A 97,007-nucleotide genomic window follows, 5' to 3' on the forward strand; every position below is an offset into this window, starting at 1 on the left:
GAAGCACCTGCCGAAGAAAAGAAGGAGGATGAAGCAGAGTCGGAACCGGAAGCAGCAACTGAAGAAAACGCAACAGAAGATTCAGCAGATGAAGTCGAAGCGAGCGATGGTGGCGAAACAACAGAGGAGTCATCAGCTGCTGAGAGTGCCACATCCGAAGATGCAGAACCTCCTTCGGAAAGCACTGACGAGGCTAATTCTGCTGACGGCGAAGGCGCCACTGATGAATCAAAAGATTGAACGAACAGTATGAAGTTCGCACAGTCAGATTGAGCGAATAGCATAAAATTCGCGCAGTCAATTTGATACGCAGATAAGCGCGTTCACAATGACAACAATAGAGGTATTGGTGACAGTGCCTCTATTTAGTCGTTGTTTTCGCAATCACAAAAACTACAGTCTGTTGCCGTAACCAAATAAACAAAAGAAAACCGGCTCCAGATTGTGCGGTGTTTTGCTTGGCCTGGTGCCGGAGAGAACTTCTCTTTTATTTTTTAGTGAAAGAACCACAGTAGAGTTTATTGCAGTTGCGCACCTTGCTTAGCCGTACCGGGGAGAAAGATTTCTCTGTTCTTTGGTTACTGAGACGCAGTGTCTTGCTGAAAGTTCCAGAATTTTATAAATGGCTGGGATAGAAGAAATTTGATTGGATCGGACTGTTAATGGCCGGTCGCTATACTCGCCGTGATACCAAATGAAGTGTCACATTGGTTTTGCCGGCACCGGTGGTTTCTGACCAATTACTCCAACGGATTGAATCTAGCTTTTGGACTCAAGCCAATTCACAAGACCACTTCTAACTGGTAGCTAATCCTGAACCAACCTCGGTTCGAACAGTCATTGTCAAGGGTCGCGCGCCAGGACTTCCGTGTCTCGAATGAATACTTGTAAGCCGGATTAGTGCGACGACGCTGAGGCGTGCCATTCCAGCCATCCGGCAACAGAAATTATGACTTTCTTGTTAAAAAGCAGGCAATAGCCAGTTGAGAAGATCAACGAAACTCAGGATGCGATAGGCTTGTTAGCTCAGGATTGAAGAGGTCTCGTTCATGGTCACAACAACATTGAAAGAAACTCCGCTTGCCGCTGCGCACCGCAATCTGGGCGCTCGAATGGTCGACTTTGCGGGTTGGAACATGCCCGTGCAATACAAGTCAATTGTTCAGGAGCATCAGGCTTGCCGAACGAAAGTTGGATTGTTCGATGTGTCGCACATGGGTGAGTTTCTCGTAACGGGAGCGAAAGCCGCTGAGTTTGTACAGTTCATGGTCGCTAACGATTGCAACAAGCTGTCTAAGCCGGACATGGCGCTCTACACGCAATTTGTAAGACCGAACGGCGGCACAGTCGATGACCTGATCGTTTATCGCAGAAAATCTGATTGGTTGCTCGTCGTCAACGCGTCCAATATTGAGAAGGATTGGAACTGGTTGAAGCAGCATGTTGGGGATTTTAAGGACGTAAAACTGGAAGACATCTCTGAACAGATGGGCTTACTTGCATTACAGGGTCCACATGCCGTAGAGCTTTTCGCTGAGATAGTAGGCGCTCATGTCAAAGATATGCCGTCCTTCACGTACGGTGAAGGCACCGCAGATGGTATCGACGTTTGGTTTGGACGCACTGGATATACAGGTGAAGATGGATTCGAGATCTTCGTCAAGGCTAACAAAGCTGAAGCGTTATGGAATTTGCTCTTGGAGCGCGGCAAGAAGTACAACATCGAACCATGCGGCTTGGGCGCTAGAGACACCTTGCGACTAGAGGCAGGGCTCCCACTCTATGGACATGAGCTAGACGACGAGACGAGTCCGATTGAAGCTGGGCTCGGCTGGAGCGTGAAGGTAGATAAGGGAGAATTCCTCGGACGCGAAGCAATTCTTGCCCAGAAGAAAAATGGTCTGAAAAAACAATGCGTATGTTTGAGAGCAGATGGCAAAGCTCTGCCTCGCCAGGGCTATGAAGTCTACGCCGGTGAAGAAAAAATCGGTCAAGTGACCAGTGGTTCCCAGGGGATTTTTGTCGGCTATCCGATTGCATTTGCCTTTGTTCCACCAGGTCACGCGAAAGTGGGCACGCAGCTCAGTATTGCAATTCGCGATTCAAAGGTGCCGGCAACCGTTGTCTCCAGACCGTTCTACAAGCGGGGAAGGTAACAGCTGGCAGCCGCTCTGGAATTGTGAACTGGGCGAGAAGCCCGGCTTGTATTCAGTTTCGTGACTACTTTGGTTAATCGTAGTTTCCAAGCAAAATGCAGGAGGCATTAAACGATATATTTAGTGTGTTCAAATTTACGGAAGTAAAAGACCCCGTTGCTTAACCAAGCGACAAAAGATACGGTTTAGCGATTGCTAGTTAATCTAGCTAGATGACAACAGACGTTGGAGGCATGATGCTCACTTACCCGGCCGAATTGAAGTATGTCAAAAGCCACGAATACGTGCGCTTGGAAGGTGATACAGCAGTGATTGGTATCACGGCATTTGCCGCAGATCAACTTGGCGACGTCACTTTTGTGGAGTTGCCGAAAGTCGGTCAGAAATTCAAAAACGAGCAGAAGTTCGGTGTTATCGAATCTGTAAAGTCGGTTTCCGACTTGTTCATGCCCTGTGGCGGCGAAATTACCGCTGTGAATGACCGTCTCGGGTCCGAGCCTGAATTGGTCAATCATGATTGCTACGGTGAAGGTTGGATGATCAAGGTTAAGGTCGACAATCAAGCCGAGTTGGAAGCCGCAATGTCAGCAGATAAATACAAGGAATTTATCGTCGACTGAGTCGATTTCTGATACTGAGTTAACGAATATTACATCAGCGTTTCGGGATTTTGTGATTTCCCGAAACGTTTGTGTTGTAAGGCATTGGGGATTCGTCAAAGTCTGCTATTTCGGGTTCGTATACACAGTCATAAAGGAATAAATAAGATACTTCCCCCTCTTACCATGCGGATCTAGAATGAAAGGGCAGTTAAGTGAGGAGGCTCATCATGAACGCCAAAACCACTATTTGCACAGCTTTCATGCTTTTCTCTATTGTCGCTGTGCAACCAGGATGGGCACAGCTCATCGACCCAGCCACGCAGCTAAGAGCACCGGTTTCCGTGCCTGAGCGCCGTCTGTATGACTTGCGCAATCCGGGCATGAATCCAGAAGTGATTCGACCAGGTACGCTCGATTCTGCACGACGAGCTGATGTGCATCGTGTTAATCCGACCGTCCTTGAACAAATCGGCAAGGTCAAACTATCTATGCCCAGCACCGTTGGAGTCAGATAACGCTAAGGCGTTGCATCGGTCTCCGCTGGCGGCAGAATCGGTTTCTTAGGCGGTTGAGCTTCTTCGGGAGTAGCATCGTGCTCCGCTTTGCCTTCAAGTTGTCGATCAGATGGTTTGAAGTGCTCTTTCAAGATCTCCTGGGCAATGTCGAAGTAACGAGATCCGGCTTGGATCTTTTCCAAATCTTTCAGGGCGGTCTCGTCTTCGCCATTTGCGTCTAATCGCTCCATGGCGTCTAAATACAACGCCTGGTTGAGCAGGTCGGCAGGGTCCGCTCCAGGCATGGTAAAGAAGCCCGCCAGAGGTGCTCCCTTGAGCACCGTGATAGCAGCGCGGTAATTGCGTTGCATAATGCTTTGTTCGGCTTGATGAGTGATATAGATATTTATCAGACCGATCGTGAAGCCGCCCATGGCGACAAGCAAACCGGCTGCCAGGATCAGGTCGAGCACCATTGGGTGCTTATAACCGTGTTTATCAGTCCCCAGTTTTGGCTGTTCCAACACTTCGTCTAGTATGTTGGAAACATGGTGCTGCGTCATCTTTTGGGATTTGGCGGCACCGCTCGTGCTGCTGCCACTTGCATCAGCATGGTCTTCGTTGGAAATGTTTGCATTCGCATCGGCAGGCTTGTTGGAATCGGCAGGCGCGTCTTTTGAATCAGTTGCACCATCGGCGCTCACCGCTTCATCTTCCTTCTTTTCCGAGTCTGCCATCGCGACCTCTTTCAGAGCACTTTATCAGGCTGGAATTAATCTACCCTGTACTCATCATACTAAAGCACATGAGAGTCCGCAGTTTGAGAAAATTGTGCGCTCCGGCAATTTCGAGCGAGTAAATCAGTTGCTCTTTTCGGATGCTAGAAATTCTTCCATTTTTTTGCGTTTGAATTCGTCGTGTTCTTTTTTCAAACGCGTTTGAATTTCTTTCTCAATGTCGGTGCTTTTTCCAGCAGCCCAGAGCTTCGAGAGAGTTGATTTAGCTTGTTTTGAAACTGAAATCTCTCTTGCATCGAAGGCATCCAAAACTTGTTCGAGTAACTCGCCTTTGTTCAAGCGTCCGACGCCGTCTAGTGCCACGACCCTTATTCCCGTTGATGGATCAGACAGTGCTTTCTTGAGCACATCTTGCACGGCTGTTTTGGACATCAAAGAGCTGTTTTTTTCGTACGCCGAAATCAACGAGGACAGAGCCTGTTCGCGTTTATCTGGTGCAAAGTCGTTGGTGGCTGTGGTGAGCAAAGTCATAGAATTCGGTGCCGGCAGATTGCCCAGCGCTTTCAGTATTTGCCAGTAGGTTTTTGTCTCTGCCGCATTGTCTTCGAGAACCGGTTGTTTGCTTGGCAGTCGATTGACGCGGTCATCTAGATTTACTAATTTGCCAACCATTGCCACGAGTTGTTTTGTTGCTGAGATGTCCCCGAGTTGCTCGATGGACTCGATAATTGCATCCGTTGGGCCAGCGTTTTTGTCCAACATATTCAAAAGCTCGGGCAGTGCGCTCTGGATCTTTAATTGCCCGATAAGATGGATGGCATGTCGTTGATTACAGGCAGCCCAGGCTGCGTTTTGTGTAGCAGTTGGATTTAACCATTTTAAAATCAGGCTCGTGTATTCAGGCGACTTGTATTTCCGGATGATCTCGCTTTCGTTTTCTTCTTTTGCAGATTTCGAGTGTTCTTGATTCGCATCAAGCGACTCGGCAAGCAGAATATTTGCCCGAATTCGTATCGGGTTTGGATCTTGTTGCGCAAGTTCGTTCACTAAAGGAAGCCATTGATCGAGATCTGAGTCGTCGACTAAGTCTGCATTGAAAGTCTGTTTGGAGGCTTGTAATAACCCGATTATCAGTGCGCATCCACCATCTTGAACCGTTTTCGAAGAGCTGTTCAACAGTTGAAGTGGTGTTCGATGACGAGCAATTGCGACTGCTGTGTAGTCTTGCAACGGGTGATCCGAAAACAATGCTTCCGCGAGTAATTCGTAAATGTCTTCACGACTAGATGCTGCCAGGGCACCTGCAACGTCGACGCGGAACCATGGCTCTTCGGCACTAATCAATGCGCTCAGTGTGTCTCTTGCTTTCTCCGTTGAGATTCTTCCAAGTGCATAGGCGATGTGGCAAAAAGCGGCAGTGCCATTATCCACGGTGTCATTCAGGGCCCGACTCATTCGTTCGTCGGCGCGCTGGATTTTGAGATGTGTAATGATGTTGGCGGCATTTGCTCGGACGATCCATTCCGGATGACCAAGCGGATCTGAGTGGTTTGGCCATGATGGGTCTTCGAGCTCAGGAATGAGAAGCTCTGCTGCTTTAGATTTGTTGGGTAGTTCGTCAAATATGGTTCTGAGCTTGTCTTCCCACCAGAGGGGCTGTACTTTCAGTGCAATTCCAAGCTGCAGGCTGCTGCCGTTATCGAGCGCGTCTGAAATGTCTTGTTTGACATCGCGGAGCGAACGTTGGTTCTCCGGGCTGGAGCCGACAAGTCCGTGATAGAACAAGAAGTGCTCGAGCACATAATCGTCGACCTTTGTCTGTGGCTTCTCGCGAAATGAAAACGCCACCTGGCGCAACCGCTTTGCAATTGTATCTAATAGCCCTGCCATGCTCATCTCCGCCTTTTGTCAATGCAAAGCTTAACAGAGTACGGGCTGGATTATTGAGTTGTTGCCGGATTATGACTTGTTGCCTCAATTCTTGAGTTGTTGAAGAGTTCCCGGGTTATTATGTTCGTCTCAAAATCAAGCGGCAGAGCATGAACATCGAAAGTCTTCTTAAGCAGAGCAGTGCGTTTGTAGTCTATTTGGCCACGAGCAGCGAGTACGCCGTCTCGTTCTGGGCGACGATTCTTTGCTTGATCGTGTTACTCAACAAAAAGGCAGTTGTTGAGTACATCTGGCGCAGTCTTCATTTGATCGAAGACCTCGTACTGCAGAAAGAATATTTCGCCAAAATAGATAAGGCTCTGAGAATTCTGCTCATTACGCTGGCTTGCTCTCCCTTTTTCCATTACCTGCCGCCGTTTGTAAATAAGGGGCTCAGTGCGTTCGCGCTCTTCGTTGTGCCGTTCGCCACTCTCTACATACTCGTTCAAGCTCTTGATTTGGTGTTCTTTGGTTGGTACCTGACCAAATATAAAGATGCGAACGTGCCGTCAGTGATGCGCGCTTTTGTGATTGGTGGCATCTATGTGGTTTTTGGTCTGGTTTTTCTGGAGTGGTCTCTGGGCGTAAACGTCTTGCCACTGCTTGCAACTTCTACTGTGGTCACGGCTGTTCTCGGTCTGGCGCTGCAAGATACGCTCAAGAATCTTTTTGCCGGTCTGACGATGAGCTTTGAAAAGCGCTATCGTCAGGGTGACTGGGTAAATTTCAGGCTCGACGCGAACAACAATACGATTGGGCAGGTTTCTGAAATAGGCTGGAGAACGACGCGAATACGCACTCTGGAGGACAATTTCGCTGTCATTCCCAATTCCATGTTTACTACATATCAAGTAGTCAACTACAGTCTGCCGACGCCGTCTTATTCGCGCACAATCGACTTTCCCATCAAAGTGCAAAGTGATCTCCAGCCTGTGCTGAAGCGGCTAAAAGATACTGCAATCACCATTGATGGTGTTTTGAGTTCTCCTGCGCCTGAAGCTCTCTTGTTCAGCGTTAAAGTGGACCATATCGTGGTCAGGTTGCGCTTCTACATCGAGGACTTCTCCAGGGGCGACAACCTCGCCGGTCAGGTAGGGGGCGCATGTGTAGAGGGGCTTGCAAAGATGGACGTCATTCCCGCCGTTGCCGCCGCCGCTGCCACGGGTAGTTGAACGGATAAGCGATTCTCGAAGCTCTAAAAAATTGTTGTTGAATTGCTGAGAAGTGCCGCACCGGTGCTAAGATCAGCTCTCATTCGGATGCACATTTGTGTCGTATCCGCCCGTCAGCGAGCGAGGATGCCGTGAATACTTTCCTGAGCGAATCACAAGAATCTCTAAAAGAAACGTATGCAGCTTTTGCAAAAGAACAAATTTTGCCGGTGGCTAACAAATTGGAAGACCACAGTCTTAACCTCAAAGAGTTCATACAAAAGCTCGGACAGAACGGCTACCTCGGTATTACTGTGCCAAAAGAGTACGGCGGAACCGGCGGGAATTTCATTGATCTCATTGTTTTCGTCGAGGCAGTCAGTCAATACGACGCCGGTCTTGGTTTGAGTCTGGCTGCTCACTACGGCGTTGTCGAGCTCATAAATAAGTTTGGTTCAGACGTTCAAAAGTCGCGCTATTTGCCGTTGCTTGCCCGTGGCGAGTGCGTCGGTGCTCTGGCTATTAACGAGCATCAAGCCGGAACAGATGTCATGGCTGTCGCTGCCAGCACTGCCGGTGGTGCATTGAGCGGTGAGAAAACCTGGGTAGTAAATGGCTCAGTCGCCAATTTGTTTGCCGTCCTCGCCCGCGGAGAGAATGCCGTCGAGTTTCGACTTGTTGATGCTTCTGGTGATAAATCCGTTTCGGTCGGACCTGACAAACCCAAGCTGGGATTGAGATCTGCCGCCACCAATGACATCAATTTCGATAAGCATCAGCTCGGAAAAGATTCTTTGATTGCTGATGGAAAGGCCGAAGAGGCGCTTCAATACGTGCTGAACGTCGCCAAAGTAATAGCCGGAGCTGCCGCTGTTGGACTCGTTGACGCGGCGCTTGAGCACTCTGCTGAACACGCACGCAATCGCGAGCAGTTCGGACAGAAGATATCGCAATTCCAGGGTATTCAATGGAAGCTTGCTGATATGTCGACAGAATGCGCTGCGGCACGCTTGCTTACCTATCGTGCGGCCTGGAGCAAAGAGCTGAAGCCTGAAGAATTTGCGCGCGATGCAGCCATGACTAAGTTGTTCGCTTCGAAGGTTGCGCGCGTGCATAGTTCTGAAGCAGTTCAAATTTTGGGCTCGCTGGGAATAATGTCTGACAACCCTGTTGAGCGGGCATACAGAGATTCGAAAGTTCTGGAGATCGCCGAAGGAACTTCGGAAGCGCAAAAGCTCGTTCTGGTTAAGGAATTGGGAATTTAGACAGGCGCACTGCTGCTCTCAGCCGATATAATCGAAAGTGCCGATAAGTTTTGGAGTTGTTGGTTAATGACACAACGTTCGTCACTCTTTTCTCTGAGCACTGCTGCTTTATCGATAGTGCTCGTCAGTACTCTGCTTGCGACTTCTGCACCGCAAGCCAGCGCAGACGATGCGTACTTCAGAGCCGGTGTGGACTTCTATAAGAAGGGCGATTACAAGAAAGCTTATGGCTACTTCAATATGGCTGGACGGAGTAATCCATACGACGCCGACAACATCTATTATCAAGCGCTGACCATGCAGCAACTGCATAACAATAAGGAAGCAGTTAGACTTTACGCATCGCTGGTTTCTAATTTTTCCTATTCGAATGCAGGTAAATTGGCTGCAAATGCGCTCAGCAGGCTGGATCCTGAATACTATGCTCAGCTGACTAAAAAAGGTGACAGTTCGGCTCGTACTTCGAGCGTTACGTCAGTGACTGGCCGGGCTCGCAGCAGCAGCACCACCGGCAGTGGTGTTGGCGGAGAAGGGCTCAGCGCAGACTTCGCCAGCTTGCCCAGTGAGGCGAGAATTCCTTTTACTAGAGATGGTGGGCTGCTTCTGATCGATGCGTATATCAACAATCGCAGCATGAAGATGTTTTTTGACACAGGGGCAGAAGGTTGCGTATTTGGTAAAAATCACTTGCGCGAAGCCAGCATTCCTGAGCCGAAAGGGCATTCTACCGGACTTTCAGTAGGCGTCGGTTCGTCTGGCAGTGTTGAGACGTGGTCGATGCCTGTGACTCTCAAAGTAGGCAACATCGAGCGGCGCAATTTCGATATTCAGGTGCAGGCTAATATGACCGTCAAGCCGCTTCTGGGGCAGAGTTTTTTCAAAGACTATCAGTACACGATTGATAAGACCTCAGAAGATGCCGGCACAATTCACTTCGTGAAGAAGTCCGCATCTGGCTCAGGTGCTCGAACAGCTTCGTCGTCATCATCTAGAGATCCTTATGCCGTTCCTTTTCAACGATCCGGTCGAAATTTGATTGTGCAGGTCGAGGTAGAAGGACATCCGATGACCATGTTTTTCGATACAGGTGCATCTAACGTCGCATTTTCTGCTGACCAGTTGAAGAAAGCCAACATCCCTATTCCTGAGGATGCTCAAACTGCAACCAGCGCCGGAATTGGCGGAGAGACGACCTCGCAAATATTTCCAGTCAAGCGCATTAAAATGGGTCCAATTGAAAAGACAAATTTCCCTGTTTCGTGTGTTGGTGCTGCTAACATGCCGTATCCATTGCTGGGACAGAGTTTCTTTGGTGATTGGCAATACACGATTGACAATGCTGCCAGCGTAATTCGTTTCGTCAGACGGTAACATGGCTTCCTTATCCGTAGTCATTGTGGCGCAAGACGAGTCTCGCACTATTGCTCGTGTGCTGCAGGCTGTGCGAGGTCTGGCGGACGAGATTTTGTTGGTTGATTCTGGATCGACAGATGGAACTCCCGAGATTGCCACCGAGAATGGTGCTCGTGTTGTGCATCAAGATTGGCTTGGATATGCTGCGCAGAAAAATTTTGCCATAGATATGGCAGTATGTGACTGGATTCTCAGTTTGGATGCCGATGAAATAGTTTCGCCAGAGCTGAGAACCGACATTGCAAGTATGCTTTCAGATCCACATATAGAGGATTACGATGGTTATCGCATTCCCCGAGTGCTCTACATTGGTGACACTCCTGTGCGTCACGGCGGTTTCTACCCAGACGCCCAGCTCAGGCTGTTCAAGCGCGGGAAAGGACGTTTCAACGACCGTCTCGTTCATGAAGCGATTAAGGTGAGCGGACCAGTCTGTATGCTCAAGCACGATCTTCTGCACTATGCTTACCCCGATGTGAGTGGGTTCGCTGCCGCTATGGAAAAGTACGCTCAACTGTCAGCAGCGGAGTACAAGAGATCCGGCAAAGCTAGATGGAAAGGGCATCCATTCAACGAGCTGGTTCATCCGGCATGGACATTTTTCTATCGTTACTTTATGCGCTGCGGCTTTCTCGATGGCGATTTGGGCTGGCGTTTAAATGCAATTTACAGCGATTATGTGCGCAATAAGATTCGGTATACGCGCAGTTCGTAAGTCGGCGCATGTCTTAGTACGAACGTGATGGAACGCACGCGTCCCGCACGCGTTCTGCGTGCATTGATCTGCCCCAACTACGAAGTGCAGGCGGGACTCTGCGCTAGTTATTCATCCAAAATTTTGTGCATTAGCTGGCGGTAGACTTTCAGGTTCTGCTGATAGTCAGAATCGCCACGAACAGCGTCGGGTCGTTGCGGCTCGTTAGAGCTTGTCACCACTGCTGGTGGAACTTGCTCTTTCAACCACGGCGCAACACGATCGAGTGTTTGTTCGTTTACCCAGCGCCGGGCTAACAAGACTTCGGCGACAGTCATGCCGCTGACTGCGCCGTCGGATTTAGCCAGATCAGCCTGGGCGGCCGAAATAAGCTTTTCATTTATCAGAACCTGAAGCAATTTCAGGTCTCTTTCTGTCGATTCTTCGCTCACTGCGAACGTTCGCTCACTTACGAAACTTCGATATCTACCCGTTTCCCGTGGCGACTGGCAGCCGCGCGAATCAAAGATCTCAAGGCGGAAATAGTCTTTCCGTCTTTCCCAATCAACCTGCCTGTGATGGAAGGTTCGCATGTGACGGACACACGACAACGTCCTGGATACAACGTTTGACGATCGAACTGCAATGAGTCTGCGTCACGAGCCAGTATTTTGAGGATGTATTCCGCCAAATCTTCAGCAGCGGTCGAGTTGCTTAACTCGCCTTGGAAGCGCCTGTTGTAGCCGCCTGACCTGCCTCTGCCTTTTTGATTAAACTTGCCACCGTCTCGCTTGGCTGGGCGCCGTTTTTCATCCATTTTTCGACCGCTTCTCTGTTTAATTTCAAATCTTTTGACTGTGGATTGTAATAGCCTAACTCTTCGATCGGCTTACCGTCTCTACGATTGCGGCTATCTACAGCAACGATTCTATAATGCGGTGCTTTTTTGGCTCCAATGCGCTTAAGCCTGATTTTTACCACTTGAAATTCCTCGACCTCTTGTTATCTTCTTCTTCGCTCAAACCCTTAGGGGCAGGCGCCTAACCGGATCTTATGCAGCCGGGCTGCCCGATTCCGCAAGCTACTCGACATGGCGAGCTGCTCTGCTATATGCGTTTGTTATTCTAGCAGGTGCTAATGTCTACCGTTTCTTCTTTTTGCGGTAGTAGCCGCTGGGTGGCCCACCTTTTGGTGGTCCTTTGGGTGGTCTCATGGGTAGCTGAGGCATGCCCTGGGGCATACCTGGTCGACCTCGACCAGCCCCTTGTCCTCCGCCGAAAAGCCCCGGCAGACCGGCTCCCAGGTCCATATCACCCAGGTCTGGCATGCCCATGCCGAACGGGTTGGCTCCGCCGCCACCGAAGGCACCGAACATTTTTCTAACCTGAGCCATCATTTGGCGCATCTGCTCAAACTCGTTTAACATTTGGCCAACTTCGCTGTCTTTCATGCCAGCTCCCTTGGCGATGCGACGGCGCCGGCTCATGTCGATGATTTGTGGTTTTTGCCTCTCGGCAACCGTCATTGAATTGATTGCCCGCTCGTAAAGGCGGAATTTCGCCTCACCTTCGACTGCGATCTTGTCTTGCACTTCCGAGTTCAAACCGAGCATGCCGCCGATGCCCATCATCTTCATGACGTCGCCCATCGGTCCCATTTTTTTCATCATCTTCTGCATCTGCACGAACATCTCTAGATTGAAATCTTCGGTGAGCATGCGTTGAGCTGCTTTTTCAGCTTCTTTTTCGTTGATATTTTCTTGCGCTCTTTCAACCAGAGTGAGCACGTCACCCATACCTAAAATGCGGCTGGCCATGCGGTCGGGGTAGAACGCTTCTAACTGATCGAGTTTTTCACCTGTGCTCAGGTACTTGACTGGTTTGCCGACAGCTTCGCGCACTGAAAGTGCCGCGCCACCGCGAGCATCACCATCCACTTTCGTCAGCAAAAGTCCTGTCACATCCAGTTGCGTGTTGAATGTCTCGGCGACGTTGACAGCTTCCTGCCCGGTCATCGAGTCGACAATGAGAATTTTCTCTTTTGGTTTTAGAGAACGATCGAGAATCAGCAACTCCGCCATCAAATCCGTATCTATTTGAAGACGTCCGGCGGTGTCCAGAATGACCGGGTTGTATCCCTTCTGCTCCGCTTCTTCGACAGCTTTTTCGCCGATGTCTTGCACATCTTTGCTGTCTGGAATTGTGAAAACAGGAACGCCGATTTGCTGTCCTAATGTTTCGAGCTGTTTGATAGCAGCCGGTCTTTGCACGTCACAGGCGACGAGCAGGGGGTTCTGACCTTCCTTTTTCAATTTCTGCGCCAGCTTGCCGCATGCTGTTGTCTTACCTGAGCCTTGTAAACCAAGAAGCATGACGATTGCCGGCTTGCCCTGCAAATCGAGCGGCACATTTTCGCCACCGAGTATGGTGACCATCTCGTCGTAGACTACTTTGACGAATTGTTGATCTGGGCTGATTGAATCAAGAACTTCAGTGCCCAGGGCTTTCTGTCGCACTCGGGAGATAAACAGTTTGACGACTTTCAAGCTCACATCTGCTTCGAGCAGCGCTCTGCGCACGTCGCCTATCGCTTCCTCTATATTGTCTGCAGTTAGCTTGGCGTCACCTCTAATTGTTTTTAGAGCGCCTTGCAAGTGATCTGTCAGATTGTCGAACATTTAGTCAGTACCTCTTCTTGATACCAGTCGATTGTTATCGAGCTGGAGCCAGCTCCTTGATTAAACCTATTTTGTCGCTTATCTCAGCTGGATAAACGAGCCAGTTCGATTCGTAGTTTCCTTTCACGAGTGCATCAACTGTCAGGGAAAGCTGCGATAGTTCGTTCACTTCGCCAAGGTCAGTGCGCACGACGATATTTGTCTGCGGTAAGGCCGCATCAGGTCGGTAATAGTCGTAGGGGCGAAAACCTGTAGATTCCACGGTGACGTAATATGAGGGGTCGTATCCTGCGGAGGCGGCAATTTTTCTCGATTCTTTGAGCAATTCATCGATCTGTGTTTGATCGTGAAACGGAATTTTAGTCGCTTTGAACAGGCGTCGGTGCAAAAATCTCGAAGCCAGGTCAGCGAGCACGGGGTCTGGATCTTTTGTCCACTGCTTGATGTGATAAGTCATCTGCACGTCGTCCAGCGTCAGATACTCTTGCACGGTCAATTTCTCTCCACTCAACCATTTTCTTGTTGGTTCGTCGATGAATGACAGTGGACCTTTTTCTGTCATCAATTGTCTGGCTCGGTTGACGAGCTGGTTAAGCAAAGCGCGGGCGGCCAGATTTTTGCGGTGATAATAAACTTGAGCGTACATGCTGTAGCGGGCGAAGAGATAGTCTTCAACAGCTGTCTGTCCTTTTTCACCGACTACGACAATGCGATCTTGTTCTCTGTCTATTTCCAGTGAGCGCAAAATTCTCTGCAGAGCAAACAAACCATATGCGGTGCCTGTCATGTAGCTGTCTCGCAGCAGGTAGTCGAATCTGTCGACGTCTAACTGGCTGGAAACTATGTGTGACACGTATTTTGGATAATAGCTCTTCTTCAGGACTTTGACGATATTGTCAGCAAGGTCGGCATCGAATTTGTCGAGCACTTCACGCACTCTGGTATCACCAGAGATGATTTTGCACGACCAATCTTCATGGTCGTAATGCAAGATTTTCTCGGTGACGTGACTGTAAGGACCATGACCAATGTCATGCAGAAGCGCAGACGCGAGAATCAGCGGTCGTTGTTCTTCGATGCCGTCTGTGCGTTCGCTCACCATATTCACGAGCTGCGAGGCTACATGCATGACTCCGACTGAGTGCGTGAAGCGAGAACCTTCGGCGCCCTGGAATGTGAAATAGGAAACTCCCAGTTGGTGCACGCGCCGCATGCGCTGAAACTCTTCCGTGTCAATCAAATCCATAATCAATCGCTCAGCCGGTTTGTCGCGATCGAGCACGATGTCTTGATGAATCGGATCGAGATAAGTTCGCTTGTGGGCGATACGGCTCATGGAATTCCTCGGCTGCGGCGGTGGCGAACGAGCGTGCATAAAAGTCTGTTTGCACGTCAGATTTGTTAGTGAAGGATATTATACTTGGCAAAGTATTCGGTATGCAGCTTTGTATCACGCGCCACCCGACATCCCTCTTAGTCTCGGCGATCTGATTGGAATAAGTTTTCGCGTTTTTCGTGAACAGTTCCGCTTTATATGGTCGGCAATAGCCTGGCCGACAATCTTGGCTACGCTGGGCGTGGGGGGTATGAGATGGTCCATCCTGCACTGGCTTTCCACGCATTCATTTGACAGTGCGTCGATAATCTTGCATCTGCTGGGTCTCATCCTGTGTCTGTGCATGCTGGCTGTGGCGCAATGGGAGCTTTCCATTCGCAGCGTCACGATAGTGCGGGTTGTGCTCGGTCTGGATGATTCCTACAAATCAGCCATACTTTATGCCCGTCGTCGGCAGTGGGCGGCCATGCTCTTGTACAGCGTTGCCGCGATTGCGCCATTTATCGTGATGATTTTCTGGGGAGTGCTCAGCATTTTTTTTGTGGCAATTTCTCGATACCTGCCTTTCTCGCAGGTGTTGTCATTTGTCTTTTTTGCCATTGTTGGCCTGGCATTCACCTGCACCTTGAGCTGGTCTTTGCTCAGTACTGCTCTCGCGTTTACCATCCTCAGTTGTGAAGACAAGAATCTCAAGTCGATTTGCATCCGCACTTATGACCTGATGAAAAGCTACATGTGGCGCAGCGGGTCATTTGTAGTTTTGCTTGGTATGACAATGTTTGCCGTGACAGGCGCTCTAGATTTGCCGGTCCTGATCGCGTCTATGTTCGATGCCTGGCGCAACGGCGTGACGACTTACGATACGCCTCTCTACATGGAAGTGCTGAGCACGTTCGTCGATTCGGTGATCAACATCTTTCTGCTCGGCGTGGCGCCGGTTGCAAACGCCCTCTATTACAACGACTTACGCATGCGTGTAGAAGGACGCGACATCCTCTTGCGCCTGGAGCGATTAGAGCACCTGGAATCAGGTGGTTGACTTAGGTTTGGCGAAAGCAGGCAGAAGCAGTGATGCCAGGGCAAAGAGAATCATCACGCCAAAAACCTTTTCAGAGCTTTTGTGCATGCCGTCGAATTTCTCGCGTGCTTCGTTGTTAGTGCGAATTTCAGGCAGCAGCTGCTTCATTGGTGGCACTATACCAAGCGAAAAGGTGGCCGCCGCGGCAACTGTAATCAGGCTGGTTATCCAGCGCGCCTTTACGAGTTTGGAGGCGTGTGTTTTGTTTTTGGCAAAGTCAAGCGCTTCCGCGATTAATAAGCCGACACCGCAAGCAAGGGCGATAACGCTGAAGTTGATGAAGATGGGCGCATTATTCATCGCCGCTTCTGCGACTGGAATACCCTTTTCCTTCGCCGCTCTCACCAGCGTAATGACGGCGAAAACAATCATTCCTGATCCGCCGAAAAGTATCGATAACGTAATTGATCTTAGTAATTGACTAATTGTTGACATGAATATCTTTTAGCAGTTATTTGGGGCGTTTGTCATGTTTGTGAATAACGTGCTTCATGGGCATGAGCTGGCTCATCCGGGACAGTCTGTGCAGCCAGGCAGCCCGGCGTAATCTTAAGTGTAGGACTGTATGAAATGTTCTTTGAACTATATTTGCGAAACCACTCGTTACATCGCTCCTATCTTGAGATCCCCTTAATCATCTGTCCTGCCTGCATCGTTCCAACCGCGGCTTGAGCTTGAATGCTTTTCATTACTTACTGCTATTCCTTTTCCGCGGTCTTCGCATGAACACTAGACGTTAAGCGCATCACCTGCGAAAATGGCGCGATTATCGTGGGCGCCGCTTTTGCAGTTGCATGAGCAGATGGCGCACAAGTTCGAGGTGGCAGTTGTGGAAAAGAACGTCAAGAATCCTACAGTGGTTGTCGAAGATGACCGTACCGGTACTTCGGTTGAGACGCTGAAGCGTGCAATCGCAGATAACCTCTTCTACATACAGGGCAAGTTCCCAGACGTTGCTACGAGAAACGACCAGTACATGGCATTAGCCTATACAGTGCGCGATCGATTGGTGCACAGATGGCTTACCACCACCAAGCAGTTCATCAAGAATGATGTTCGAGCCGTTTGCTATTTGTCTGCGGAGTTCCTGCTCGGACCGCATCTGGTCAACAATCTAGTCAACATGGGCATTTTGGAAAATGTCAAAAAAGCTGTGGAGGCTTTGAACATTGATTTTGAGATGCTCGTCAATCAGGAAGAGGAGCCAGGTTTAGGGAATGGTGGTCTGGGTCGTCTGGCTGCCTGTTATATGGATTCTCTGGCTACGCTGAATATCCCTGCCATCGGATACGGTATCAGATACGAATTCGGGATTTTTGAGCAAGTGATCAAAGATGGCTGGCAAGTAGAGATCACAGACAAGTGGTTGCACTTTGGTAATCCCTGGGAAATTCCTCGCCCTGAGCACACCATGGAAGTGCAGCTCGGCGGTCACACCGAAGGCAATCTCGATCCTGACGGTCGATATCGGGTGAGATGGATTCCAGCTCGGGTAATTAACGGTGTTCCTTATGACACGCCGATTTCTGGTTACAGAACCACTAATACGAATACACTGAGACTCTGGAAAGCAGAAGCGCCTGAGTCTTTCAACTTCAAAGCATTCAATACGGGCGACTACACTGGTTCAGTGCAAGAAAAGATGTTTTCGGAAAACATTTCGAAAGTTCTTTATCCCAACGACGAACCAATTCAAGGTCGCCAACTGCGTTTAGAGCAACAGTATTTCTTCACTTCATGCTCGCTGCAGGACATGATCCGCATCCACTTCGCTAACGGGCAGAAGTTGGAAACGTTCCATGAGAAGTTTGCAGTGCAGCTCAACGATACTCACCCATCGGTTGGAATCGCTGAATTGATGCGACTTCTGATTGACGTCTATGCGATGGAATGGGATGACGCGTGGGAGATCACGCACAAGACGTTTGGTTACACCAATCACACCTTGATGCCGGAAGCACTGGAAAAATGGGAATACGACCTGTTTGCCACAGTCTTGCCGCGTCACATGGAAATCATTCTGGAAATCAATCGTCGTTTTCTAGACGAAGTGCGCGAAAGGTTCCCCAATGACGAAGCCCGTTTGAAGCGCATGTCTATCATCGACGAGTCGGGTAGAAAGTTCATCAGAATGGCTCATTTAGCCAGTATCGGCAGTCATGCAATCAACGGAGTGGCTGAGCTGCACTCACAGCTGGTTACTGTTGATGTTCTTAAAGACTTCTACGAGCTATGGCCGGAGAAATTCGGCAACGTCACCAATGGTGTAACGCCGCGCCGGTGGATGGTCGTCTCCAATCCAGAGTTGAGTAGTCTTATTTCGGAGACTATCGGAGAAGACTGGGTCACTGATCTTACTCAGCTGAAGCGTCTCGAGCCATTTGCCAATGATCCGGCTTTCCGCAAAAAATGGGCGGAGATAAAACACCAGAATAAATTGCATCTGGCTACGTATATCAAGATGCATTCCGGCGTAACTGTTGACAGTCACTCGATTTTTGACGTGCAAGTAAAACGTATGCACGAGTACAAACGACAGTTGCTCAACGTTTTATATGTGATCACTCTCTACTTGCAGATTAAAGACGGTCACGCGAAGGACGTCAGCCCTCGTACGTTTATCTTCGGCGGTAAAGCCGCACCGGGATATGCCATGGCCAAGTTGAGCATCAAACTCATCAATGGTGTAGCAGATGTGATTAACAACGACCCGGATATCAAAAACAAGATAAAAGTGGTCTTCCTGGCTGACTACTGCGTCAAACTCGGGCAGCAGGTGTATCCAGCCGCCGACCTGTCTGAACAGATTTCAACAGCAGGAAAAGAAGCATCCGGTACCGGTAACATGAAGTTTGCCATGAACGGTGCGCTCACGATTGGCACTCTGGATGGTGCCAACATCGAAATTAGAGAGGAAGTGGGCGCCGACAATTTCTTCCTCTTCGGTCTCACTGATCCTGAAGTGAAGGAACTGAAGGCCAACAATTATCGCCCTCTCGACTATTACGAAAGCAATGAGATGCTGCGCCGCGTCATCGACAAGATAGGCGATGGCACGTTCTCAGAAGGTAGTCGACAGGTCTTCGCACCTATTGTCGATACGCTTCTGAATCGCGACGAGTGGATGTTGCTGGCTGACTACCAGGCGTTCGTAGACGCTCAGGCTCGTGTCAACGAAGCTTATAAGCACAAAGACGAATGGACCAGGATGTCTATCTTGAACGTGGCGCGTATGGGCAAATTCTCGTCTGACCGTGCCATCAAAGAGTATTGTGAGAACATCTGGAACGTGAAGCCACTCAAGGTAGTTCTCGAAGACATCGATCCTGTAGCCGCTGTCTGCGCCATTTATTAGGTCGCTTTCGGGCTGGTTGGTTTAGCTTTCATGGAGGTTGATTTCGCCTCCAGATGGTTACTTTTGTCGGCGGAGTGGTTACTTTCAACGTATTAGAAAGAATATATACAACTGCCCTTCTTTCCATGGCGGTCCGCTATGTTGCGCAGTATTGCAACCCGGCAAATTTTGTGACTGGCACCTATTGGCATTCTCCTGCTGCTTAACGAAATGGCCGAGGTCGTAAGCTGCTTTTTGGGCTACCATTGGCACGAGTATGTGGTACGATGATTTCGTAACTACAAATTGCACTCGCGTAACTACAAATGGGCGAAGAGAAGCAAAAGACGACCAATATCAGTCTTCGCATTCCGGAGGATTACCGGAAGCGTCTTCAATTGCAGGCCGACAAAAAGAGCATCAGTTTCAATGCTCATGTATTGCGAGTGCTGGAGATTCACATGATGAGCTCCGGCTTTGGTCCGACGTCAGTTACGTCGACGTCCGGAAGACTCTTTCAGATCAGATGTGAACCCTACGTAGATAATGTCGATGAAACCACCTGGGCTTTTTTCATCGATGAGCCGAAGTTCGAAAAAGAGCGCGCCTATTACCTTATCGGCATCGGCAGAACGATTTTGAGAGACTGGCAAGTCAAAGATAAATCGACGGTCGCGAAAGAAGTTGGATTAGCTTTGTTGAATTATTACAATCGGCAGGGGCTAGAAATAGACAGGCTGGCTTGGACGCAATATCCAGGACCCGATAACGATGGCAGACGTGTGTTGCAAGTTGCCGAAGTACCTGAAACACTTGAGCAGTTTCTCGACCTATTGATGACCGATAAATGGACAGACAAATATTTAGAGGCCGCAGACAAAAGTCAGGATATTCGAAGAGGTAGACAGGAATCAGCTTTATACAGATAGCACGTAGCGGGCCGCGCAGTTGACTGCAAGGCTTTTAAACGGGTCGGGAAATCAGGCAAACTGCCGAAGGTCAAGGAAGAGATAGTGGTTGAGTACATCTTACTGTTTATGCTTTTTTACACGTGGCACGCCATGGGCATTACCATCGGCTACCACCGACTGTTGTCGCATCGCTCATTCTCGTGCTCTAAGCCGGTTGAATATTTCTGGGTTCTGGCTGGATTTTTAGCTTTCGAAGGTTCACCAATCTGGTGGGCGACGATTCACCGTGCGCACCACAAATATGTTGAAACTCCATTGGACCCGCACTCACCGAGAGCTCTCGGCATTCAGTATGCGTTCACTGGCTGGTTGGCAGAGAAAGAGTATGCTCCGCATCTCGATCCGTACAAGCAGTGCAAAGATCTGGTTGCCGACCCAATTTATCGCTTCCTTGATTTTGATGGCAGATTGCCACTCGGTCACGCCATGGGATTCGCTTGCTGCTTTGCTTTCAGATTGCTGTTGTGGGCTGTTTTCGGATGGCAGGTTGCTCTCTGTTCATTGCTGGCTGGTGCGTCGGTACTGTCGATTCCCCTCATGCTCAACGTTGTCTGCCACATGCCAAAACTCGGCTACAAGAACTACGCGCTCTCCGATGACAGCGTAAACGTCTGGTGGGTTGGATTGTTGGCTATGGGCGAAGGCTGGCACAACAATCACCACGCTGCTCCTGGTTCGGCTAAGAGCGGTATGTTGGCTCACGAATTTGATGCCACCTGGTTGATGCTCAGATTCATGAAGAGTATCGGTCTGATTCAGCGCATGAACGTCGCAGACCACAATGTTTTGTTGGCTCGCACTGCGGCGCAACTGGCGAAGCAAAACGATATGACCCCTGTAGCCGTTCAGGAAGCACCGGCTCTCGTCACCGTTGGTGGTGGCAAGAACAGCGGTCGCGTTCGTGATTTTGGTGCTAAAAGAGCTGCTGTGCGTAAGCGTCGTGAGCTGCTCACGAAGCGTCTGACCAAGCAAGCGACTAACTCCTGAACGAGACGACAGTCTCAAACGAGACTGTCGTCTAAACTGAGTTCGATGGTAACCCGCGCCCAATGCGTCTTATAGCAAAACTAATAGTGAATTCTTAGATTCAAGAACAACCTTGTTGACAAGCAGCAATTGGTCCAAACTCTTTCTCATTAGTTTTGCTGCGCTCTTTTTTGAAGTTCTGGTCATTCGTTGGCTCTCAACTGAAATCAGAATTTTTGGGTATTTCAAGAATCTCATTCTGATGGGAGCCTTCGTTGGGCTCGGTCTGGGGTGTGCCAGCGCCGGCAAAGCTGAGTCAGGCACTGGTACGAAATCAAAAGGCGCAGTCGGAGAGTATTTCCCTTATCTGCTTCTTGTTCTGACCGGTTTAATTGCCGGGGCGCCTTATATTGGGCTCAATCACATCAACTTTGTCGTGCAAACAGATGTTTTCTTCTGGTTGCAGCAGGCTGACATTGTCACTTCAATCGGGCAACTGGTTACTAATATTGCCTGGGTGATTGTTCTGTTTTTGCTTGTTGTGAGCGTCTTCGATTCTCTCGGTCAACGGCTCGGAGAGGAGCTGGCCAAGCAGGAATCACTCAATGCCTACTCAGTCAATCTTGGTGGCAGTGCTGCCGGAGTGCTGATTTATAACGTGCTTGCCTTCATGAAGACTTCGCCTGGCGTCTGGCTTCTGGTGGGAATTGCCTCTGTCTTGCCGTTTTACAAAAAGCCACCGCAGCTGATTGCTCTTCTTGTTTCAGTAATTATTGCTTTCTGGTCTGTGGGAGACAGTCAGTGGTCTCCGTACTATTGCATAACCACCAAACCGTATACGACTAAATCAAACCTGCCCGGCATTGCTGAGTATCGCATCGGAACAGCGATTGACGTGAACCACGTCACTTTCCAGCGTACTATCGACATGGCGCCGGCGTTTGTAGAGCAACATCCCGAGTTGAAGTTGCTGCCCGAGTACGCCACTTACAATGTGCCTTATCAGATTCGCACAGATGCGCAGAATGTGCTCGTGCTTGGTGCCGGTTCGGGCAACGATGTCTCGGCTGCTTTGCGGCATAACGTCAAGCATGTCGATGCAGTTGAAATTGATCCGACTATTCTCAGCTTGGGCAAAACAGAACACCCCGAGAAGCCTTACAGTGACCCCCGTGTTTCAGCTTACGTCAATGACGCGCGCAATTTCCTTTCATCCGACAAAACGAAATACGACCTGATTGTTTTTGGATTCGTCGATTCGACAGTTAGCTTTTCTATGCTTTCGTCGGTGCGGCTGGACAATTTCCTTTATACGATCGAGAGTCTGAAAATGGCTACCGAGGCGCTTGCTCCAGATGGAGTGGCATCTTTGAGCTTTGCTGCCGGTGCACCCTGGGTTCGCGACAGGCTTTTCCAGATGGTGCAAAGTGCCTCCGGAATGGAGCCGATTGCCCTCAACAGTGTCTATTCCAACAACAATTCCATCATCATTCTGTGGGGTCCGGGAGTCAATGCCAGGCGCGCAGAACTCTTGTCTCGATTCAAGAATCTGGTCATTCCGACTGCACAATTAACGTCGCCACTGCCACTGTGCACTGACGATTGGCCGTTTCTCTACCAGAAAGAGCGGGCTTTGACTTATGCTTACGGCGCGATGCTGGCTTTGTTGCTGCTCATTGCCGGTTCTTTGACTATTTCTCGTTTTCGCCTGCAACCAAAGAGTTTTTTCAACTATGGGCAGTTCTTTTTGCTCGGTGCCGGTTTCTTGCTTCTGGAGACCAGAGCCATGCTGGCTGTAGCCGTGTTGTTCGGTTCAACATGGCTGGTCAGTTCGATAGTTATTTTCTTGATTTTGATTATGGCCTGGTTGGCTAACTGGGTTGTGCAGCGTTATCCAGATCTAAATAAGGCTTTCGCCTGTGGCGGTTTGCTGATTTCGCTCGTGGTGTTGTATATGGTGCCCCTCTCGGCGCTCTCCGGGCTTGATTGGTATGCGCGTCTGGGCGCTGCCGCACTTGTTATCGGGCTGCCATTCACATTTGCCGGGTTGGTCTTTTCCAAGACTTACGCCAGAGCGCTCGAGCCGGGTAAGGCTCTCGGTATAAATATCCTGGGGGCTTTATTGGGTGGGTGTTTGGAATATTTTTCAGTCATTATCGGCACCCGCGACCTGGTCATCATCGCTTTTGTTTTGTACTCAGGTGCTTTTCTTGCTGATTACTTGTTGACTAAGAACAGCGACGCAGCCCCAGCCACGACCAATTAAAAGTCACGATCCGGGGCAGACCGGACCTGGTGTGCATTAACTATACGTGCAGACCCCGACGCCCCTTCTTATTCCACTACCTGGACTTTGCCGGCTGCGATTGTATCTTGAGCGGTCAGGTGATCGGGCTTGAGTGCATCGAGCAGCTGCAGCTTGCGTTTTGTATCCGCATCAATCAGAGATAAATAGACGGAGTATTGACCAGGGCTCAGTTTAGGCATTTTCAGGCTTTCTTCCCAGGTAACTGGTGTGCCTGCAATCCACTTTTGAGTCGGTACCTGCGGGGTGTGCAGTGACTGCACAACAGGTTTGCCACTACCGTCTCTCAGCTCCAATTGCACTTTATAGCTGGAGGCGACATCCTTATCGAATTGACGGCTCGGTCTCATCGCCGGTGCACTGCCAAGGTTCAGGAAAGTGAAAGATGCCTTGAGTGGTTCTCCCGATTTCAAGTCGGAGGGCAGCGTGATGTTCTGCGATACGAGCTGGTATCCCAGTTTTGAGCGCAGTCGTTCAAGTGTGTGAACAACAGCTTCGTCTTTTGCGGTAAAAAATTGCGACGGTACTTCAATGAAGCTGATGCCGTCATCGAGAGCAAACTTAGCTAATTTATCCAGAGAGTCGCTGGTGATTGTTGGTGATAATCGATAACCAGTTATAGTGTCGGGCTTGAATTTAAGAAGGACGCGATACTGGTCGAACCCGTGTTTAGCGTCTGCAATGTTCTGTCTGGTCAGATAGACGCGCTGTCCGTAGCGATAAATCAAATAGTCGCTAATTTCGTCCAGTGAGTCTTCACCGGCTCTGTTTGCTGTGGGTGGATCGATGTCGAAGTTGAGGCGACAAGTAGGGAATGCATGCGGGAACAGATCGGCGACATATTTCCAGTGCTGAACAAGCTGGCGCTGATTCATGCCAAACTCTGATTTGAGTGATGTTTCCAGCTTGGCGTGATCGTCTTTGTTTTCAATGTTCGGTATGACAAGCGTACCGCCGCCAACGCCACCGCCTGTAATGCCAACGCTATGCAGGTTGGTGTTTTTGTCGTAGCGTGATCCCAGGGCGTTGATAAAGTTGGACCATTTTGCCAGATATGTCGTGTCCCAGAAAACCGGCATGGTAGTTGTTTTTCCATTCGCTCCGGTGAAGGAAACCGATTTGGCACCGGCGTCGAAAACCCATTTTGGTGTATCTGAGTCGGTTAAACCACATGTGGTGACTCGCAAGATCACCGATTTTTTGTTCTGCCCTGCTAAATCCAGTAAGTGATCGATTTGTTTCCATTCGAATTGCCCTTCTACAGGCTCCGCTGATGCCCATGGCACCATGACGCTGAGTCCATTGACCGAAGGCTGAGAGAGGATTTCTTTGAGCAAATTATCGTCCGGCAACTGTGACAGGTCGATATTGGCAAATAAGCCCAGTTCTTTATTGGGAACGGCTTGTGCACCGGCCAACTCCGTACCTTTGAAGGAGCGCTTTTTGATGATGCGGTCTTGTGAATCGTTTAGATAGGTTTTTTCGTGAACAGGATTGAAGTACTTCAGAAACTCCCCGGCCTTGTTTTTGGGCCGCATTTTGCCTTCAGGATTGTCATTTGGGGCTGCCGTTTTCTGATCTGCATCTTCCTCTTTAGCGGTTGGCTCATCGGCATAGGCTGCCGAAGCAATCGAGATGGTGAGCGCAATCGATGCATATGCAAACAAGCGTTTCGTAAACATTTCTTCTCCGTTCCGTCCGGTGATCTTGATGTGTTCCTGAGCACAGGCTGATTTCTCAGCTATCGTGCACTTGATTTTACTCGTGATCGACAGACTCTGTCTTAAGCGCATCTACTTTGATGGTGAGAATGCCTGCCTTACTTGTTAATGCACGCATCACTTATTTCAGTATGGCTGAGTATTCGGCAGCCAAAAGTGTTAACATGCCGCTGTTCACAGCAGTTTTACTGCTCTGTACTGGAGAACCGAATTGAGCCTCACATATCTGGGTCACAGCGCCGTTCAGTTTAACGTCCACGACTTGACTATCTATGTCGACCCTTATTTCAAAGATCCAGTTGATTGGACGACACTGCCTAAGGCTGACCTGGTGATTTTGACGCACGGGCATTTTGACCACGGCGTCCTGTTTTCCACTCAGCTATATGAAGCATGGAAGTGCAAATTTTTGGCACCGCGAACTCTCACGCAGTGGATGCAACGTAAGTACAAGCGAAAGATTCCGGCAGATTCGATAATCTCTATTGCTCACGGTGAAACCGTAGAATTCAAAGGTCTTTCCATTACAGCTATTCCGGCACATCACCCTGTCAACCACATGGGCAAGACGATTCTGCGACTTTTTGCTCGCTCGTCTGCTCCTGGTAAACCGGTGAATGGCTATTACTTCGATGGCTACTATCATGCCGGCGACACCATCTACACTGCCGACATCCCCGAAGCTCTGGCAAACAAGCCAATACACACCGCCTGTCTGCCAATCGGGGGAAAGTATGGTGTAGCGTCGCCTGCTGAAGCGCTTAAAATCGCTGAGCAAATCGGTGCCACCCGCATTGTTCCGCTGCACTGGCAGGCGCTTGTCGAGCAGGTGCCGTTTCGTTATCAGTCGTCTGACTTAGTTAAGCTTGCCAGAGACAGCGCCACGAAGGTGGCAATTTGTCCCCTGGCAATCGGCGAATTGCTGGAGCGATCAGAGTCAAATAACGGCACTGCGCTTGGTTTGGATACTTCCACGATCCGATAATGCGGCGATCGGCTGGAAGAAATTTCTGCCTGGTGCTTGGAATCTGCGCAGTCTTGCACAATTTCGTTGGTTGTGGGTAAAACCTAAGATAGGGGCCATGGCGGCGTATTTGTCTCTGACGGGATTTTCCCGGATGCAGGGACGCAAAGTGAAACTAGATGATTCAGAATCAGAGGCAGGATAATCGCCATAACATTCGTTTGCCGAATCAGGCAGAGATTCCTGATTTGAAGCAAATTTACGCTTTGCAGGCTCAGGCTCAATCCAATTCCGGGCGCACCGTTGAACTACCTTTTGGTGAAGCTCCCGACGATTACATTCTCACTATTTTTCGCGATAAGACCAAAGGTGATTGGCTCTGGATGCTCTATCACGGGCACGGCGGCGATTCGATTCTGGAATGGAGCTACGTCACGCCAGATCCCGGTGTCATTTACAACGTCATGGCGGCGCAGTTTCCGGGCGCTTTGCTGAAGCCGATCGTCATGGCTGAAGAAGCTGCTCGGGCAGATAGTGCCGCCCAAAACGGTTATGAGGTGCTCAAGAAGAGCCAGGTTACGACAAGCAACTATGACCAGTTATCGGGGTCTGCTAATCAAGAGCGCCAATCAACTACAAGCGGTATGTCGAAATTGCAGCGGCCGACTCTGGAAGGGGAGATTGAAAATCTCTCGGTGCCGAATCTTCTGCAATCAATTGCCATGGGCAAAATGACCGGACGCCTTGAGATTGTCTCCAATACAGACGTTGCAAATGTGCATTTCTTTGAGGGGTCACCCTTGCACTGCTCTATGCGTGGAGTTGAAGGCGATGCAGCTATCATCGAGCTTGTCGGCTGGAGCTCAGGAGCCTTTCGGTTTTATCCCGAGCCGAGAACTCGTGTTGAGACAGTCAAGAAGCGTCTTGACTGGCTGCTCATGGAAGGTGCAGCTTTTGACGATCAACAGAAATTTTTGAATGCCCGCGGGTTGACGCTGGAGTGCTTTCTGGTTCGGAAGCATAACAACATCACTGAGTCGATGTTCGAGCAGATGGTTGCCAAAGGCGCGTGCAACGATCTGCGCTTGCTCAAGGGCTTTTATCAGTCGATCGACAGCAAGAGCACCCTGGTGGAAGTCTTGCGCCGCCGCCCACTGCCAAAGATTGACTGGGTCTTAATCCTTTATACGCTTGTCAGTTGCGACCTGGTTCATTTCGTGGAGCAATTGCCCGATACTCCAAAGCAACCGGTGAGCGGCGTTCCGCCCGTTGATTGGCAGGTAGTGCGTTCATTTGAAAAGAGTATGTTGCGTGCAGATACCGAGCTTTACACGTATCCAGCCTATCTTTACTTCCTGGAGAAAGAATTTGCACGCTTTGAAAGATTCAGTCAGCCTTTTTCCATCATCATTATTGAAGCGACCGTGCGCAACGCCAAAAATCCCAAGCAGACCGACCCGCTTCCTCTGCCTGCCGTCAAAGAAGTAGCAAAGCGCGTTGATCGTTTGAAGAGAAAGACTGATTTGCTCGGACACTACGAGACTAACGGATTGGCGCTGCTGCTGCCGCTTACAGACGGTACGTCGGCGCGCAGCTTTGCTTCCCGGCTTGCCGACGTGATAGTCAGTACGCCGCTTGCAGAGGGGTTTGACATGGCATCTTTAGTGCTTTCTGTTGGCACTGCAAGCATTCCCGAGAGCTGTCAGGATCTTGGTGCAATGTTGGCGATGGCAAGACCGACTAAAGCTTGATTTGCAGGGAATAACATCAGAGACCAGATGCTCGACTTAGTATTCATGTTCTCCCCGACCAAGGAGGGTAATAAAGTTTCACCGCGCATTTATAAAGCTTTGTATAAGTTTATTAATCTTACTAGTTCAGATTGTCATCATTGGAGCAAGGCGGGCCGCCGTTTAATATAGACGGGTAGAAGTCTCGGGTCTCACCGTTTACGACGGAGGCCCAAGTATAATTCCGTTGGGTCTCCAGCTTTTTAGGAGCATAGGGAGTTTAAAAGATGGGTAAGTCAGTAGGCATCGATTTGGGAACCACTAACTCAGTGGTAGCCGTAATGGAAGGTGGCCAGCCGACCGTGGTTTCCAATGCTGAAGGTGGGCGCACTACGCCGTCTGTAGTCGCATTTACTAAATCCGGCGAAAGATTGGTTGGTCAGTTGGCGCGTCGTCAAGCAGTGTTGAACCCGGAAAACACTGTGTATTCGATCAAGCGCTTCATCGGACGCCGATTTAGCGAAGTCGAGTCGGAAAAGAAAATCGTCTCTTACAAAGTTAAAGAGGGCGGTGACGGCGGTTGCAAAGTCGCTATTCAAGGCAAAGATTATTCGCCTGAAGAAATTTCGGCGATGATTTTGCGCAAGTTGAAAGAAGACGCCGAGAAGTATCTCGGTGAAAAAGTTACCAGCGCTGTAATTACAGTTCCGGCTTATTTCAACGACTCGCAGCGTCAATCGACGAAAAATGCAGGCACTATCGCCGGTCTGGAAGTGTTGCGTATCATCAACGAGCCTACAGCTGCAGCGCTCGCTTACGGTCTGGACAAGAAAGAAAACGAGACGATTCTCGTATTCGACCTGGGCGGCGGCACGTTCGACGTATCTGTACTGGAAGTAGGCGACGGTGTTTTCGAAGTAAAAGCAACATCTGGCGACACCCACCTTGGCGGTGACGACTTCGACCACTGTATCGTCACCTGGGTCGCCGACGAGTTCATGAACCTTGAAGGCATCGACTTGCGCAAAGACAGGCAAGCTTTGCAACGTCTGACTGAAGCAGCAGAAAAAGCCAAAATCGAACTTTCATCGGTTATCGAAACCAACCTTTCATTGCCGTTTATCACAGCCGATGCCACTGGACCAAAGCATCTCGAGATGAAGTTGACCAGAGCTCGTTTCAACGAACTGACTCGTCACCTCGTTGAGCGTTGTCGCGCACCGATGGAGCAGTCGCTCAGAGATTCCAAGCTTAGCTACGAAGCTCTCGATGAAGTTGTGTTGGTCGGTGGTTCGACAAGAATTCCTGCCGTTCAGGAACTCGTGAAGAGCTTGACCGGTGGTAAAGAACCCAACCAGAGCGTTAACCCCGACGAAGTAGTTGCCGTAGGCGCCGCGATTCAAGCAGGCGTGCTCGGTGGTGAAGTCAAAGGTGTTGTACTGCTCGACGTTACTCCGCTTTCACTCGGTATCGAGACGATGGGCGGCGTGATGACCAAGTTGGTGGAGCGCAACACGACCATTCCAACTCGTAAATCTGAAGTATTCTCCACAGCCGACGACAACCAGACTGCGGTAGACATCTATGTCTTCCAGGGTGAGCGTCCGATGGCTCGAGACAACAAACTGCTCGGAAACTTCCGACTCGACGGAATCCCACCTGCATCCAGAGGGCAACCGAAAGTTGAAGTTACGTTCGACATCGACGCAAACGGCATCATGAACGTTACCGCGCGCGACCAGTCGACCGGAAAAGAACAAAAAATTACGATTACTGCCAGTACCAACATGTCAAAAGACGACATCGAGCGCCTGGTCAGAGAATCCGAAGCTCACGCCAGTGACGACCGTCGTCGCAAAGAAGAAGCGGACGTGCGCAACGAAGCCGACAGCATTTGCTATGCGGTGGAAAGACACATTCGCGAACTTGGCGACAAAGTCACTCAAGGTGAAAAAGCGCGTGCCGAAATGTTGGTCAACGATCTGCGTCAGAAACTCAAAGACAACGCCGATCAGGAAACCATCAAGAGCATCATGAACGAATTGCGCGGTGCCCTGGTACTGTTGCAACAGGCTGCCAACACTCACGGCGGCGGCGCCTCCAACGGTGGAGAAGATATGGGCGGCGATCCAAACGCCGGCTATGACTACGGCACCGGTGGTAGTGCGACGGGTGGTGATGGCGGATACGGTGCCGGATACGGCGGCGGATCCGACGAAGTTGTGGATGCAGAGTTCCACGCTTCCGAAGAGTAATCGTTCGCGAATAACTCGCGTAATCAACTGCAAAAAAGCGCTTACGAAAGTAGGCGCTTTTTGTTTGGTGGTTATAAACCGCTTTACAATGTATTCTAGAAAAGGACTCGCGGTTTCGTAATCTCTAAGCGGAGTGGGAGTTTCGAAGTTGAGTATTGGCAAAAGAACTCTGATTTTAATAGTGACGCTATCGCCCTGGTTTGCGGCCGGTTCGTCTGTTGCCGCTCCTGCCGTTGGCAGTGGGGCTCAGTCTCAGCCTCAGTCGTCCGTACCAGATATCGGCGCTTTAGAACGGCGTTATTTTGGTCGGACCTATGATAAAGATGCGACTGACAAGCGAATTCAGCGTCTGGAGCTGCTTTTATTCGGTGCCACCCAGGATGGCGGCATGGTCGAGCGCCTGGATCGAGTACAGCAGTCTGCCGCAGAGCGTGCTAAAGCTTCTCGGGTCAGCTCGGTACCAGGCTCTGATTCAGCCTCGATTGCAGCTCTGGAAAGAAAAATTCTCAAGAAGAGTTTCGATGGTGAGCCGCCCACACAGCGCCTTGGGCGTTTGGAGTCTAAAGTTTTTGGTCAGGCTTCGCCGTCTATGAGCGTTGCCGACCGTGTTTTTCGCTTGAAGAAAATTCTCAATGTCGAAACGCCGTCAGTCAGTCGTCTCCCTTCAGTGCCTGAGTTAAACGGAATGGGCGGTCTGGGCGGCAACGGGGGAATGGGCAGCATTGGCGGACTGGGTGGTAATGGACTGGGCGGCAATGGACTGGGCGGCAATGGCGGTCTGGGCGGCAACAACGGCATGGGAAGCATTGGTGGCTTGGGCGGCAGCGGAGACATGGTTGTTCCGTTTGGCAGTTTTTCGTTCGCGCCTTTTGCTAATGGTCGTCCTGATGAGATGACTCAGCAAATGAATGAGATGATCAAGCAGTTGAACAAGTCATTGCGTGGTATTCACAAGCTTCCAGACGGAGCGCCTGATGTCGCGCCCTTTTCCGGACCTGGCTCCGTACCGTTTAGCGGGCCGAATCTCTCACCGTTTTCCGGACCGAATGGAACGCCCTTTGTGCAGCCTTTTCGTACGCTTCCGCAACAACAGCATCGTGATACCGAACTGCCACCATATTTAGATCCAAACAGTATTTAGACGATACTGTTTTGCGATACCACAGGTGGTGGCGCACGATCGATGCCACAGTAATAGCGTGAGAAATTTTAGAGAATTCAGCGGGTGGTTCGTGAGTCATATTTAAGCGAATCTCAGCCAGTATTAAGCGGCTTTAGCGTTTCTCCTTTCGGCAACCACTAAAATAGTCAAGTGTTAGCCATCAGGGCTGCAATCCATAGCAGAGACTGAGTTTGCCGAGTACCGTTGAAATCAAGCGTTCGAGTTCTGCCCCGGCAGGGCTTGAGCAAAAACAAAAGCCCTACGGTAAGAAGAAGGGCTTGCAGACTGCTGCCTGCTGGGCGATTGGCTTGTTTATAGCGGTCAACGGTGTGCTCACGGTGACTAATGTCGAGCACAAGCCAAAGGGCTCGGCTAACGACTCCACTCGTGATTTGTGGAGCGGCACAGGCTCAATCGATCTGGCTATAAATGGTCTGGCCGAGCTGAAGCAGCGCCCGACTGTTATGTTGCTCGGGTCTTCTTTGATCATGCATCCGTTCTGGGCTATGGATGCAGAGAAGAACCCTCATTTGCCTGATATTTTCCATTACCACGGGTCAAATGCCCTGGAAGAGAAGCTCGCTTCACTCGGAGCGCCAGAGCAACGTGTATACAGTCTGGCCATTTTCGGCGAGATGATTTCAGACGCATATATTTACGTAAACGACTTTATGAAGGGTGATAAGAAACCTGACGTCTTGATGTTTGGTATTGCACCGCGTGATTTTAGTGATTCAGATTTGCCTGCTCCAATGGCGACATTTACATTCAAACGTCTGGTTGGCATGGATAATTTCCCTCGTTACGCCGAGTCATTTTTGCCAGGCTGGAACGATAAAGCGGATTTTGTCGCCAGCCATTCTTGCTTTTTCTACGGAAAGCGCTGGCGTCTGCAACACGAAGTGCAGCGTGTGGTGGATCGCTTTTACAATCTCGTGGGCATTCCCAAAGAGAGCGCTATCGCAGCCGCCACGCCCGATCCAGACAAGAATACAGCGGGCTTTATGCTTAACGGATCAGCGCAAGAGCGTTGGACTAACAGCGAAAAGGAGTACCGCCGGCGGTATCATGGTATCGGCGATAAGGACTTGAGCATTCAGGAAGGATTCTTGAAAAAAGTTCTCGACGTCTGCGCCGAGCGGCACATCAAGGTCGTTCTCGTTAACATGCCGTTAGCGAAAAAGAATCGTGACTTGATGCCCCCGGACTTTTACAATAAGTTCAGAGCTAAAGTCGCTTCCATTGCGCAAAGACCTGACGTGAAGTTCGTTGACCTCGGTCAGTCTCCAGATTTCACCGAAGACGATTTCTGGGACACAGCGCATTTGAATCATTTTGGCGGCAGAAAATTAATCGATCGCATAGCACCGGCGATCACTCAGGAACTGCCTGGGCAGTAGACTCTGCCAGCGTCATTGCTGTTCTTGAACGCTTATCGATTTGATATGGTCGCCTTTAGCGATACGGTTGACTACATCCATGCCGCTTAAAACTCCGCCGAAGACCGCATATTGATTGTCCAGGTTCGGTTTCGGACCAAGCGTAATATAAAACTGGCAGCTGGCAGTATTTGGACTCGATCCAAATCTTGCCATGGCTACTACTCCGGCGGAGTTGTGACGCAGTTGGGGGCTGATTTCCAGCGGTAAAAAACGCGGCTGACCGGTTCCGGGGGGAATGTATAGACCTGTCCCGTTTCCCTGCGGGCAGCCACCCTGAATGCAGAAACCAGGCTCAACTCTGTGGAATATCAATCCGTTGTAGAAGCCTTTTGTGACGAGGTCGATGAAATTTTCTGATGTAATCGGAGCCAACTTCCGGAACAGTCTGATTGTGATGTTGCCTTTGTCTGTCTCGATGATTGCAATTGGGTCGGGCTTGTTCGGATCAGGCATGACGGCGGGTCTGAACATCGCTGCGCCCGGGTTTCCCTGACCCCGCGGAACGATTGGATTGCCGGGATTGCTCGCACCGGTTGGTGGCGGTTGAGGGGTGCCGCTGTTTGCCGGTCGTTGAGCTGCACCAGGCAGCCCTGGTGTTGTGTCAGCGGCTGCACCGCCAACTCCGGGAGCCTGACTTGAAGCACCGCTCAAGCCGGGTGCTGCGGTCGCGGCGGTAGGAGCCGTAGCGGGCGTGGTCGATGACGGTAGAGTCACGTCAGGCGGAATCATATCGCTTGAAAGCTGTGCCTGTGCTTCAGTTCCGATGAATTCCAGTCCGGAAAGCAGGGAGATCGCAGATATCAGTGTCAGATATTTTGTCCGACGAAGCATCGTGTTTTAACCGTAGTACCAGATCCCATTTTAAAACTCATATCCATTGTACGGTCAGTAGAAAAAAATTGCCGCATCCCACCTGACGCAGTCAGTTGAGCGTTAAATCCGGGTCGGGTCTGGTCGAACTGGTTGCTTCGGTAGACGTCCTTCTCCGCACTGCATGTGGTGCAGGAAGGCTCTTTGATTCTAAAATTCGAAATCTGTGAGCACCGTCACGTGGGCATGCAAACTGAGATAAGAAGCTGGAATGTTAGGGTCGACAGAACCAAGCAAAGCCTTTTCCAGGATGCCTTTCTTGTGAGCGCCGCTGGCAATCAAAATAAGTTTTTTGCTGTTCAAAATAGTTCTGATGCCCATGGTGACAGCACGATAAGGCACAGTCGTGCCGGCTGCAAAATATGACTGATTAGCTTTGCGTGTAGACTCGGTCAGCCAGATGCTGTGAGTCCAGCTTTCAAGCGGTGTTCCGGGCTCATTGAAAGCTATATGGCCGTTTGTTCCCAAACCTAATATGGTCAGGTCTAATCCGCCTTTCGACTCGATCAGCGCGTCATAGTCGTCGCAGCCGCCTGGATTGAACTTATTTTCGGGTGCGACGTTCGTGTACTGGTACAGGTTGCTTTGCAGGAAGTGCTGAAAGGTAATGCTCTCATCGGCTTCGACGTACTCGTCCAGCTGAAAACAACGGGTCTGCGACCAGTCGACTTGGTTGTTTTTGCTCCAGTCCGCCAGAAGTTTGTAGCAACCAAGGGGTGAATTGCCTGTCGGCAAACCAAAGCAGCTGTTCGGCTTGCTGCGAATCTGAGCAACTACCACCTCAGCGATTTCTGCGCTCAGAGTTTCATATCTTTCTACTATGACTGTCTTCTCTTTCTGCACGTCAGGTGCCTGTATTATCTGCCATTCGAATTGTCGCGCTGAGGATAGAATCGCTCCTAAGCCGGGTAGCTTACTGCTTAGGATATCCTGGATGCCGGGGCAGTCTTGACTGCTCAAACATTCTTGGATCTGAAAACATGTTTCTCGCAAAACATGTTTCAATGTTTTCAGTGATCATAAAACGAGTCGGGCGCGGATTTGATAATGAAATCAAAAGCTCTAACAATTCTCGCAGCCGTTTCTTTCTTTTCGGGCTACTTAGCGATTGATTTTGCCTGTCCGGCTCTTGCTCAGTACGGAAGAAAGCTTCCCCGTGCCAGTTTTGGCGGTGGAACAAGTCAATATGCAGGCGGGACGACCGCGCTGCCCCGAGTCAATGGTGTCCATCTCATTGACGGGCTTGACCAGGGTCCCCAGCCTCCCCAGTCTGTGGGCGGTAATCAAGGCGACAATGGACCTTACAACCCCGGCGAGCAAGCCGTTAACTGGGAGCGGGTGCGTTGGGAAGCAAAGAAGATGCCATTACTGATCTGGATCAGTCCAGGTTTGAAGCTGCCCGAGTGTCCGTTTTCGCAGATTCAAAGCACGCGCGTCGACCAGGTGACGCAGATTCTATTCAGCCCGGACCCTTTCCCTGTGACGCAATGCCCCGGATGGACTCCCGAAGTAAACGATCAGGTTGCCGCAGGCATCGAGCAATGGCGTGAGTTTGAAAAGGAAGGCTTATTCAGTTTTGCCTTTACGGACGATCCTCGCAACGCTCACATATTGGTTTTCTTTACGGATAATTTCAAAGAGTCTGATTCGCCCGGGGGAATCTCTGTCGGTGGGATCACCTCTGCTCAGATTTATCCTATTGCTCAGGCCCAGAAGGTGAAGATTCGCCAGAAGCCGGTTGTAATCGAGCTTTCGACTATGGTCAACAGTACTCCGGTAAAAATGCAGGGGGCTTCTGCTCACGAATTCGGTCATGCGCTGGGCATTAAGGCTCACAGTCAGGGCATGTGGGACATCATGAATGTGAATCGCGTCACCAACGTGCTTTCACCGGCAGACAAAGCGACAATTCGCTATCTGTATCACAAGCCGGCTCAATGGGTGATGTGAACTTGCCTTTTTACTAATTGGGCAATCTTGGTACTTTGGGGACGAACTTATAAAGCCGCCAGTGAAAGCCTCGCTGCAGGATGGTAAAAGCGTTTTTTACAGCGATCTCTTTGGGTTCAATCTCTTTTACGATTTCGCTGTTATCGAACAGTTCTTTGAAAAACTTGCATTCGCGTGGATACTTTCGGGGTTCTGCAAGATAAAGAGGACAGTGATTGTCTGTCCAGATGAAGTACTTGTAGCCCTGTTCATAAATGTCGAATGGTGACTGATAGTTGCCACCACATGCGACATCAAAGTAGCTTGGATCCCAGAGCACATCCAGCACTTTGAAGTTGCTTTTGTGTGCTCCTTCCCACACTCCTACGAAGCAGACTTGTGTGCCATGAGGAAGGTGGTCATTTATCCACTCATAGAAAATGATGTCTGTGCTGACAAACGCTCGAACGGTATTGTTGCGGCAGACTTGCAAGAAGGGGCTCTCTTCGATGTAGAGCATAAAGCAGCCCATAATCACCGTGTAGCAGATGAGCCCGAGTTTGGGATTGAGCCATGATTCTAACTTTCGATGTAGATATCCACCGCAGGTTGCCAGCGTGCTGGCTGCAAACAGTGCAAACATGGGCATTGCAGGAACGAGCCATTTAACAGCATGGAATACGTGCAAGCTTGTCCCCACTAAAATCGCCAGAGTGTAGACAGCTAGTGTGATCGCATAGAATTGTCGTTTCCACAGGGCCAGTGCGGCACCGACTAGTGCCATTGCCCATTGAGGTTGAAACAGTTCTTGCGGTATACCGAATGTCATGTACCACATGAAGTTCTCTGGTGGCGTAAGTCCATCGCAGCCCAGCCCGTGTGCCGCTTTTTCTTCGATCAAGTCTTTGTGCAGAGTGGTGGGATCCAGAAATACATAGGGTGAAGTGATTGCGAAAACAGCAAATGCCAGAAGCAATCCATACGCTGCCAGCAAGCCGGTTCGTCGCAAGGCCTGCATGTCTTTTCTGTTCTGGTACAACAAATATGCGGTCACGAAGACAAAGACTTGCAGCACCGCCAGTGCCGGCCATCTGCTGGATACTCCCAGACCTAGAGCCACTCCGAACACAGTTTGTGTTGCAAATGTAGGTTTGCGGCAAAGCTTAAGGCTGGCAAAGATGGCGACGAGCGTGTAAAAGAGCGCACAAACATCAGAGCGAAGCAACTGACTCCAGGAAATCACCAGGGGGCTGATTGCGAAGATCCATATTCCTATAGGTGCTGTTGCTTTGTTGAAAGCTAGTTTGCCAATCTGATAAATCAAAGGGATGCTGGCAATAAGCAGAAAGACATTCAGATAGCGCGGAATGTAGAAGAGCAGCCAGACATTGTCGTACTCGAATTTTGGAATGTCGAAGTCAGGGTCCGACATGGTGCCATGAAATAACACAGCATTGAGAAAGTGAAAGTATCCGGCCAGCGGATAGATCAAGGTCGAGCCCGGGTGCGCCAACCAGTGAGGGTTTAAGTCTCCGGTGTGGACCATGTTCAGTGCGGTTCGCACAGAAAGTACTTCATCGAATTCTGGTCTGTATGGGCAATCGCCTGTCAGCCCCCAGACCATAAAGGCAAAGGTAGCCAGCATACACGCAACGATTGCGATTCTTGTTCCCATTTAGAAATTTGCAGATCTTCTAATCGTCAACGAACGCACCCTGCTTGTGTTTCGTCACTAATATTCCCGCTAAGTGGTTTGTTTACTTGCCGCGCCCGAGGCTTTTTCTTTGCCGGTGCGTTTGGCACCATTTATAGGACCGTCCACGTTCAGTCCATGCCGTTGCCTGATTGCGGCTATGGCCTCCATTGTCCAGTAGTGATATTGCCTGTCTCCCGTCCAGTAATCACTGAGAGGCAGCAACTGAGCCAGATCTTGCGGCGTACCCATGCGAGTCATCGCGTTTAATGCATTTGTTTTAGCGATTGATTTGGAATTGATGATTTTGCGAAGAGTGGGCAGGCATTTTTCCTTTTCGATAGAACAGAGCACATCCACTGCGTTGCGGCTTACTTCATCATTGCTGAGCGCAAGCTTCTCGAGCTCATCGCATACATGTCTGCCACCGATTGATTGAAGTGCTTCGCCTGCGACATTGTAGTCGTACTGAAACTTCATTTCCTTGAGGTGTTCCAGGATCAAGTCTGCCGCGCCTGTCTCTTTTAAATCTCCCAGTTCAACGATGATCCAGTCTTTGGCTAGATGAGGTAACCCATTGCTTTTCGCGAGCATGCGGGTCAGCAAAGCTCCTCTGTTGAGGTTTTTGTCGAGCAGTGGTTTGAGGCTCGACCAGATACTCTGCGCTCCTGAGCCTTTCAGTGCTTCATCGACGGGGTGCAGATCTTGCTGGTCAGCTATCCAGATCAGTTCCAGCAAAGTGATCAGCTGACTTTGCTGATCGTTGCTACTTCTGAATTTTTCAGACTTGATTCTCTCGAGCAAATGTGACGCAGCCTTATGTCTGGCTTGACCGTTCAGTTTGGATATACCGAAAGCCGCCATACGATTGGCTTTTCCGAAAAGTGGTTCGATCCGGTCCAGCAGTGTAATCATGCTGTCGAGGCAGTCTATGTGCTTAAGCTTTTGCAGAATTTCGGCTGCGTCTGTTGCCTCCAGATAATTTCCCGTGAGAGCGTCTTCGGTAACGAGAGGCAAAATTGAATGGCGGATTTCATCCTTCTGGCGTGTCGATGCATATGGTATCGCTTTTAGTGCAGACCAGCGGCGCGCATATGGGTCGCTTTTGTTATTGAGGATCTCCTGAATATAAAATGGTACGGCTTCATTGAATTTACCGGCAGCGTAAAGCTCTTCACCCTTTTGATAACTCGTCTTCGGACGCGCCTGGGTTGCCGTTTTGGATGCACCGCCGCGACGTTTGGAAAGATAGTCGAGAGCAACGTTTTTGGTATCGGCAAAACCGTGTTCGTAAGCATCTGAGATGCATTCATCTACGCCGACGTCACCCGGGTAGTAATAAATCAATCGGCTCAGTGCCAGGCTTCGCAAGGAACGATCAGGAGAGGGAACAGCTGCTATCAAGTAAGGCAGCGAGCGTCGATCTCCGCTGCACGCCATCCAATCAAGCAGGGCGTGCCTGGTGTCGATATCCGCCTTCTCATATAGATTGGTGACAATCGAGAAGTTGCTTTTGTCGTGCATAGTTCCCAGTGCGGCGAGAAACTCCTTTCTGAAAAGCGTTTTTGCATCTTTCTTAAAAGGGCTCTGACAACGGCTGGACGGATCAAGAACCATCTCGCTGAGTGCTTGCAACGACTGCCTTTCGGACGTTGACTGGAAAATACTGGTCAGACATCTTGTGGCGGAAATTTTGTCAGCATCATCATAAAGTTCAGTTGCGACCAATACTTTCGATGACGGATCTCTCGAGAAGAGCGCAAGAGAAATCTTCTCGTTGCTGTCATTGGGAAAAATACCGGCTAAATAGCGATCGAGCGGAATCTCTAAGGTCGTTCCTTTCAGCTTTTGATCGCCTTTCAATACTTCTGTCACTGACAGTGTGGCACCAGTTGCGCCGTCAGCTCTGCGTAGTTTGCCTACGCAGACTGCATCAGCCTTATGCCAATCTTCCGAAATTGATTGTGCCTGTCTCTTATCGGCGCCGCTGTGCATTTTTATCGTGGAGGTTGTAGCAGCAGCTGAAAGCGGCTTTACAAGTGAGAGAAGTAGCAATGCAATCAATGTTATACGACCAGGTCTCCCACAACAAGCTATTCTCGATAGTTTTCGATTGTGCATGTGTTCCTCTTCAAGTCCCGGTCTGAGACGACTAAGAACAGACTCGATCGAGCAGGTTTGATAGTTCGACGTTAGCACTGTCGAATCACTCAAGTAACAGGAAAAGCCCTGAAAGATTCAGGCGTTATTCCTATCAATGCGGAATTTATACGCGGTTGTCTACTTGAGCGAGATTGGTACAGTCAGGTGCAAGTCGCGTTCGCTGCCCTGACCTGGCAACATGTTCGGTATGTAGAGATCGGCTGAAGGGCTCAAGTTGTGACCGGGCACCTTGATGACGCCGTGTATTTCACCGTTTGGTGGCACATTTTTGGATGGGAAGTTGATTTTGACTATGCGTTGAGGTTGACCGGTCATGTTGATTACGGCATTCGCGGGCGAAGGCACTGCCAGAGCGATTTTTTGATCGTTGTGGAGGACCACATTAAGCTTGATATCGAGCGGAGATGGTTTTACTCCTTCAAGTTCGAGACGCACAGCACCCGACGATGAACTATGGTTCGTCGGAATCGGTGGCTTGAGCGCCGCTTGCAGCGCACTCTGTGTTTCCGGTGGCAGATTGGCGGCAAAAGACTGCAGTGCTGCCGCGGAGTTTGGCAGATTCGCGAGAGCTGACTGGAATCCTTCCGAGCTTGTTAACGAGGCAGGCAGTGATTGCAGAATTGTTTGCATCGATGCGCTAGCACCGTTCGGCGTCAGTGACAGAGCCTGTGCGGAGGCCTCAGATGCCTGACTGGGAAGTTGACCTGCTGCATTTTGCGGCATCATGGCCGTGAGCTGAGACAAAGGTACCTGCATAGAAGTGAAACTGGGTGCATACGGACCGGTAGTCGGCGGGGCGGACGAAGCCATCCCAATTGCTGGTGCAATAGACTGCGGGGATGCCATTCCCGTCGTCGGAGACATGTAAGGAACCGGGCTGGCGATCGGGGTTTCCGCTTGCAATGTTGGCTGCGACTTAAGGGCGTTAAGCTGTTTCTGCGCTTCTTGCAGTTGCGATTGCAGCAATTTGTTTTGTTCTGCCAGGCTCTTGCCCTTTGCTATCGTGCCGGTTTTAGTGACTGGTTTTTTGGTTTTCAGAGCGGCCCTGGCTTGCGCCGAAAGGTTGGCCAGGTTCTCCGATGTGGCTGCCTGCGCGACGAGGGCGCCGGTCGAATCGGGAACGGCTGCTGCTGCAACTGTCTCTGTCACAGATTTTGGTGCCACTGCGGCACTGGCGGTGGAGCCGGCCGACTGTGATGAGGTGGTCAGTGCGCCGGAACCTGCGCCGGGCAGACTTTTCGCTCCGATGCTGCCAAGCAGGCTGTTGACGCTGGCTAGATTAGAACTGGCGGACGCTAAAACCGGGCTCTGCGCGACCATGTCAGCCGGAGCTGGTCCTGACCCTGTTGCCGGTTCGGTCAAGCCTTTCAGCGCTGCATGCGCAGCATCTTCCATTTGCTGCGATTGTGCTTTTTGCTGCACGCTGTAATTTCTCAGACTGGTAAGGAAGCCCGACATGCTGGAAACTTGCGTCGTTGTGGATAATGGTGCCGGCTTCGGTATGCCTGGCAGTGACATCGCTGGCGGTGCCTCGGCGACGCCGCCGTTGAAAGCCTGCCCGGCGGTGACTGTCGTGTTTCTGAATGCTGGTGCCACTTGTGGTGTCAAGCCCGGCAAGAGCATCGCGGGAGCGGCTGCTGCCAATCCTCCTGCTGCCGCTGCTGCAGCCACGAGCCCGTTGGCACCGCCTGTGCCTGCTCCGGCCATAGCATTCATTTTTTCGCTCAGTTGAGCTTGATAGAGCTTGAAAGAACTGTCGCCAGGGCAGAGTTTGACGGCCTCTGAGACTTTGGCATGGGCTTCCTGCAGAGCCCCTGCCGCTTCCAGGTTATGCGCCGCATCAACAGCATGATGGGCTTCCTGCCTGGCTAGTGCCAGTTTAAAGCTCTGTCTTGCCGCGGGAAGATTGGCATTGTTCGGGTCTATCTCCACGACTTTTCTATACTCGGCCTGGGCTGATTGCAGATCGCCGCTCAACTGATGGGCTCTTGCCAGACCCAGGTGGCTGTTGGCGCTGTGTGGATTAGTTGTAACCTGCTTCTGCCACAAGTCGATCAGATGTTGTGACGCCACTTTGTCATTCGGGTTAACTACGAGCGCTCGGCTCAAGTCTGAATTTGCCCCGACGATATCGCTTTGACCAAGGCGGATGATGCCCATCTGCCTGAGCGCTGCGCCAGAATGCGGCTCCAGTTCGAGTGCCTTTTGATATTCGAGCCTGGCCTTCTCTTTATTGTTGTTTTTCATGGCGACGTCGCCCAACCCGACATAGGCGTCAGCCGACGGCTTCAGCCTGTTGGCGGCGTTGAATTCCATCTCTGCGTCTGAGGTTTTGCCTTTCGCCAGCAGCGCATGAGCTGTTTTAAGCCTGTCTGGTGCGCTTTCGGCGCTCATACCCTGCTTCTTCATCACCTCAGCCAGAACCGTATGCGCGGCCTGGTTCTGGGGTTGCACCGACAGAGCCTCACGTGCCATACGACCCGCGGCGTCGATGTTCTGATCTGAGAGCAGCTGCTGGGCTCGCTGCACCGATACTTTGGCGAATTCGTTTTTCAGAGCGGTGTCGCGAGGCAGAGATTTGACATAGCTCTTGAGGAGTTCTTGAGCCTGATCCAGCTTGCCTTCTTTGATTAAATTCTGCGCCTTAACCTGTGCTTGATCCAGAAATGAAGCGACTTTAGGTGATGTTGAAGCACGTTTCAGCGTTTTCTGAACCGAGGTCGACCAGCGCTGTGGTTTCGCTGCGCCTTCTCCGCTCGTCTGTGCCGACATGTGCAAGAGGCTGGGCGGAAGCAAAGTTGGTGTGAGAGGTGGCGGTGGAGGAACCAGTCCGGTTTTGCCTGAAATTCTGCCCGACTTGTACGACGACGGCGTCGTGTAACCAGGATCACCGTATGAGTCACCCTCGGTGCTGGCTGACTCGGCGTCGAAACGTCGGGGAATGCGTGTCGGGGGCACAAAAACTTTCTTGGCTCGGGAAAAGTCTGCCGCCCGGCACGGCTGCATCACATGTAGTGGCGCCAGTTGCGACACGAATGCCAATCCAAGCAAAAGCGATAAAGATTTCGCCAGGTCAATTTTTGCTGCAGGAGGTGAGATGGGTGCTTTTGCCACGAATTGTTTTCGCCCCGGAGGGGTTACTGGGTTGAACCTTGAAAATCGGCATCGCCTGAGCTATTTTAGTCACAACTTATTTACATTCCAAGGGGTAAATTACGTGTTCCACCTGGAATGTGGGTGGACTGAATTCATTCCTTGATATTCTAATAGAAGCCGCGCCAAAAGCCTCTTCAGCTACGCTGGAGTGTCAGGAATTTCGATTTTCCTTCCCGTATAAGAATATTAGGTTTATTCCATATTTGTAATCGGCCGGCACAAAAAAATGGAATTTCGCCTACACTTGGAAACGGTACGATGTGCAACTGCACGGTTTCTCCGGTGTTTTTTAGTAACCATCCGGTAGCCAGTTTCCCACTTAGCAGCCGTTGGAATCAGAAAAGACAAGGACTGAGCCTATGACATCAACCATTAAAGACCATGACCAAGCCCTCATGGAGCGCGCAAATCATCTTGTGCGTCAGGCTCGGTTGGCGGCTGCCGTCTGGACTCAGTACACGCAGGAGCAGGTTGATGCCATCGTCAAAGCGATGACTGTAGCCGCTATTGAGAACGTGCACAAGCTGGCCATCGCTGCTCACGAAGAGACGCGCATGGGCATGATCGAAGACAAAGTCTTGAAGAACTTTGTCGCATCAGAATTTCACTACCATCAGATTCGCGACAAGAAGACTGTTGGCATTATTAACGAGTTTCCCGAAGAAAATATTGTGGAAGTCGCCGAACCTGTTGGCGTCATACTTGCCATCACGCCTGTGACCAATCCTACTTCGACAGTTATTTTCAAGAGTCTGGCGGCGGCTAAAACAAGAAACAGTGTTATTTTCAGCCCTCATTTGATGGCGGCAGATTGCAGCAATCTGGCAGCAAAAATTGTTTACGAGGCTGCTCTGGCGGCAGGTGCACCAAAAGGATTCATCACCTGGGTGGAAAAATCGCCCCGGCTGCGTCGTGAGACGGAGCTGATGATGGTGCATCCGGAAGTAGATTTGATCTTTGCGACGGGTGGAACGCAGTTGGTACGGGCTGCCGCCAGCTCAGGAAAACCTGCTCTGGGTGTAGGCTCTGGCAACACGCCGGTTTACATCCACAAATCCGCTTCATACGATTCGACGGCGATGGATGTAATTATCTCCAAGACTTTCGACAATGGCACAGAGTGCCCTTCGGAGCAGACTCTCGTCATTGATGCCGAAGTTGCACCAGCTTTGCTCGCTGAGTTTCAGCGCCTCAACTGTCATGTCTGCAGTCTCGATGAAGTGAAAAAAGTTGCTGATGCCGTGATCGACCCTCGCACCGGCGGCATGAACTACAAGCTGGTTGGTCAGCCTGCTGATTTAATTGCTGAAAAGGCCGGCATCACCGTCAATCCTAATACGAAGATATTGTTGTGCCCGCTCGAGGGTGATTTGCGGCATCACAAGCTGGCTGTCGAAAAGCTCATGCCCGTGCTTGGTTTCGTCATCGTCAACTCAGTCGATGAGGGCATCAATCGAGCCCTGGATATCAATTATGCGGGCGGCACCGGTCACACTGCCGGTGTATTTAGCGAAGACGACAGCGTCATCGAGCGATTTGCCGATGCGATAAACGCAGGCAGAATCATCGTTAATTCGCCCACTTCAATTGGCGGCTTGGGTGGTGTTTATAACAATCTCAATACGACATTGAGTTTCGGCTGCGGAACCGGCGGCGGCAACATCACTACAGATAATGTCGGCATCAAAAATCTGCTCAACTACAAGCGTGTGCCGAGACGCAAAAACTATACCCTCACTTTCCAGACGACCAAGAACATTTACATAAACCCCGGCAGTATCGATCATCTTCGCAGCCTCAAGACTAAGTCTGCCATTGTTATAACCTCGAGGTCCGCTGCTCGCCGTGGACATCTCTCCATGGTTCTGGAAAGACTGCCTGCTGATTGCAAAGTCGACGTCTTTGGAGACGTTGGTGTTGAGCCGGATATCTCAATAGTGGAAAAGGCTGTCGCTGTCATGCGCCAGAGTCCTGTTGATACTGTCATCGCCCTTGGTGGCGGATCGGTTCTGGATGCGGCAAAAATAATTCGTCTCTTCTATGACAATCCCGGTCTCAAGTTACAAGAGTTGGCTGTTAACTTCCTCGACTTCAAGCAGAGAATCTCTGTTTTTCCTCAGGTGGTTCCAACTCAGCTGGTTGCCATTCCGACTACCTCTGGCACAGGTTCAGAAGTGACTCCTTTCGCTGTTTTGAAAGATAATGAATCGAAGCGCAAGCTCTCTCTGGTGGATGAATGTTTGTTGCCGAACATCGCCATTATTGATGCCAATCTGACTAAGAGTTTGCCTAAGGAAATAACTGTTGATACCGCATTTGATGCGCTCACTCATGCGCTGGAGGCTCTGGCATCAACATTCTCGTCTGATTACACTGACGGGTTGGCACTGGAGGCGATGCGCCTGATCTTCGAAGCCTTGCCTGAAACTTTGAAAAACCCAACTCAGGTATTGTGGCGGCATAAATTGCACAACGCTGCTTGCCTGGCCGGCATGGCTATCGGAAACGCATCCGTCGGCATCAACCATGCACTTGCTCACAGCCTGGGCGCCATGTTCGATATTCCGCATGGTAAGGCTAATGGTGTCTTTTTGCTTTCGACGCTGGAATACAACTCCAAAATTCCGCGCAAGTTCATGCCCACCTCGACTTATCCGCTCTGGGTGGCAGATCAGAAGTACGCCCGGGCTGCACAATTCCTCGGTCTCACCGATGAAGATGCGAAAAATGGCGAAACTCCATCGCGCGAAAAAATGTGTGTCCTTCTAAGACGTGCTGTTTACGATCTGGCTCGTTTAGCCGGGCAACCACTTTCTGTTGCTGAGCTAGGGATCCCTCAGGATCAGTATGAACAGCGAATGGTTGAGCTTGTTAGAGGCAGTTTCGAAGATATGAGCATGCGCACAAATCCGGCTCTGCCACTGATTCCTGAGGTGCTCAACTTGCTTATGACTGCATATGCGCCGCGGCAACGTCCTTAGCGCGCTAGTAATGTTTTGAGCAGTATTGTTGAGTTCGAGTGAGATTAAAGAAGGAGTTTAAAGATGAGTGGCGAGAACGCCGAACAAGCCGTAGAGGCGCGACGCAACGAAGTGCTGCAAATTGAAGGACCACTCGAGCGCGGCATCGATCATATCGATCGAACTTTAGCAACAGGTGTAAATTTAACCCTCGATTTCGCCAACTGCAAATTCATCACAGTTGACGGTCTGGAATGGCTTGAAGAGCTGCTTCTGCGTTCCGACTCACTTGGCAGTAAAGTGGTGTTCATCAATCTTGTACCGTCGGTCTACAAAGTGTTCAAAGTCGCTCACATCGATAGTCTCTTACGAGCCTGCGGCGCGCCGAGTCAGCCGACTCAGCCTTACTGTTAATATGAACTTTCTCGATTGCCGTACGTCATTTCTTTAGACCAATCGATCAGATGCTGTCCCGGGCAGCGCATAATAGAATCTGCTGCACTTGTGCATTAGATCAGTCGGCAGCATGCTGCTTTATGACCTTGGGTAGGTCGGGTGGTTTTGCCCAGACTCACTCTCGAATATTGGTAACTTTGGATCTCGGACATCGCATTGAACACAAGTGAAATTCGCCAACCGGCGCTGCAGACAGTTAACCTCACCAAAAAATTTGGTGATAGAACTTCGGTCAACTCGCTCAATCTAAGTGTTTATCCCGGCGAACTTTATGCGTTGCTGGGGGATAACGGTGCAGGTAAGACAACCACCATTAATATGCTCACAACTTTGCTCACACCCACATCTGGTGAGTTTTTTATATGTGGATTGAACGGTGTTAAACAGTCTGAAAAGACCAAAGGTGCTTTTGGGATTGTGTCGCAAGACGTGGCCATTTACAACGAACTGACTGCCTATGAGAATCTGAGCTTTATCGCGGATCTTTATAAGATTCCAAAAGTTAAAGCCAGGGAGCGCATCAAAATATTATTGGAAGACGCCGGACTCACCGATCGTGCTAACGATCTGGCTGGCAGTTTTTCTGGTGGCATGCAGCGCAAACTCACCATTGCCGGTGCTCTGTTGCATGAGCCGAAGGTGTTGTTTATGGACGAGCCTACGGTGGGTCTGGATCCTGCTTCCAGGCGACAGATCTGGACTTCGCTGAAGGCTCTGAAAAATCAAGGTGTGGCAGTTCTTTTGACGACGCATTATCTTGAAGAAGCAGAATTGCTCTCGGATCGTATCGGCATCATCAGGCGCGGAACGCTTGTGGCAGAAGGGACGATTGACGACTTGCGGCATAAGATTCAGGGGATTCGCAGCATCGCGATTCGATTGACTCGTGATATCGATGAAGATCAATTGCTGTCTAAACTGGAAAAGTTGAAAATGAAGTTTCCGGTAGAAGTTAAGCGGGACGTATTGCGCAACACCATATCATTTGCTCAGCCGCAAGATGGAAAGCTTGTGCGCAGCCTTTACCAGGTGCTGAGCTGGTTGGAAGAAGAGGAAGTTCCATTCTCCAGATTTGCAACGAGCGAACCTAATCTTGAGGAAGTTTTTCTTGCCGTTGCTTCTACAAAAGATGACATTGATACTGAAAAGCTTGGTGAGGAAGAAGCCGATGAAGACTTCAATTAAGCGAACGTTTTGTCGACGCAGGGCACAGAGAGCCACGAGATAAGAGCAAAGAGCAAGAGCAGAGAGCAAAGAGAAAAGAGAAAAGAGATTAAAATCAAACGTGCGACAGATACTGGCTATCATCAATAAGGATATATTGCAGTGGACGAGGCGTCCGCTCTATTTCATTTCGAGCATCTTGCTTGCCGTCTTGATCATCGCCGTGGTTGGTAACACGCTGTCGGGTGCTACGAGCATTCCCTTTGGTGTATATGATCCTGCCGGCATCAGTGATTTGAGCAAAGGTCTTGAAGATACCCATCAATTTATTGTTTCCAATTATGATGACCTGGAAAAGGCCAAACAGGATATCACTACAGGCAAAATCGTCGCCCTGGCAAACGTCTCGCAGGACCCGCTTGAGGATTCAGTGCAGATTTTGACGGATGGACACAATCCCTTTGTCGACAACCAGATTTCGATGGGGCTTTTGAAGGTCCTGACACAGAAGAATAAAACTCTCAGCATCCCGCTTAGGACGTCTGCCTTGTTTCCTCTGAACATTACTTTGAGAGACTTTGTTACGCCCGGATTGGCTGCTTATCTCTGTTATGTTCTTGCGTCCATGAATCTTGGATTTTCATGGATTTATGAATGGATGGAGAAGACTTATCGGCAGATTATTCTGGCGCCAAACGGTCTGCAATCTGCCATTATCGCCAAAAGTTTGACTGTAACGATTGAAGCTTCTGTTGTTTTATGGATCGCCCTCTGCCTGACCGCTCCATTCAGCGGTTTCACTCTTGGCTCTAATTTCGTCGGGCTTGTCGCCACAACCCTGGTTTCTGTTTTTTCCTTTACTTGTCTGGGACTGGCGGCAGCCTGTTTGCTCAAAACTATTCGCATCTACACGATGACGGTTTCAATCGCTGGTGTGGCGCTTATGTTCGCCAGCGGTATCATTATTCCATTAGAGGCGATGCCAAAATGGGAACAATTTTGTGCGCTAGCTCTTCCAATGTATTACTCCGCTGACGCCTTTAAAGGCGTGATGTTGGGTATCCCGGCAGATTATTTACGAGATGTCGGTGTTTTGCTGGGATGGGCAGTAATAGGACTGGTTTTCTCTTCGATACTTCTGTACCAACGCAAAGCCGCACTCTAATCGGAAGGAGCTTCAATAAATGCTGAATCGAACGGGCAAACCGGCAGGAGTGTTGGGAGCTATGCTTGCCGCCGCCATTGTTTCTGCAAGCCCCGCATCCGCGCTCGAGCCGGCCTTTTTATCCGTTCAAAATATCGTCAATGTTTTCTCCGCGCCTGCAGCGAACTCGTTCAAGAAGGCGGAAAATTACATCGATTATGACGCAATGTCCCAGCGCTCTCTTGGTTCCTCGCAGTGGTCTAAATTGACTGCCAAGCAGAAACATGATTATGTGGCGGCACTGAAATCCTTAATGGAGCAGCGGTATTACCCGCGATGGCATCGGATCTTCTCCCGAGCGAAAGTGGAGTATCTTTCGAAGTCGACTGATGGCGGCGATCTGCTTGTTAAGACCAATCTGGTCGTAGGCAAAAAGCGAGACGCTATGACCTGGCGGCTTAATGATCACAACGACAAAGTCGTCAGTCTGGCAATTGGAGAGAAGGATCTTCTTGATCGGTTAACTCATAGGCTACAACCAAAATTAAAGAAAAACGGATTCCAGGCAATGTTGGCTTGGATGCAGAACCACGCACAAGGTGAGGAGTCGGCAACCCAGACCAGTTCAGCAGAATCAGTGCTGGGTGAGTCTCGCTGATTGACAGTCGGTGCTTCTGGTTTGACAAATTTGCACTGTCCGCAAAATTTATATTGTAGTAACATAGGCAGCATTAGCAGTAAGTGCCGCGCATCTTTAAGCGCTGAATTCTGCCGCAAATAACGAAGGAGCAAAAATGACAGCAGTAAATGACACTAACGAGTTTGCCGCGGACATCGCAGAAATCAGACGCCGCGCCCGTGAACACATGGAAGATGGACCGGTGACCAATGCTTATGGTGCAGACCGCATTAAAGTTGTAAAGCTTTTGAACGAGGCTCTGGCGACTGAGCTTGTCTGCGTGCTTCGCTATAAACGCCACCACTTCATGGTTCGCGGTATCAATTCTGAGTCTGTAGCAGAAGAGTTTCTCGAACATGCCAACGAAGAGCAAGAGCATGCTGATCAGATTGCTGAGCGCATCACGCAACTCAACGGTGAGCCTGATATGAATCCTGATGTTCTCAGCAAGCGAAGTCATGCGCAATATGTCGAAGGCAAGGATACGCTCGATATGATCAAGGAAAACCTCGTGGCCGAGCGCATAGCTATTGATTCATACAAGCAGATGATTCTCTACATTGGTGAGAAGGATCCGACAACACGACGCTTGCTCGAGTCGATTCTGGAGAAGGAAGAGGAGCACGCCGATGACATGGCTAACCTCCTCAGTTCGCACAGCAAGTAAGGCGCAACATATAGCGGCTTTCCCTCGTTTTCGGTCGCGGCACTTGCTCGCTTGCCTTTTTGCAGGTTGGCTCGAGCATTGTGCTTGCCGAGCTTCGTTTTTGGGTATTATGGAAACATGGATAGCATCGCATCAGAAGAAACGCAAGTATCCGCTCGAGACAACCTCGTGCAGCATTTGCGTTACTACAAGTCCAAGCATCGCAGCAGGGGCTGCAAGATCACGCACATGATCGGTATCCCTATGATAGTGCTTGCCTGGTTGAGCCTTCCGTTCAGTCGCAAAGCATTTTTTCAATTGCACACCGGTGGCTGGATTTTGCAATTTATCGGGCACTTCGTTTTCGAGCATAATAAGCCTGTAATTCTTGAAGTTCGAGATCCAAAAACGGTGGTGTCTGCTCTTATCTTTGTGTGCGAAGAGTGGCGTCGTCTGCTCAATGGCGAAGATCTCTAATGGTAAAAGGGAAGAACGCCTGAGCGCCCTTCCCTGCTATGCGGATTTGTTCTCACTTAAACCCGCGATAACGTTTTTCCTTCCCTTGGTCGCGTTTCGCCATCTGTCATGTCTTTGAAAAGCTTGTGGCGGTGCTTATAAATCAGTACAGCTGCAATCGGAGTGCCGATAGCCACTGCCACAGCGGCGATTACAATGGCGAAGAGAATGGTGGCGAGCAAAGCTTTCAATTCCGTCAACTCTTGATGCAACTGCCGTAGCGGTTGAGCTACGCTTTGTAAGGGCTCCTGTAACTCGTGAAGCGGTTTTTGCAGTTGACGAATCGGCACTTCCAGTTGCCCGATCTGGCTACGCATTCCGGCAATATCACTGCGCACTCCATCCATCTTTGTGCCAACCTTGTCCATGCCTGTGCCTACATCGCCAACTTGTTTGGACATCGAGTTGAGTTGTCCCTGCATTGACCCCATGCGATTGTCGACGCTATCCATCTTGTTATGCAGTCCAAGCATGGCTGGCTGCAAATTTGAGATCGGTCCGGTCAGCTTCATAATCTGCTTTTGCAGCTGAACAGAATTTTTTTCCAGGCGCACGACAGGTGCAAGTGCTTTCTTGATGGGATGAAAGCCCTTAATTGGCGGATCGTCGGCCGGCGGTTGGAGATCGCTTGATTTGAGCTTCTCTTCCTGTGTCTTATCATTGGCGGGGACAGCCTGGGCGGTCTTTTGCTCCGGAGCATCGGCTGCGACGGGCTCAGCCGCATAGGCTGCCGATAAACCGATTGAGCTCGCTACTAAAAACGCCGGAAGCAGCGCCTTAAGGGGTTTGTTCGTTGCCATCGTGCATTTACCTCTTCTCTAACCGTGTTGATGACGCGGCTTGTCAGATTCGGTTCCGGGCAACAGTAGCTATGTTTCAATCACTAACAGAGAGTACGAGGCTGGGAGAAGGAATTTGATGATCAGCGCGAATTGGGATTATTGCTGTGCCAACGCAGAAAAACTCAATCACATTTGTGCTCCATCCATATGATCCCTCGTGGATGTCGACGCCTACAATTCCTTCTGCTTTCAGGTTCTCAGCCTCAGTCTGCATTCGTTCCATGGCCAGCTCGCGAGCATCGTATAGTCCTTGAGTGAAATTTGTCATCTCCACATTCTGCCCGACATTCTTGAACCATTGTCCAAAGGTTTGATGAGCGATGTGGTAGACGCAGTTACCCATGACCATTCCAACCGGTCTGTAACCTGACTTTAGAAGAGTCCAGAAGTCTTGACCTGACAAATCGCTCGTGAAAGGTTTGTCGTCGTGCGTGCGAAACGGGCTTCTGCTACCGTTTTTTGCGCTTTCGCGATGGTAGACTGCGGTTCCAAGCGCGACGAACTCTGCCAGATCCGAGTTCCAGCTCATGTGTTTGACGCGCAGTCTGACGCCGATGACACCATCTGCACCCAGCTCGTATGCTTCTTCTTCCATTCTCGTCATAGCCAGCTCGCGGGCATGATAGAGAGCTTGTGTGAGTGTTTGCATCTCTTCATTTTTTGTCCACTTCGCCTGCTGAAAGCCGATGTGATAAATGGAGCTGCCGACGACGAACCCAGCCGGCTCGAAGCCTGCTTCTTTGACCAGCAAAAATTCATTGACTGAGAGATCGCTTGTGAATAGAGTTCGATTGGCACCGGTGCCCCGCATCTCTTTCAAGCGTTCCTTGGCGTGCTCAGGAATTTCCGGCAAGTCTGGCATAACATTCTCCCAAATTAGTCATCATCATCATCGTCTTCAATGTCAAAATCATCGTCGCTGCTCGTCGTGCCACCGTATACGGTGTCGATTTGGACTGAGCTGCGGCTCAAGCTGTTTAAGTCAAGAATCAAATTGGGCGAAGGTAAACGGTCCAGGCGCTCTTCCTTGCTGCTAATTACTGTGCCCACGACAGTCCAGTGAACAAGCATGTCGTGATAAGTGTAATTGTTTACTTCGTATGCGATGTCTTCAATTTCGTAATCTGCCGCCACTCCGATCAGTCCATCGCCACCGTTCTCGTGAATGTGACTCTGGGCACGCGCCATAGCCAGATTCCTCGATTGGTAGAAACCTTGCGTGTAGGACAAGACCTCCTGGTTGGGGGCGAGATTCAAGCCGAACAACTGTTTGTTGACAATCGACTGTGTGCGAGAGTCTGAGTAGATGTAGTACGAACAAATGCCAAAGGCCAGGGCCAGCGGTCGATACCCGGCTTGATAGAGCTTCCAGAAATCTTGCCCGTTTAGAGCACTGGTGAAGGGTAATTCACTTTCCGGGTAGCCTGGAATTTTGACGGCCGTGCCGATTGCCGTGAATTCCGTCTGTCGAGAACTCCAATCGTGACTTTTGATGACCAGCCTGACACCGATCACGCCTGAGGCGCCGAGCAATTGAGCTTCGTGCTGCATGCGGCTGATTGCCATTTTGCGAGCTTCCAGCTGGGCATGGGTGATATTGGTCAGCTCTCCGGTGCTGTTCCATCTCGATTTGTAGAAGCCCCAGAAGCTGACGTTAAAAAATGATGTGCCCATTACCTGGCCCAGGGTCTTAAAGCCAGATTGTCGGCACAGCAAATACTCTCGCGTGCTCAAATCGCTGGTGAAAAAATTACTGCCGATCGCCTGCTGGCGTTCAATGCGTTCACGCGCCGTCGGCGGCACTTGCCCGCTGCTGAGAGCCTGTAGCGTAGCCGCTTCTCGCTGCTTGCGGCGTTCATCATCTTTATTGTTTTTGTTCCAAAAGAACATCGCTTATCCCAGCACGAACTTGTTCAGGGCTCGTCGCGTTTGAGCATTTTTTTCTGACATATCTTTCAATCCGGCAAGAATTTTTTCGATGCATTCCTCAACTGATATGTCATTTGTTTTGAGTACTACGCCCTTGACCAGTTTTTTGGCGCTGGCGGTGACAGAGCCGTGCTTCTGTCTGACGATTTGATATTGAAAATCGTCGAATCTGACATTTAGTTCTTGCAGCGGTCGTTCCTTTGACATGAACCATCCGCCTCGCTCGATTGTCACTGCTTCCGGCACGGCGGCCTGGAGCATTTTGGCCAGTTGCTCGAGCATGTCAGTCGATTGAGCTGTATCCGAGCGCAGCGACGCGGCAAGAACGTCGAGCTGAAGTGCTTGATCGAAATCATCAAAATCTGGTGCGGACACAATCGACTCCACGATGAAAACAGAACAAAATTAGAACATGCTTGACCAGATTAAGTGTGCAGCTTTTACACAGCCGGGGTTAATTTTTAAACTTGCTGTTTACAAGTGCTGAGAATAGTTTTGCGAAATGAGTCTGCGCCTCGTCTTACCCATGGATCGTTCTGGATCGTCTTTCGGCACGAGGAGCTGATTTCGTACATGTTAAAAATGATCTCGTCCAGTTGCTTTTGAATTGCTGCTTCATCATCTGCCCATCGTTGACATTGCTTTTGATGCAAGTCTTGACTGAGTTGGACATCGCGATTATATCGGCCGGCCGCCGCTCCCTCGAAGCTTGGAGAGCCCGGATCAAAGCTTTCCACCTGCCGGGCAATTTCTATTGCCTGCGCGCTCAGTGATGCGACGATCCGCTCTGTATCCGGGTCTGGAACCAGAAATGGAAGGCGCCTGATGTCACCAATTTGGAAATTAATTGTCGGATTTAGAACGCCGAGAATAGAACGCACCAGTGATGAATTTAGATACCCGAGTATAAACAAGATGTCGATTCGAGAACTGAAAATAGCCGAGCTGGCAATGTCGAAAACCGCACCGGGTGTCAACAGTCGTGCCTTGAAGCCTTTTGTGCCTATATAAGAGTATGTGACGCCTCTCTTGAAATAGAATGGTTCCCCTGGCAGCCTGGCTGATTGTCCACGGTTTACTCGATATTCGCGAATTTGCTGCCCGTCTGTTTTCCAGTGCAGCATCAGTGGGCTGGTGTAATACCATTTATGACCGCCGCCTTTGTCATATGGTACGTATTCATGCCGTACCCGCTCGTCAATTTTGTCGAACCTGGTTACGAATTTTTGGTTGTTGCACGTGAAGAGACCATTTGTACAGGTTATGGCATGGTCCGGAGCGACGATGGTTGGGTGTCTGTTGAACAAGCGTAGTATCTCAGGTGGTGCCCAGAATGAATATGGTGCTTGTGGCAAATATTGAGCCTGTGCATCGGCTTCTGCGCGTGAGACAATGCGGGGAGCGATATTACTGAGCCCGTTCGATTCGGCGAGCGCTTTTTCCTCTCTTGTCAGCAACTGCCAGCAGCGTACATCTGAAGCCTGCTGATTGTCTTTCTTTCGAAGCGTGATAATTGCGGTGTTGGTCTTTTCACCACCTTTGGTGGCAAATACACCCGAGCCAAGTTGCGCGATTGCTTCAACATTCGCTGTTTGCATCATCGTTTCGCGCAGACTCTGGTATCTCTGAATCGTCAGTACGCTCTGCTGGCAAATTGCTGCCAATCGGCCTCCTGGTTTGAGCAGTCTCAGGCCAAGCTCCAGAAATGCGGCATAAAGGTCGTATTGGCTGTCGGGAAATTCTGCTTTGAGAAAATCTCGGATCATTTGAGGCATGAGGCGATGCCCAAGATAAGGAGGATTCATGGCGATGGCATCGAACTGTTGTGGAATGCCGGGGAGTTGCACTGAGGCTCCGAGCAAGAGGCTTCCGATAGTGCAGGCTCGTTCCGAGTCTCCAGCCAGGCTGATTTTAGCTGGGGCTATCTCGATAAAGCTTGCGCAAGAATCTCGAGCTTCCAGATAGAGCGCCAGTTTGGCCAGGTCTACGAGGCCCGAGTCCACATCCAGCCCGAAGAGCTGTTGTTCAAAAATTCGCTCTAACGCTTCTTCCTGACTGGTTTGGCTTTGTTTTGCCAGCAGTGAACGCAGAGCCGGCACGAGCAGATGCCCCGCGCCGCAGGCTGGGTCGAGAAACCGGGCCGCTTTGTTGCTGCTGAGCGCCTCTTCGACGAGGAAATCTGCAATCCAGTCAGGTGTGAACCATTGTGTCAGAGATGGTATATCGCCAGTCTGAGCCCGTGTGCGGTGACCATCGACGATGTTTTTGCGTACGCCTGCAGATTTGATAGCGCATTGCCAGAACCAGCCGGCTGCCAGCGATTCGTCTAGTGCCGCGCTGCTGTGAAAACTGCTGATTGCCTTGACAAGCCGGTGCAATCGTTTTTCTATAAATGATTGTCCGTAGTCTCTCTGGCAGTGCTGAAATACGCCTGAGCTGGTCACCGAAAAGGCAGTACTATCCAGGTGCATTGCCGGTTTGCCTATGGCCGCGCCGTATTCCTTTATAAATTGAGTCATGATGCTGTCGCCAAGCGCCACGGGCAAAATTCCGCGTGCCGCCAGCCCGGCCGCTGCGACCAGTTCAAGGAAGACACGGTCTGAATGCTTGAGTTCGGGATCCTCTTTGCGCAAAAGGCGCAGCAACTTCATCATGGACGCGTGCCGATCCTGCTTAGTGCAGTCACGATGGGCATTTACAGTGATGGGACTCATTTATTTGCAATTGACTGGGGAGAAATCGTGTTTTTGATCCATGAAAGAAAGGCTATGAACGGAAGATTCCAGTTGTCATTTAGTGTATAAATCCAGTTATTCCAATGAATCCAGCGAAATCGGGAGCACCTTATGGTCAAGGCAGGGCTTGAGGACATAGTAGCGGCATCTTCATCCATTTGCGATGTGAATGGAAAAGAAGGGCGCCTCGTTTATCAGGGTTACGATATTCACGATCTCGCCGAACATTCAACGTACGAAGAGACCGTATTTTTGTTGTGGAATGGCAGATTGCCCCACAAGCAAGAGCTCGAGACGCTGTCGGCAGCATTGCGTAGCAATGCCGCAATTCCCGCTGAAGTGGTGAAGGCGATGAAGGCATTTCCCAAAGATGCCAACTCGATGGAAGTGCTCCGTACTGCAGTTTCTATGCTGTCTATGTATGATCCCGATGATGAGCTCAACGATCGCGATGCCAACGTACGCAAAGCCACTCGTCTAACTGCTCAACTGCCGACTATCGTTGCTTACTGGGATAACATTCGCAACGGTAAAGAGCCCGTCGCTCCCAATCCGAATCTCAGTGTTGCAGCCAATTTCCTTTATCTGCTTCACGGCGGCAAAGAGCCAGATCAGCTGAGCACGAAATCTCTGGACATTGCCCTCATCCTTCACGCCGACCATGAACTCAATGCGTCGACATTCGCCGCTCGTGTGGCCGCTGGAACTTTGACCGACATTCACTCTGCTATTGTCGCTGCCATCGGCACCTTGAAAGGACCGCTGCATGGTGGTGCCAACCAGGAAGTGATCAAAATGTTGATCAAGATCGACAAGCTGGAGAATGTTCAACCATACATCAGCAAGATGTTCGAAGAGCGCAAGAAAGTTATGGGCTTCGGTCACCGTGTTTATAAAACTGAAGATCCAAGAGCTTCTCACCTGCGTAAAATGTCGGAAGAGCTGGGCAGGACAAACAATGAGTTGAAGTGGTTCCAGATGTCTCGCAAGATCGAAGAGATGGTTCTGAATGACAAAGGTTTCTATGCAAACGTAGATTTCTACTCTGCTTCTGTCTATTACATGCTCGGTATACCGACCGATCTGTTTACGCCGATTTTCGCTGTAAGCCGCATGGCTGGCTGGGCTGCTCATGTACTCGAGCAGTACGACAACAATCGCTTGATTCGCCCTCGTGCCGATTACACAGGTCCGAAAAACCTGACCTACGTATCGATCGACAAGCGCTGAGTCTGAAATCCCGTCTTAGCTTTCAGCTCGCGCTTTGTAAGCGCAGTAGACTCGCTCGAGGAATTTTTCGGACGGCTCGGTCGAGCTGTCATCAAGCTTCTTCCTCATGTAAGAGGCGAGGTTGCCTGCAATCAGTGGACGCTGCGATTTAGCGAGATTGGCGCGGCGCTTCAGGAAGCTTTTGAGCAAGGCATATTCTTGCGGTGTGATTCGGCCTGCGTCTATCGATTCGATGTTATACGAATCTGTGAGCATGAAATCTTCGCTCAGCATCTCTGCCTTTCGTTCGCGCACTACGATGGTGCCGCCGGCATAGTCCCCAAATCGTTTCTCGTTCTTGTCGATGATCATCGGCAGTAAACCGACGAATGCCAACCCTGTATCCAGCGTGCGAATCAAGTTGCGCAAAACTACGCCAGACCAGCCTACCGGTTGACCGTTTGCTTCAATCACCCTGATTGACACGATTTTCTTGCCTGGTGTCTGACCCTGCCATGTCCCTTCGAAAAAAATGAAGTAGCCGAAGTTGATGATAAAGATGATGAAGATAGCTGCCATGCCCAGAATGTTGCTTGCCAGTGCTCTGTCGGTCTCGGGCAGATCTGTAAGCCCGATTACTGTGCTGCCTCCCCAGTAAACAAGCCCAACTATCAGTATCGCTGTGTAGGTAATCGCCGTATCGATAAGAGCGGCCAGCACGCGGTTGCCGATGCCTGCCAATTCCAGGTGTAGGTCAACGTTTTCCGGGGTAGAGATCGAATAGTTTGGTTGCTGCATGAGAACTCTATTCCCCGATGAATGTCGAACGCTGGCTGAGAATAAGAAGACCTGTTTGGGAGAAGCTGGAAGAACTTCTGAAAATAGTTGATAGCAAGGGACTTTCGGGGCTCGACCGTCAACAGTTACAAGAGTTGGGGCGAATTTATCGGTCGGTATCGGCTGACCTGTCTAGAGCCCGGGTAATGAACCTCAGTTCCGATATTCTGTCTTATCTGAACAATCTTCTGGTTCGCGCCCACAACCAAGTTTATCAAACCCGAAGAAACCGCTGGGCTGACTTTTTCGATTTCTTCTACAGGCAATTTCCCTGTCTGGTTCGCAAGCACATACTTTACGTCAGTCTGGCCATCGTCATATTCGCCGTCCCCATGTGTATCAGCTATTTCATGACCCTGGAGGATATCCACTTTGCCCAGTTGGAGACGACGAGAGGACAACCTATTGTCTCGGACGAAATGTGGAACATGATTGAAAATCGGCAGATGTGGACTGATTCCGTTCAACATTACAGTTCCACCGTCTCCAGTTTGATCGCCACCAATAACATTCGAGTAGCAATATTAGCCTTCGTACTCGGCATTACCTTCGGCATCGGTACAAGTATTGTTCTGTGCAATAACGGACTCATGCTTGGCACCGTGCTTGGTGCTTGCCAGACTTTCGGCATGGCGGGAAGATTGCTCGCCTTCATCGCACCGCATGGGGTGCTCGAGCTGACCGCGATATTTATCAGCGGCGGCGCCGGACTTTTGATGGGAAAGGCTCTGCTTTTCCCCGGGCAGCATAAAAGGCTTGATGCCCTGCGGCTTGCCGCTCGCGATGCCGGCGGCATGTTTGGCGGTTGCGTGCCTCTGCTGCTGGTGGCAGGCATGATTGAAGGATTTATATCTCCACGCACCGATTTGAGCGCTAATTTGAAAGTAGCTGTCAGCCTGGCTACAGCAATTGGTTTATTGCTATATCTTTTTGTACCGCGAGAAAAAAATCCTTCTCATCAGGCTTAAATCGCGCATCTTTGAGTAGAATATAGTGAGCGTTCGCGAAGGCACCTGTTTTATTTGCTTAGCTCGTGAACTGCGCACTATTTAAAACAGGTGTGGAGTCTGCATCCATATGACAAACGCTGTGCTCGATCGAAAGAAAGAAAAAGCTTTTGCTGATAAAGTGATCAGAAAAGCGGTCAAGCGCAACCGTCGTAAACCGCCAGGCCAGCGCCTTTTGATCTATACAGGCATTTCTGTGCTGGTGGCTCTGAGTGGCTTGTCGCCTTTCAAGTTCGGCCAGGCCGCTAAACAGCAAGCGGTCACTCCAGCGGTGACAGTGACACCACCTATAGCGCTTACATATCCACTGGATGAGTTGCGCAAAAAAATCGAAGTGGTCGCCACCATGAAAGATTTGCGCGCCGGAGTTTTCGCCGCAGATTTGAAGACGGGCAAGTTTGTTGACTACAATGGTCACGATGAATATGCAGCAGCCAGCATGATCAAGGTGCCTGTATATGTCTCGCTCCTTACTGCTCTTGATCGCAAAGAAGTTTCCTTAGACCAGCCTGTGGAAATTCGCCAGGATCTGGTAACAGGCGGCTCCGGCTGGCTGCAATGGCGCCCCGTCGGCACCAAAGTGCCGCTCAGGGAAGTGGCTGAGCTGATGATTATCATCTCCGACAACACCGCCACCAACATGGTTATCGATTTGCTGGGCGGCAAAGAGAAGTGCAATCGCGACTACGTAAGCTGGGGTCTTCAAAAGACGCGCATCAATAATATGTTGGGCGACTTCGAGGGCACCAACAAAACCAGCCCATATGACATGGTTTATTTGCTCAGCCGCATCGACCGGGGCGAAATTATCAGCCCGGAGAGTCGTAAGTGGATGTATCAGACAATGGAGCGCACGAGAATTCGCACTCTCTTGCCACCCGGTCTTGCCCCAGGCTCCAGAATTCTCCACAAGACAGGTGACATCGGCACCATGGTTGGTGACGCCGGAATCGTCATCACACCGACAGGTCAAAGATATATCGTTTCGATGCAGGTCGAGCGTCCGCACAATGACAGGCGGGCTAATCTGCTCATCCGTGCTCTTTCCAAAATGGTCTATCGCTGCTTTTCAGTTCCATCGCTGACCTGCTCAGATGCGGCAGCTGTACCGCTGGAATCTCTGAGCGGCCCGCCCGTGCACCACAAGCGGCATCATCACAAACACAAATAAACGCCGGCAGTTCTCACTGTCTTTGTGACGACGCTGTTGATTGCATATCCGATTGTTCGACTTGCTTTATAGCTTGCATAGCCGCACTGTCTGAGTTTACTTCAGACTTTCTGCCGTGGTCGGTGAGTGAATCGTAGATTTGATTCGCTTTCTCGGCCGGCGTGAAGGTTTGCTCGCGATAGAGTGTCTGCACATCTTTGACTGTGATCGGCACGAGCTTCTTCTTGGCCTCTTCGTAATCGGCTGCTTCGATTGTGTATTCCTTGCCGATTACCGAACTGGCTGCCCTTTTGATGGCATTCTCGGCATACTGCTTGTAAAAGAATTCGTTTATACGCAGGTGCCCCTGCTCATGCTCTTTGAGTTTGTCGTTGGCGTCTTTTGGCAGTGTGATTACTATAGGAAGTGAGAGATCGCAGGCTGCAGACTTGATGACGAAGCGGAAAGAGTTGGGTGAATCATAGTGGACCCAGTTGAAGTGGCAGGAAAATTTCCAGCTTGGCTCGGTCAGGGCCTTCATTCCGATAGGAATCTTCTCGGGCTTGGCTCCCTCGTAATACTGGTAGTCAACGGCGCTTGGCGCCATGTCGACTGTGATGTTCTCAGCCTGGGCGTGAGTAGACTGAATGCCTGAAAGCAGCGAGGCGCATAACAGCGACAGCAAAAAGTTCGGTTTCATAGCGAACAAAAATTGTCTCCCAAGAAAGATTATTCTAGGATAACAATTCTTCAGGTGTAAAACAAAAGCACGACCCGAAAGTCGTGCTCATCCCTAACGCCAGTCAGAGACCTTTATAGTTGTTAATCGATGCGTGGAGCCAGAAGCGGGCTGCTCAGAGGTTGCCCTCCAGGCACTACACCACTGTGTCTTTTGACGCTGCCCAGCAAGCGCTGACCGTTACGAACGATCGATTGAGACTCTTGCAGTCTGGTAGCCAGATTTTGCAGATCGGCATCGATTCTTGTCAGCACTGACTCAGCGTAGTGGTCGGCGCCTTCGCGTACGCGTGTAGCTTCTTCTTCAGCTTCGATTCTGATTCTGTCAGCTTCGGTAATGGCTTCGCGGCGCATCGCTTCTACTTCGGTAACGACTTGCTTTCTGATTCTTTCGACTTCAGCCTGCACAGCTTTGAGCAGTTCAGACTCGTGCAACATGCTTTCTGCCTGACGGCGAGCAGTTGAAATTACTTGTTCGGCACGACGTTGCGACTCGGCGATGATCTCGTCACGCTGCTGCAAAATGTCTGACGCTTCACGCAGCTCTTCCGGCAAACGGGCGCGAGCTTTGTCTAGTACGTCAAGAAATTCGTCGGCGTTGATAGCCTTGAATTTGTATATACCAACAGCATCATCAATTAAGTGCTCGAGCAAATCGAGATGCTTATAGATGGTCGTCTGCTTGAATGTAGCAGGCGCCTGCCCTTGTTGTAGGGGCTGCTGTTGAGTGAGTGGCGGTGCGGTTTGAGTAGTCATCTACTAGGTGCCTCTGCTGAAATGTTGTTTCAGATATTCGTTCACTGCTGGTGGAACAAACCTTGAAACGTCTCCCCCGAGCCGGGCGATCTCTTTGACCGTTGAGGAACTGATAAAAGAATACTCGGCTTTAGACATCAGAAAAATAGTTTCTAGTTCAGGAAACAATTCCTTGTTAGCCTGTGCCATTCCTAATTCTGCTTCAAAATCCGATATAGCTCTTAGCCCTCTGATCAATATCGTGACGTTGTTTTCTTTTGCATAATCAACGGTCAAACCCTGAAAACTATCGACGGTGACGCCATTCAGATCTTTGAGCGCGGCTGACATAAGCTCCATCCTTTTTTCCATAGGCAATAACGGCGATTTACCGGGATTACCTACAACGGCCATGATCACTTCATCGAAGAGCTTGCTAGACCTCTGGATAATGTCTAGATGGCCTTTGGTCATAGGATCGAAGGAACCTGGATAGATGGCGCGTACCAATCTCCCAAAATCCTCCGCTTGCGATCCGGCGCGCCTTCAGTTCTCTTTGGAATAAGGAATCAGTGGCGCGATTCCAGACCTTGTCAACGTAAGCATAATAACACGGTAGCTCTTGGTAATCGGTTGATTAACGGATGATCAACTGTGCCCTCGATGGATATCGCAATGGCTCGCGGGTGGATATGCGGCGCTTCTGCGCTTGTATGGCGATTGGATTTTCTGGCTGGAGAGCCATTTATTTTGTAAATTTATGGGACTGTAAGGTGCTGCCGGCGGCGGCTCAAGATGCGGTCAGGCTTGAGCTTTCAGTGTTTGCCAGATACTCGCTGCCTGCGTTACCTGACTGGCCTTCGTCCTTTTTTTCGTTCTCATCTAAATCTTCTGCAACAGGCAGGAAGAAGGAGAAGGTCGAGCCCTGCCCCAGTGCCGATGAAACGGATAATCTGCCGTGATGCTTTTCTACGATTTTTTTAACTATCGTTAATCCCAGCCCGGTGCCTTTGATTGTGTGAACCTTTTTCTCGACCCGGAAGAAGCGGTCGAAGATCTGTTCCAGGCACTCCTCAGGGATGCCGATGCCGTTGTCTTTGACGTCGACGCGAATTTCTCTTTCATCAGCAAGATGGTTGACGATGACTTCGATTTTGCCGCCCACTGGTGTGTATTTGATACCATTCGTGAGCAGGTTGATAATCACTCGTTCGATTGATTCCTGGTTGATATTAACCAGCGGAATATCCTCTTCTTCGCAGACCATAGACAGTTCGATCTGACGATCTTTTGCCATCAGATTCAGTGCGCGCAGAGCATACTCGATGGCGCCGCGAATGTCGCCCGGTTCAAGTTCGAAATCGCGATTGGCCTCTTCGACGCGGCTCAATTCAAGCACGTCGTTGACGAGGAACATGAGCCGATCTGCTTCGCTGTCGATGATCTGCAGAAACTCGCGGTAAATATCGGGGTCGAGCTTTTCACCGTGATTGCATAACGTATCAACATAACTTTTGATTGACGTGATCGGTGTGCGCAACTCGTGACTGACGTTGCTTATAAACTCGCTCTTCATGCGCTCCAGCTCGGCTTGCTTGGTGATGTCGTGCATAATCAGAACCGAACCGAGAAATTCTTTGTTCAATATGATCGGTGCCATGTTGACCCGCACTACGAGCTCACCCAGATGCACTTGCTGGGCTACGGGCTCGAGGCTTCCTGGCGAGACTGTGTCGGTGAAGGCCTGGACAATCTGACAAATCTGCGGCGAATCGGGACCTTCCGTGCAAAAAACCAGAGGCTTGCCGAGCAGGTCTTTGGCTTCTTTGGCAAACAGTTGCGTGGCTGCAGCGTTGACGATTTGCACTTTGTTGTCGCGGTCGCAGACGACGACGCCATCTGCAATAGACATGAGCACCAGTTCCAGCTTGTTTCTCTCAGAGATGTATTTGTTGCGTTCAGACATCAGGGTGTCGACATTCTGTTTGTCATACTGCTGCAAGCGGCTCGACATGTAATTGAAGGCGTTCACCACCTGGTCGATTTCTCGGCCGGCGCGCTGGCTGCGGATCTGGTGCCCGAAGTGTCCGGTGGCGATTTCGCTTGCGCCCTGAGAGAGGATACGCAACGGACGGTTGATCAGCGCATAGTTCGTCCACAGACCCATGGCACCGAGCAAGCCCAGCAAACCAAAGATGGAGACGAGAAAGTTTTGCGTTTCTTTAGGGGAGCCGAGGATGGTGAATGATTGGTTGTCCAGTCCGACCCAGCAAATGCCGAGCTGCTCATTGTTCCGCACCATGGGCACGGCAATGTTGGTGAGCGACTTGTAGCCGGGTGGGCTGTGATAGACGCCTGGTATGGCGTAGCTCTTGCTCTGCTCGTAGATAGGGAATACGTCCGGACCCTTGCCGTGCGAATGCAGCATCTGGCTGTCCAGGAGCACTTCACCCTTTTCGTCGCAGAAGGCGATGTAGGCTATGGCGGGCGTCTGCACTCGCTCTGTGAGAATGTAGTACTTGAGCCCTTCCAGGTTGCCTGTGTTGGAAAGTGCCTCAGCGCCGCCTCGTGCCAGAGCTTGGGCCAGCGCCATGCCGAACTGCGAGACCGACTGGTCGATGATCGCCTGCGTTCTGGCCACCCACACCCATGCAGTGAACGTGACGAGCGCCGATATGGAAAGCAAACCCATCAACAGTAGTTGTTTCTGGGCTGAGATGCGACCCCACGACTGTCTAACCTTAGCCACGGTTCTCGTGAATGGCTGAAAGGTCGTCGTTTCCTGATTTGTAGGAGGCGATGAGGTCACGGAATACTCTCCCTGCGCTGTGGCCGGAAGGTTTTCGGCGCACAAACCAATATTAGCCCAATTACTCTAGATATTTACAAGTGAGCTGGCTTTCGGACACAGTTTGACAGTTTAAAGCCGGGTTGCCAAGGGAACAATTGTTTTTGAGGGCTGGGGCCTGGCGTACGGTGACGAGGCAAGTCTCGAGGAAAGATAAGTGGCACAAGTAGATACCGTTGGCTCAAAAGAATCTGCCGGCTCCTCCCCCACAGAGAAGCTCAACCCGGCAGATACACACGAAATCGTCGTCAAACATATGCCGCTCGTGAGGCAGATAGCCAGGCGGTATAGTCAATTCAACACAGACAGTTTGGAAGATCTCGTGCAGGTCGGCTCGATTGGCTTATTGAAAGCCATCAAGTACTACGACCCCAACCGAGCTCGGTCTGCAAGCTTTAAGACGCTGGCAACTTGCTACATTCGAGGCGAGATCAGGCATTACTTGCGCGACCATTGCTCGCTGGTGCAGGTGCCGCGCAAGTTGACCGAGATGAATGCCCAGGTCTCGCAACTGGAAGAGAAGTTGACCAAGCAACTGAGCCGCACACCGACAGTGCAAGAACTGGCTGAGCAGTCAGGTTTTTCAGTGCAAGAGATTCTTGAAGCCCAGCAATCGTGGGAAGCTCGCATCCACTACGAATCACTCGACTCGACCGGTGAAGACGAAGATCGTGATGACAAAAGAAGTTTGTCTGAAACGGTTCCAGACAGGCGCTATCAAGATTTGCTCATCGCTTCTGAGGAGAGAGAGCTGGTCAGTCAGGCACTGAGAAGACTGGGCGACCGCACCCGCCAGATTATCGAGTTTGTTTTCTTCTACGATTTGTCGCAGAAAGAAACTGCCTCGGTGCTCGGTTTGTCCGAGATGGGTGTCTCGCGCGCCGTTCATAGTGCCGTCAAAAAACTAAAAGACGCCATGAAAGCCGAGGGCAAGTGAGCAACGACGGACTTTCTTCTCTAAGTTTGCCTGGTCCGGCTACATTAGAAGAGATAGTGCACGTCGCAGTCGAAAATCATGCTTCCGACATTCATCTCAAGGCGGGCATGCAGCCGATCTTGCGTATCGACGGTCAGTTGCGGGCGATTACTACAATGCCTCTTCTCGAGTCGCAGTCGTTGCGCTCGATGCTGATGGCGATTCTGACACCTGAACAGCGCAAAAACTTCGAAGAGAATTTCGAGCTGGATGCCTCTCTGGTTTTTGCCAATCACGCTCGCGTTCGCATCAATATGTATACCGATGTGCAATCAGTCGGATGCGCGATGCGTCTGGTGCCGCTGAAAGTTCCTACAATTCAGGAACTCGGTCTGCCACCCGTGATCGAGCAGCTCACTCATCTGAAATCAGGACTTGTGCTGGTGACAGGAGTTACCGGAGCAGGCAAGTCAACGACTCTGGCGGCGATGATCGATGAGATCAACAGACGCCAGACCTCTCACATTTATACGATCGAAGATCCCGTTGAGTTTGTGCACCGACCGATGCGCTCTGTCATCACTCAAAGAGAAATCGGCATTACTACGAGGAATTTCGTCAGCGCTCTGAGAACGGCATTGCGTGCAGATCCGAATATTCTGCTGATCGGAGAGATGCGCGATGCTGAAACCATGGTAGCGGCATTGAAAGCAGCCGAAACCGGATTGCTCGTCTTCTCGACCTTGCACACGAGATCGGCCACCAAAACCATGCAACGCATTCTCGGTATCTTCGAGCCTAAAGACCAGGAGGCGATTCGTATGCAACTGGCGTATGCCCTCAGGGCTGTCATTTGCCAGCAACTTTTACCGACGCTCGCAGGCGGAAGGCGAGCTTTCCACGAGATTCTCGTCAATACTTCGACTATTCAAGAAGCAATTCTGTTTGGAGAATTCGACAAGCTGAACGAGTACATGCGCAACGGTTCTTTTGACGGCATGTGCGTCATGGACGATTGCATCTACAAGGCTTATTCAGACGGCGTGATATCAGGAGACGTTGCTAATCAGTTCGCTCTCAACACCGATGAGATGGACCGCGCTTTGCGTGGCGCTTCGGTTTTGTAGAAAATTGCAATTCTAATGGGGCAAGACGACCGATGATCTTTTACCCAGAAACGCCAGGCTCTGTCTTAAATCTGTTTTTGCCAGTGGGGAGTCTATTTTGTTTTTCATTGTTGTGGGTTGCAATGGGCTGGTGCGCCTCTAACCTTCCGTTGAAGCTTGTTCGACCTCGACAGCTACAGAAGAAAAGCGCATACGACCTCAATAAACCCCACCCTCAGGGCTGGATTTTTAGCTCCCTTTGTTATGTCGGTTCGGTTTATCTCATTGGCATTGCCGTATCCATGTTGATTGACTCGCTGACGAAGTACGATACGATGAGCCTCTCAAAGGAAAGAAGAATTCTTACCGTGCATTTTCTTCTCGCTCCGGACCAGTCATTTAACCTCGATCAAATTGCGTCAATTGCAGTGGAGCAAGAGCAGCTGCCTGAAAAGTGGCTCAGTGTCTACGGACCCAAATTCGGTTGCAGAATTACTATTATCAAAAAAGATGGTCAACGCATACATTCAAATGCAGTGGCGTACTGGCATAGCCGATTGCATCCGCAAAATGAAAAAGACATCTTGAATCGCTTCCCGTCTGAATCTCGCTCCGATCTGGAAGGTCGTTTGAGCGAAGAACGACAGTCGTTCTACAAGTTGCAGAATTTCCTCAATGAGTTAGAGGCGTTGGGCGCGCCAATACAATTCAGTTATTCCGATAGTTCAGGTAAAAGCCGATCAACGGAATCTCTTATCAATATCCCTGGTAGTTCTGAAAGTAGCTTTCCATAAACCGCTCTTGAGGCTGATTTGTGGTTGCAATGATGTTTGGTGTAAATGAATTGTCTGCTGTGGTTGGGATGAGAAGGACCGATCAACGATAGGTTTTCTATATCGATCAGGCTCTGGGTGCGGTTTTAGGTTAAATCGCATCAGATCCGAGTTGTCAAACGTTGCAAGGTGTTTAAGGTCTGCTAACATTCACCAGGTTTCGAGGTGAAGTTCTGTAACTCCCGCTTGCCGCCTCGATATTCGAAGAATATGCAAGCAATTAGTATTTTTTCAGAGAGGAAGCATGTCTCCTTTTACTAGTGAAACAACGGTGTCCCTCGAACATTTAGATGACTACTTGAGAGCAATCGTTAAGCTCAAACTCAGAGAATTTGTACATCTAAGCCCCTGGTTTCAAGACATTCCTTCGATCGATGTAAACAATTACATGCGCTTCGAGTCGGTAGACAGACCAAATTATTCCGAGTATTTGCCGGACGAAGAGTGTCCAAACCGCTTTCATCTGGCTAGCGTTCGTCGCCGTCGAGCCAGAAATTTCGCGTTTTAGGTCCGGCTTTCGCCAGGTGCTTGAGGTCTCAGTTTGCGGTCAGCCCGTGCCAGCGGCTGGTATCTATTACCGTCACAGTGCCGTCTGCTCAGGCTCTTAGATTTCAATTGGTCGGGACGAGAGGATTCGAACCTCCGGCCTCACCCACCCCAAAGGTGCGCGCTACCCCTGCGCCACGTCCCGATAATTGGTCCTGAGACAGTCATTATATTATATGCACGCTGTTAGAATTAGCTTGGTAGCAACCAAAGCTTTGGCACTGGCAATTGCAAGACTCTCTAAACGACATCAACGTTCACGATATATTCGGCTTCCAGTTAGACGACTTCCAGCTTGAGGCAATAAAGCACCTCGAAGAAAATCGCAGCGTCGTTGTCTGCGCTCCGACCGGGGCCGGCAAGACCGTGATTGCAGAATACGCAGTCGAGATGGCCCTGCGCAGCAATAAACGCTGCTATTACACGACACCTCTGAAAGCTCTTTCCAACCAGAAGCTGAACGATTTCAAGAACAAGTACGGCGAAGACAAGGTTGGTCTTTTGACAGGCGACATTTCCATTAATCGGGAAGCGCCCATCGTTGTTATGACCACTGAAGTTTTTCGCAATATGCTCTATGGCACCATACTTGGTGACGTAACAAGGAATCTTCGCGATGTAGCGTTTGTCATTCTCGATGAATGTCACTACATGAACGATGCTGAACGCGGCACGGTCTGGGAAGAGTCAATCATCTATGCACCGAAGAATATTCAACTGGTAGCGCTCTCAGCTACTGTCGCTAACGCCGCTGAACTGACCACCTGGATTGATGAAACGCATGGTCCGACCGGGCTTGTGCTCTCAGACTTCCGACCGGTGCCTTTGCGTTTTCACTATTTTGGCGATCGCCACATCTATCCGCTTCTCAGCCCGGGCAAAGGTGTAAACACACTTCTGAAGGCTCGTTTTGGCAGCAAAAAATCGCAGCATAAAGACCGCAAACGCCGCTCTGGTCCAGTTCTTGGTGCCAGCCCGAATGATGTTCTGGCCGTGCTCTCCGGTCGTAATATGCTGCCTGCGATCTATTTTTTGTTCTCGCGGCGCGGCTGCGAAGAATCAATGAAGCGTGCACGAGGCATTCCTTTGATCAACTTGAGCGAACAAGCCGAGTTGAAGGAAGTGATTGCATCCTTCACTAAGGATTTCCCTAATCTTCTCAATCATCCGCATCTGCCTTACTTGCTCGAGGGCATGTCTGTTCACCATGCGGGTATGTTGCCCAGTTGGAAAGGTCTGGTCGAGAAACTGTTTCAGCGCGGTCTTTTGAAAGTTGTCTTTGCTACTGAAACTCTCGCGGCTGGTATCAATATGCCTGCACGCTCCACTGTAATAAGCTCCATTTACAAGCGAGCAGATGAAGGTCATCGTGAGTTGACCGCATCGGAATTTTTGCAGATGTCGGGCAGAGCCGGACGAAGAGGGATGGACGAGGTCGGTCACGTAGTGGTGCTGCATCATCCGTTTGAACCGGTCGAGGATGCAGCCAAGCTGGCTACTTCACCGGCTGACCCGTTGTCGAGCCGCTTCACGCCTTCTTATGGCATGGTTCTAAATCTGCTCGAACGGCACACTCTGGAAGATGCTCGTGATTTGATCGAACGCAGCTTTGGCCAGTTTCTTGTCAATCAGCAGCTGGAGCCATTGTACGAACAAAAAATGGGCTGGGAGCTTGAACTGGAAAGATTGCGCAGCCCACTTTGCCCGGCTGAACCAGGTGATCTGCCCCTGTATGGGCGGCGATTGGAGACAATTCGCAGCAAGCACAAACAACTTAAGCAGATGGAACGCGGCATGCGCGGTGGTGCAAAACAAGACCCAGCTGCCGAATCAGCACTGGCTGCGGTGCATGATGAGATTCACAACTTGCTTGCCGAAGCCTATGGAATGCCCTGTCACGGTTGCCCGGTGCAAAAACCTTGCAGCAAACAGACAGATAGAGTGGCTCAGCTAGAGAAGCGGATTAAAGAATTCGATCGCCGTATTCACAAAGAGACTACTAAGTACTGGCGCACATTCGAGGCTCTGGCCAACATATTGCGTTTGAAAGGTTACCTGGACGGCAATACTCCTACGGCGCTGGGACGCATGGCCACTGGTATCAGAGGAACTAACGAGTTGTTCTTGACTGAAGTGGCAGTGAGTGGGCTTCTCGAACATTTGGATCCGCCTCAGATGGCGGCCGTTTTGACCGCTCTGGTAACAGAAGACTCTCGCTCTTATGAGCAGTCGCGTTTCCGTGTCAGCCCTCAAGTGGAGCTTGTGCTCGGTGAAATCAATACACTTGCTCGCAAGCTCTATCGCACTCAGCGCGACATGGACGTAGATATCTCGGTTTCCTTCAGTCCAACATTTTCAGGACTGACCGAGATGTGGGCTCAGGGCGCAACCTGGGACGATATTCGTATGGCTACTTCGTTTGATGAGGGTGATGTTGTGCGGGCCTTCAGACGCACTCTCGACCTTTGCCGGCAATTCATGCGCGCCCCTGGCATGAAGCCTGAGATTGTAGCGATCTGCACCGCGGCCGAAGGTCTTCTGGCGCGTGACGAAGTGAAAGAGAATTTCTAAGTTCAATCGGCTAAGTTCAATCGGGAATTTTTACCCAGAATGTGCTGCCGACTCCGACCGTACTGTCAACGCCGATTGTGCCCCCGTGCTGCTCGGCAATGTTTTTTGAGATGGCCAGACCGAGACCCGTGCCTTTGTGCTTTTTGTTAGCACCATCTGCTTGTTTGTATCTTTCGAAAATCGTCGACTGCACCTCGGGTGGAATGCCGCAGCCCTGATCTGCGATTTCGAAGACGACGTAATTGCTGCCTCGCACCACACGCAGACGCACTTCCGAGCCCGGTTCCGAAAACTTGACGGCGTTGGAGAGCAGATTGACCAGAACCTGAACGAAACGGTTGCGGTCGACTACGACATTCAAACTGGTGGGCTCGATGATAATCGCCACCTTGTTCTGTTCGGCAAAACCATAAACTGATTGTTTTGCTTGTTCCAGCAAGGCGACCGCACCGATCTCATGCCGATCGAGTACGATTTCGCCTGCTTCCAGTTTTTCCAGGTCGAGCAACTCATTGATCAGACCAATCAAGCGGGTCACATCTTGCTCTGCTGCGGCCAGGCGCTTATGCCCTGTTTCGTTCACTGATCCATAAGCTTCTACCGACATCAATGTGAGCAGATTCAGCACCGAATTTAGTGGCGTGCGCAGATCGTGACTGACCATCGCGACAAAGTCTTTTTTCATGCGCTCAATTTGTTTTTCCACCGAAACATCATGCACCACGCAAAAGTAGCACTGCTGCTTTGGAGACCAGTTGGCCGTCCAGTGCATATCTGCCACTTCGCCATTTTTTCGCCTGATGCGCGTGTCGAAATTGCGTGACTCTTCTTTGCCTTTGACCAGGTTGCTTGTAATTTTTTCTGCATCTTCAGTGGCTATGATTTCGCGCACATTCAGCCCGAGCAAGTCCGCATCTGTGTATCCCCACTCCTGCTCGCAAGCCGGATTGAGCGCAATGAAACGGTAGTTAGAATCGAGCGAGCAAATTACATCAGACACGTTGTCGGTGAGGGCTCTTTCCAGTTCAGCCGCTTCTTTCAGTGCATCTGCCATCTCGTGCAGCGCGATGTCGAGGTCTGTGATTTCGTCTGTGCCTGGCACTATATCTGGTAGCGTTTCACCAAGAGCGATCTTGCGGCTGTTGGTATAGAGCGTGTCGAGTCTCTTGACGATGTGTTTGCTGAAGAGTCTCCAGCCCACCAGAGCCAGAATGATGTTTCCGGCGATGCCTCCGTAGATTAGCCACTTGAGTAGATCGGCATACTGCCTGGCTTTCTCAGGACCGCGCCTTTCTATTTCCATCTCCGGCTGGAGCATGCCGTCGACTTGTAATTTGATTTCCTTGACAAGTTTGACTATTTGTTTCCGACGCTTACGCAATTGCTGGTATGAACCCAGGTCTTTACCCAGTTGACCGAATAATTTGTGGACGTCCGCGATCACATCAATGCCGTGATCGATTGCGTTGCCGAAGGTTCGGATGTCATCTTCTTCCTTAGGTGTTATTGCCAGCGCCAATAAGCTTTCATATTCACGGCGAATTGCTTGTAGTTTTTCGTTGAATTCTTCATCTTCCGACACCGCCTCTGAAGAGCCCAGGCTGGCTGGCGCCAAATCGCTGATGGCGTTGTAGACCATGACAATTACTGAATTTGTATGTCCGATGAGCTGCCTGGCATGCTCGGCTTCGTTTCGTTGTCTTTCCGTCTCTTGTAAAAGGTATGTCAACGTGCCAAAGAAGAAAAGTTCCAGGATTAATGGAATGGCGACAAGTATCAGTCCTTTCTGCGTCAGGTTGAACTTACCGGCTACCAAGTTAACTCTCCGCTTTTGCTTGATGCGATAATCCTAAGGCAGTCTGGGCGCGCAGCTGACCGGCTGGTCTCAGGTTAGCCTGTGCAGCAGGCTGCACGGCATAATTCTAGTCTGTCTGCGCATTTGTGGTATGAACCTGTTTGAGGTCTGGGGCTAAGGGTTGGAAGATGGCAAAAATTCTCCTTGTTGAAGATGACAAAAACATGGCCAATACTGTTGAGGATTGGCTGAAAACCCAGCAGTATGAAATCGACGTGGCTTATGACGGCGATGATGGTGCCGAACGCCTGGTCTTTTACCAATATGACGTTGTTATTTTGGATTGGAGCTTGCCGAAGAAGACAGGTCTGCAAATCTGTCAGGAGTTTCGCCAGAGAGGCGGCAAGACGCCGATTCTGATGCTGACCGGTAAAGATGCTGTCGAAGACAAGGAAACCGGGCTTGATTCAGGTGCCGATGATTATTTGACGAAACCCTTTCATCTGCGTGAGCTGAGCGCACGACTGAAGGCGCTTTTGCGTCGACCTGTGTCGACGCTGCCTGAAACGATAAGCTTCTGTGGAATCGACCTGGACACGAAGGCACGGCGCGTGCGTCGGGATAACGTCGATTTGAACCTGGCGCCGCTGGAATACAAGCTGCTGGAGTTTTTGATGCGCAATCCCAACGAAGTTTTTGCCCCAGAGGCTTTGTTGAATCGCGTCTGGCCAAATGACTCGGATGCATCGAACGAAACGGTGCGCACCTGTATCAAAAAGCTGCGAAAGAAAATTGATGTTGAGGGGCAAGAATCAGTAATTACGAATTTGCCCGGTGTCGGCTATCGTTTCGATGCGGCCAAATAAGGCTGCTTTTAATTTTCAGAATCGCGCTTGCTCTTTAGTTTGAAGAGCGTAATGTCGTTGTCTGACTGTGAAAAGTCGAGCAGGCTGGGCATTTGCAAGGCGCTGCTTCTGTTTTGAAATCCCGGGTCAAATTTTAAATCTCGTGACTCGGCAAGCCGTGACAGGCTTTCATCTGAGTCTAACCTGGGCACCTCGTCTCGAGCGAATTTCAGCCATTCTGTCAGAGTCACTATGGCATCTTTTGGCGCGCTATCGGCGCGTCCATCGTCGGCCAATCCTTCATTGAGCAGTGCGTAGGTCAGTAACCCGTGTCCGAGCGATTCGCGTTCTTGAGCAGTGCTGGCTGCCTGGCTGGCGAAGAGAAGTCGCATTTTTTTGTAGTAGGCGAGTTGTCCCAGACCCGGGCTATCCATCGGACCCGGCTTGAATTCTTTACCGGGAGCCGCGCCGGAGTGGCAGGCATCGATAATCATCGTCAGGTTCGAGACGTCGAGATCTTTTAGCCAGTCTGTCATTTCGGCAGTGCTGATGCAGTGATTCTTCAAGTCGTCAGTCAACCCGGTACTTTGTGATTTGCCGATGTCGCTTGGAAATAAATAGAACTCCCCGGTCTCTTTGTCTGTTGTGCCGTGAGTGGCAAACGAGAGCAGTACGAAATCTTCTGCGTTTGCTTGATTGAGACCGGCTTCTTGCAGCAAGCGGGCAATTCGTGGATCTGTCGGCGACTTGCCGGAGAGGGCTTGAATAACTGCTTTTATACTGGCTTTTGTCGGGGTGAGGGCGCTCTCTTCATTATTGTCTGTGGTGACGCACACGGGGATTACCTCTTCGAAGTTTCCCGAATTCTCCAGGTCCGAGACCAGCTTCGATTTCGTGTGTACGTCGCCTGCGAATTCTCGGGCATCTGATGCGGCGAAATTGAGATTCAGTTGTTCATTCTCGAATTGATTGACACCAAATGCGATGACATAGGCGCGCCTTTTTCTCGCGGCAAGTGGTTTCGCCAGTTCGTATATCGTGGACTTTGTCTCGCTCTTTACTTTGTCACAATTGAACGCGAAGGCGCTAAAGACATATTTGGTTGAACTGTTGTGTGGTAGTTTGATTTTGAAGGTGTGCGACTGCACAGTGTCCGAGCCACCGCTCACATCTGCTTCCGCACTTTTCGCATCGGTGCCGTCGGTGTGAGAAAGGTCCGACTGTGAAAGTGAGCCGACTAACTGTCCGTCTCGAAACAAGCACAGATCGTAAACTCCACTTCTGACTGTGCCTTTTAGAGAATTTGCGGAATTTTTTTGTGTGCTTAAGATTGGGCTCGCGTCTGATTTCCCGGACGTTCGGTTCTGGCTTGAACTTTTGAACGAAACTGTTACGGCAACTTGATCTGGTGAGCCTGGCACAGGCGCAATTTCTAGATTTGTAATTAGCGGTTGCACCGTAGTCAATTTTGTCAACTCAGGCAGGGGCGCAAAACTATCTTGATTGACCAGGCGCGGTAGCAGATTCGGTTCAAAGAACTGTCTGAGAAAAATTTCCGGCGGCAGTGGTGTCATTGGTTCTTCCGGACGCAACCAGGCAAGAGATGATATCTGCTCCAGGTTATTAGTGTCGAAGCGACCATCTTCTGTAATCACCGCCCAGCTGTCCTTCTCGCTCTCGGTTTGAGGGAGGGTGATCATCGAGCATATTTGTTTCTTAGCTGCGGGATTCCACAGGCTGATCAAACCGTTTTCGCAAGCACTGACAAGTTGCGTATCATTCTTGTTAAAACACAGTGAGTTTATTTTGCTCTGCAAATTTCCCAGTGCAGTTGATTTTTGCTGATCAGACAGATTGACTATTTTGATGTCACCACCGGAGGTGCCAAGGGCAATCCTCGTGTTCGTGCTGGAAAATGACAGCGCTGTGATAGCATCGTCTTGCTTATCGATGGTCTGGACCAGCTTGCCGCTGTCGACCTCCCAGATTTTAGCGTTGCCCAGGTCGTCACTGGCGGCGATCAACTTACCATCGTTACTGAAGGCGACTGCCCATAAGTAAATATCTGCCGCATCATTGAGATAATATGGCTGGAAAGCCTGGATCTTGCGGACTATTTTTTTTGTGTAGTTATCGTAAATCAGAATTGCGCCCAGCCCATCACCCAGTGCCGTTCTGGTGCCGTTGGAAGAAATCGTGACGTTGTCGCCTATTCCCGGCAGAAATTGTTCCGAGACTTTCTTCCCTGAGTTGATGTCGAATATGGATGCACAGTGCTCCTTGTTTGTGCCGACAATGACCCTTTGCGTTCCGTCGTCAAAGGCTACTGCACCTATAGAGTTGATCGTTTTGAGATTGCCTGGATGATTTTTCCTGTCCATCATTTCAGTAATATGAAGGTTGCCGTTGTTGCTGCCGCTGGCTAACTTCTTGCCGTCTGCCGAGAGGCGCAAGCAATTGATTGAGTCAGTGTCGATTTGAATACGTTGCGGTTGGCTGTCCTGTCCCGGTTTCCAGAAATAAAGAGAACCGTTTTCACTTCCAGCTATTATCTGGGACGAATCCGGACTGATAACGACGACGTTGACGGCATTGTTCGGGTGGCCGAGTCTTGCTTGTAATGCGCCGGTTGTCGCGTTCCAGAGTTTGACTGTCTTATCCTCGCTCGTGGTGGCAATAGACTTTCCGTCCGGGCTGTAGCTTACGCTTCTAATCGCCTCTGTATGTCCGGCGATTCTCGCTTCTACGGTGCCGCTTGTGGTATTAAAAATGGTGGCGCTTCGTCCGCCGTCGGCTGCCAGGCAGTCTGATACGACTATGTGCGAGTCGTCCGGGCTGAAGGCGCATGAAAAGCGATTTATGCCGTCGACACGATTGACTTGAGTTCTCTCGCGGAGCGCAGACACTTCTAAATCTGCCGGCTTTTGGTCTGCATTTTTCGATGCAGATATCTGTTCTGTCTGAGCAGACTTCGGAAGCTCGAGTAATTTTGTTTTCTGTCCCGTTGTCATATCGAACAGGTAGAGCTTGCAGTCGATTTCAATTGCTGCCATTGGCTTGCCGTATCCATAGGCAATTGGCGGGTGGAGCGCCTCGATATTTTTCAGAGTCCAATCTTTTGATGAGCCTTCCCGACTGAATGCGTTGCAGATCATCATGTGTTTTGCGGGGATGGTTAATGCCATGCAGCGCACGTCTGAAGCGAACGAGGCGGTGGGAAACTGACCATCGAAAGTCTGCAGGAAGAGTCTTGCTTCCACGGGCTTCAATGTGTTTCCGTGTCTGGAGCCGTCAGTGCGTCCACCTTGAGTCTTGTGCATTTTCATCGGCAAGATATCTTCAGTTACTGTCAAGCCTTTCATAAGCGGTGGAATCTGCTCTGCGCTCGGCATCCAGGAGATCAAAGAAGCATCTGTATAGCGGGCAAAAATTGATTTATCCGGTGCAAAAGCGACCTGCTCAACCGCGTTGTAGCCGAATTTTTCTCGCCAGGTGCTGTCGAAAGTGTTGATATATTTGCGGATCGGCTTGCCATCTGTCAGGTTCCAGGTGATTACCAGATCGTCCATGCCACCACTTACGAGTTGGCTTCCGTCATCATTGAAAGCAATAGAAATGACAGGATCTCTGTGTCCGGAAAGAGTGCGAATCAATCTCCCCGTCTTCGTTTCCCAGATTCTGATAGCGTTGTCGCGACCGCCTGTGGCAATCAGTTTGGAATCAGGACTGAAGGCGCAGGTCAGGACTCCGTCGGTGTGACCTGATTGCACGACCAGTTGAGGAAGACGGTTTAAGTTGTTTTGCTTGCTGTTCGACTGTGTTGTGCTGTCGGCAGATGACTGCGCCAGAGCGCCCATGGGCAGAATCGTGGTTGTTAAAGCGGCAATCACCATCAACGAGGCGATGAATTGATTATGTTTCTTCACTTGAATCCACGGGGCGACAAGTGACATTCTACTGTTTTTCGGCGACGAGCACATCGCTGAAATCCGTAAAAGCGCTCCAGTTCGGACCTTAAGCTAAGAGCAGAGTTTGATTATGTGGGCGACGACTTCGTCAACCGTCATTTTGTCTGAAAGAATTGCTACCGCGTCATCGGCCATTCTCAACGGAGCAATTTCCCTGTTAGTGTCCATTTGATCGCGTTCGATAATGTCTTTCAACAACGTGTCATAATCAGGATTTTCTCCTGCCGCCTGCAGTTCCAGCAGACGTCTCTGGGCTCGCACCGCAGGTGATGCGGTGAGGAATATCTTGATATTGGCGTCAGGTAAAACCACCGTGCCTATGTCTCGTCCATCGAGTACGACTCCGCCAGCCATGGCCAGATGTCGCTGCTGATTGACCAGTTGCTCTCGCACTGCACCAATTGCCGCCAGTTTACTGACCAGCTTGGTGATGTTTTGAGAGCGAATCAGTTTGGTCACTTCTTCACCATTGACGAAGACGAGAATTTTTTCTTCATCATGACCGGGCTTCAGTTCGATTTTCGATTCGGCCACAGCTTTAACGATTGCATCTCGATCGTCAAAACTGATTCCTTTTTGTACTACAAGCCACGTGGCGGCGCGATACATGGCGCCTGTGTCGATGTATAAGTAATGCAGCGCATCGGCGATTTTTTTGGCAACTGTTGATTTCCCAGCTCCGGCTGGTCCGTCAATGGCTATCTGCAAGGTTTTAGACACCCCTGCAGCAGCGTTCCTATTGCGAATCTGGTCTTCAGAAATCACCATGCGGGTTACCAAGTCGTTTTGCTGTCCTTAAGGGATTTTACTCGACCTTGCTGACATTGGCGACCATAAAGTTATTTAGGTTTCTGAGATGTGCTTCGCTTTATGGTCGGTTGGCGGGCTGTGGTCGCTCCGGTTGACACGGGAGCGGGTCTGGCTCCCATGATTTGATGTTCTTCCAGGTAAACGCTCAGCGGTTTCCAGAAAATAATGGCCATACATTCCATGACAAAGAGGACTCCCACTGCTCCTATAATCAGCATGGGAGAAAGCCCGCCTGTGTTGCGTTTCCCCGGACGTATTTTAGTGTCGGAATCTTGATTGGTGCGCGGCAAAGTAAGGCTGGCCAGTTCTTCTGCGGAAATCGGCTCGATTACTCTAGTGCTGGGCACTGCCGAAGGCTCAAGTTCAATACCTCCCGCAGGAGCAATACTGCCGACAGGAGCTATACCTGCAACGGGTGCGAAACTTCCAGCAGGAGCGATACCGTCTCCAGGCGCTACCAGCGGCTGCAGGAGCTGCCAGCTGGCATTGGGATTTTGTGGTTTTATGTCCACAACTTGCGGCTTGGTAGCAGCTCGTTCTTCCAGCGCATCGAAAGCATTGGCTCCAAAGACTTTGTCCAGAAGCGACTTCTCGTCATGAAGTCCGTTGGGCGATTCTGGCAGATTTGGAACCAGCGGCAATATTTTCTCCAGCTCGATGTTGAGAGAGTAAGGAATGCTCAGGCTGTCGTCAGAACTAGGTCTGAGACAGGCGAAATTTCCATCTTTGATGCTGAGCAACTTCCGCACTGCCGGGTAGCCGCTTTCGCGGGTGTTGGAAATTATCGCGGCAGTAATAAATCTGCCGTCGACAATACAGATCTTTCCGTCACAATCACGAGTGCTGGTTGCGACCCGCAGGAGTAAATTTCCCGAGGGTCGCTTTTCCAGGACTTTCTGCAGCACATTTTTCAGCTGCACATCATCTGTCAGGCGACCCTCGAAAACAACATCCAATTGAACCGCCTTAGCCTCGCTGCTGTTTCCTACCGTCGTGCGGTGCTGCTACCTCGGTCCAGGAATCCTTTGAACCATTCCATAAAAGGCATTGGCTTGTGGGCGTTCGCTCCGGCCTTTGCCTGAGATTCCTCAAGACCCATGCCTTCCGACATGTACCTGACTATCTCTAATATTTCCCCGTCCTCGGGAAATCGTCCCAGTTCTTTTTTAGAAAAGATGAGAAAGTCACGATCTTGTACTTCGAAAACTCCGCCTGAAGACTGAATCAATGTCGAATCTTCCTGCAGTTTTTCTTCGAGCTCAGCAGCCAACCTGACCGCTTTTTGCTTATAGCCTCACGCACCGCAATACGTGATTGTGAACCTGCTTTGTCTCTTGTCTGCCATCTTGTTACCTCATCTACTGTTGGGGCTTGCCTACAAAAATTCGTTTCCACCAGGGCATATTCAATACTTCTTGATACTGGTTTTTCAAGGCGATCAGATCCTTCTGAGCCGCTATAAGTTCCTCTTTCAGTTTTGCAGTTTCCTGAGCGTTGTCTTTCAAAAGGCGCATAGATGATTGCAATTCGCTGAGCAATCGCAAATCTTCCAGATGGGCGCGTCGCTCCTCGGAGAGTTCTTTGTGCGTGGCTGCCAGCTCGCGCAGCAAGTGCAGCTCCATCATTGGTTTAGCAAACGCCAGTTTAGATGCCGCTTTCGAGATGATCTGGCGGGTGGTGGATGGGGAAGACTGAGGCGTCTCGCGGTTGGCCTCCACGACGCTGTGCTCGGTCTCACGGTTGTGGTCGTACAGAGCTTGAAGATTGAACCCGAGCGGGGGAGTTATTTCCCACTCCTCATTGTCGTTGATGATTACCTTGCGGGCAGTCCAGCCATCCGGTAATTTGTTACCCCATTTGCCGGAAAGGCTGCGTTCCAGTGCACGCATCGACTTGCCCAAGGCAAAAGCAGCATCTTTCAAATTGAGGGTGACCGGTTGTTCCATGTTTCGTTCAACTGAGATTTGAGGCTCTGCCTTCATTTCATAGTCAGGGTAAATCTCGAATGGTTCTATTACTGGCTTTGTGGCGTCTTCGATCATTTCGCAATCCTGGAGTGGCTAGTTCATTGTAGCGGTTGAATCAGCATTGGTCTTGAATACGGCTTTATTTGTCACCTAAAGCAAAGCAGGTCCCGGGGGACCTGCTCTGGTGAATGCTCTGTGAGAGCGTTTCTTACTTGATCAGGCGTGACTCTACAGCTGCCCAGTCGATGTTGCTGAAGAAAGCTTCGATGTACTTCGAGCGTTCTGCAGGTTTGTAGTCGAGAAGGAAGGCGTGCTCCCAGACGTCCATAACGAGAATAGGCGCGAAACCGGCAACGTTGCCTTCTTCGTGTGAGCTTATCCAGTGGTTGGAGAGAGTCTTGGTGAATGGGTCCTGGAACAAGATGGCCCAGCCCACACCACGCATTGCGCCTACTTTGCAGAAATCGTTCTTCCAGACTTCCAGGCTGGAGTAGACTTCCTGCAACTTGTTGCCGATGGCGCTCGATTCTTTCAGTTCAGAACCGCCAGACTTCATGTTGCCGAAGTAGTACTCGTGCAAGCGCATGCCGTTGTATTCCCAGCCGTAGCGGCGTTTTATTTCGTTATATTCAGGTTGTCCTGATTTGCCTGCTTCTGTCAGTTCAATGATTTTTTCATTCAAAGCATTTGTGTTTTTGACATAGCCGGAATACAAGCCAAGATGTATTTCGAGAGTTTTGTCGGAGATGCCGGTCAGATTCTTCAGGTGTGAGAAGTCTTTCTCCGCATATGGTTTGTATGAAATTTTTTGCTGTACGGTCATCATGTTCTCCTATTCAGAACAGTAAGTTCCGGGGCGTTTGATAGTTAGCGTCAATAAATACCATAAATCTATTTTCAAGATGTTGAAAGCTAGATTAATCCCGCTTTGATGCGGTTTTTTATTACAGGTTAATGACACTGAGAGTCGACAGCCGAGCTTCTGGGCAGGGCGTTGTTGATACTACTTGCGGTGGCTAGATTTTTGGTCCGAGCTTGGGCATCAGGTCACTCAGTCGTTTCTTTGGCTTATCTTGCTGTTCGGCGTGCTCTTCTTCGCCGTCGGAGAACAGATCCATCGGACCCTGTGAGGCAGCCGGTTCAGCTTGAGGGGGTTGGGCCTCAGGCGGGCCTCCCTGCAACGACTGAGCTGCCTCCTGGAACATTTGTGCGGCCGGTGAATTGGGCATTGGTTGCCATGCTTCTTGATTGGTTGCAGATGGACTCTGCCAGCCTGGAAGTGGGCTTGGTGCTGCGGCTTGCCAGTTTGGTTGAGCTGGTGCTTGTGCCGGCATATCCGGAGGCGCTCCCCAGGCTGATTCTTGCGGGGCTGCTGAAGTCGGTGGCTGCCATTCAGTCGGGGCGGGAGCGGCTTGCTGCTGCGGCTGCTGTTGCTGCGGCTGCTGCTGGTTTGCCCAGTCAGATTGCATAGCGGGCATAGACTGCGAAGAGCTGGCGGCCCAGTCTCCTTGCTGTTGAGGAGGTGCCGGCTGTTGGGGGGCTTGCGGTGGCTGTTGTTGGGGGGCTTGTGGTGGCTGTTGTTGGGGTGGCGCAGCCCATTCGCTTGCAACTGCTGGTGCTGTTGTTGATCCCCACTCAGGTTGCGGCTGTGGCGCTTGAGCTTCCCACTCAGATTGAGAAGCAGGTTGCGGTGCCGCCCAGTCTGCTTGTTCAGAACTTTGTGCCCATTCATTTTGTGATGGCGCTGAAGGTGCTGGCGTGCTACCCGCCCACTCACCCGCTGCTGGTTGCGGCTGACCAGGCGCTGCTGGTGCCGCCCAGTCGGAGGCTCCGGCGGCCTGACTCCATTCAGCTGGCGCCTGATTCTGAGCTGGTTGAGCAGCTTGCTCATGCACAGGCCACTCTTGCGAACTGGTTGATTGCCAGTCGCTCGCGGCTGATGGCACACCGGTGGCTGGTCCGGGCGTTGCTGGCGCGCTGAAGGCCGGCTGTTGCGCCTGTTGAGGTGGTTGCATCTGCGGTTGTGGTGCTTGTTGCGGTGGCTGAGGGGCTTGCGGCGGCTGTTGCCCTTGTTGTGCTTGCCCACTCTGCCATGCATCCGCTGTCATCTGGGCCTGGCCAACTGATTGCCACGTATCACTTTGTGCTGGTTGAGCCGCTTGAGCTGGCGGCGCTTCCGCTTGCTGTACATCGCTGGGCTTGGGCATCCATTCATCCGGAGACGGCGAGTGCCAGGCGTCTGCGCCTGCGTTCGTCAGGTCGGGCGCAGGTGCTGAAAATGCTGCTGGCGCCTGCTGAGGCTGTTGCTGCGCAAATTGTGGCTGATTGATAGATGAGCCAAATTCTGCAAGAGCATCTGCTTGTGCCTTTGCGTTGGCTGCCGCGCCCTGGTCGAATGGATTCGATGTTTGTGCTCCTGCATCGGGTGTTCCGGCGGGACTGAACGCTGGAGCAGTTGCCTCCGCGGCGCCTGTTTGGGCTGCCTGTGCAACCGGCTCTGCCGCGGGTATAGATTGCGCCGTGGTATCGGGATTCTCTGCCGTTTTGGGCTGACCGGCACCAGCCTGAGCTTCAACCATCTGGGCGGTTGTGTCGGTTGGTGTCTCAGCTGTACGTGGCTCCGGCGTCTCGATGAGCGCTTCCGGCACACCCGGATCTGCGCGCAGAGGAGCAGTATTCCAGCCAAGTTCATTGAATGCTTGTTCGAGAGTGAAATTGTTGCGCTCGCAGTTTTTGAGCACGATCATGCCTTGCTCATGGTTGAGGACTCCCGAGGTGATCAGGTCGTTGCATTTTTCTGCTGCATCAACCAGGGCCGAGTCCATAACACCTGACAGTCTGAGCATTTTCGCCATGATGGCTGTGTCTTTGGAGCCAACTCGAATCGCTTGCTCGATATCTTTGGCGGTGATGATGCCGGAGAGCTGCAAGAATTGATACAGATGCAGCGGCTCAATCGCCGGCATCGGCGGCTCTTCTGGTGGGGCCGCAGCAGCTGATTTCTTCTTGGATGGTTTTTGATGGCTGATGGCGATAGCTTCGCCAACTGACACCTTCTTTTGTTTAACCGTGCCGAGGAATTTTGCCGCCTCATCTTTTTTGATGGCGCCGGCACCAACCATTGCCTGCAGGTCAAGAGCTGCGTCAAGAAGTTCCTGGGTAATCAGATTTGTCTGCAGAAGTACCTGCCCGACAGGTTGTTCTTGCAGCAGACCGACCTCAACAGCGCTCATCAGCGCTTGTTCGTCGACAAGTCCGGCCATCACGAACAACTCTCCAAGGCGCACTGTTTCTGCAGTCGGCAGGCTCAATGCCCCGGTTTCGGCCAGATATTGCTCGATTGGAATTTGTCTCTCTTTGGCGGAACGCAGCCCCTGAATAGCTTGCTCGCGCGTCAGTTTTTTGTCGCGGATAAATACCTGTGCGTTCAGAACCGCTGTCAGCATCTGTTCTGTCAGATTTCCATTACCGACAAGCACTCTTCCCAGCGGTAATCCGATCGACTGGCACTGCAAAAGAGCTGCATTCAAGGCGTCAATAGGAACAATATCTGCCGCCAGCAGCAGTTCGCCCAGTTTATTCGTGACGGCGTCTGACTGTTGATTCCATTTCAGTCGTTTGAACGCCTCTTCCAGAGTGATGTCTTCAGTACCCACCATTGTCAGGGCTTTGATTACCAGATCGAACTCAATCAGTCCGTCTTTGAGTAGCGACTGTGCTTGCACGGCCGCTTGCAAGTGCTGCTCCGTCAGATAACCTGACATGATCAAGACACGTCCTACAGGCAGCCCCTGCTGCTTTGAAATCATCATCGCTTCGCGTAGGTCCGAAGCTTGCAGGAGCCCTGCTCCTGTTAGTAAGTCACCCAATCTGACGCCGTCGCTGGTCATATCTTTTCCCGCAAGTTCTAGCTATTAGAATATGCCCACTGAGGATCATAGCTAGCCAGACAACCGACAATATTGGTTGAACAGCTTTTGCCGCAAATGCCCGGTCATAGATTCGCGGTCCATAATCCCAGCCCCTGGAAGGCTCGGGCTATCCTGGATAGTCTACACGAAGCTTACTTCACGTTCTGTAAAAACATGCCTGCTCTTTGCAATGGAGCCTCTCCGCCTTGGGCACTGTATATGGTGGCATCGAAAAGTGCCCTGGATTTGTCTTTGAATCTCTGCAACTGGCTGTAGGTGTGGTTCTATTGAACACTTGATGGCGAGTTACTGATCATTTTAGTACTTGATGGAAGCCAAAAGTCTCGACCGGGCCATTTCAAGATTTGACCTTAAATATTCGCCGGGGCAATATTACGTATATACAAGCCGGAGATCCCATGTACTATCAGTGTTGACAAGAGAAGTGTCTAATGGATAAGTTTTTTCTCTCTATCAATAACCGTATATTGCTGCCGGTGGTCTTTCTGGGCGGCGTCATTGTCTGGCTGATACTTTGCGAAGCCCATTATCAGAGCTATTGGAACGCCACGATTTATCGCGTTCAAACAACCGATTTCAACCTTTTGCATCACACGCTGCCGACTACGCTTTCGGAGCTTATCATCGCCGGGCGCGACGACGAGGTGCAAAACGTTCTCGATTCGACCTACGGCATTTTTGGACTGGTGGTCACTGATCCCTCCGGCGAAACCATTCTTTATAAAACGAATAAGGAATATCACCGCAAGTCATGGCAGGCTAAGGCAACTCCTGAAGGGCTTTTAGAGGAAGGGAAGAAAGAGCCTTTTGATGTTTTGACTGACCCACCGCCACTTGAACCGGTATGGCAGCATGAGTCGCCGCGTGCCCAGGCCGCTGTGCGTGACCAGAATGCACTGAATGCCGGCACTCGTGTTATCGGTCACCTGTACTATGTTCGTCCAGATCCACCGCCTTTCCTGGAAGACCTGGCCGGATTCATCACGACCAACCCGGCAGAGCTTTCCGGTGCTAAACGAGGCTACCTATTTATTACGTTGACAACGATCGGGTTTGGATTGGTTGTGATCTTGCTTGTTATGTTGCGCCAGCGCATGGTCGAGATGCGGCAGATTGAAATTGATCACATTCAACGCGAGCTCGACATAAGGAAGAAAGCACTCGAGCACCTTTCGTCTGAATTGGTAGCCCAGAAATCTCGAAAAACCTGGCTTGAACGAGAAGCCGACGAGTCTTACAAGCGCGCCCTCAGTCTCAAGCAATCTCTTGAGAAATTACGCGATTCGCTCGCCCTGGTTAACGCCAACGCCAACAACAATAACGGCGTCGTCGGGCAAGGCGCTCAAAATTCGCAAGCCATCAAGATTCGCCCGGCAGTGCATCCGCCCTCGGCTTTGCTTGAAGAAATAGAGCAGTTGATTCCTGCTTTGACCGACAATGCTGGATCATTAAAATCACAGGCTACTTTGCTACATGATTATTGCGCCATTCTTGAACAAAGGCAGACAGAAATGAGAACAATTGTGGAACATGCTTCTACAAGGGCACAACAACTGCCAGATGTTCTGGATATGTCGCCCCGATAGGCCAGTTGGCGGATTTCCCCGTTCAGCTGGTTAGTGAGCATCTTTAATCACATTTGTAGGTGACTGGGGTGGCTGCTAGCCGTGATAAGCTTAACTACTAAGGGAAATTGGACCCGTGCCGCCGCTTGTCTGGAAGGTGCGGCTAATTGTTGTTTTGGACGTGGGTAAGATTTAGGAGCCTATGAAACCTGCAACCGGCAAACGCAAAATGCTCTCGCTACAGGCTGTGCAAGAAGCCAGCAGCGAACCAGTTTATAGACGGGGCGTGCAATATTATCGCCGCAAGAAAGTTCTCAAATACGAGGAGCTCGAGGGTGGAACCAAGATCGAGGCTCTTGTAATCGGTTCGGAGCCGCAGCCCTACAAGGTTGTCGCCACTATCGACGACTCGGGAACGTTCAAAGCCGAGTGCTCATGCCCATACTTCGAGGAAGTATGCAAACACTCCGTAGCAGTTTTGCTCACCAGCATTGCCAAAGCCAATCCTGGTATTCGCTTCGACCTCAATGACGACCGCCCTGCTCGTGAACCTGGAGAGCGTGGTCCTAAAGCAAAGGAGTTGCTTGATGACCCGCGTGTGCCGGGAGTTGTGCGAGAGGTCGATGATTTCACGCTTGGTCTTTTAGTTCTGGAGAAACCACTGGCCTTGATTGTCGGCACTCTTCCCGAAGAAGTGCAGGGCAAGGTCAATATTCTCAAAGTTCCGCCTGAGGTCTTAAACATTCTCGAGCCTGAATCGCGAATGCATAAGCTGGCCAAATATCTCACCAGTCTTCCGCAGAGCACAAAGGGGACGGCTGGCGGTCATCGCATACCGCGCGGGGAAGAGGGCGTCGTGATTGGACACCTCAGTCTCTGCGCCAATCTCGTTAATGCCGCTGACGGAAAGCCAATTACATTTTCGCCCACTCCGCTCAAACCTCGCATTGTTCTTTCCGAAACTGAAAGCGGCGAGTTGCTTTTGCGCATCGAGGCGCTCGATGATAGCGGCGAACCCGTGACACATCCGGTTTTCTTCTTTGGCACGTCTTGCTGGGTGCTTTCTCAAAATGTTTTGTACAACATCGACGTCAGCGCCTTGCATAAGCTGTTTCCGTTTTTCGATGCACATGGGCAGATGACGGTTAAGCTGGAGGTCGTTCCCAAGTTCCTCGCTGTCGACCTGCCGATTTTTCTAAAGCGGCTCAACGTCCGCCTTGATGAAGCATCTGCGCCGTTCCCGATCTCGGTTGTTGAGCCACCACGCGTGGTGATAAAAGTTTCGGAGCGCAAAGCACCGTCGACGCAACCGGGCGGAACCCATACAACTACTCTGGAAGTCTGTCTCGGATTTGGCTACGGTAACCTCGTCATGCCTTCTCGTGATGAGACCAGTGCCGTGGAAGCGGAGCAGTATACTCGCACCATATCCGATACCGGGCAGAGCGTCTGGGTGAAAAGGCTCTGGGAGCAAGAGAGTCAGGTGCGCCGATTCTTATCCAACTTGCAGCCGCAGCGCACCATCGCCGACAGGTTCTTCTTTGTGGAAGAACCGGCACTGGACGTGCTTTATCACTTGCAGTCCGAGCAATATGCCGATTGGGATATCACCGGGCTTGATACTCTCAAGCATTATCTGGTCAACAAAGATCCTCTGAGATTAGAAGCCAAGCTTTCTCTCAAGAAAGACTCCTTTAAGTTCGACTTCGACTTGCAGACCTTTGCGGGCGCTGAGCCTGTGCCGTTTGGATTGGTCATTGAATCGCTTTTCCGCAATCGCAATTTCCTTAAAGTTGAAAATAAGAACGTCAAGCTGCCTACCACAACACTGCTTAGCTTGATGAAGTCGATCGGTCAGAGCAAGGATGCCTCGCGTCCTTTGTACCAGGCGTTGCCCATAGCCCATGCACTGGAGACGCACGATATAACAATCGACGCCGATAAGGGCTTCCAGGAATTCATTCATCGCATTCACAACTTCAAAGAGTTGGAACCGATGAAACTCGATCCTAACTTCAAGGGCGAGCTCCGCGACTATCAAAAGGAAGGTACGAACTGGCTTTCATTCCTTCGCGAATATGGACTGGCTGGTATCCTCGCTGACGACATGGGTTTGGGAAAAACTATTCAGACCCTGGCCCTTCTGCTCACCCATCATAAGAAAGGAAAACGTCCGCCGTCACTGGTTGTTGCCCCCACTTCGGTTGTCTACAACTGGCTCAGTGAGGCTGAGAAGTTTGCCCCCACCCTTAATACAGCTTTGTTCTTAGGACGTGACAGAGGCGAGCTTTTAAAAACTCTTTCCAAAGAGAATGCTAAAAAGCCGGATGTTATCTTCACTACATACGGTATCATTCGCCGCGACTACGAAACGCTCAAGAATATCCAGTTCGAATTTTTGATTCTCGATGAAGCGCAAAACATCAAGAATCCGGAGTCGGTTGGTGCGATTGCAGCCAAGGCTTTGAAGTCGTTCCATCGTCTGGCTCTCTCTGGTACACCAGTAGAAAACAGACTGAAAGAATTGTGGTCTTTGTTCGACTTCTTGATGCCGGAATTTCTCAGCACTTACAAAGATTTCAACGAAGTATACGAGCGTCCAATCGAAGCCGGTGTCGAGGGAGCGGGGCAGAAGCTGCGTAAGATCGTGCATCCGTTTATTTTGCGCCGCTTGAAGAGCCAGGTCGAAACTGAATTGCCGGAACGCACCGATATCATCAACCTGTGCGAGCTGGAAGACGATCAGCGCTCACTTTACCTCGACGTTCTCGACGAGTGCCGTCAGAAAGTGTTCAGCGAAATTGCCAGCCGTGGTATCAAGCGCTCCTCTATATCTGTGCTTGCCGCTTTGCTCCGGTTGCGGCAGGTCTGCTGCGATCCGCGCTTGTTGAAAGATCACGAAGGTGCAGTGCCGGGTTCTGCGAAGTTGAACTCTCTCGTGCATATGATCTCCGAAGTTGTAGACGAAGGGCACAAGATACTTATCTTCAGTCAGTTTGTCGGCATGCTTACGCTGATTCGCGCCGAGCTGGAGAAAGTCGGTTACGATTACGAGTATCTTGATGGTCAAACGCCTGCCCAGGAACGTCTTGAGCGCGTCAATCGCTTCAACGCCGATGCGAAGATTCCAATCTTCTTGATCAGCTTGAAGGCTGGCGGTACCGGTTTGAACTTGACTGGCGCGGATTATGTCATTCACTACGATCCGTGGTGGAACCCAGCCGTGGAAAACCAGGCAACAGACCGAGCTCATCGTATCGGGCAGACTCGACATGTCTTCAACTACAAATTGATCACGCGCGGAACTGTAGAAGAGAAAATACTTGCATTGCAGCGTAAGAAAAAGGAGTTGGCTGACCTGATCATAGGCGGCGACGACAGTGTGGCTAAGGAACTGACCCAGGAGGATCTGGAGTTCCTCTTCTCGTTCTAGCAGTTTCTCGATATTTAACGGCGATCAATCGCTGCACCAGGGCGCAAAATTCCTCACTGATTGGCTAACATCGCGCGTGATGCCTACTCAATCAGCAATTCGAGTATCTGAAGATGGTTGCTAATCAAAGTATTCAAGTCTTTAAAACTTAAGTGGAGATGATCGTGCGTTATCGCATCTGGTCAATCTGTGTGGTTATCATTCTGTGTTCGCTGATCTGGTTTTCTCAGCCTGAAGGTAGTAAGCGAATCCAGATCGTGTCAGCTATTGGGATTATTTTTGCAGTAGGTTGGGTTGGAACGTTTGCGGCAGTGCCGATGTTGAACAGCGCCATTGAGAAGATGGAATTGGAAGATAAGCGACGCGATAAAAGTGGTAAGCGTTAGAGACGCTCTACCAGAATTCTTTTCTGTACTGAATCAATTGTCTGTTTGGGCAATCTCTACTTTAGTAAATAGATCGTAGACTCTGGCTCCGCTGGACTTACGTTTGGTTTCGGGAGCGAGAATCTCCAATTTTTCTTTCATGTCGATCTGCTCCATTGCCAGTCCTCGATTGTGCACAGCTTCTTCGCACTGCGGTTGCAATTCCAGCGTTTGATTGTAATCAGCAATTGCCTTCTCATACTGACCCGTTTTGTGATACGCCAGAGCGCGACTGAAAACCACTGTGGCGTCTTGAGGGTTGAGTTTCAGAGCCTGCGAAAAGTCTTCGATTGTTTTATCGTATTGTCCTAGTTCATCGGATGCAACGGCGCGGCAAATATAACTGTTCGGGTCTTTGGGATCGATTTCTATGGCTTTGCTTAAGTCTGTAATCGCTTGTGCAAAATCGCGCAAATCGCATCGCGCCGAAGCCCGCTCTGAATAGGCGATTGCCAACGTCGGGTTTAATGCGATTGCCCTTGTGCAGTCTTCAATAACATTCTCGGGCTGATTTAGTTCGGAGAAAATCAAGGCGCGATGAATGTAGCACCAGGGATCGGAGGCATCAAGCGTGACTGCTTCGTTGCAATCAGCAAGAGCTTCTTTGATGTTTCCGAGCATGTTGTGAGTGAAAGCTCGCTGGTATAAAACCCTGGCAATGTCTGGTGAGAGGCTGAGCGCATAGTTGAAGTGCTTGAGAGCTTCTTCAGGTTGCCGAAGTTTCAGGCATAATAAACCTGTTGAATAGGCGCTTGCTGCTTCAGCTGCTGATTTAGTCATTGCGGGAATCATCCTCTGCCTGCGATCTTAATTTTAGCGTAAATGGTTGCTGTAGACTATTCGTTACCTGGTGATGGTGCGGTACAGGCTTTCGGCAAATTGAGAACGCGTTACAACTGCAGTTTCGTTATCTTCGGACTCCTCAAACATATGTTTTGTTGTTTTGCATAACTGGCGAATGAATGCTTTTGTGGCCTGTTTATTCAGCTCGTATTCTTTCAGTTTCTCGGTGGGGTAAATTTTAGCAATTGCAGCGCACACCTCTTCCTCTGTCACAGGCTCGTCTGGTCGGAAGCTCAGTTCTTCTGTGCTGCCCTGAAAGACTCTGGTTGCGGCTAAATATTGTATGGCGGCGAAGTTCTGATGGTCAGTCGATACATCGTCAAACCAGTAAATGGGAGCGCCGCGTTCGACCAGTTCTTTCTGCAGATTGCGCAGCTTATTGATATCGTTCAGGTAGTCTTTGGCTTCATCACGCTCTTTGCACATGTGCGCCGCCAGTACACCCTGCGCTTCACCGATTGCCCATTCGATCGGATGCAGGCGATAGGCACCATTTGTGATGTGGGTCACCCCGAGATTCTTGCACGCCGGCAACAAATTCACTGCATCGTTTGGAATCAATGCCGATAGCGAAATTTGAAAGGGCGAAGTTTGCTGCGCGGCGCCAGGCACTTCCTGATGCCCGTGAATGTCGACCGGGTAAAGCCCGATGCCAACTGTGTCTTCAAAGGAGGTGGCGCGGGGCAGGTCGTTTGAACTGGCGACGATATCCTTTTCGACGATTTGCTTTATCGGTTTGATGCGGCGTGATTCTCTGATGTAGGGAAATTTCGATAAACCATCTTGAGTAGCCAGAACATCAGTACGTAGCATCAATTCGGGATATCCCTTACCGCCGTCGTCACGATCGACCTCAGTCTGCAGCCAGTAGAGAAATCCGAGACTGAGCAATTTTGCTCGCGCTAAGCGCTCTGCCTGTGTCTGGGCGGATTTGTCTATTATGTTTTCGCCGCGCAGATCGTTGCTGTCCCAATTGATCATGGAAAGATCGACGGGATAGTGAGGATCTTCGAAAAATGTTTTGTCGATCAAACGTCGATATGTCCAGAACGGCAGTAATTCCGTCTCCGAACCGTCTTCGTTTTTACGAAAGGCTGATTCGAACATTTTCCAGCCTTGTAGAGAGAACTTCCCTTTTTCATTGAACTGATCATAGAATTTCGGTTTTTCGATAACATGGTGCTCGCCGGGGCGGTATTCGATTACAAAAGGAAAGACGAAATCCTGTACGTTTTCAGGGTCGCCTTGCGCCGGCGCGTGAGCTTCATTTGTAGCGCCGGCGGAGTCGGAGCCGCTGGCGTAACTCAATCCGCATAAAGGCAGCATGTCACCGAGTTCGGTGGCATCAATAAATACTTTTGCTTCGAACCTCGTGATCTCTCCGCTGATAAGGTCGATCGTCTCGATGGCTTCGACTGTCTTGCGACCATCTTTGTTTATCTTGCATTCGGCAGAGACAGGCTTGTGTCTCAAATACGTGGAAAGTCTGCCTGCTGATTCAGCCGGTTCCAGCCGTTTCTTCAAGAGGTCCAGGCAAACTTCAGGCTCGAAAGCCAACCTGCTTACCCAGCAATTTCCTGGATCCAGATATTTCTTCGATGCACCAGTCGGCGAGAGTTTTCTGCTCGTTTTGTAAAATTCTCGAATATCGCGTCTGAGATCCTGATATCGCTTGCAAGCACCGCTTGTTTCGACCAGATAATTTTCATCCAGCGCAGAAACACCCTGGGCGGTCATTTGCCCGCCCAGCCAGTCTGTTTCCTCAGTCAGGCATATTTTTAAGCCCTTGTACTTTGACTCCAGCGCGGAGATTGCTGCCGCCGCTCCGCCTGTGCCACCACCTATGATGACTATGTCGCATTTGACCGTATAGTCAGGTCTGGATGTTGATACTTTTCGAATCGATTGAGCAGGTTTCTCCGTTGATATGCTCTGCACGTCCACAACTTCTGTGAGACGGGCTCGTGTCTGATCTTGGTGCGCTGCCATGGCGAATTCCCCGGAAAAAATTAAAAATGATACTGTCAAGCCTACCGAAAGTGAACGCCGAATCACTGAACTTCGACCTCCTGACAGCGGCGAAAATTTTATCGACTAGTCTAGCGATAATTCGAGTCAATTGCCCGGTACAATGCACATGTTCACTCTAAGGGTAACAATGTCGATGAATAAACTTACTATTACTGATATCAAGAATCGAGCCGCTAACATCAAATTGCTTTTGATGGATGTTGATGGCGTCTTCACCGACGGCACCCTTTACTATTTCCCCGGCCCTGACGGTAAGGTGGTTGAGTTCAAGGGGTTCAATTCGCATGACGGTCTTGGTTTTCACATGCTCCACGATGCCGGTCTTAAGTCTGGGCTGATCAGCGGCAGAGAGTCTCCTGCGGTTGTGGAAAGGGCAAAAATTCTGAATATCGCCTATGTCTATCAAGGACATTTGGAAAAGGAAGCCTCGTACAACGAAATTCTCAAAGATGCCAAACTGAAAGAAGAACAGGTGGCTTTCATTGGTGATGATTTTACTGATGCACCGCTTATGGTGCGCAGTGGGCTGTCGATTGCAGTCGCTAATGCGCGGCAAGAACTCCGTGCCATGGCGCATTACACGACTGAGGCACCAGGCGGGGATGGCGCTGTGAGAGAGGTGATTGAGTTGCTGCTCAAGTCTCAGAATCTCTGGCAAGGCGTGCTGGAAAAATATAAGCTTAGCGAAACCAAGAAAAAGACCATCGGTTTGTAGAAAACAGCTCTATCGGTTTTTGCTTCTTTATCAGGCAGCACGCTGTGATCGCAAAAAGGCGTACTTATTGACGTCAATACCGGCTGTATTGGCAGACAGATTGGTTTTAATCGTTTTGCTGGACAGGCTTCTGTTGGCGGTTTCAAGAGCTGCATCGAGGCTTGCTCCAGTCTTCATCAGCGATTGGGCGACTTCCAAATTGCCGTTTGCCATGCAGTTTCCGACTAATGACTGTACATCGCAGATGCTGGACTGCAGCAGTGCTATGTCGTCAAAGGTGATGGTGCCACTGGCTGCTTTTCCGGCCACTGCGCTGGCGATGGTCAGGGCGGCAGCGAGCGCGGACGATGCCTGCTGCTCGATTGATTCGTGATTGGTCGCTGAACGCGCTACGGTTCCGTCTGCCAGTGTGACGGTGCCATCATGATTGAATTTGGTTCCGTCTGCGAATTGAATATCATTGTTGGCTGAGACCTTGATGCCGTTGCTGGTGGCAATACTTCCATCTCTGCCGATGAAGTCGTGTGTGACTCTATCAGTGGTGCCTTCTTTGGTTGTGATTACGTCGTCGGTGGTAACTGATTTGTCGTCGATTGTTACGATCGGCTTAGGCTGTTCGCCTGGTTTTGCGTCAGGCTCAGCAAGAGTGCTTTTGTGTGATTGCCATTCGTAAGTTGATTGGTAGCCTCCGAGCAAACGCGATGTCGATGAATCGTTGCCGGTAGTGACCATGGTCACTTCGACTTTTCTTGGTGCGATTTGCAATACTGTGTTGGAGCCGTCTGGCGCAGGAACTGGCTCGTCGACTATTTCGTCGGTTCCGCCTACGACTTTGCCGTTGCGCACGGTTAAAAAGGCGCCGTCTCCAAGGTGCAACTTGTTGTCTTGATCGATGCCGCTCAGCATTGTCACCGCTCGTTTCACTGGAGCAGTCAGTGTTTCGCTGTTGACTTCAATCTCTTGCGAGACTCCATTTTCGATCAGGTAGATCTTGTGGTCTTGCGCTTTGCGCACAACAGTTGTTTGACCGATTTGAACGAACGCATCGCTGGATGCCATCATGCCAACGGTTTCGCCCGATGCCAGTGTTCTGGACACGCCGTCGCTGTAGACGTCCCACTCTTTTCCAGATGGGACTGTTCTGTTTCTGCCGCAGCGGACATGATCCATAATGCGACCCGACAGGTGCCGTCTCATCTGGTCACCATTTGCCAGGGTCTGGTCTTCTTCTTGAACTTCGCTGGCGATGACGGATACTGGTCTTGTGCCTATTAATGTGCCGTCTTTGTTGTAGATTTTGTATTCGCCGTTCTCTTCAACAACTCGCACGCCTTGCTTCGTATTCCATTCCTGGGTCTGGGTGTTGCTGTTCTGTTGATAAGCTATCCGGTCGCCAACTTGCTCTTTGACGGTTCCGGTTTCTGTATCCTTCACTATTTTGCGATCGCCACGCTGAATCTCTGTATGACCGCCTGTTTGCGTGGTTACGGTACCATCCGATTCGGTGTGAGTGGCGGTATCGCCTTCAATCTTTGTTTGACCTGCCTTAACGGGCTCTCTGGTTGTGTCGGCAGAGTTTGCCAGTTTTGTGTCGAATGAGGTGCGCTGAAATTCAACTCCGTTTGCATCAATCTGTGCCGCTGGGATGGTTGCTTCGGCTGGTTTGGATGTGGGCTGATTGTTTTCGGTCTTTGTGGCTCCGCCCTTGAGCAGGATCTCTTTCCATTCGTCTTTTGAAACTACGTTGAAGATTTCGTCTTTTTTGTGTGGTTGAACTGCGCTTTCTACTGCGGTAGCTGCGCCGACAAGTGCGCCCAGCCCGGGAATCATCGAGGCCAGGCTTGTCGTGGTTGCGACTTTGAAAATGTCTCCTGATATGCTGCTTTTGAATACGTTTTCTCCGACTGCAACCAGTGACTTGGCTTCTGCGATGCCTGGCAGAAGCGATGCCACGGGAGTGTGCAGGAAGACTTCGGGAAGGTGGGCAGTCGTGTCGAGTACTTTCTTTCCGGCGCTGGCCAGTGTGCCCAAGCCATTTTCTGCAACTTTTTCGACAGAACTAGCCAGGTTCAAACCCTCGTTGGCGGCAGAGCCAGCCAGGTTTAACCCTTCTGAGGCTACGTTTTTGATGCTGTCGAGGATGCTCATCGGGTCATGAACCTTGGTCGGGCGGCATAATTAGCTGAGTGCCGACCGTATATATGCGAATTGGCGGACATTTGGACAAAAGTTCGCGGCGTTACGGCGAACGTTTCTTTTGCGCCGCACTGTGAGGCTTTGGGCACATTAAATAAATCACGGTTGGATATACTGATTGCAGAACCTTCAGGTATAGGACCGAACTGATGAGCCCTTCCGACAACTCAGAGGCCGAACCGACCGGAGTACCCGGCCGATACTGGCATTACGTAGAAGAGGGCAGCAAAATTTTTTGCGACCTGTGCCCCCGCGCTTGCGTGTTAAAAGCCGGAGATCGCGGCTTTTGCTTCGTGCGCAAGAACGTGGATGGGCAAATGATGCTAACCACTTACGGTCGCAGCACTGGCTTCTGTGTCGATCCCATTGAAAAGAAACCGCTTAATCATTTCTTGCCGGGCTCGAGTGTACTTTCATTTGGAACCGCTGGATGTAATCTGGGCTGCCAGTTTTGCCAGAACTGGTCCATCAGCAAGTCGCGGGAAATCGAACAACTTAGTGAGGTGGCTACACCAGAGGATATCGCTACCGCCGCTCAGAGACTGGGTTGCAATAGCGTCGCATTCACTTACAACGATCCCGTTATCTGGGCTGAATACGCCATTGATACAGCTAAAGCTTGCCACCAGGTCGGCATTAAAACAGTTGCCGTGACGGCTGGATATATCACCAGGGAGGCCAGACCTGAGTTCTATTCCGTCATTGATGCCGCTAACGTTGACCTGAAAGCATTTACGGAACGCTTTTACGAAAAGTTGACTCTGTCTGCGCTCGAGCCTGTGTTGGATACGCTCAAGTGGCTCAAACATGAGTCAGATGTCTGGTTCGAAATTACAAATCTGATGATTCCAGATGAAAATGACTCTTTCGATGAAATTGAGCGGATGTGCGACTGGATAGTCACGAACATTGGCGATTCCGTTCCCATTCACTTCACGGCGTTTCATCCTGATTATCGTGTCAAACATCGACCGCCCACTCCGCATCAGACTTTGATTCGTGCACGCGACCAGGCTATCAAGGCTGGAATCAAATACGCATACGTTGGCAATGTTAACGATGCTGAGCGGCAGAGCACCTATTGTCCGAACTGCTCAAAGTTGCTGATTGAACGTGATTGGTATGAGCTGGGTCGTTACGACATTAAGAATGGTTGCTGTAAGCATTGCAAGACTGCCATTGCCGGTGTTTTTGATAAGAACAAAGGCACCTGGGGGCGCAAGAGAATGCCCGTTATATTCGACCGTGCCTGAAGCTTTTCCCGAAGCCGACAAAGGTTTTGTAGCAACGAGCTCAATTGCATTTACAATTGAAAGATTAACCATCCTCAGCTCGCGTTGATACCAGACATAGTGCAACAGATAATAATTCTACGAATAATGATGTTTATCGTCGGTTCCGTGTTTCTCGGCGGTGGTCTACTTTTTGTTAAGCAATCGCTCGACGACGCAAAAAACGTGATTGAATCTGTTGTGTTCGCCCTGATGGGTGTGATGACAGGTCTGCTACTTTGCTTCTGGGCTATTGCAGGCATTCCGGACTAATTGAGGATTAAGACATGAATTTGATGCGCTCTACCTTGCGAGCTGGACTGCTGGTCAGCCTGGCGTTGTCGTTGGCTCCTATCGTTTGCAGCCCCGCGATGGCCAAAGATAAGGAAGGCAGGGCAGGCAGCTGGAAGAGTGGCGCACAAGGGGCCCCTGACCTGAACGCCTGTAAGAAACGTGTGCAGGAGCATCCAGATGACGCGGAAGCTCAGAATGACCTCGGCTGGGCCTGGCGTCAGAACGGTGATTTAAAGTCGGCCGAATCATGTCTTAGAGAGTCGATTAAGCTCAATCCGAATCTCGGCTATTCGCATTCCAACTTGAGTGTCGTTTTGCTCGATGGCGGACAGAAGGCGGAAGCGTTGACAGAGGCTCAAAAGGCCGTTGCGCTTGATGCAAAACAGGCTATTTATCAGGCTGTGCTGGGTAATGCTCTGTCGGCAAACGGCGACGCTAAAGGTGCAATCAATGCCTACAAAGCTGCACTGGCAATCAGACCCGATTATGAAAATGCGATGTACAACCTTGGTCGCGTGCTCGATCAAGACGGGCAGCAAAACGAAGCGAAGGCCGTTTTGAGTCAGGCTCTGGCGCTTGATCCAGGCGACGATAGAGTCGTGAAACTGCTTGATCAATTGATGAAGTGAGAATCGGTCGCAACAACTCGCGACGCCCATGATTTAATCTGCTCAATTTCCAAAAGTCTTTAGATTCGCACAGGAACTAGGTTTTCCAGTGTTTCTCTCCGGCATTGACGAAGAAAAAATTATGGCTTTATCAGGTTGCGAACTCCGTTGTTAGTATGTAACTCAGGTAAGCCGAACGAACATTGGAGCCGTCATGAGTTGCGCAAAACTAGCAATAGATGTGACTGAACTGGAAAAGTCTTTCGCCCTCAGCCCTGCACCAGGTGCTGTTGCTGCTGAAACCGTGGCACCGCCAAAGAAACGAAGATTTCGCGAGTGCGCCGATTTGCGTAACTTCTGGGATGAAGATTGCGAGCGCGATTGTAAGAGCGTCTCTGCATAACGTGCGCAATTTGTAGAGTTGTGCCTGAACTTTTAAACGAAAGAGGAGCAATGTGAGTGCTCCTCTTTCATTTGTGCGCTGGGCATGTTCAACAACTCGGAGGTGAAAGTCTTCTACACAGTTTGATGGCAACGAAGTGTTAGTGA

Annotated in this window: 76 protein-coding genes, 1 tRNA gene and 2 pseudogenes (1 of these 79 cut by a window edge); 43 read left to right on the forward strand and 36 right to left on the reverse strand. The window is 50.5% G+C overall.

What is annotated here, in order from left to right:
- From EKK48_18370 to EKK48_18385, 4 genes and pseudogenes are all read left to right on the forward strand, one after another.
- A pseudogene (locus tag EKK48_18370) lies at positions 1-32 on the forward strand (hypothetical protein) (it extends 754 nt beyond the left edge of the window).
- Between the two features lie 1,017 nt (positions 33-1,049).
- Positions 1,050-2,156: a glycine cleavage system aminomethyltransferase GcvT gene (gene gcvT / locus EKK48_18375; protein ID RTL39833.1), complete on the forward strand. Its 1,107-nt coding sequence runs from the start codon at positions 1,050-1,052 to the stop codon at positions 2,154-2,156.
- Between the two features lie 236 nt (positions 2,157-2,392).
- Positions 2,393-2,776, forward strand: coding sequence for a glycine cleavage system protein GcvH (gcvH, locus tag EKK48_18380; protein ID RTL39916.1), 384 nt, complete (start codon positions 2,393-2,395; stop codon positions 2,774-2,776).
- Between the two features lie 209 nt (positions 2,777-2,985).
- Positions 2,986-3,273: a hypothetical protein gene (locus EKK48_18385; protein RTL39834.1), complete on the forward strand. Its 288-nt coding sequence runs from the start codon at positions 2,986-2,988 to the stop codon at positions 3,271-3,273.
- Between the two features lie 2 nt (positions 3,274-3,275).
- Here the strand turns inward: EKK48_18385 and EKK48_18390 are convergent, their stop codons facing one another.
- Both EKK48_18390 and EKK48_18395 read right to left on the reverse strand, forming a co-directional pair.
- Positions 3,276-3,989, reverse strand: coding sequence for a hypothetical protein (locus EKK48_18390; protein ID RTL39835.1), 714 nt, complete (start codon positions 3,987-3,989; stop codon positions 3,276-3,278).
- A gap of 123 nt (positions 3,990-4,112) precedes the next feature.
- Positions 4,113-5,879 carry a HEAT repeat domain-containing protein gene (locus EKK48_18395; GenBank protein RTL39836.1) on the reverse strand — a complete coding sequence of 589 codons (1,767 nt, stop codon included), beginning with the start codon at positions 5,877-5,879 and terminating at the stop codon, positions 4,113-4,115.
- A 149-nt stretch (positions 5,880-6,028) separates the two neighbouring features.
- On the opposite strand from EKK48_18395, the gene EKK48_18400 reads away from it, so the two are divergent.
- The 4 genes from EKK48_18400 (at position 6,029) to EKK48_18415 (ending at position 10,462) form a co-directional block, all read left to right on the forward strand.
- Positions 6,029-7,090, forward strand: a complete 1,062-nt coding sequence (locus EKK48_18400) for a mechanosensitive ion channel (protein RTL39837.1) — start codon at positions 6,029-6,031, stop codon at positions 7,088-7,090.
- A 131-nt stretch (positions 7,091-7,221) separates the two neighbouring features.
- Positions 7,222-8,334, forward strand: coding sequence for a hypothetical protein (locus EKK48_18405; GenBank protein ID RTL39838.1), 1,113 nt, complete (start codon positions 7,222-7,224; stop codon positions 8,332-8,334).
- Positions 8,335-8,400: 66 nt separating this feature from the next.
- Entirely contained in the window at positions 8,401-9,705 is a 1,305-nt protein-coding gene (locus tag EKK48_18410; GenBank protein ID RTL39839.1) for a hypothetical protein, read from the forward strand.
- Position 9,706: 1 nt separating this feature from the next.
- Positions 9,707-10,462, forward strand: coding sequence for a glycosyltransferase family 2 protein (locus tag EKK48_18415; GenBank protein RTL39840.1), 756 nt, complete (start codon positions 9,707-9,709; stop codon positions 10,460-10,462).
- Between the two features lie 107 nt (positions 10,463-10,569).
- On the opposite strand, the gene EKK48_18420 is transcribed toward EKK48_18415, so the two are convergent.
- The 5 genes from EKK48_18420 to EKK48_18440 form a co-directional block, all read right to left on the reverse strand.
- Entirely contained in the window at positions 10,570-10,893 is a 324-nt protein-coding gene (locus EKK48_18420) for a hypothetical protein (protein RTL39841.1), read from the reverse strand.
- Between the two features lie 17 nt (positions 10,894-10,910).
- Positions 10,911-11,258 carry a KH domain-containing protein gene (locus tag EKK48_18425; protein ID RTL39842.1) on the reverse strand — a complete coding sequence of 116 codons (348 nt, stop codon included), beginning with the start codon at positions 11,256-11,258 and terminating at the stop codon, positions 10,911-10,913.
- Positions 11,156-11,422 carry a 30S ribosomal protein S16 gene (locus EKK48_18430; protein RTL39843.1) on the reverse strand — a complete coding sequence of 89 codons (267 nt, stop codon included), beginning with the start codon at positions 11,420-11,422 and terminating at the stop codon, positions 11,156-11,158. The genes EKK48_18425 and EKK48_18430 overlap by 103 nt, the downstream gene beginning before the upstream one ends.
- A 160-nt stretch (positions 11,423-11,582) precedes the next feature.
- Positions 11,583-13,118 carry a signal recognition particle protein gene (locus EKK48_18435; protein ID RTL39844.1) on the reverse strand — a complete coding sequence of 512 codons (1,536 nt, stop codon included), beginning with the start codon at positions 13,116-13,118 and terminating at the stop codon, positions 11,583-11,585.
- 34 nt (positions 13,119-13,152) lie between these two features.
- Entirely contained in the window at positions 13,153-14,493 is a 1,341-nt protein-coding gene (locus EKK48_18440; protein ID RTL39845.1) for an HD domain-containing protein, read from the reverse strand.
- A 211-nt stretch (positions 14,494-14,704) separates the two neighbouring features.
- Here EKK48_18440 and EKK48_18445 point away from each other — a divergent pair, with 211 nt between their 5' ends.
- Positions 14,705-15,493, forward strand: a complete 789-nt coding sequence (locus EKK48_18445) for a hypothetical protein (GenBank protein RTL39846.1) — start codon at positions 14,705-14,707, stop codon at positions 15,491-15,493.
- On the opposite strand, the gene EKK48_18450 is transcribed toward EKK48_18445, so the two are convergent.
- Positions 15,482-15,904: a hypothetical protein gene (locus EKK48_18450; protein ID RTL39847.1), complete on the reverse strand. Its 423-nt coding sequence runs from the start codon at positions 15,902-15,904 to the stop codon at positions 15,482-15,484. The genes EKK48_18445 and EKK48_18450 overlap by 12 nt on opposite strands.
- A 430-nt stretch (positions 15,905-16,334) precedes the next feature.
- On the opposite strand from EKK48_18450, the gene EKK48_18455 reads away from it, so the two are divergent.
- From EKK48_18455 to EKK48_18470, 4 genes are all read left to right on the forward strand, one after another.
- Positions 16,335-18,887 carry a glycogen/starch/alpha-glucan phosphorylase gene (locus tag EKK48_18455; GenBank protein RTL39917.1) on the forward strand — a complete coding sequence of 851 codons (2,553 nt, stop codon included), beginning with the start codon at positions 16,335-16,337 and terminating at the stop codon, positions 18,885-18,887.
- Between the two features lie 305 nt (positions 18,888-19,192).
- Positions 19,193-19,795, forward strand: coding sequence for a hypothetical protein (locus EKK48_18460; GenBank protein RTL39848.1), 603 nt, complete (start codon positions 19,193-19,195; stop codon positions 19,793-19,795).
- 84 nt (positions 19,796-19,879) lie between these two features.
- Complete coding sequence (locus EKK48_18465; protein RTL39849.1) at positions 19,880-20,824, forward strand: acyl-CoA desaturase; 945 nt, start codon at positions 19,880-19,882, stop codon at positions 20,822-20,824.
- Positions 20,825-20,939: 115 nt separating this feature from the next.
- A complete protein-coding gene (locus EKK48_18470) occupies positions 20,940-23,069 on the forward strand; it encodes a hypothetical protein (protein ID RTL39850.1) in 2,130 nt (709 codons plus the stop codon).
- Between the two features lie 68 nt (positions 23,070-23,137).
- Here the strand turns inward: EKK48_18470 and EKK48_18475 are convergent, their stop codons facing one another.
- The gene (locus EKK48_18475; GenBank protein RTL39851.1) at positions 23,138-24,901 is read right to left on the reverse strand and encodes a DUF4832 domain-containing protein; all 1,764 of its coding nucleotides are present in this window, start codon (positions 24,899-24,901) and stop codon (positions 23,138-23,140) included.
- A gap of 121 nt (positions 24,902-25,022) precedes the next feature.
- Between EKK48_18475 and EKK48_18480 the strand changes: the two genes are divergently transcribed.
- From EKK48_18480 to EKK48_18500, 5 genes are all read left to right on the forward strand, one after another.
- The gene (locus tag EKK48_18480; GenBank protein ID RTL39852.1) at positions 25,023-25,814 is read left to right on the forward strand and encodes an MBL fold metallo-hydrolase; all 792 of its coding nucleotides are present in this window, start codon (positions 25,023-25,025) and stop codon (positions 25,812-25,814) included.
- A gap of 158 nt (positions 25,815-25,972) precedes the next feature.
- Complete coding sequence (locus EKK48_18485) at positions 25,973-27,544, forward strand: DUF4388 domain-containing protein (GenBank protein ID RTL39853.1); 1,572 nt, start codon at positions 25,973-25,975, stop codon at positions 27,542-27,544.
- Between the two features lie 266 nt (positions 27,545-27,810).
- A complete protein-coding gene (gene dnaK, locus EKK48_18490) occupies positions 27,811-29,778 on the forward strand; it encodes a molecular chaperone DnaK (protein ID RTL39854.1) in 1,968 nt (655 codons plus the stop codon).
- Positions 29,779-29,926: 148 nt separating this feature from the next.
- The gene (locus EKK48_18495; GenBank protein ID RTL39855.1) at positions 29,927-30,919 is read left to right on the forward strand and encodes a hypothetical protein; all 993 of its coding nucleotides are present in this window, start codon (positions 29,927-29,929) and stop codon (positions 30,917-30,919) included.
- Between the two features lie 212 nt (positions 30,920-31,131).
- Positions 31,132-32,340 (forward strand): hypothetical protein, encoded by a 1,209-nt coding sequence (locus tag EKK48_18500; GenBank protein RTL39856.1) that lies wholly within the window; start codon positions 31,132-31,134, stop codon positions 32,338-32,340.
- A gap of 12 nt (positions 32,341-32,352) precedes the next feature.
- Here EKK48_18500 and EKK48_18505 read toward each other — a convergent pair whose 3' ends face one another.
- Both EKK48_18505 and EKK48_18510 read right to left on the reverse strand, forming a co-directional pair.
- Positions 32,353-32,853 (reverse strand): peptidylprolyl isomerase, encoded by a 501-nt coding sequence (locus EKK48_18505; protein RTL39918.1) that lies wholly within the window; start codon positions 32,851-32,853, stop codon positions 32,353-32,355.
- Positions 32,854-33,402: 549 nt separating this feature from the next.
- Entirely contained in the window at positions 33,403-34,266 is an 864-nt protein-coding gene (locus EKK48_18510) for a glucosamine-6-phosphate deaminase (GenBank protein RTL39857.1), read from the reverse strand.
- A 33-nt stretch (positions 34,267-34,299) separates the two neighbouring features.
- Between EKK48_18510 and EKK48_18515 the strand changes: the two genes are divergently transcribed.
- Positions 34,300-35,202 carry a hypothetical protein gene (locus EKK48_18515; protein RTL39858.1) on the forward strand — a complete coding sequence of 301 codons (903 nt, stop codon included), beginning with the start codon at positions 34,300-34,302 and terminating at the stop codon, positions 35,200-35,202.
- A 13-nt stretch (positions 35,203-35,215) separates the two neighbouring features.
- Here EKK48_18515 and EKK48_18520 read toward each other — a convergent pair whose 3' ends face one another.
- The 3 genes from EKK48_18520 to EKK48_18530 all read right to left on the reverse strand — a co-directional run bounded on the left by EKK48_18520 (position 35,216) and on the right by EKK48_18530 (position 42,151).
- Positions 35,216-36,856 carry a phospholipid carrier-dependent glycosyltransferase gene (locus EKK48_18520; GenBank protein RTL39859.1) on the reverse strand — a complete coding sequence of 547 codons (1,641 nt, stop codon included), beginning with the start codon at positions 36,854-36,856 and terminating at the stop codon, positions 35,216-35,218.
- A 69-nt stretch (positions 36,857-36,925) separates the two neighbouring features.
- Complete coding sequence (locus EKK48_18525) at positions 36,926-38,995, reverse strand: hypothetical protein (GenBank protein RTL39860.1); 2,070 nt, start codon at positions 38,993-38,995, stop codon at positions 36,926-36,928.
- A gap of 159 nt (positions 38,996-39,154) precedes the next feature.
- Positions 39,155-42,151: a tetratricopeptide repeat protein gene (locus EKK48_18530; protein ID RTL39861.1), complete on the reverse strand. Its 2,997-nt coding sequence runs from the start codon at positions 42,149-42,151 to the stop codon at positions 39,155-39,157.
- Between the two features lie 401 nt (positions 42,152-42,552).
- On the opposite strand from EKK48_18530, the gene EKK48_18535 reads away from it, so the two are divergent.
- The 7 genes from EKK48_18535 (at position 42,553) to EKK48_18565 (ending at position 49,719) form a co-directional block, all read left to right on the forward strand.
- Positions 42,553-45,174, forward strand: coding sequence for a bifunctional acetaldehyde-CoA/alcohol dehydrogenase (locus EKK48_18535; protein ID RTL39862.1), 2,622 nt, complete (start codon positions 42,553-42,555; stop codon positions 45,172-45,174).
- 63 nt (positions 45,175-45,237) lie between these two features.
- On the forward strand, positions 45,238-45,567 hold the full coding sequence (locus tag EKK48_18540; protein ID RTL39863.1) for a hypothetical protein: 330 nt from the start codon (positions 45,238-45,240) through the stop codon (positions 45,565-45,567).
- Positions 45,568-45,750: 183 nt separating this feature from the next.
- Positions 45,751-46,794, forward strand: coding sequence for an ABC transporter ATP-binding protein (locus EKK48_18545; protein ID RTL39864.1), 1,044 nt, complete (start codon positions 45,751-45,753; stop codon positions 46,792-46,794).
- A gap of 100 nt (positions 46,795-46,894) precedes the next feature.
- The gene (locus tag EKK48_18550) at positions 46,895-47,938 is read left to right on the forward strand and encodes an ABC transporter permease (protein RTL39865.1); all 1,044 of its coding nucleotides are present in this window, start codon (positions 46,895-46,897) and stop codon (positions 47,936-47,938) included.
- Between the two features lie 19 nt (positions 47,939-47,957).
- Entirely contained in the window at positions 47,958-48,575 is a 618-nt protein-coding gene (locus EKK48_18555) for a hypothetical protein (protein ID RTL39866.1), read from the forward strand.
- Between the two features lie 136 nt (positions 48,576-48,711).
- The gene (locus tag EKK48_18560; GenBank protein RTL39867.1) at positions 48,712-49,263 is read left to right on the forward strand and encodes a bacterioferritin; all 552 of its coding nucleotides are present in this window, start codon (positions 48,712-48,714) and stop codon (positions 49,261-49,263) included.
- A gap of 117 nt (positions 49,264-49,380) precedes the next feature.
- Entirely contained in the window at positions 49,381-49,719 is a 339-nt protein-coding gene (locus tag EKK48_18565) for a DUF962 domain-containing protein (protein ID RTL39868.1), read from the forward strand.
- 56 nt (positions 49,720-49,775) lie between these two features.
- Here EKK48_18565 and EKK48_18570 read toward each other — a convergent pair whose 3' ends face one another.
- The 5 genes from EKK48_18570 to EKK48_18590 all read right to left on the reverse strand — a co-directional run bounded on the left by EKK48_18570 (position 49,776) and on the right by EKK48_18590 (position 55,243).
- Positions 49,776-50,558 carry a hypothetical protein gene (locus tag EKK48_18570; protein RTL39869.1) on the reverse strand — a complete coding sequence of 261 codons (783 nt, stop codon included), beginning with the start codon at positions 50,556-50,558 and terminating at the stop codon, positions 49,776-49,778.
- 76 nt (positions 50,559-50,634) lie between these two features.
- Positions 50,635-51,462 (reverse strand): hypothetical protein, encoded by an 828-nt coding sequence (locus EKK48_18575; GenBank protein RTL39870.1) that lies wholly within the window; start codon positions 51,460-51,462, stop codon positions 50,635-50,637.
- 14 nt (positions 51,463-51,476) lie between these two features.
- A complete protein-coding gene (locus EKK48_18580; GenBank protein ID RTL39871.1) occupies positions 51,477-52,490 on the reverse strand; it encodes a hypothetical protein in 1,014 nt (337 codons plus the stop codon).
- 3 nt (positions 52,491-52,493) lie between these two features.
- The gene (locus EKK48_18585; protein RTL39872.1) at positions 52,494-52,904 is read right to left on the reverse strand and encodes a hypothetical protein; all 411 of its coding nucleotides are present in this window, start codon (positions 52,902-52,904) and stop codon (positions 52,494-52,496) included.
- A gap of 86 nt (positions 52,905-52,990) precedes the next feature.
- On the reverse strand, positions 52,991-55,243 hold the full coding sequence (locus tag EKK48_18590; protein RTL39873.1) for an SAM-dependent DNA methyltransferase: 2,253 nt from the start codon (positions 55,241-55,243) through the stop codon (positions 52,991-52,993).
- Between the two features lie 132 nt (positions 55,244-55,375).
- Here EKK48_18590 and EKK48_18595 point away from each other — a divergent pair, with 132 nt between their 5' ends.
- Positions 55,376-56,494 (forward strand): citrate synthase, encoded by a 1,119-nt coding sequence (locus EKK48_18595; protein RTL39874.1) that lies wholly within the window; start codon positions 55,376-55,378, stop codon positions 56,492-56,494.
- A 15-nt stretch (positions 56,495-56,509) separates the two neighbouring features.
- Here the strand turns inward: EKK48_18595 and EKK48_18600 are convergent, their stop codons facing one another.
- Positions 56,510-57,271: an RDD family protein gene (locus tag EKK48_18600; protein ID RTL39875.1), complete on the reverse strand. Its 762-nt coding sequence runs from the start codon at positions 57,269-57,271 to the stop codon at positions 56,510-56,512.
- Between the two features lie 17 nt (positions 57,272-57,288).
- Here EKK48_18600 and EKK48_18605 point away from each other — a divergent pair, with 17 nt between their 5' ends.
- Positions 57,289-58,278: a stage II sporulation protein M gene (locus EKK48_18605; GenBank protein RTL39876.1), complete on the forward strand. Its 990-nt coding sequence runs from the start codon at positions 57,289-57,291 to the stop codon at positions 58,276-58,278.
- Positions 58,279-58,387: 109 nt separating this feature from the next.
- Complete coding sequence (locus EKK48_18610; protein ID RTL39877.1) at positions 58,388-59,488, forward strand: serine hydrolase; 1,101 nt, start codon at positions 58,388-58,390, stop codon at positions 59,486-59,488.
- Between the two features lie 13 nt (positions 59,489-59,501).
- Here the strand turns inward: EKK48_18610 and EKK48_18615 are convergent, their stop codons facing one another.
- From EKK48_18615 to EKK48_18630, 4 genes are all read right to left on the reverse strand, one after another.
- A complete protein-coding gene (locus EKK48_18615; GenBank protein ID RTL39878.1) occupies positions 59,502-60,176 on the reverse strand; it encodes a hypothetical protein in 675 nt (224 codons plus the stop codon).
- 113 nt (positions 60,177-60,289) lie between these two features.
- Positions 60,290-60,961 carry a hypothetical protein gene (locus tag EKK48_18620; GenBank protein RTL39879.1) on the reverse strand — a complete coding sequence of 224 codons (672 nt, stop codon included), beginning with the start codon at positions 60,959-60,961 and terminating at the stop codon, positions 60,290-60,292.
- A 3-nt stretch (positions 60,962-60,964) separates the two neighbouring features.
- Complete coding sequence (locus EKK48_18625; protein ID RTL39880.1) at positions 60,965-61,450, reverse strand: pantetheine-phosphate adenylyltransferase; 486 nt, start codon at positions 61,448-61,450, stop codon at positions 60,965-60,967.
- A gap of 280 nt (positions 61,451-61,730) precedes the next feature.
- Positions 61,731-63,749 carry a HAMP domain-containing protein gene (locus EKK48_18630; GenBank protein RTL39881.1) on the reverse strand — a complete coding sequence of 673 codons (2,019 nt, stop codon included), beginning with the start codon at positions 63,747-63,749 and terminating at the stop codon, positions 61,731-61,733.
- Between the two features lie 196 nt (positions 63,750-63,945).
- Here EKK48_18630 and EKK48_18635 point away from each other — a divergent pair, with 196 nt between their 5' ends.
- The 4 genes from EKK48_18635 (at position 63,946) to EKK48_18650 (ending at position 67,151) form a co-directional block, all read left to right on the forward strand.
- On the forward strand, positions 63,946-64,725 hold the full coding sequence (locus EKK48_18635) for a sigma-70 family RNA polymerase sigma factor (GenBank protein RTL39882.1): 780 nt from the start codon (positions 63,946-63,948) through the stop codon (positions 64,723-64,725).
- On the forward strand, positions 64,722-65,831 hold the full coding sequence (locus EKK48_18640) for a PilT/PilU family type 4a pilus ATPase (GenBank protein RTL39883.1): 1,110 nt from the start codon (positions 64,722-64,724) through the stop codon (positions 65,829-65,831). The genes EKK48_18635 and EKK48_18640 overlap by 4 nt, the downstream gene beginning before the upstream one ends.
- Before the next feature lie 281 nt (positions 65,832-66,112).
- Positions 66,113-66,604 carry a hypothetical protein gene (locus EKK48_18645; protein RTL39884.1) on the forward strand — a complete coding sequence of 164 codons (492 nt, stop codon included), beginning with the start codon at positions 66,113-66,115 and terminating at the stop codon, positions 66,602-66,604.
- A gap of 283 nt (positions 66,605-66,887) precedes the next feature.
- Complete coding sequence (locus EKK48_18650) at positions 66,888-67,151, forward strand: hypothetical protein (GenBank protein ID RTL39885.1); 264 nt, start codon at positions 66,888-66,890, stop codon at positions 67,149-67,151.
- Positions 67,152-67,259: 108 nt separating this feature from the next.
- Here EKK48_18650 and EKK48_18655 read toward each other — a convergent pair.
- A tRNA-Pro gene (locus EKK48_18655) sits at positions 67,260-67,334 on the reverse strand.
- An 83-nt stretch (positions 67,335-67,417) separates the two neighbouring features.
- Between EKK48_18655 and EKK48_18660 the strand changes: the two are divergent.
- A pseudogene (locus EKK48_18660) lies at positions 67,418-68,833 on the forward strand (DEAD/DEAH box helicase).
- A gap of 943 nt (positions 68,834-69,776) precedes the next feature.
- On the opposite strand, the gene EKK48_18665 reads toward EKK48_18660, so the two are convergent.
- On the reverse strand, positions 69,777-71,576 hold the full coding sequence (locus EKK48_18665) for a PAS domain S-box protein (GenBank protein ID RTL39886.1): 1,800 nt from the start codon (positions 71,574-71,576) through the stop codon (positions 69,777-69,779).
- A 167-nt stretch (positions 71,577-71,743) separates the two neighbouring features.
- On the opposite strand from EKK48_18665, the gene EKK48_18670 reads away from it, so the two are divergent.
- Positions 71,744-72,421: a response regulator transcription factor gene (locus tag EKK48_18670; GenBank protein RTL39887.1), complete on the forward strand. Its 678-nt coding sequence runs from the start codon at positions 71,744-71,746 to the stop codon at positions 72,419-72,421.
- Between the two features lie 8 nt (positions 72,422-72,429).
- On the opposite strand, the gene EKK48_18675 is transcribed toward EKK48_18670, so the two are convergent.
- The 7 genes from EKK48_18675 to EKK48_18705 all read right to left on the reverse strand — a co-directional run bounded on the left by EKK48_18675 (position 72,430) and on the right by EKK48_18705 (position 83,035).
- Positions 72,430-76,380, reverse strand: a complete 3,951-nt coding sequence (locus tag EKK48_18675) for a hypothetical protein (GenBank protein ID RTL39888.1) — start codon at positions 76,378-76,380, stop codon at positions 72,430-72,432.
- 39 nt (positions 76,381-76,419) lie between these two features.
- Positions 76,420-77,088 carry a (d)CMP kinase gene (locus EKK48_18680; GenBank protein ID RTL39919.1) on the reverse strand — a complete coding sequence of 223 codons (669 nt, stop codon included), beginning with the start codon at positions 77,086-77,088 and terminating at the stop codon, positions 76,420-76,422.
- A gap of 119 nt (positions 77,089-77,207) precedes the next feature.
- The gene (locus tag EKK48_18685) at positions 77,208-78,134 is read right to left on the reverse strand and encodes a hypothetical protein (protein ID RTL39889.1); all 927 of its coding nucleotides are present in this window, start codon (positions 78,132-78,134) and stop codon (positions 77,208-77,210) included.
- 29 nt (positions 78,135-78,163) lie between these two features.
- A complete protein-coding gene (locus EKK48_18690; protein ID RTL39890.1) occupies positions 78,164-78,448 on the reverse strand; it encodes a hypothetical protein in 285 nt (94 codons plus the stop codon).
- Between the two features lie 88 nt (positions 78,449-78,536).
- Positions 78,537-79,220, reverse strand: coding sequence for a hypothetical protein (locus EKK48_18695; protein ID RTL39891.1), 684 nt, complete (start codon positions 79,218-79,220; stop codon positions 78,537-78,539).
- Between the two features lie 133 nt (positions 79,221-79,353).
- Positions 79,354-79,968, reverse strand: a complete 615-nt coding sequence (locus EKK48_18700) for a superoxide dismutase (protein RTL39920.1) — start codon at positions 79,966-79,968, stop codon at positions 79,354-79,356.
- A 193-nt stretch (positions 79,969-80,161) separates the two neighbouring features.
- Positions 80,162-83,035, reverse strand: coding sequence for a hypothetical protein (locus tag EKK48_18705; GenBank protein ID RTL39892.1), 2,874 nt, complete (start codon positions 83,033-83,035; stop codon positions 80,162-80,164).
- 473 nt (positions 83,036-83,508) lie between these two features.
- On the opposite strand from EKK48_18705, the gene EKK48_18710 reads away from it, so the two are divergent.
- The 3 genes from EKK48_18710 to EKK48_18720 all read left to right on the forward strand — a co-directional run bounded on the left by EKK48_18710 (position 83,509) and on the right by EKK48_18720 (position 88,461).
- The gene (locus tag EKK48_18710; protein RTL39893.1) at positions 83,509-84,663 is read left to right on the forward strand and encodes a hypothetical protein; all 1,155 of its coding nucleotides are present in this window, start codon (positions 83,509-83,511) and stop codon (positions 84,661-84,663) included.
- A gap of 181 nt (positions 84,664-84,844) precedes the next feature.
- Positions 84,845-88,075 carry a DEAD/DEAH box helicase gene (locus EKK48_18715; GenBank protein RTL39894.1) on the forward strand — a complete coding sequence of 1,077 codons (3,231 nt, stop codon included), beginning with the start codon at positions 84,845-84,847 and terminating at the stop codon, positions 88,073-88,075.
- 164 nt (positions 88,076-88,239) lie between these two features.
- A complete protein-coding gene (locus EKK48_18720) occupies positions 88,240-88,461 on the forward strand; it encodes a hypothetical protein (protein RTL39895.1) in 222 nt (73 codons plus the stop codon).
- A 33-nt stretch (positions 88,462-88,494) separates the two neighbouring features.
- Here EKK48_18720 and EKK48_18725 read toward each other — a convergent pair whose 3' ends face one another.
- The gene (locus tag EKK48_18725; GenBank protein ID RTL39896.1) at positions 88,495-89,292 is read right to left on the reverse strand and encodes a tetratricopeptide repeat protein; all 798 of its coding nucleotides are present in this window, start codon (positions 89,290-89,292) and stop codon (positions 88,495-88,497) included.
- A gap of 51 nt (positions 89,293-89,343) precedes the next feature.
- Positions 89,344-91,332, reverse strand: coding sequence for an FAD-dependent oxidoreductase (locus tag EKK48_18730; protein ID RTL39897.1), 1,989 nt, complete (start codon positions 91,330-91,332; stop codon positions 89,344-89,346).
- 175 nt (positions 91,333-91,507) lie between these two features.
- Between EKK48_18730 and EKK48_18735 the strand changes: the two genes are divergently transcribed.
- On the forward strand, positions 91,508-92,089 hold the full coding sequence (locus EKK48_18735; GenBank protein ID RTL39898.1) for a 3-deoxy-D-manno-octulosonate 8-phosphate phosphatase: 582 nt from the start codon (positions 91,508-91,510) through the stop codon (positions 92,087-92,089).
- Positions 92,090-92,119: 30 nt separating this feature from the next.
- Here EKK48_18735 and EKK48_18740 read toward each other — a convergent pair whose 3' ends face one another.
- Entirely contained in the window at positions 92,120-94,237 is a 2,118-nt protein-coding gene (locus EKK48_18740) for a hypothetical protein (GenBank protein RTL39899.1), read from the reverse strand.
- Positions 94,238-94,434: 197 nt separating this feature from the next.
- Between EKK48_18740 and amrS the strand changes: the two genes are divergently transcribed.
- The 4 genes from amrS to EKK48_18760 all read left to right on the forward strand — a co-directional run bounded on the left by amrS (position 94,435) and on the right by EKK48_18760 (position 96,861).
- Positions 94,435-95,538 (forward strand): AmmeMemoRadiSam system radical SAM enzyme, encoded by a 1,104-nt coding sequence (amrS, locus tag EKK48_18745; protein RTL39900.1) that lies wholly within the window; start codon positions 94,435-94,437, stop codon positions 95,536-95,538.
- 99 nt (positions 95,539-95,637) lie between these two features.
- Positions 95,638-95,829, forward strand: a complete 192-nt coding sequence (locus tag EKK48_18750; protein ID RTL39901.1) for a hypothetical protein — start codon at positions 95,638-95,640, stop codon at positions 95,827-95,829.
- A gap of 14 nt (positions 95,830-95,843) precedes the next feature.
- A complete protein-coding gene (locus tag EKK48_18755) occupies positions 95,844-96,479 on the forward strand; it encodes a tetratricopeptide repeat protein (protein RTL39902.1) in 636 nt (211 codons plus the stop codon).
- Between the two features lie 193 nt (positions 96,480-96,672).
- Positions 96,673-96,861 carry a hypothetical protein gene (locus tag EKK48_18760; GenBank protein RTL39903.1) on the forward strand — a complete coding sequence of 63 codons (189 nt, stop codon included), beginning with the start codon at positions 96,673-96,675 and terminating at the stop codon, positions 96,859-96,861.
- Positions 96,862-97,007 lie beyond the last annotated feature (146 nt).

The sequence above is a fragment of the Candidatus Melainabacteria bacterium genome (genome assembly GCA_003963305.1).
Taxonomy (GTDB): Bacteria; Cyanobacteriota; Vampirovibrionia; order Obscuribacterales; family Obscuribacteraceae; genus PALSA-1081.

Excerpts from the sequence above, each read along its gene's own strand:
- EKK48_18715 (RTL39894.1), top strand. The coding sequence starts at position 84,845 with ATGAAACCTGCAACCGGCAAACGCAAAATGCTCTCGCTACAGGCTGTG.
- EKK48_18760 (RTL39903.1), top strand. The coding sequence starts at position 96,673 with ATGAGTTGCGCAAAACTAGCAATAGATGTGACTGAACTGGAAAAGTCT.
- gcvH (RTL39916.1), top strand. The coding sequence starts at position 2,393 with ATGCTCACTTACCCGGCCGAATTGAAGTATGTCAAAAGCCACGAATAC.
- EKK48_18710 (RTL39893.1), top strand. The coding sequence starts at position 83,509 with ATGGATAAGTTTTTTCTCTCTATCAATAACCGTATATTGCTGCCGGTG.
- EKK48_18525 (RTL39860.1), bottom strand. The coding sequence starts at position 38,995 with ATGCACAATCGAAAACTATCGAGAATAGCTTGTTGTGGGAGACCTGGT.
- EKK48_18610 (RTL39877.1), top strand. The coding sequence starts at position 58,388 with ATGACAAACGCTGTGCTCGATCGAAAGAAAGAAAAAGCTTTTGCTGAT.
- EKK48_18460 (RTL39848.1), top strand. The coding sequence starts at position 19,193 with ATGGGCGAAGAGAAGCAAAAGACGACCAATATCAGTCTTCGCATTCCG.
- EKK48_18515 (RTL39858.1), top strand. The coding sequence starts at position 34,300 with ATGAAATCAAAAGCTCTAACAATTCTCGCAGCCGTTTCTTTCTTTTCG.
- EKK48_18740 (RTL39899.1), bottom strand. The coding sequence starts at position 94,237 with ATGAGCATCCTCGACAGCATCAAAAACGTAGCCTCAGAAGGGTTAAAC.
- EKK48_18730 (RTL39897.1), bottom strand. The coding sequence starts at position 91,332 with ATGGCAGCGCACCAAGATCAGACACGAGCCCGTCTCACAGAAGTTGTG.
- EKK48_18600 (RTL39875.1), bottom strand. The coding sequence starts at position 57,271 with ATGCAGCAACCAAACTATTCGATCTCTACCCCGGAAAACGTTGACCTA.
- gcvT (RTL39833.1), top strand. The coding sequence starts at position 1,050 with ATGGTCACAACAACATTGAAAGAAACTCCGCTTGCCGCTGCGCACCGC.
- EKK48_18445 (RTL39846.1), top strand. The coding sequence starts at position 14,705 with ATGAGATGGTCCATCCTGCACTGGCTTTCCACGCATTCATTTGACAGT.
- EKK48_18670 (RTL39887.1), top strand. The coding sequence starts at position 71,744 with ATGGCAAAAATTCTCCTTGTTGAAGATGACAAAAACATGGCCAATACT.
- EKK48_18385 (RTL39834.1), top strand. The coding sequence starts at position 2,986 with ATGAACGCCAAAACCACTATTTGCACAGCTTTCATGCTTTTCTCTATT.
- EKK48_18415 (RTL39840.1), top strand. The coding sequence starts at position 9,707 with ATGGCTTCCTTATCCGTAGTCATTGTGGCGCAAGACGAGTCTCGCACT.
- EKK48_18565 (RTL39868.1), top strand. The coding sequence starts at position 49,381 with ATGGATAGCATCGCATCAGAAGAAACGCAAGTATCCGCTCGAGACAAC.
- EKK48_18645 (RTL39884.1), top strand. The coding sequence starts at position 66,113 with ATGTTGATTGACTCGCTGACGAAGTACGATACGATGAGCCTCTCAAAG.
- EKK48_18700 (RTL39920.1), bottom strand. The coding sequence starts at position 79,968 with ATGACCGTACAGCAAAAAATTTCATACAAACCATATGCGGAGAAAGAC.
- EKK48_18450 (RTL39847.1), bottom strand. The coding sequence starts at position 15,904 with ATGATTGTTTTCGCCGTCATTACGCTGGTGAGAGCGGCGAAGGAAAAG.
- EKK48_18555 (RTL39866.1), top strand. The coding sequence starts at position 47,958 with ATGCTGAATCGAACGGGCAAACCGGCAGGAGTGTTGGGAGCTATGCTT.
- EKK48_18735 (RTL39898.1), top strand. The coding sequence starts at position 91,508 with ATGAATAAACTTACTATTACTGATATCAAGAATCGAGCCGCTAACATC.
- EKK48_18650 (RTL39885.1), top strand. The coding sequence starts at position 66,888 with ATGTCTCCTTTTACTAGTGAAACAACGGTGTCCCTCGAACATTTAGAT.
- EKK48_18675 (RTL39888.1), bottom strand. The coding sequence starts at position 76,380 with ATGTGCTCGTCGCCGAAAAACAGTAGAATGTCACTTGTCGCCCCGTGG.
- EKK48_18390 (RTL39835.1), bottom strand. The coding sequence starts at position 3,989 with ATGGCAGACTCGGAAAAGAAGGAAGATGAAGCGGTGAGCGCCGATGGT.
- EKK48_18540 (RTL39863.1), top strand. The coding sequence starts at position 45,238 with ATGAGTGGCGAGAACGCCGAACAAGCCGTAGAGGCGCGACGCAACGAA.
- EKK48_18395 (RTL39836.1), bottom strand. The coding sequence starts at position 5,879 with ATGGCAGGGCTATTAGATACAATTGCAAAGCGGTTGCGCCAGGTGGCG.
- EKK48_18440 (RTL39845.1), bottom strand. The coding sequence starts at position 14,493 with ATGCACGCTCGTTCGCCACCGCCGCAGCCGAGGAATTCCATGAGCCGT.
- EKK48_18620 (RTL39879.1), bottom strand. The coding sequence starts at position 60,961 with ATGACTACTCAAACCGCACCGCCACTCACTCAACAGCAGCCCCTACAA.
- EKK48_18455 (RTL39917.1), top strand. The coding sequence starts at position 16,335 with ATGGCGCACAAGTTCGAGGTGGCAGTTGTGGAAAAGAACGTCAAGAAT.
- EKK48_18695 (RTL39891.1), bottom strand. The coding sequence starts at position 79,220 with ATGATCGAAGACGCCACAAAGCCAGTAATAGAACCATTCGAGATTTAC.
- amrS (RTL39900.1), top strand. The coding sequence starts at position 94,435 with ATGAGCCCTTCCGACAACTCAGAGGCCGAACCGACCGGAGTACCCGGC.
- EKK48_18400 (RTL39837.1), top strand. The coding sequence starts at position 6,029 with ATGAACATCGAAAGTCTTCTTAAGCAGAGCAGTGCGTTTGTAGTCTAT.
- EKK48_18560 (RTL39867.1), top strand. The coding sequence starts at position 48,712 with ATGACAGCAGTAAATGACACTAACGAGTTTGCCGCGGACATCGCAGAA.
- EKK48_18535 (RTL39862.1), top strand. The coding sequence starts at position 42,553 with ATGACATCAACCATTAAAGACCATGACCAAGCCCTCATGGAGCGCGCA.
- EKK48_18580 (RTL39871.1), bottom strand. The coding sequence starts at position 52,490 with ATGTTCTTTTGGAACAAAAACAATAAAGATGATGAACGCCGCAAGCAG.
- EKK48_18475 (RTL39851.1), bottom strand. The coding sequence starts at position 24,901 with ATGCGCTTAAGACAGAGTCTGTCGATCACGAGTAAAATCAAGTGCACG.
- EKK48_18595 (RTL39874.1), top strand. The coding sequence starts at position 55,376 with ATGGTCAAGGCAGGGCTTGAGGACATAGTAGCGGCATCTTCATCCATT.
- EKK48_18725 (RTL39896.1), bottom strand. The coding sequence starts at position 89,292 with ATGATTCCCGCAATGACTAAATCAGCAGCTGAAGCAGCAAGCGCCTAT.
- EKK48_18590 (RTL39873.1), bottom strand. The coding sequence starts at position 55,243 with ATGAGTCCCATCACTGTAAATGCCCATCGTGACTGCACTAAGCAGGAT.
- EKK48_18705 (RTL39892.1), bottom strand. The coding sequence starts at position 83,035 with ATGACCAGCGACGGCGTCAGATTGGGTGACTTACTAACAGGAGCAGGG.
- EKK48_18435 (RTL39844.1), bottom strand. The coding sequence starts at position 13,118 with ATGTTCGACAATCTGACAGATCACTTGCAAGGCGCTCTAAAAACAATT.
- EKK48_18485 (RTL39853.1), top strand. The coding sequence starts at position 25,973 with ATGATTCAGAATCAGAGGCAGGATAATCGCCATAACATTCGTTTGCCG.
- EKK48_18605 (RTL39876.1), top strand. The coding sequence starts at position 57,289 with ATGAATGTCGAACGCTGGCTGAGAATAAGAAGACCTGTTTGGGAGAAG.
- EKK48_18505 (RTL39918.1), bottom strand. The coding sequence starts at position 32,853 with ATGTTCAGACCCGCCGTCATGCCTGATCCGAACAAGCCCGACCCAATT.
- EKK48_18570 (RTL39869.1), bottom strand. The coding sequence starts at position 50,558 with ATGGCAACGAACAAACCCCTTAAGGCGCTGCTTCCGGCGTTTTTAGTA.
- EKK48_18410 (RTL39839.1), top strand. The coding sequence starts at position 8,401 with ATGACACAACGTTCGTCACTCTTTTCTCTGAGCACTGCTGCTTTATCG.
- EKK48_18425 (RTL39842.1), bottom strand. The coding sequence starts at position 11,258 with ATGGATGAAAAACGGCGCCCAGCCAAGCGAGACGGTGGCAAGTTTAAT.
- EKK48_18755 (RTL39902.1), top strand. The coding sequence starts at position 95,844 with ATGAATTTGATGCGCTCTACCTTGCGAGCTGGACTGCTGGTCAGCCTG.
- dnaK (RTL39854.1), top strand. The coding sequence starts at position 27,811 with ATGGGTAAGTCAGTAGGCATCGATTTGGGAACCACTAACTCAGTGGTA.
- EKK48_18520 (RTL39859.1), bottom strand. The coding sequence starts at position 36,856 with ATGGGAACAAGAATCGCAATCGTTGCGTGTATGCTGGCTACCTTTGCC.
- EKK48_18575 (RTL39870.1), bottom strand. The coding sequence starts at position 51,462 with ATGCCAGACTTGCCGGAAATTCCTGAGCACGCCAAGGAACGCTTGAAA.